The sequence below is a fragment of the Bradyrhizobium sp. MOS002 genome (assembly GCF_003020115.1).
Classification (GTDB): Bacteria; Pseudomonadota; Alphaproteobacteria; order Rhizobiales; family Xanthobacteraceae; genus Bradyrhizobium.
In genome coordinates this window covers 111,141-211,470 of the sequence record NZ_PYFX01000009.1, presented here as the reverse complement: position 1 = coordinate 211,470, position 100,330 = coordinate 111,141, and the positions used below count along the sequence as shown (strand labels likewise).

At 64.4% G+C, this 100,330-nt stretch carries 89 protein-coding genes (1 of these 89 running past the window's edge); 38 read left to right on the top strand and 51 right to left on the bottom strand.

Going from position 1 to position 100,330, the window contains the following annotated elements:
• Positions 1 to 207: 207 nt before the first annotated feature.
• From C7G41_RS25225 to eno, 6 genes are all read right to left on the bottom strand, one after another.
• Positions 208 to 1,170, bottom strand: a complete 963-nt coding sequence (locus C7G41_RS25225; protein ID WP_199198595.1) for a GAF domain-containing protein — start codon at positions 1,168 to 1,170, stop codon at positions 208 to 210.
• 166 nt (positions 1,171 to 1,336) lie between these two features.
• Complete coding sequence (locus tag C7G41_RS25220; protein ID WP_007590617.1) at positions 1,337 to 1,654, bottom strand: septum formation initiator family protein; 318 nt, start codon at positions 1,652 to 1,654, stop codon at positions 1,337 to 1,339.
• A gap of 206 nt (positions 1,655 to 1,860) precedes the next feature.
• Entirely contained in the window at positions 1,861 to 2,412 is a 552-nt protein-coding gene (locus C7G41_RS25215) for an NADPH-dependent FMN reductase (RefSeq protein WP_106945042.1), read from the bottom strand.
• A 175-nt stretch (positions 2,413 to 2,587) separates the two neighbouring features.
• A complete protein-coding gene (locus tag C7G41_RS25210; protein WP_106945041.1) occupies positions 2,588 to 3,586 on the bottom strand; it encodes an MBL fold metallo-hydrolase in 999 nt (332 codons plus the stop codon).
• Positions 3,587 to 3,703: 117 nt separating this feature from the next.
• Positions 3,704 to 4,837: a zinc-binding dehydrogenase gene (locus C7G41_RS25205; protein ID WP_106945040.1), complete on the bottom strand. Its 1,134-nt coding sequence runs from the start codon at positions 4,835 to 4,837 to the stop codon at positions 3,704 to 3,706.
• A 35-nt stretch (positions 4,838 to 4,872) separates the two neighbouring features.
• Positions 4,873 to 6,156, bottom strand: a complete 1,284-nt coding sequence (gene eno / locus C7G41_RS25200; RefSeq protein ID WP_007590612.1) for a phosphopyruvate hydratase — start codon at positions 6,154 to 6,156, stop codon at positions 4,873 to 4,875.
• A 124-nt stretch (positions 6,157 to 6,280) separates the two neighbouring features.
• Between eno and queF the strand changes: the two genes are divergently transcribed.
• Both queF and C7G41_RS25190 read left to right on the top strand, forming a co-directional pair.
• The gene (gene queF, locus C7G41_RS25195) at positions 6,281 to 6,769 is read left to right on the top strand and encodes a preQ(1) synthase (protein ID WP_007610784.1); all 489 of its coding nucleotides are present in this window, start codon (positions 6,281 to 6,283) and stop codon (positions 6,767 to 6,769) included.
• Positions 6,770 to 6,785: 16 nt separating this feature from the next.
• A complete protein-coding gene (locus tag C7G41_RS25190; protein ID WP_106945039.1) occupies positions 6,786 to 7,571 on the top strand; it encodes an extracellular solute-binding protein in 786 nt (261 codons plus the stop codon).
• Between the two features lie 8 nt (positions 7,572 to 7,579).
• On the opposite strand, the gene C7G41_RS25185 is transcribed toward C7G41_RS25190, so the two are convergent.
• The 3 genes from C7G41_RS25185 to C7G41_RS25175 all read right to left on the bottom strand — a co-directional run bounded on the left by C7G41_RS25185 (position 7,580) and on the right by C7G41_RS25175 (position 10,102).
• Entirely contained in the window at positions 7,580 to 8,788 is a 1,209-nt protein-coding gene (locus C7G41_RS25185; protein WP_106945038.1) for an MFS transporter, read from the bottom strand.
• Positions 8,788 to 9,651 (bottom strand): 3-deoxy-8-phosphooctulonate synthase, encoded by an 864-nt coding sequence (kdsA, locus tag C7G41_RS25180; protein WP_106945057.1) that lies wholly within the window; start codon positions 9,649 to 9,651, stop codon positions 8,788 to 8,790. Before kdsA ends, C7G41_RS25185 begins: the two co-directional genes overlap by 1 nt.
• A gap of 124 nt (positions 9,652 to 9,775) precedes the next feature.
• Positions 9,776 to 10,102: an NIPSNAP family protein gene (locus C7G41_RS25175; protein WP_106945037.1), complete on the bottom strand. Its 327-nt coding sequence runs from the start codon at positions 10,100 to 10,102 to the stop codon at positions 9,776 to 9,778.
• A 198-nt stretch (positions 10,103 to 10,300) separates the two neighbouring features.
• Between C7G41_RS25175 and C7G41_RS25170 the strand changes: the two genes are divergently transcribed.
• The 3 genes from C7G41_RS25170 (at position 10,301) to C7G41_RS25160 (ending at position 13,114) form a co-directional block, all read left to right on the top strand.
• Positions 10,301 to 10,975 (top strand): response regulator transcription factor, encoded by a 675-nt coding sequence (locus tag C7G41_RS25170; protein ID WP_106945036.1) that lies wholly within the window; start codon positions 10,301 to 10,303, stop codon positions 10,973 to 10,975.
• Positions 10,972 to 12,348, top strand: coding sequence for a HAMP domain-containing sensor histidine kinase (locus C7G41_RS25165; RefSeq protein ID WP_106945035.1), 1,377 nt, complete (start codon positions 10,972 to 10,974; stop codon positions 12,346 to 12,348). Before C7G41_RS25170 ends, C7G41_RS25165 begins: the two co-directional genes overlap by 4 nt.
• Before the next feature lie 103 nt (positions 12,349 to 12,451).
• A complete protein-coding gene (locus C7G41_RS25160) occupies positions 12,452 to 13,114 on the top strand; it encodes a class I SAM-dependent methyltransferase (protein ID WP_199198594.1) in 663 nt (220 codons plus the stop codon).
• A gap of 5 nt (positions 13,115 to 13,119) precedes the next feature.
• Here the strand turns inward: C7G41_RS25160 and C7G41_RS25155 are convergent, their stop codons facing one another.
• The 3 genes from C7G41_RS25155 to tpiA all read right to left on the bottom strand — a co-directional run bounded on the left by C7G41_RS25155 (position 13,120) and on the right by tpiA (position 16,200).
• Positions 13,120 to 14,751 carry a CTP synthase gene (locus C7G41_RS25155; protein ID WP_106945033.1) on the bottom strand — a complete coding sequence of 544 codons (1,632 nt, stop codon included), beginning with the start codon at positions 14,749 to 14,751 and terminating at the stop codon, positions 13,120 to 13,122.
• Between the two features lie 166 nt (positions 14,752 to 14,917).
• On the bottom strand, positions 14,918 to 15,304 hold the full coding sequence (gene secG, locus C7G41_RS25150) for a preprotein translocase subunit SecG (protein ID WP_007590603.1): 387 nt from the start codon (positions 15,302 to 15,304) through the stop codon (positions 14,918 to 14,920).
• Between the two features lie 140 nt (positions 15,305 to 15,444).
• Entirely contained in the window at positions 15,445 to 16,200 is a 756-nt protein-coding gene (tpiA, locus tag C7G41_RS25145; RefSeq protein WP_106945032.1) for a triose-phosphate isomerase, read from the bottom strand.
• 223 nt (positions 16,201 to 16,423) lie between these two features.
• Between tpiA and C7G41_RS25140 the strand changes: the two genes are divergently transcribed.
• Genes C7G41_RS25140 through moaC form a run of 4 tightly spaced genes read left to right on the top strand, consistent with a single transcriptional unit; the run spans position 16,424 to position 20,729 of the window.
• The gene (locus C7G41_RS25140; protein ID WP_106945031.1) at positions 16,424 to 18,322 is read left to right on the top strand and encodes a SurA N-terminal domain-containing protein; all 1,899 of its coding nucleotides are present in this window, start codon (positions 16,424 to 16,426) and stop codon (positions 18,320 to 18,322) included.
• Positions 18,323 to 18,336: 14 nt separating this feature from the next.
• Positions 18,337 to 19,350 (top strand): anthranilate phosphoribosyltransferase, encoded by a 1,014-nt coding sequence (gene trpD / locus C7G41_RS25135; protein WP_106945030.1) that lies wholly within the window; start codon positions 18,337 to 18,339, stop codon positions 19,348 to 19,350.
• Positions 19,351 to 19,357: 7 nt separating this feature from the next.
• Complete coding sequence (trpC, locus tag C7G41_RS25130; protein WP_106945029.1) at positions 19,358 to 20,179, top strand: indole-3-glycerol phosphate synthase TrpC; 822 nt, start codon at positions 19,358 to 19,360, stop codon at positions 20,177 to 20,179.
• A gap of 1 nt (position 20,180) precedes the next feature.
• Positions 20,181 to 20,729 (top strand): cyclic pyranopterin monophosphate synthase MoaC, encoded by a 549-nt coding sequence (gene moaC, locus C7G41_RS25125; RefSeq protein WP_106945028.1) that lies wholly within the window; start codon positions 20,181 to 20,183, stop codon positions 20,727 to 20,729.
• A gap of 9 nt (positions 20,730 to 20,738) precedes the next feature.
• On the opposite strand, the gene C7G41_RS25120 is transcribed toward moaC, so the two are convergent.
• Positions 20,739 to 20,903 (bottom strand): Flp family type IVb pilin, encoded by a 165-nt coding sequence (locus C7G41_RS25120; protein WP_106945027.1) that lies wholly within the window; start codon positions 20,901 to 20,903, stop codon positions 20,739 to 20,741.
• A gap of 330 nt (positions 20,904 to 21,233) precedes the next feature.
• Between C7G41_RS25120 and C7G41_RS25115 the strand changes: the two genes are divergently transcribed.
• The 3 genes from C7G41_RS25115 to C7G41_RS25105 all read left to right on the top strand — a co-directional run bounded on the left by C7G41_RS25115 (position 21,234) and on the right by C7G41_RS25105 (position 25,627).
• Positions 21,234 to 23,954: an EAL domain-containing protein gene (locus tag C7G41_RS25115; RefSeq protein ID WP_106945026.1), complete on the top strand. Its 2,721-nt coding sequence runs from the start codon at positions 21,234 to 21,236 to the stop codon at positions 23,952 to 23,954.
• A 121-nt stretch (positions 23,955 to 24,075) separates the two neighbouring features.
• The gene (locus tag C7G41_RS25110) at positions 24,076 to 24,690 is read left to right on the top strand and encodes a TetR/AcrR family transcriptional regulator (RefSeq protein WP_199198593.1); all 615 of its coding nucleotides are present in this window, start codon (positions 24,076 to 24,078) and stop codon (positions 24,688 to 24,690) included.
• Positions 24,691 to 24,772: 82 nt separating this feature from the next.
• Positions 24,773 to 25,627 (top strand): DMT family transporter, encoded by an 855-nt coding sequence (locus C7G41_RS25105; protein WP_106945025.1) that lies wholly within the window; start codon positions 24,773 to 24,775, stop codon positions 25,625 to 25,627.
• Positions 25,628 to 25,796: 169 nt separating this feature from the next.
• On the opposite strand, the gene C7G41_RS25100 is transcribed toward C7G41_RS25105, so the two are convergent.
• Positions 25,797 to 27,134, bottom strand: a complete 1,338-nt coding sequence (locus C7G41_RS25100; protein WP_106945024.1) for a S41 family peptidase — start codon at positions 27,132 to 27,134, stop codon at positions 25,797 to 25,799.
• 305 nt (positions 27,135 to 27,439) lie between these two features.
• Between C7G41_RS25100 and C7G41_RS25095 the strand changes: the two genes are divergently transcribed.
• The 7 genes from C7G41_RS25095 (at position 27,440) to C7G41_RS25065 (ending at position 33,975) form a co-directional block, all read left to right on the top strand.
• On the top strand, positions 27,440 to 28,573 hold the full coding sequence (locus C7G41_RS25095; RefSeq protein WP_106945023.1) for an alpha-hydroxy acid oxidase: 1,134 nt from the start codon (positions 27,440 to 27,442) through the stop codon (positions 28,571 to 28,573).
• An 8-nt stretch (positions 28,574 to 28,581) separates the two neighbouring features.
• Positions 28,582 to 29,214 carry an HAD family phosphatase gene (locus tag C7G41_RS25090; RefSeq protein WP_199198592.1) on the top strand — a complete coding sequence of 211 codons (633 nt, stop codon included), beginning with the start codon at positions 28,582 to 28,584 and terminating at the stop codon, positions 29,212 to 29,214.
• 168 nt (positions 29,215 to 29,382) lie between these two features.
• Complete coding sequence (locus C7G41_RS25085) at positions 29,383 to 29,574, top strand: hypothetical protein (RefSeq protein ID WP_027518168.1); 192 nt, start codon at positions 29,383 to 29,385, stop codon at positions 29,572 to 29,574.
• Between the two features lie 220 nt (positions 29,575 to 29,794).
• Complete coding sequence (gene glp / locus C7G41_RS25080; protein WP_106945022.1) at positions 29,795 to 31,006, top strand: gephyrin-like molybdotransferase Glp; 1,212 nt, start codon at positions 29,795 to 29,797, stop codon at positions 31,004 to 31,006.
• Positions 31,007 to 31,182: 176 nt separating this feature from the next.
• On the top strand, positions 31,183 to 31,884 hold the full coding sequence (gene lexA, locus C7G41_RS25075) for a transcriptional repressor LexA (protein WP_106945054.1): 702 nt from the start codon (positions 31,183 to 31,185) through the stop codon (positions 31,882 to 31,884).
• 495 nt (positions 31,885 to 32,379) lie between these two features.
• The gene (locus C7G41_RS25070) at positions 32,380 to 32,814 is read left to right on the top strand and encodes a hypothetical protein (RefSeq protein WP_027518171.1); all 435 of its coding nucleotides are present in this window, start codon (positions 32,380 to 32,382) and stop codon (positions 32,812 to 32,814) included.
• A 225-nt stretch (positions 32,815 to 33,039) separates the two neighbouring features.
• Positions 33,040 to 33,975, top strand: a complete 936-nt coding sequence (locus tag C7G41_RS25065) for a GAF domain-containing protein (RefSeq protein ID WP_106945021.1) — start codon at positions 33,040 to 33,042, stop codon at positions 33,973 to 33,975.
• A 9-nt stretch (positions 33,976 to 33,984) separates the two neighbouring features.
• On the opposite strand, the gene C7G41_RS25060 is transcribed toward C7G41_RS25065, so the two are convergent.
• The 4 genes from C7G41_RS25060 to C7G41_RS25045 all read right to left on the bottom strand — a co-directional run bounded on the left by C7G41_RS25060 (position 33,985) and on the right by C7G41_RS25045 (position 38,761).
• Positions 33,985 to 36,264 (bottom strand): ComEC/Rec2 family competence protein, encoded by a 2,280-nt coding sequence (locus C7G41_RS25060; RefSeq protein ID WP_199198591.1) that lies wholly within the window; start codon positions 36,262 to 36,264, stop codon positions 33,985 to 33,987.
• A gap of 95 nt (positions 36,265 to 36,359) precedes the next feature.
• On the bottom strand, positions 36,360 to 36,593 hold the full coding sequence (locus tag C7G41_RS25055; protein ID WP_007610829.1) for a DUF2171 domain-containing protein: 234 nt from the start codon (positions 36,591 to 36,593) through the stop codon (positions 36,360 to 36,362).
• Between the two features lie 85 nt (positions 36,594 to 36,678).
• A complete protein-coding gene (locus C7G41_RS25050) occupies positions 36,679 to 37,065 on the bottom strand; it encodes a nuclear transport factor 2 family protein (protein WP_106945019.1) in 387 nt (128 codons plus the stop codon).
• Between the two features lie 19 nt (positions 37,066 to 37,084).
• Positions 37,085 to 38,761 (bottom strand): glutamine--tRNA ligase/YqeY domain fusion protein, encoded by a 1,677-nt coding sequence (locus C7G41_RS25045; RefSeq protein WP_106945018.1) that lies wholly within the window; start codon positions 38,759 to 38,761, stop codon positions 37,085 to 37,087.
• 156 nt (positions 38,762 to 38,917) lie between these two features.
• On the opposite strand from C7G41_RS25045, the gene gltX reads away from it, so the two are divergent.
• From gltX to C7G41_RS25005, 8 genes are all read left to right on the top strand, one after another.
• A complete protein-coding gene (gene gltX / locus C7G41_RS25040) occupies positions 38,918 to 40,369 on the top strand; it encodes a glutamate--tRNA ligase (RefSeq protein WP_106945017.1) in 1,452 nt (483 codons plus the stop codon).
• A 146-nt stretch (positions 40,370 to 40,515) separates the two neighbouring features.
• Complete coding sequence (gene gltA, locus C7G41_RS25035; protein ID WP_106945016.1) at positions 40,516 to 41,820, top strand: citrate synthase; 1,305 nt, start codon at positions 40,516 to 40,518, stop codon at positions 41,818 to 41,820.
• A gap of 177 nt (positions 41,821 to 41,997) precedes the next feature.
• Positions 41,998 to 43,176, top strand: a complete 1,179-nt coding sequence (locus C7G41_RS25030) for an ROK family transcriptional regulator (protein ID WP_199198598.1) — start codon at positions 41,998 to 42,000, stop codon at positions 43,174 to 43,176.
• 57 nt (positions 43,177 to 43,233) lie between these two features.
• Positions 43,234 to 44,520 carry an ABC transporter substrate-binding protein gene (locus C7G41_RS25025; RefSeq protein WP_106945014.1) on the top strand — a complete coding sequence of 429 codons (1,287 nt, stop codon included), beginning with the start codon at positions 43,234 to 43,236 and terminating at the stop codon, positions 44,518 to 44,520.
• Positions 44,517 to 45,440: a carbohydrate ABC transporter permease gene (locus C7G41_RS25020; RefSeq protein ID WP_199198590.1), complete on the top strand. Its 924-nt coding sequence runs from the start codon at positions 44,517 to 44,519 to the stop codon at positions 45,438 to 45,440. Before C7G41_RS25025 ends, C7G41_RS25020 begins: the two co-directional genes overlap by 4 nt.
• Complete coding sequence (locus tag C7G41_RS25015; RefSeq protein WP_106945012.1) at positions 45,433 to 46,290, top strand: carbohydrate ABC transporter permease; 858 nt, start codon at positions 45,433 to 45,435, stop codon at positions 46,288 to 46,290. Before C7G41_RS25020 ends, C7G41_RS25015 begins: the two co-directional genes overlap by 8 nt.
• 10 nt (positions 46,291 to 46,300) lie before the next feature.
• Positions 46,301 to 47,410, top strand: a complete 1,110-nt coding sequence (locus C7G41_RS25010) for an ABC transporter ATP-binding protein (RefSeq protein ID WP_106945011.1) — start codon at positions 46,301 to 46,303, stop codon at positions 47,408 to 47,410.
• Positions 47,407 to 48,174, top strand: coding sequence for an SDR family NAD(P)-dependent oxidoreductase (locus tag C7G41_RS25005; protein ID WP_106945010.1), 768 nt, complete (start codon positions 47,407 to 47,409; stop codon positions 48,172 to 48,174). The genes C7G41_RS25010 and C7G41_RS25005 overlap by 4 nt, the downstream gene beginning before the upstream one ends.
• Before the next feature lie 193 nt (positions 48,175 to 48,367).
• Here the strand turns inward: C7G41_RS25005 and C7G41_RS25000 are convergent, their stop codons facing one another.
• Positions 48,368 to 49,186, bottom strand: coding sequence for an alpha/beta fold hydrolase (locus C7G41_RS25000; RefSeq protein ID WP_106945009.1), 819 nt, complete (start codon positions 49,184 to 49,186; stop codon positions 48,368 to 48,370).
• A 481-nt stretch (positions 49,187 to 49,667) separates the two neighbouring features.
• Here C7G41_RS25000 and C7G41_RS24995 point away from each other — a divergent pair, with 481 nt between their 5' ends.
• The gene (locus C7G41_RS24995; protein WP_106945008.1) at positions 49,668 to 50,591 is read left to right on the top strand and encodes a LysR substrate-binding domain-containing protein; all 924 of its coding nucleotides are present in this window, start codon (positions 49,668 to 49,670) and stop codon (positions 50,589 to 50,591) included.
• A 99-nt stretch (positions 50,592 to 50,690) separates the two neighbouring features.
• On the opposite strand, the gene lpxB is transcribed toward C7G41_RS24995, so the two are convergent.
• The 3 genes from lpxB to lpxA are packed head-to-tail and all read right to left on the bottom strand — an operon-like array spanning position 50,691 to position 53,540.
• Positions 50,691 to 51,875, bottom strand: a complete 1,185-nt coding sequence (gene lpxB, locus C7G41_RS24990; protein WP_106945007.1) for a lipid-A-disaccharide synthase — start codon at positions 51,873 to 51,875, stop codon at positions 50,691 to 50,693.
• Positions 51,872 to 52,729 carry an LpxI family protein gene (locus C7G41_RS24985; protein WP_158268029.1) on the bottom strand — a complete coding sequence of 286 codons (858 nt, stop codon included), beginning with the start codon at positions 52,727 to 52,729 and terminating at the stop codon, positions 51,872 to 51,874. Before C7G41_RS24985 ends, lpxB begins: the two co-directional genes overlap by 4 nt.
• A gap of 19 nt (positions 52,730 to 52,748) precedes the next feature.
• A complete protein-coding gene (gene lpxA, locus C7G41_RS24980; protein ID WP_106945005.1) occupies positions 52,749 to 53,540 on the bottom strand; it encodes an acyl-ACP--UDP-N-acetylglucosamine O-acyltransferase in 792 nt (263 codons plus the stop codon).
• A gap of 175 nt (positions 53,541 to 53,715) precedes the next feature.
• Between lpxA and C7G41_RS24975 the strand changes: the two genes are divergently transcribed.
• Positions 53,716 to 54,060, top strand: coding sequence for a KTSC domain-containing protein (locus tag C7G41_RS24975; protein ID WP_106945004.1), 345 nt, complete (start codon positions 53,716 to 53,718; stop codon positions 54,058 to 54,060).
• Positions 54,061 to 54,066: 6 nt separating this feature from the next.
• Here the strand turns inward: C7G41_RS24975 and fabZ are convergent, their stop codons facing one another.
• The 16 genes from fabZ to C7G41_RS24895 all read right to left on the bottom strand — a co-directional run bounded on the left by fabZ (position 54,067) and on the right by C7G41_RS24895 (position 75,049).
• Positions 54,067 to 54,483 carry a 3-hydroxyacyl-ACP dehydratase FabZ gene (gene fabZ / locus C7G41_RS24970; protein ID WP_050992707.1) on the bottom strand — a complete coding sequence of 139 codons (417 nt, stop codon included), beginning with the start codon at positions 54,481 to 54,483 and terminating at the stop codon, positions 54,067 to 54,069.
• Between the two features lie 41 nt (positions 54,484 to 54,524).
• The gene (lpxD, locus tag C7G41_RS24965; protein ID WP_106945003.1) at positions 54,525 to 55,592 is read right to left on the bottom strand and encodes a UDP-3-O-(3-hydroxymyristoyl)glucosamine N-acyltransferase; all 1,068 of its coding nucleotides are present in this window, start codon (positions 55,590 to 55,592) and stop codon (positions 54,525 to 54,527) included.
• A gap of 125 nt (positions 55,593 to 55,717) precedes the next feature.
• Positions 55,718 to 58,252, bottom strand: a complete 2,535-nt coding sequence (gene bamA, locus C7G41_RS24960; protein ID WP_106945002.1) for an outer membrane protein assembly factor BamA — start codon at positions 58,250 to 58,252, stop codon at positions 55,718 to 55,720.
• A gap of 186 nt (positions 58,253 to 58,438) precedes the next feature.
• Entirely contained in the window at positions 58,439 to 59,590 is a 1,152-nt protein-coding gene (gene rseP, locus C7G41_RS24955; RefSeq protein WP_106945001.1) for an RIP metalloprotease RseP, read from the bottom strand.
• A gap of 44 nt (positions 59,591 to 59,634) precedes the next feature.
• A complete protein-coding gene (dxr, locus tag C7G41_RS24950) occupies positions 59,635 to 60,858 on the bottom strand; it encodes a 1-deoxy-D-xylulose-5-phosphate reductoisomerase (RefSeq protein ID WP_106945000.1) in 1,224 nt (407 codons plus the stop codon).
• A 4-nt stretch (positions 60,859 to 60,862) separates the two neighbouring features.
• A complete protein-coding gene (locus tag C7G41_RS24945) occupies positions 60,863 to 61,705 on the bottom strand; it encodes a phosphatidate cytidylyltransferase (protein ID WP_106944999.1) in 843 nt (280 codons plus the stop codon).
• Positions 61,702 to 62,460 (bottom strand): isoprenyl transferase, encoded by a 759-nt coding sequence (locus C7G41_RS24940; RefSeq protein ID WP_027518195.1) that lies wholly within the window; start codon positions 62,458 to 62,460, stop codon positions 61,702 to 61,704. The genes C7G41_RS24945 and C7G41_RS24940 overlap by 4 nt, the downstream gene beginning before the upstream one ends.
• 114 nt (positions 62,461 to 62,574) lie before the next feature.
• A complete protein-coding gene (gene frr, locus C7G41_RS24935) occupies positions 62,575 to 63,138 on the bottom strand; it encodes a ribosome recycling factor (RefSeq protein ID WP_106944998.1) in 564 nt (187 codons plus the stop codon).
• 67 nt (positions 63,139 to 63,205) lie between these two features.
• Positions 63,206 to 63,922, bottom strand: coding sequence for a UMP kinase (pyrH, locus tag C7G41_RS24930; protein ID WP_007610890.1), 717 nt, complete (start codon positions 63,920 to 63,922; stop codon positions 63,206 to 63,208).
• 60 nt (positions 63,923 to 63,982) lie between these two features.
• Positions 63,983 to 64,906, bottom strand: a complete 924-nt coding sequence (gene tsf / locus C7G41_RS24925) for a translation elongation factor Ts (RefSeq protein ID WP_106944997.1) — start codon at positions 64,904 to 64,906, stop codon at positions 63,983 to 63,985.
• Between the two features lie 131 nt (positions 64,907 to 65,037).
• Complete coding sequence (locus tag C7G41_RS24920; protein WP_007610895.1) at positions 65,038 to 66,030, bottom strand: 30S ribosomal protein S2; 993 nt, start codon at positions 66,028 to 66,030, stop codon at positions 65,038 to 65,040.
• 221 nt (positions 66,031 to 66,251) lie between these two features.
• Positions 66,252 to 68,759: a caspase family protein gene (locus tag C7G41_RS24915; RefSeq protein ID WP_106944996.1), complete on the bottom strand. Its 2,508-nt coding sequence runs from the start codon at positions 68,757 to 68,759 to the stop codon at positions 66,252 to 66,254.
• A 190-nt stretch (positions 68,760 to 68,949) separates the two neighbouring features.
• Positions 68,950 to 69,690: a carbonic anhydrase gene (locus C7G41_RS24910; RefSeq protein ID WP_106944995.1), complete on the bottom strand. Its 741-nt coding sequence runs from the start codon at positions 69,688 to 69,690 to the stop codon at positions 68,950 to 68,952.
• Positions 69,691 to 69,749: 59 nt separating this feature from the next.
• Positions 69,750 to 70,238: a DUF2846 domain-containing protein gene (locus C7G41_RS24905; RefSeq protein WP_306768052.1), complete on the bottom strand. Its 489-nt coding sequence runs from the start codon at positions 70,236 to 70,238 to the stop codon at positions 69,750 to 69,752.
• Between the two features lie 132 nt (positions 70,239 to 70,370).
• Positions 70,371 to 73,874, bottom strand: a complete 3,504-nt coding sequence (dnaE, locus tag C7G41_RS24900) for a DNA polymerase III subunit alpha (protein ID WP_106944993.1) — start codon at positions 73,872 to 73,874, stop codon at positions 70,371 to 70,373.
• A 455-nt stretch (positions 73,875 to 74,329) separates the two neighbouring features.
• Positions 74,330 to 75,049, bottom strand: a complete 720-nt coding sequence (locus C7G41_RS24895) for an outer membrane protein (protein WP_106944992.1) — start codon at positions 75,047 to 75,049, stop codon at positions 74,330 to 74,332.
• 252 nt (positions 75,050 to 75,301) lie between these two features.
• On the opposite strand from C7G41_RS24895, the gene C7G41_RS24890 reads away from it, so the two are divergent.
• From C7G41_RS24890 to C7G41_RS24880, 3 genes are all read left to right on the top strand, one after another.
• A complete protein-coding gene (locus C7G41_RS24890) occupies positions 75,302 to 75,622 on the top strand; it encodes a DUF3551 domain-containing protein (protein ID WP_106944991.1) in 321 nt (106 codons plus the stop codon).
• A 1-nt stretch (position 75,623) separates the two neighbouring features.
• Complete coding sequence (locus C7G41_RS24885) at positions 75,624 to 75,872, top strand: DUF3551 domain-containing protein (RefSeq protein ID WP_106944990.1); 249 nt, start codon at positions 75,624 to 75,626, stop codon at positions 75,870 to 75,872.
• Positions 75,873 to 76,017: 145 nt separating this feature from the next.
• Entirely contained in the window at positions 76,018 to 77,352 is a 1,335-nt protein-coding gene (locus C7G41_RS24880; RefSeq protein ID WP_199198589.1) for an MFS transporter, read from the top strand.
• Positions 77,353 to 77,407: 55 nt separating this feature from the next.
• Here C7G41_RS24880 and map read toward each other — a convergent pair whose 3' ends face one another.
• The 4 genes from map to C7G41_RS24855 form a co-directional block, all read right to left on the bottom strand.
• Complete coding sequence (gene map, locus C7G41_RS24875) at positions 77,408 to 78,157, bottom strand: type I methionyl aminopeptidase (RefSeq protein ID WP_106945053.1); 750 nt, start codon at positions 78,155 to 78,157, stop codon at positions 77,408 to 77,410.
• A 78-nt stretch (positions 78,158 to 78,235) separates the two neighbouring features.
• Complete coding sequence (locus C7G41_RS24870) at positions 78,236 to 81,385, bottom strand: GAF domain-containing protein (RefSeq protein WP_106944988.1); 3,150 nt, start codon at positions 81,383 to 81,385, stop codon at positions 78,236 to 78,238.
• A gap of 749 nt (positions 81,386 to 82,134) precedes the next feature.
• Positions 82,135 to 82,773, bottom strand: a complete 639-nt coding sequence (locus C7G41_RS24860; RefSeq protein WP_106944986.1) for an HD domain-containing protein — start codon at positions 82,771 to 82,773, stop codon at positions 82,135 to 82,137.
• A gap of 88 nt (positions 82,774 to 82,861) precedes the next feature.
• Positions 82,862 to 83,323 (bottom strand): carboxymuconolactone decarboxylase family protein, encoded by a 462-nt coding sequence (locus C7G41_RS24855; RefSeq protein ID WP_106944985.1) that lies wholly within the window; start codon positions 83,321 to 83,323, stop codon positions 82,862 to 82,864.
• A 124-nt stretch (positions 83,324 to 83,447) separates the two neighbouring features.
• Here C7G41_RS24855 and C7G41_RS24850 point away from each other — a divergent pair, with 124 nt between their 5' ends.
• The gene (locus tag C7G41_RS24850) at positions 83,448 to 84,866 is read left to right on the top strand and encodes a PLP-dependent aminotransferase family protein (RefSeq protein ID WP_199198588.1); all 1,419 of its coding nucleotides are present in this window, start codon (positions 83,448 to 83,450) and stop codon (positions 84,864 to 84,866) included.
• Between the two features lie 24 nt (positions 84,867 to 84,890).
• On the opposite strand, the gene C7G41_RS24845 is transcribed toward C7G41_RS24850, so the two are convergent.
• On the bottom strand, positions 84,891 to 85,664 hold the full coding sequence (locus C7G41_RS24845; protein WP_106944983.1) for a helix-turn-helix transcriptional regulator: 774 nt from the start codon (positions 85,662 to 85,664) through the stop codon (positions 84,891 to 84,893).
• Positions 85,665 to 85,772: 108 nt separating this feature from the next.
• On the opposite strand from C7G41_RS24845, the gene C7G41_RS24840 reads away from it, so the two are divergent.
• On the top strand, positions 85,773 to 86,852 hold the full coding sequence (locus C7G41_RS24840) for a zinc-binding alcohol dehydrogenase family protein (RefSeq protein WP_106944982.1): 1,080 nt from the start codon (positions 85,773 to 85,775) through the stop codon (positions 86,850 to 86,852).
• Positions 86,853 to 86,929: 77 nt separating this feature from the next.
• Here C7G41_RS24840 and C7G41_RS24835 read toward each other — a convergent pair whose 3' ends face one another.
• The 8 genes from C7G41_RS24835 to C7G41_RS24800 form a co-directional block, all read right to left on the bottom strand.
• Positions 86,930 to 87,631, bottom strand: coding sequence for an ABC transporter ATP-binding protein (locus tag C7G41_RS24835; RefSeq protein ID WP_199198587.1), 702 nt, complete (start codon positions 87,629 to 87,631; stop codon positions 86,930 to 86,932).
• A gap of 7 nt (positions 87,632 to 87,638) precedes the next feature.
• Positions 87,639 to 88,919: a lipoprotein-releasing ABC transporter permease subunit gene (locus C7G41_RS24830; RefSeq protein ID WP_106945052.1), complete on the bottom strand. Its 1,281-nt coding sequence runs from the start codon at positions 88,917 to 88,919 to the stop codon at positions 87,639 to 87,641.
• A gap of 73 nt (positions 88,920 to 88,992) precedes the next feature.
• Positions 88,993 to 90,312 carry a proline--tRNA ligase gene (gene proS / locus C7G41_RS24825; protein WP_106944980.1) on the bottom strand — a complete coding sequence of 440 codons (1,320 nt, stop codon included), beginning with the start codon at positions 90,310 to 90,312 and terminating at the stop codon, positions 88,993 to 88,995.
• Positions 90,313 to 90,465: 153 nt separating this feature from the next.
• Complete coding sequence (locus tag C7G41_RS24820) at positions 90,466 to 92,028, bottom strand: CopD family protein (RefSeq protein WP_106944979.1); 1,563 nt, start codon at positions 92,026 to 92,028, stop codon at positions 90,466 to 90,468.
• The gene (locus C7G41_RS24815) at positions 92,028 to 92,546 is read right to left on the bottom strand and encodes a YcnI family protein (RefSeq protein WP_199198586.1); all 519 of its coding nucleotides are present in this window, start codon (positions 92,544 to 92,546) and stop codon (positions 92,028 to 92,030) included. Before C7G41_RS24815 ends, C7G41_RS24820 begins: the two co-directional genes overlap by 1 nt.
• 32 nt (positions 92,547 to 92,578) lie before the next feature.
• Complete coding sequence (locus tag C7G41_RS24810) at positions 92,579 to 93,097, bottom strand: copper chaperone PCu(A)C (protein WP_106945051.1); 519 nt, start codon at positions 93,095 to 93,097, stop codon at positions 92,579 to 92,581.
• A 140-nt stretch (positions 93,098 to 93,237) separates the two neighbouring features.
• Positions 93,238 to 95,445: a TonB-dependent receptor gene (locus C7G41_RS24805; protein ID WP_106944977.1), complete on the bottom strand. Its 2,208-nt coding sequence runs from the start codon at positions 95,443 to 95,445 to the stop codon at positions 93,238 to 93,240.
• A gap of 85 nt (positions 95,446 to 95,530) precedes the next feature.
• Entirely contained in the window at positions 95,531 to 95,905 is a 375-nt protein-coding gene (locus tag C7G41_RS24800; protein WP_245446677.1) for a DUF2946 family protein, read from the bottom strand.
• A 478-nt stretch (positions 95,906 to 96,383) separates the two neighbouring features.
• Here C7G41_RS24800 and C7G41_RS24795 point away from each other — a divergent pair, with 478 nt between their 5' ends.
• The 4 genes from C7G41_RS24795 to C7G41_RS24780 form a co-directional block, all read left to right on the top strand.
• Entirely contained in the window at positions 96,384 to 96,788 is a 405-nt protein-coding gene (locus C7G41_RS24795) for a globin (RefSeq protein WP_106944975.1), read from the top strand.
• Positions 96,789 to 96,928: 140 nt separating this feature from the next.
• A complete protein-coding gene (locus C7G41_RS24790; protein ID WP_199198585.1) occupies positions 96,929 to 97,951 on the top strand; it encodes a sugar ABC transporter substrate-binding protein in 1,023 nt (340 codons plus the stop codon).
• Between the two features lie 6 nt (positions 97,952 to 97,957).
• Positions 97,958 to 99,460: a sugar ABC transporter ATP-binding protein gene (locus tag C7G41_RS24785; RefSeq protein ID WP_106944973.1), complete on the top strand. Its 1,503-nt coding sequence runs from the start codon at positions 97,958 to 97,960 to the stop codon at positions 99,458 to 99,460.
• A 12-nt stretch (positions 99,461 to 99,472) separates the two neighbouring features.
• A protein-coding gene (locus tag C7G41_RS24780; RefSeq protein WP_106944972.1) for an ABC transporter permease crosses the window boundary here: on the top strand, positions 99,473 to 100,330 show its 5' portion. Its footprint extends 171 nt past the window's final position; the window shows 858 of its 1,029 coding nt (coding positions 1-858); it begins with the start codon at positions 99,473 to 99,475; the stop codon falls past the right edge of the window.

Genomic DNA, 100,330 nt, shown 5'->3' with positions numbered 1-100,330 from the left:
CGAGCTCGCCTGGCTACTCGCTGCCCATCTGAGGCTCTTAACTCGCCGCTTGGCCAGACCTTGAAGACGTCTACGCTTTTTGAGTCAGGCTCTGAGGAGCGCGCTCTTGCGCGCGTCTCGAAGGATGGCTTGGGGGTGACAGCAGGGCCTCTTGTGGTTCGAGACGACCGCTTCGCGGTCTCCTCACCCTGAGGATCTACCAGCAGCTCAATGCGCGTTCAGTTCGAACCGCTTGAGCTTTCTGTGCAGCGTGGCGCGGCTGACGCCGAGGGCCTTCGCGGCCGCCGAGACATTGCCGCCTGCGCGCAAGAGCGCCCGCTGCAACACTGCGCGCTGACCGCCGGCCAGATGGTCGCGCGCGGTATCGCCGCCGAGGAGATCGTCGGCAGGCATCGGCTGCAATGCCCGGCCTGGCGCAATCCCGAGTGCCGCTCGGGCGGACCTGGTCGCGCCGATCACGAGATCGTCCGCATCGACCGCAACGAGGCCGCCGCACTGGCCGTCCGCAGCTTGCGTCAGCACGATGCGGGCATGGGCGAAGGCTCTGCGAAACAGATCGGCCTCGATACGCTTGGCCGCCTCACCAGCCGCGAGCGCAATCAGACTGGAAAGCACGTCGGTACGGTCGGCGCGGCAGGAGGAGACGTCGAGCACGCCCGCGAACGCAGCCTCATGGTCGTAGATCGGAACGGCGGTGCAGCTGAGAAGGGTGTTGCGGGTGAAGAAATGCTGATCGCGGTCGATCGTCAGCGGCCGCTGCTCGACGAGGCAGGTACCGATGCCGTTGGTGCCCTCATGCTCCTCGCTCCAGAGCGCGCCGGTCCAGAGGCCCCAGGACTGAAATGTCGCGTCGTCCGCCGGGGTGCCGCGACGATCGACCGGCACGCCCTCGCCGTCGGCGAGCAGCACGCAGCAGCCGCTGGCGCCGACCGCCTGGTAGAGCCGGTCCATCGCGCCTCGCGCAGCGGCGAGCAATGGCGCGACGCGCTCGCGCGCGCGGTGCAGCTCGGCTTCGCTCAGCCGGTTCGGCGAGCTGCGGCCGGCGGGATCGAGACGATGCAATCGGGACGAACGGCGCCACGAGGCCACGAGCGACGAGCGTGCCGCCTGGCCTGACGTAATGGCGGCCTCGACACGGGCCGCGTGATGCCGGGGGGATTGCCCATTCATCACTGTTTCCTCCGGGTGGCAATCTAGACGGTGCCGGCACGGCCCGGTTGATCTGCGTCAACCCTGGTCATGGTGATAGAAGCCACGAGCCCGTTGCGGCGCTGCCGTCAAGGCGGCAGTCCGGTTCCAGCCCTCCAACTTCGGCCTCCAACTTCAGGAAGAGTTGTCAGTTCGCCGGGATCGTCCGGACGAGATCGCGCGGATTGACGTAGTCGAGCTGGAAGCGCGCCCGCTCGTCCAGCATGTCGGGGTCGATCTTCGCGGAGCGCAGCAGCGAAACGCGCTGCTCGCTCCTGGCGCGCTCGCGCTTGAGCTGGGCCAGCTCGCTGGTCAGCGCCACGATCTCCTGGTCGAGCTCCTGGCGGGCATTGAGGCCGTATTTGCCGGTATAGGCGTTGACGCCGAAATAGCCGACGATGGCGGCTGCCATCGCATAGAGGGCGAGACCGGTCAGGATCGATTTCAGGCGCGCGCGGGAGACCATCCTGGGAAGATGGGGCAGGTTGGTTAAGGGGGTGCTAATGGCCCCCCGCCCGCTCCGCGTTCCCATACCTGAACCGTCATGCCCGCCTTGTGCCGGGCATCCACGTTCTTGGTCAGTTCAGCAAGGACGTGGATGGCCGGGACATCTAGCGCGAAGACGCGCTTCGCGCTTTTGCCCGGCCATGACGAAGACCTGGGAATCGCGCCTCAGCTGTGGTGCTTCGCCACGTGCACCGCAAACGCGTCGATATACGCCTGGAGCACGGGCTTCAGGGACTCCTTGGTCAGGTTGCCGTCGGCATCGAAGGCGTCGCCCACCCCGATCAGATAGGCCTCCGGCTGCTGCATGATCGGGCCGGAAATGCCCGGCAGGATGTTCTGCAGCGTCTTGGCGGCACTGACGCCGCCGAGCGGGCTCGGCGAGTTCGCGATGATGCCGACGGGCTTGCCGTTGAACGAGCTCTTGCCATAGGGCCGCGAGGCGACATCGATCGCGTTCTTCAGTACGCCTGGGATCGCGCGATTGTATTCCGGGGTGACGAAGATGACGCCGTCCGACTTCTGGAGTTTTTCGCGGAAAGACAGCCAATCGGCCGGCGGCGCGCCCTCGAGGTCCTGGTTGAAGAACGAGATGCCGGCCGGCGTGATGACCTCGAGCTTGAGCGAGGCCGGCGCGAGCTTGGCGAGCGCATTGGCGATCTTCAGCGAAAAGCTTTCCTTGCGCAGGCTGCCGGCGATCGTGACGATATTGTAGGCCATGGAGTGTCCTCGAAATCTTCAGCGGGAGTGCCGGGTCGGCACTTAAGCGATCCCGAGTGATGGATGCAAGTGCATGGACCGATCGGATTTGGAAACCCTGCGTTTCTGAACGGTTGCCCAGACAATCAGGCCGCCGATTGGCGGCCCGATCCTTGGTCCAAATCTGCAGATCGGCTCAGATCGTCGGATTCCACGCCGACGGGATCAGGCGATACTTGGCGCCGTCCTTCTCGACATGGCCGACCGAGGGGAACGTGAAGTGGAAGCCGATCACGGTCGCCTTCTCGGCCGCCGCCATGTCGTAGAATTTGTGGCGGGTCTCCTGCGCCATCGCAGCATCGGTGTCGAACACCACATGCCAGTCCGGATTGCGCAGGAAGAACTCCGGGATGTTGGTAACGTCGGACTGGATCAGCACCTTGGCATCGCCCGAGGCGACCGCGAACGAGGTGTGGCCCGGCGTGTGGCCGGGCGTCGCGATCGAGGTGATGCCCGGCGCGACCTCCTTGCCCCACTCGTATTTCGTCACCTTGGATTCGAGGCCGGCAAAAGTCTTCTTCACGTTGGCGAAGTAGTTCTTCATCATCGCGTTGGACTCGGCCTTGGCGGCGTTGTCCTCGCTGGTCCAGAACTCCCAGTCCTTGCCCGGCACCATGATCTCCGCATTGGGGAAGGCAAGCGCGCCGTCGGCGAGACGAATACCGTTGGTGTGGTCGGGATGCAGATGCGAGAGCAGCACGACGTCGATGCTCTTGGGGTCGACGCCGGCGGCCTGGAGGTTCTGCAGCGTGCGGCCGACCGCGCCCTTGCTGGGCTCGAGATTGGCGACACCGTTGCCGGTATCGATCAGCACCAGCTTGGAGCCGGTGTTGATAAGCTGCGGGTTGAACGGCACCGTGACCATCCCCTTCGGCATGTAGGCCGCCTCGCCCGCGGCCAGCGCTTCCTCCTTCGGCGCGTTGACGACGAACTTGTCCGGCATCGGGAAAGTGCGCGCGCCGTCGTTGATCGAGGTGCACTCGTAGCTGCCGACCTTGTAGCGGTAGAAGCCCGGCGCCTGCGTGCCGGCTTGCGGCACTGCGGCATTGGCGACGGTCGATCCAAGCTTGGTCACGGCAGCCGCACCGAGGGCGGCGGCGCCTGCGAGCAAATGGCGGCGATTGAGATCGGTCATGGAGAAGTCCCCTTCTGAGCCCCGCGGTTTTCCCCGCTTTCAAAGGCGGCGAAATAATCTCCCGCTTCGCTCAGAAGGCAAGACCTTCTTTGGGTGACGTGCGGTCGCACGCCGCGATTATTTATTTGGGTTGATGAGGAATTTTTCGCCGGTGGCGCGTTTGGCGTAGACCGCGATGTTGGCGGGATCGAGCGCCTCGGGAAGTGACACCACCTTGGTGTAGTGGCTGGCAAACGTGGTCTTCAGTTCGTCGACCACGCGCTGGCGCAGCCTGGCCCCGTCCGCCTGCCCGATCTTCATCAGAAACGGAAACAGCAGCCAGCCGCCGACGCCCCAGGCCATGCCGAAGCCGCGCGGCAGCTCGATCGGGCGGACATCAAGCGCGCCATAGACGTAGACCTGCTTGTGCACGTTGGAGCCGTAGCGGCTGTATTCCTTCGCGGTCTTGTTGATCGCGACTTCCATGCAGTTGAGGATGTCGCCAGCGAGCTTGCCGCCGCCGATGGCGTCGAAGGCGATGGTGGCGCCGGTCTCGACCAGCGCATTGGTGAGATCGCCGAGGAAGCTCGGCGCGGTGGAATCGACGACATATTTGGCGCCGATCTTGTGCAGGATGTCGGCCTGCTCCTTGCTGCGCACGAGGTTGACCAGCGGGATGCCGTCCTTGATGCAGATCTTGTTCAGCATCTGGCCGAGATTGGATGCGGCCGCAGTGTGTACCAGCGCCTTGTGACCCTCGCGCCGCATTGTCTCGGTCATGCCGAGCGCGGTCAGCGGATTGACGAAGCACGACGCGCCTTCCGCCGGCGTGGTGCCGTCCGGCAGCGGCAGGCACTCGCGCACTTTCAGCGTGCGATACTGCGTATACATCGCGCCGCCGATCATGGCGACGGTCTTGCCCATCAGTGCCTTCGCGGCATCCGACGAGCCGGTCCTGATCACGACTCCCGCGCCTTCGTTACCGACCGGCATGGACTCGTCGAGCCGGCCTGCCATCGCCCGCATCGCGCCTTCCGGCACCTTCGCGGTGATGACGGGAGCGCCCTTGTCGCCGGAAGCCTTTGCCGTGCTCATGTCGGCCGCGCCGATCAGGAGCCCGAGATCGGACGGGTTGATCGGAGCCGCCTCGACGCGGACGACGACCTCGTCCGCGGCGGGCTCGGGAGTCGGCACGTCGAGAAGCGAGATCTCGAGCTCGCCGCTCTTCTTGATCAGCGAACGCAATTGCAGGCCGTTTTTGCCGTCGCTCATGTCGATCCTCCCCTGTTCCTTATTGAGGCGCTGGCTTATGCCAGCGCCTTCAGTGCCGCCTTGCCGCCGTAGAGCGCCTGCTTGCCGAGCTGCTGCTCGATGCGCAGGAGCTGGTTGTATTTGGCGGTGCGATCGGAACGTGCAAGGGAGCCGGTCTTGATCTGACCGCAATTGGTGGCGACCGCGAGGTCGGCGATGGTGGAATCCTCGGTCTCGCCGGAGCGGTGCGACATCACCGAGGTGTAGCCGGCCTTGTGCGCCATCTCGACGGCGGCGAGCGTCTCGGTCAGCGTGCCGATCTGGTTGACCTTGATCAGGATCGAGTTGGCCCGTCCGGCCTTGATGCCTTCGGCGAGGCGTTTGACGTTGGTGACGAAGAGATCGTCGCCGACGAGCTGGCACTTCTTGCCGACGAGGTCGGTCAGCTCCTTCCAGCCGTCCATGTCGTCTTCCGACATGCCGTCCTCGATGGTCACGATCGGATAGCGCGAGACGAGATCGGCGAGATACTTGGCCTGCTCGGAGATCGAACGGGTCTTGCCCTCGCCTTCGTAGACATACTTGCCGTCCTTGAAGAACTCGGTGGAGGCGCAGTCGAGGCCGATCACGATGTCGGAGCCGGCCTTGTAGCCGGCCTTGCCGATCGCGTTCATGACGAATTCGAGCGCGGCGTCCGCCGACGGCAGGTTCGGGGCAAAGCCGCCCTCGTCGCCGACATTGGTATTGTGGCCGGCCTTCTTCAATTCGGACTTCAAGGTGTGGAAGACCTCGGCGCCGTAGCGCAGGCCCTCGGCAAACGAGGACGCACCAACCGGCAGGATCATGAACTCCTGGAAGTCGATCGGGTTGTCGGCGTGCATGCCGCCATTGATGATGTTCATCATCGGCACCGGCAAGAGACGCGCCGAGGTGCCGCCGACGTAACGGTACAGCGGCATGTCGAGCGAGTTCGCAGCCGCCTTGGCGCAGGCGAGCGAGACGCCGAGAATGGCGTTGGCTCCCAGCCGGCTCTTGTTCGGCGTGCCGTCGAGGTCGATCATGATCTGGTCGAGCTGGGCCTGCTGCTCGACATCGAGGCCGCTCAGCGCCTCGAAGATCTCGCCGTTGACGGCGCCGACTGCCTTGGTGACGCCCTTGCCGAGATAGCGGGCCTTGTCGCCGTCGCGCAGTTCCACCGCCTCATGGGCGCCGGTGGAGGCGCCGGACGGCACGGCAGCACGGCCAAGCGCGCCATCTTCCAGCACGACGTCGACCTCGACGGTGGGATTGCCCCGGCTATCCAAGATTTCGCGTCCGATGATGTCGATGATGGCGGTCATGAGGGCCTCTTTTCGGGGGACTAAGCAGTCAGTTTGGGTGCTTCTACCGCAATGCATCGAAGCGGAAAAGGCCGGGTGACGGCCGCACGATGATTGGCTAAGAGGGCGCCACGGAGGCGGACTGATGTCGAAAAAGCCCAGCAAATCGAAGAACTCAAGCTCGGATTCAGCTGCCCTGCAGCTTGGCCGCGCCGTGGAATGGCCGGATGCGCCCGAGAAAGCCAAGCTCGACCGCGTGCCGAATCCGCAAGGCGGCACCGACTATCTGGTGCGCTTCACCGTGCCGGAATTCACCTCGCTCTGCCCGGTCACGGGACAGCCGGATTTCGCACATCTGATGATCGACTACGCCCCCGGCCAATGGTTGCTGGAGTCGAAGTCGCTCAAGCTCTACATCGCGAGCTTCCGCAATCACGGCGCCTTCCACGAGGACTGCACCGTGATGATCGGCAAGCGCATCGCGAGCGAGATCAAGCCGAAGTTCCTGCGCATCGGCGGCTACTGGTATCCGCGCGGCGGCATCCCGATCGACGTGTTCTGGCAGACCGGCCGCGCACCGAAGGGATTGTGGGTGCCCGAGCAGGGCGTCGCGCCTTATCGCGGCCGGGGCTAGTTGGAGACGAACGCCGATGAAATCAATTGCAGCAACATTCCGAAATTTTGGATTGGGCCTTCTGGGCATCCTGTGGCTGACCGGCGTGGCCGAGGCTGCCGAAGTCCGGGTGATGATCTCGGGCGGCCTGACGGCGGCCTACAAGGTGCTCGTGCCGGAGTTCGAGAAGGCCACCGGCAACAAGGTGCTGACGGAATATGGGCCCTCGATGGGGACCACGACCAACGCCATCCCGGTCCGGCTGGAGCGCGGCGAGGCGGCCGACGTCCTGATCATGGTGGGCTACGCCCTCACCGATCTCGCCAGCAAGGGCAAGGTCGTTGCCGGCAGCCAGGTCGACCTGACGAGATCGCCGATCGGCGTCGCCGTGAAGTCGGGCGCACCGAAGCCGGACATCAGCTCGGTGGAAGCGGTCAAGCGCGCGTTGCTCGCGGCGAAGACGATCGCCTATTCCGACAGCGCCAGCGGCGTCTACGTCTCGACCGAGATGTTTGGAAAGCTCGGCATTGCCGATGTCATGAAGGACAAGGCGCGCAAGATTCCGGCTACGCCGGTCGGCGAGATCGTCGCCCACGGCGATGCCGAGCTCGGCTTTCAGCAGATCAGCGAGCTGAAGCCGGTGAAGGGGATCGATATCGTCGGGCCGCTGCCGAACGAATTGCAACAGATCACGATCTTCTCAGCCGGCATCGCAAGCGTTTCCAAACAGCCCGAGGCTGGCCGGGCATTGATCAAGTTCCTGGCTTCCCCGGCCGCCCGCGACGCGATGATCGCGAGTGGCATGGAGCCGATCGGAAACTAGCGCCTGCGTCAGGTCCGCGCGTCGGATGGCGCCCGCTGTTTCAGCAGCCGCGCACAGACGAAACCGAGCGCGACCATGATCGCGGCGCTCGCGAACAGGGTCGGCATCTTGCCGCCATGCTGGATGCCAAGGCCATAGGCGAGCGGCCCGACCGTCTGCCCCATGAAGAAGAAGAACGAATGCAGCGACAGCGCGGTGGCCCGCGCCTCGACCGAGAGCTCGCTGGCAAACATCTGAAGGCAGCCATGGGCGATGTAGAAGCCCCATCCCATCACGATGAGATTGAGCGCCTGCACTTCCCAGCGCAGGCCGAAGGCGACGACAACGAGCTGCGAGGCCACCAGTGTCATGCCCGCGATCATCATTCGCTTCATGCCCAGCCATGGCAGCAGGCGCGACACCGTCAGGGTGTAGAACAGGCCGCCGACCGCAAAGCCCGCGATGACGAGACCCGCGATCGAGAGCGAGGTCTGCCCGAGCTCGAACAGGAACGAGGCGATGTAGGGAAACAGGCCGAGCACGCAGCAGCCTTCGATGAACACCGCCGAATAACAGACATAGGCGTTCGGGTTGGTGAAGATGGTGCGATAGCCGGCCTTCAGCGCCGACAGGCTCGTCTTGGGCGGATGCTTGACCTTGGCGCCGCGAAAACCGGCGGCGACCGCGATCGATGCAACGATCACGAGCACGCCGAGCACCGCCAGCACGCCGCGCCAGCCGAGGAAATCGCCGATCAGGCCGGAGGCCGAGGCGCCGAGGAGATTGCCCGTCATCGCGCCGGCGAGTGTGCGGCTGATCGCGACCTGGCGTTTCTCCGGACCGACGAGATCGCTGGTCAGGCTGAGCGCCACCGGAAACACGCCGCCTGAGCCGATGCCGGCGAGGATACGGGTCGCGAACAGAACCGAGAACGAGGTCGAGAGTGAACCCAGGATGTTGGCAAGGCCGAGCAGCGCGAGGCAGCCGATCATCAGCCGCGTCTTGCCGAACAGATCGGCGGCGGCGCCGACGATCGGCTGGATGATCGAGAAGGTGAAGGCGAACACCGCGGCAAAGCCGGCAGCAGTCGCGATGCTGACGCCAAAGTCCTCGGCGACATGCGGCAGCACCGGATCGAGCGCGCGCGCGGAGAGCGCTGCGGCAAAGCTTGCACCGGAGATGACGTAGAGCGCGGCCGGCAGGCCGTGATCGTGCGGCCGCGCCTCGCCTTGCTGCATCAGCGCGGGTCGGCTTTGGTGGAATCTTTGGCGAGCGCGTCGAACGCCATCAGCCTACGGATCAGCCCTTCGAACTCGCGTAGCGGCACCATGTTGGGTCCGTCCGACGGCGCGCTGTCAGGATCGGGATGGGTCTCGATGAAGACACCGGCAACACCGACAGCAACGGCTGCGCGTGCGAGCACCGGCACGAATTCGCGTTCGCCACCGGAAGACGTCCCCTTCCCGCCCGGCTGTTGCACCGAATGAGTCGCGTCGAAGATCACGGGTGCGCCGGTGGTGCGCGCCAGGATCGGCAGCGCGCGCATGTCGGAGACCAGCGTGTTGTAGCCGAAGGACGCACCGCGTTCGGTGACGAGCACGTTGGGATTGTTCGCGCTCGTGATCTTGGACACGACGTTCGCCATGTCCCAGGGCGCGAGAAACTGGCCCTTCTTGACGTTGACGACCTTGCCGGTCGCGGCGGCCGCCAGCAGCAGATCGGTCTGCCGACACAGGAACGCCGGGATCTGCAACACGTCCACCGCCTGCGCCACATCGGCGCATTGCGCGGCGTCATGCACGTCGGTCAGGACCGGCAGGCCGAGCGATGATCGGATTTCGGCGAAGATCGGCAGCGACTGCGCAAGCCCGAGGCCACGCGCAGCCGACGCGCTGGTGCGGTTGGCCTTGTCGAACGAGGTCTTGTAGACGAGGCCGATCTGCAGCCGCGCGGCGATCTCCTTCAGCGCGGAGGCCACCTCCAGCGCATGCTGGCGGCTTTCGAGCTGACACGGTCCGGCAATGATCGAGATCGGCAGATCATTGCCGAACTTGACCTTGCCAATGGTGACGACCGGCGCGGCTGACGTCGAAGAGCTCAAGGCAAATCCCTCGTTCGGCGCGACCATAGCCGCGATGAAGGGCGGATCAACCCCATTCGGCCTGGGCTCCCAGAATATCAGGGTTGCGCCCAGGCTCCCCGCGACGCCCTCGCGCCAGCCGCTTCTACTTCACCGCCGAGAAGGCGGTCGGCGCCAGGATCTGGCTGACGATGTTGCCGACGATCTGGCCGTCCGCCTCGCTCTCGGCGCGCCCTTTCATCCAGTCCGGATCGGTCATGAAGGCGCCCCACTTCTTCTCGCGCTCGGCAAGCGACTCCCAGGCCAGAAAATAGGTCAGCTCCTGGTTGGATTCACCGATCAGCGTCGTGAAGAACCCGGCCTGCTTGATGCCGTGCTTTTCCCAGACCTTCAGCGTGACGGTCTCGAACCGCTTGAGGAGTGCCGGCAGTCGGCCGGGCACGCAGCGATAGATGCGCATTTCGTAGATCATTCTTGTTCCTCCCTGATCAGGTACGGCGGTTATAACGGCTGGCCCTAACGGTGTCTTGAGGGCCGCCTGGCCGCCCCCGGTGGCGTTCCGCGCATGGCTAGAGACTGCTCAAAGCCACTTCCTCGAAAGCCGGTTCCCGCAATGCTGCCGCAATGATACGGCCGCTAGAATGGCGCGATTGAGGTTGAGGTGCGGATCATGCGGATTTTGCTCGTCGAGGACGAGGCCGAAATGGCCGATGCGCTGGCGTCGGCGCTGAAGCGCTACGACATGGTGGTGGACCACGCGCCGACGCTCGCCGAGGCGGAAGAGGCCATTTCTGCCGACGTCCACGCCGCCGTCCTGCTGGATCGCCAGCTTCCCGATGGCGATGGTCTCACTTTGATCCCGAAACTCAGGGCGCGCGCCGACGGCGTGCCGATCATCGTGTTGACGGCGCGCGGCGAACTCGCCGACCGGGTCGCCGGACTGGACTGCGGGGCGGATGATTACCTGGCAAAACCGTTCGCGGTGGAGGAATTGCTGGCCCGGCTGCGCGCCGTGCTGCGCCGGCCCGCCGGGCTGCAGCCCGACATCCTGCACGCCGGCCGCCTCGCCTTCGATTTTGGCCATCGCGAGGCAAGCATCGACGGCGCCCCGCTCGAGCTGCCGCGGCGCGAGCTGCTCGTGCTGGAAGCCCTGGTCCGCCGCATGGGCCGGACCGTGCTGCGCTCCGCGCTGGAAGAAGCCGTCTACAGTTTCGACGACGAGATCCAGTCGAACGCACTCGATACGCACGTGTCGCGCCTGCGCCGCAAACTCTCGGAAGCCGATGCGCGCGTGGAGATCCACGGCATCCGTGGCGTCGGCTATCTGCTGAAGAAGCTGCCATGAGCAAGCACGACGATCCCTATTGCCTGCGCTCACGGCTGAGCTGGCGCCTGCTGGCGCTCCAGGCGGTGCTGCTCTCGGCGCTCGTTGCCGTCGTCGTCGGGGCATTGTGTGCGTCGGGGTTCGTGCTCGCCGGCCGCGACGAAGATCGCGTGATCGACATCGTCCAGCGCGCGGTCGCGCGCGACGCGCGCGGCGACCTGGTCCTGCGATCGACGACCGAGCTGGAACAATTGCGCAGCGAGACATCCGATCTCTGGTTCCTGGTCCGCGACAGGCAGGGACATTCGCTCAGCGAAGGCGCCGTGCCGGCCGAATTCGCAGCCATCGGCAGCGCTCTCGACCAGATCAGCCAGGCGCGGCTCGGCTGGCAGCTGTTCGAGGACGATCCGCGCAAGCCCCCGGCGCGGCTGAAGCGGGTCGATACCGACGCCGGCAATGTGCAAATCATCACGGCGACGCAAGGCAAGCTCACCGGCTCCAAGGCGTTGTTCATGACGTCGCTTGCATTGCTCGGCATCGCCCTGCCCGGCCTGCTCCTCATGGGAACAGCGACGTTCATTGCCACACCGATGATCGTACAGCGCGCCTTCGAGGGGCTCGATGCGACGGCGGACCAGGCGCGGCGCATCGACATCCATCAACGCGGCGCACGGCTATCGCTGGACCGGATTCCGCTGGAGGTCGTGCCGCTCGTGACCGCCGTCAACGACGCGCTGGCGCGGCTAGACCAGGGCTATGCCCGTCACAAGCGCTTCGTCGCCGATGCCGCACACGAGTTGCGCACGCCGATCGCGATCCTGAACACGCGGCTGGAGTCGCTTCCAGGGGGGCCGGACAAGACCCGATTGCTGGAGGATTCCGCGCGGCTGGCAACGCTTGCCGAGCAATTGCTGGACATTCAGCGGCTCGACCGCTGCGGTCATCCCTTCACGCGCGTCGACCTCGTCGCAATCGCGCAAAACGCGGCCGCAGATCTCGCGCCGCTGGCCATTGCCGCCGGCTACGAGCTGGCGCTCGACGCCCCGTCCACGCCGGTCGAAACGATCGGCGATGCGGCGGCGCTGGAGCGCGCGCTCACCAACCTTGTGCAGAACGCGATCCAGCACGGCCCTCGCCGCGGCACCATCGGCATTCGTGTCAGCGGGCCAGCGAGTATCGAGGTCGCGGACGAAGGCGCCGGCATTCCGGCCGATCAGCGCGACGCGATATTCGAGCCGTTCTACCGGTTGACGCCGCTCGATCGCGGTGCCGGCCTCGGCCTCAACATGGTGCGCGAGATCGTGCTCCTGCATGGCGGCCACATCTTCGTCGCGGACGGAGCGATCGGCGGCGCGTGCTTCAGGATGTCACTGCCGCCAGTCCGGGAGAATTGACGCAATCGGCATGGCGCACGCAATGCTGTCGCAATGCACTCAAGCGATTCTTCGGCCGCCTCACCTCTGACCTGCGAGGCGCAACCAAGATGCCGGAGTGCGCATGCCCAACGATTTCCTCTCGTTCTTCCTGTCATGGATGTCAGCCCCGCGCCGCGTCGGCGCGATCGCGCCGTCAGGCGCGGCGCTGGCCGATCTCATCACCCGCGAGATCACCGCGTCGACCGGCCCTGTTCTCGAGCTCGGCCCCGGCACCGGCGCGTTCACCTACAAGCTGCTCAAACGCGGCGTGCGCCAGCAGGACCTCACGCTGATCGAATACGGCTCCGACTTCATGAAGCTGCTCCAGATGCGTTTTCCCAACGCGCGCGTCTTGTGGATGGATGCGGGGCGGCTGGCAACGGAGCGCCTCTACGACGGCGCGCCCGTCGGCGCGGTCGTGAGCGGCCTGCCGCTGCTCAACATGTCGACGCGCAAGGTCGTCTCGATCGTCGGTGGCGCGTTCAGTCATGTCCGGCCCGGCGGCGCGTTCTACCAATTCACCTACGGCATGAGTTGCCCGATCCCACGGCCCGTGCTGGACCGGCTAGGCTTGCGCGCAAAGCTGGTGGATCGTGCCCTGCTGAACGTGCCGCCGGCCGCCGTCTACAAGCTGACGCGCCGGCCGCAGATGAAGCTGATCACGGGAACGCTTGCGCCTGATACGTCGATGCCGGCCGCGCCGGAGCCGATGCATCTTGCACCTGACTGCACCACCACGCCCTGAGCCGATTACACCAGCCGGCTCTGCACCATCGCCGCGCGTATGAACGACGCAAACAGCGGATGCGGCTCGAAGGGGCGCGACTTCAGTTCGGGGTGGAACTGGACGCCGATGAACCAGGGGTGATCCTCGTACTCGACGATCTCCGGCAGCACGCCGTCGGGCGACAGGCCCGAGAATTTCAGCCCGTGCTGCTCGAGGCGATCCTTGTAGGCGGTGTTGACCTCGTAGCGATGGCGGTGGCGCTCGGAAATCTCGGTCGCGCCGCCGTAAACCTCCGAGACGCGGCTGCCGCGATTGAGCGCCGCGGGATAGGCACCCAAGCGCATCGTGCCGCCGAGATCGCCGGCGTTGGTGCGCTTCTCGAGCTCGTTGCCGCGCAGCCATTCCGTCATCAGGCCGACCAAGGGCTCCTTGGTCGGGCCGAACTCGGTGGAGTTGGCCTCCTCGATCCCGACAAGGTTTCGCGCGGCCTCGATCACCGCCATCTGCATGCCGAAACAGATGCCGAAATACGGCACGTTGCGCTCGCGCGCGAACTGCGCCGCGCGGATCTTGCCTTCGGCGCCGCGCTGGCCGAAGCCGCCAGGGACCAGAATGCCGTTGACGTGCTCGAGGAACGGCGCGGGATCTTCCTTCTCGAAGATCTCGCTTTCGATCCAGTCGAGATTGACCTTCACCTTGTTGGCGATGCCGCCATGCGAGAGCGCCTCGATCAGCGACTTATACGCATCCTTCATGCCGGTGTATTTGCCGACGATGGCGATGGTGACGTTGCCCTCGGGATTGCGGATGCGCTCGTTGATCTGCTGCCAGCTCCGCAGCTCCGGCGGAATCCGCGAACCGATGCCGAAGGCGGCAAGCACTTCGTCGTCGAGACCTGCGGCATGATAAGCCTGAGGGACAGCGTAGATGCTGTCGGCGTCGCGCGCCTCGATGACGGCGCTCTCGCGCACGTTACAGAACAGCCCGAGCTTGCGCCGTTCCTCCTTCGGGATCTCGCGATCGGTACGGCAGAGCAGGATGTCCGGCTGGATGCCGATCGAGCGCAGCTCCTTGACGGAGTGCTGCGTCGGCTTTGTCTTCAGCTCGCCAGCGCTCGGGATGTAAGGCAAGAGCGTCAGATGAATGTAGATGGCGTGATCGCGCGGCAGCTCGTTCTTGAGCTGGCGGATCGCTTCGAAGAACGGCAGGCCCTCGATGTCGCCGACGGTGCCGCCGATCTCGACCAGCACGAAGTCGTAATCGTCGTTGCCGTCGAGGACGAAGTCCTTGATGGCGTTGGTGACATGCGGAACCACCTGGATGGTCGCGCCGAGATAATCGCCGCGCCGCTCCTTGGAGATGATGTCCTGGTAGATGCGCCCGGTCGTGATGTTGTCGGCCTTGGTCGCGGGCCGCCCGGTGAAGCGCTCGTAGTGACCGAGATCGAGGTCGGTCTCCGCGCCGTCATCGGTCACGAACACCTCGCCGTGCTGATACGGCGACATCGTTCCGGGATCGAGGTTGAGATAGGGGTCGAGCTTGCGGAGGCGGACCTTGTAGCCCCGGGCTTGCAACAGGGCACCGAGTGCCGCTGAAGCCAGACCCTTGCCGAGCGAAGAAACCACGCCGCCGGTGATGAATATGTACCGCGCCATGGGGCTTAACCTCTAATCCCTCGAATTCGATTCGCCAAAGCGATTCGTATTCCGCCCCAAACATTTTGCGGGGCTGTGGGTGAGCCAGAACTGAGAGTGGTGACAGAGCCTTGATGGGGATTGTTGATGCAGGACGGTAGAAGCCGCCCTGCATGGCCCCCCTGCTTTATTGCGAACGCGGTACCTGCGGGCCGCTCGGTGCCGGCGCCTGCTGCTGCTCATCGGCCTTCTTCAGCGAATCCAGGATGCCGCCCGAGGTCGGCGGCGCGATCGGCCCGCCACCGGCCGGCTGGGTCTGCGACGCCGGGGCGCCGATGATCGACGACGGCTTGCGGTCGTAGCCGGCATACCAGGACAGGAACAGGCTGGTGAGGAAGAAGCCGACGGCCAGGATCGCGGTGGTCCGCGTCAGAAGGTTCGCGGTGCCGCGGCTCGACATGAAGCCTGCCCCACCTCCCATGCCCAGGCCGCCGCCTTCCGACTTCTGGAGCAGGACGGCGCCGATCATGACGGTGACGATCATGAGGTGAATGACGATGACAACGGTCTGCATAGTGCCCTTCCGTCACAAGCCGACAGCGCCGAGACGGCGGCCAATCGTGCTTCGCGGGTTTTCCTGAAGTTGCGCGGTGTTACACGATCGGACGGGGCATTGCCACCCCCGATCGGCCGGGTCCTAAGGTTTGGGTTTAGCTAGGGACAGCCCTGCGCAATCGCAAGGAAATCGGCCGCCTTAAGGCTGGCCCCGCCGACCAGCGCGCCATTGACGTTCTTCACGGCCATCAGCTCGGCCGCGTTCGACGGCTTGACCGAGCCGCCATAGAGGATCCGCATCCCGGCGCCGTCGGCCTTGAACCTGGAGGTCAGGAATTCCCGGATAAAGCCATGAATCTGCTCGACATCCCTAGACGTCGGAGTCAGGCCGGTGCCGATTGCCCAGACCGGCTCATAGGCCACGACCAGATTGGCGGCGGTCGAGCCATCCGGGAGCGAGCCGTTGAGCTGCCCACGCAGGATATCCAGGGTCTGGCCGGCATCGCGCTGCGCTTGCGTCTCGCCGATGCAGACGATCGCCGTCACCCCGGCGCGCCAGGCGGCCTCAGCCTTCTGTCGGACTAGGCCATCGCCCTCGACATGGTCGGCGCGGCGCTCGGAATGGCCGACGATGATGGCGGTCGCACCCGAATCCACCAGCATTTCGGCGGCGATATCGCCGGTATGGGCTCCGGAGGCCTTGGGGTGGCAATCCTGGGCCCCCACCGCGACCTTCTTGCCGCGCGCCTTCTCGGCAAAGGCTGCGATCAGTGTCGCCGGCGGGCAAACCAGCAGGTCGGCTTTGCCGGCCACCTCTGCCGCACCATTGAGCATGGCGTCGAATTCGGCAGTCGAGGCCTTCAGGCCGTTCATTTTCCAGTTGCCGGCGATCAGGGGGCGGATGGCATCGGTCATGTCAAATTCCAGCAAAATTCGGTTTGTTCATGCGCTAGCAGAGGTCCCGTGGCAGTTCCAGAGACCAGGGGCTTTTAACCGCAGGGATCGAAAGCCTGCCGGACCCGAGGTTGCGGGGGGAAAGCCACCACTTTATGATGATTGATCAATTTGGTGACGCGCTTTTGCGGAATCTGCATTAAGACGCGCTCCCGTTCCCCTCCTGCCAAACAAGTTGGACCAAATGCTTCGAGGAATGCGCAAGGCCTCATCAAACTGGCTCGGCAAGACCATTATGGCCGTTGTGATGGGCGTGCTGATCATCAGCTTCGGCGTTTGGGGCATTGCCGACATCTTCAAGGGCTTTGGGCAATCCACCGTGGCCAAGGTCGGCGGCACCGAGATTTCGTTGAACGAGTTCCGCCAGATTTACACCGATCGCCTCCAGCAGATCAGCCGCCAATTCGGCCGGCCGTTGTCGCCTGAACAGGCGCGCGCCTTCGGTCTCGACCGTCAGGTGCTCCAGCAGACGATCGCGGAAGCCGCCCTCGACGAAGAGGCGCGCCGGCTCGGGCTCGGCCAGTCCGACGACCAGATCCGCCAGCTCATCATGAACGACCCGAACTTCAAGGGCGTCGGCGGCAACTTCGATTCGAACCGCTTCCAGTCCGTGATCCGCAATTTCGGCTATACCGAGCAGCGTTACGTTTCGGAGCAGCGCAAAGTCTCGCTGCGTCGGCAGATCACCGGCACGATCGGTGCTGGCCTCGAGCCGCCGAAGGCGATGCTCGACGTGCTGACGCGCTTCCAGAACGAGCAGCGCGCCATTGAATTCGTCAGGCTCGACGCAGCCCAGGCAGGCAGCATCGACGCGCCATCGCCCGAGGCGCTCGCCGCCTATTTCGAGGATCACAAGGTTCAGTTCCGTGCGCCCGAATATCGCAAGATCGCGTTCGTCGTGGTCTCGCCGGAGGAGATCGGCAAGTGGAGCGAGGTGTCGGACGAGGACGCCAAGAAAGCGTTCGAGCAGCGCAAGGACCGGCTCGGCACGCCGGAGAAGCGCCAGATCCAGCAGATCGTATTCCCCAACGCCGCCGAGGCGCAGACCGCACGCGAGCGGCTCACCAGCGGGACGTCGTTCGAGGACCTCGGCAAGGAGCGCGGACTGAGCGCGTCCGACGTCGATCTCGGGCTCGTGACCAAATCCTCGCTCGATCCGGCGGTTGGAGACGCCGTCTTTGCGCTTCCCGCCGGTGAAATTAGCCAGCCGATTCAGGGCCGCCTCGGCACGTCGATCGTCAAGGTCGACAAGATCGAGCCGGGCAATGAGGCGAACTATGCGAGCGTTGCCGCCGACATCAAGCGCGAGATCGCGATCGAGCGCGCGCGCGTCAAGGTCGCCGATCTCCGCGACAAGATGGAAGACGAACGCGGCGGCGGTGCCAGCGTGATCGACGCGGCGCAGAAGCTCGGGCTCACCGCCGTGACCATCGACGCCGTCGACCGTTCCGGCCGCGCCCCGAGCGGCCAGCCGGTCTCCGGCATTCCGCAGGGCCTCGACGTGGTCTCGCAGGCCTTCAACACCGATGTCGGCGTCGACAACGACTCGATCTCTTTCAAGGGCGGCTATGTCTGGTACGACGTGCTCGCCATCACGCCCTCGCGCGACCGCAATCTCGACGAGGTTCGCGACCAGGTCGAGGCGCGCTGGCGGCAGGACCAGATCGCGACCAAGCTGAAGGCCAAGGCGACCGAAATGGTGCAGAAGCTCGAATCTGGCGGCAAGCTCGCCGACGAAGCAGCCGCGATCGGCGCCAAGGTCGAGACCGCCACCGGCTTCAAGCGCGACGACTCGCCCGCCAGCGTGCCCGCAACCGTCGTGTCGGCCGCCTTCCGCGTCGCCAAGGACGGCGTCGGGCAGTCGCCGGTGACCGGCGGCACCGAGGTGATCGTGTTCCGCGTCACCGAGATCGTCGATCCCTCGGTCGACGCCGCTTCCGAGGCGGTCAAGAAGCTGAAGGACAGTATCGACCGCGCGCAGACCGAGGAGCAGGTCGCTTCCTACGTCAACAAGCTTGAAACCGACATCGGGACCACCATTAATCAGGCCGCCTTCGCGCAGGTGACCGGCGCGACCCAGTGAGTTGAAAGCACGCGATGGACGACCTGAAATCGATCATTGGAAAAGTGGCGACCGGCGCCAGCCTGTCGCGTGACGAAGCGGCTTCCGCCTTCGACGCCGTAATGTCCGGCGAGGCGACGCCCTCGCAGATGGGCGGTCTGCTGATGGCGCTGCGGGTGCGCGGCGAGACCGTGGACGAGATCACCGGCGCTGTCGCGGCAATGCGCTCCAAGATGCTCACGGTCGATGCGCCCGCGGACGCCGTCGACATTGTCGGCACCGGCGGCGACGGCTCCGGCTCGGTCAATGTCTCGACCTGTGCCTCCTTCATCGTTTCGGGCGCCGGTCTGCCGGTGGCCAAGCACGGCAACCGCGCGCTGTCGTCGCGCTCGGGCGCCGCCGACGTGCTGGCTTCGCTCGGGGTGAAGATCGATCTGAGGCCGGAGCAGGTCGGCCGCTGCATACGCGAATGCGGCATCGGCTTCATGTTCGCCCCCGCCCATCATCCCGCCATGAAGAACGTCGGCCCGACCCGGGTGGAGCTTGCGACACGGACGATCTTCAATCTGCTCGGCCCGTTGTCCAATCCGGCCGGCGTGAAGCGGCAGATGGTCGGCGTGTTCTCCCGGCAATGGGTGCAGCCGCTGGCGCAAGTGCTCAAGAACCTCGGCTCCGAATCCGCCTGGGTCGTGCACGGTTCCGATGGCCTCGACGAGATCACCCTCACCGGCCCGACCTTCGTCTCCGCGCTCCACGATGGCGAGATCCGGAATTTCGAGGTGACTCCGGAGGACGCGGGCCTGCCGCGCTGCGAGGCCGGTGCACTCAAAGGCGGCGACGCCGACGCCAACGCTATCGCCTTGCAGAGCGTGCTCAACGGCAAGCCGAGCCCCTACCGTGACGTCGCGCTGATCAACGCCGCTGCCGCATTGGTCGTGGCCGGGCGTGCCAGGGACCTCAAGGAAGGTGTCGTGATCGGCGCAAAATCGCTCGACAGCGGCGCGGCGAGCGCGCGGCTGAAACACCTGATCGCGGTCTCTAACGGCTGAGCCTGACATGTCGGACATCTTGACCAAGATCGAAGCCTACAAGCGCGAGGAAATCGCGGCGGCCAAGCGCGCGCAACCGCTGTCGGCGGTGGAGGCGAAGGCTAGGGCGCAAGCAGCACCGCGCGGCTTCCTCCGCGCGATCAAGGCCAAGCACGCCAATGGCGACTACGCGCTGATCGCGGAGATCAAGAAGGCCTCGCCGTCAAAGGGCCTGATCCGCGCCGATTTCGATCCGCCGCTGCTCGCAAGGGCCTATGAGGCCGGCGGCGCTGCCTGCCTGTCGGTGCTGACGGACACGCCCTCGTTCCAGGGCCATCTCGACTTCATGGTTGCGGCCCGCGCGACAACGTCACTGCCGGTGCTGCGCAAGGATTTCATGTTCGACACTTATCAGGTGGCGGAGGCCCGCGCGCACGGCGCCGACTGCATCCTGATCATTATGGCGGCGCTCGATGATGCCACGGCAAAAGAGCTCGAGGACGCCGCCATCGCCCATGGCATGGACGTGCTGATCGAGATCCACGACCGCGCCGAGCTCGACCGCGCGCTGAAGTTGCGTTCGCCGATGATCGGCGTCAACAATCGCAATTTGCGTACCTTCGAAACCACGCTTGCGACCAGCGAAACATTGGCGCCGCTGGTCCCCGGCGACCGGCTGATGGTCGGCGAGAGCGGCATCTTCACGCCCGCCGATCTCGCCCGTCTCGAGCGCGTCGGCATGTCGACCTTCCTGGTCGGCGAGAGCCTGATGCGGCAAGCCGACGTTACCGCTGCGACCCGCACGCTGCTGGCGCGCGAGACGACGGCGCGCGCGACAGGCACGCGCTGACATGGCCAGCAAGCCGAGCGCGACGAAACCAGCCAAGTCCGAGTCCAAGTCTAAGACCAAGGCCAAGTCCAAGACCGGCCCTGCCCTCACCCATATCGGCGCCTCCGGGGAGGCGCGGATGGTTGACGTGTCGGACAAGCCCGCGAGCGAGCGGCTCGCGGTCGCGGAAGGACGCGTCGTCATGACCAGGGCGACGCTTGACCTGATCGTGTCCGGCAACGCCAAGAAGGGCGACGTGCTCGGCACCGCCCGCATCGCCGGCATCATGGCCGCCAAGCGCACCGCGGAGCTGATCCCGCTCTGCCATCCGCTCGCGCTGTCGAAGGTGACGGTCGAGATCGAGCCTGACGCATCGCTGCCGGGCTGCCTTGTCCGCGCCAGCGTGAAGGTCACGGGCCCGACCGGCGTCGAGATGGAAGCGCTCACCGCCGTCTCGGTCGCCTGCCTCACCATCTACGACATGATCAAGGCCGTGGAGCGCGGCGTGCGCATCGAAGGCATCCACCTGGTCGAGAAGCTCGGCGGCAAATCCGGCCATTACCGCGTCTGATTGCCGCTGCTACTTCAGCGACGCGCTGATCGACCCGAATTTTGAATTGAGCTTGCTGCCCAGGCCGTTCACCACGGCAATGATCGCAAGCGCGATGCCGGCGGCGATCAGGCCGTACTCGATCGCGGTTGCGCCGGTTTCGTCGGCGAGAAATTTGTTCACAGCATTCTTCATGATCGTAGCCCTCTGCGTCGTTGCGACGACGTTCGTCGTTGGGAAGACGTTCGCAATTCGTGTGCCAATGCGGACCTTAAGGATCGCCAGCATCTTAGATGGTTAAGCTTCGATTGATCATCGCGATGGTCGGCAGAAATTGTCAGGGCGCGCGGAAGCTTCCGGCAATTCCTGCACATCTCGCGTCCCGCATATTGATTGCTTTTGCGAGTGTCTGTTCACGGCGCATTAACCCAGCTTGCTAACTTCGCCTCCACTCCGTTCCCCTAAACCAACGGATGTTTACGGGGCCACGAATTGACCCTGGCGTGCGCACGACAACGATCGATCATGATGACGAGATTCGGCAGCCGCCTTTTTGACCAGGCCTTCGTGCGCAGCGGACCTATCCGCTGGCTGGTGGTGGGCGGCACGCTGCTGATCGCTGCGATCGCCGTCGGCGCGACGCTGATGGCGGAGAATTTTCGCGAACGTGCGCTGCGCAACGCCGGCCGCGAGCTGGAAAACACCGTGCTGATGCTGGCCCATCATTTCGACCAGCAATTACAGGATTTCGCGGTCATCCAGAAGGATTTCGTCGACTACGTCCGCGCGAGCGGCATCACCAATGCGGCAGACTATCGCAAGCGCCTCGCCGGCCAGGACCTCCACCGGATGCTGCGTTCGAAGATCGAGGCACTGCCCTACATAGGCGGCGTCAATATCATCGATGCCGAGGGCAATTTGATCAATTCGTCGGCGGCATGGCCGGCCCCGAACGTGAACGTTGCCGATCGCGCCTATTTCCAGACTTTCCGGCACGATCCCGACGCTCCCGATGTCCTGATCGAGCCACTCTACAGTCGCATCTCCGGCGCCTGGACCATCCTGATCGTGCGCAAGATCGTCGGACCGAACGGCGAGTTCATGGGTGTGGTCGGACGCGGCATCGAGCCGGCAAATTTCGAAAAATTCTTCGAGTCCGCCGTGCTCGGCGAAAGCACGACGATCTCGATGCTGCACCGGGACGGCACGATGCTCGCCCGCTATCCCCATTCCAACGAATTGATGGGACGGAATTTCAAGAACGGTCCGTTCGCGCATCAAAGGGTTTTCGGGCTCGACCATTTTGCCGGCCGCTTCATGAGCCCGGTCGACGGCGAGGACCGGCTGATTTCCTCACACGCCCTGCCTCACTTCCCGATCCTGATGATGGCCACCACGACGCGCGCGACGGCCCTGACGGACTGGCGCGAGCAAATCGGCATCCTGATCTCGGTCGCCGCCTCTTCCGCGCTCGCCATCGCGGGCGTGCTGATCGCGATCGTACGCAAGCTCCTGGAGCAGCATCGTCTTTCGCGGGAACGGCTGACGCTGGAAATGCAGCGTCTCGACCGCGCCGTCAACAACATGACCCAGGGTCTGCTGCTGTTCGACGCCTCGCAGCAGCTCGTGATCTGCAATCAGCGCTACATCGAGATGTACGGGCTGTCGGCCGAAATCGTGAGACCCGGCTGCAGCTTCCACGACATCATTGCGCATCGCCGAGCCACCGGCTCGTTCACGGGCGATGTGGACCAGTATGTCGCACGGGTCCTGCGCGACATCCATCTGCGCAATTCCATGGTGGTCGACACCTCCGACGGCCGTTCGATCCAGATCGTCAACGAACCGCTCACCGACGGCGGCTGGGTGGCGACGCATGAGGACATCACGGAGCGCCGGCGTATCGAGGAGCGCATCACCCATCTCGCTCATTACGACGCGCTGACCGACCTGCCCAACCGCACCATGTTCCACGAGCATCTGCGTCAGGAACTCGATCTCGTCGCCGGAGGCGAACTACTCGCTGTGCACTACATCGACATCGACGAGTTCAAGGGCGTCAACGACGCGCTCGGGCATCTCGTCGGTGACGAGCTCCTGAAGTCAATTGCGCAGAGCCTCCAGCGGTGCGCGGGTCCGGCCGACTTCGTGGCGCGGCTCGGCGGCGACGAATTTGCAATCGTCCAGAGCGCGGTGACATCGCTGGACCAGGTCAACGAGCTCGTCGCGCGGGTGTTCGAGGCCATCCGCGCGCCGTTCGACTGCATGGGCCATCATCTTGCCACCGACGCCAGCATCGGCATCGCGCTGGCGTCGGAACATGGAACGGCGCTGGACCAGATCCTGAAGAACGCGGATATGGCGATGTACGCCGCCAAAGCCGCAGGGCGCCGCACCTATCGCTATTTCGAGCCGGAGATGGACGCCAAGATCCACGAGCGGCGGCAGCTCGAGATCGACCTGCGCCAAGCCATCGCCCAAGGCGGGCTCGAGGTGTATTACCAGCCCTGCCTCAGCCTGAAGGACGACCGCATCACCGGTTGCGAGGCGCTGGTGCGCTGGCGCCATCCCGAGCGCGGCATGGTCTCGCCGGCCGAATTCATCCCGATCGCCGAGGACACCGGCCTGATCAACGAGATCGGCGAATGGGTGCTGGCGACCGCGTGCCGGGACGCGGCGAACTGGCCCGACGACATCCGCCTCGCCGTCAACGTCTCGCCGGTGCAGTTCAAGAGCGGCACGCTGGCGCTGAAGATCATGGCGGCGCTTGCCGCCTCCAATCTGCCGGCGAGCCGGCTCGAGCTCGAAATCACCGAGGCGGTGCTGATCCGCGACGACGACACCGCGCTTGCGATCCTGCATCAACTCCGCGCCATCGGCGTCCGCATCGCGCTCGACGATTTCGGCACCGGCTACTCCTCGCTGAGCTATCTGCACCGCTTCCCGTTTGACAAGATCAAGATCGATCGCTGCTTCGTCAGCGACATCGCCGGCCCCGACGGCTCCGCCAGCATCGTGCAGGCGGTCGTCAATCTCGCCGCCGCCCGCCGCATGACCACCACGGCCGAGGGCGTCGAGACCGAGGAGCAGCAGCGTCTGCTGCGCGCACTCGGCTGCTCCGAGATGCAGGGCTATCTGTTCAGCGCCGCAAAACCCGCCGACAAGGTGCTGGAGCTGTTCGCAGTTCATCGCAGTCGTCTCGCCCAGCGCGGCGGCAACGAAGGCCGCCGCCGCGAGGCGGGCTAGAGCCTGGACTCACACAGGCGCAATTGTCGGCTCGAGAGGCCAGGCGGACACATCGGCCGGACAGCCAAACGGCGGTGGCGGGCCCCTAGGAATTGAAGACCATTCGGTCTATATATCGGCGATGCGCCGCCAAACCCCTGTGCAGTTGCCTCGTGGCCGTCCCCGAAGTTTCGACGCGGAAGCTGCAGTCGAGCGGGCGATGGGCGTATTCTGGTCGCGCGGTTATCACGCCACGGCGCTACCCGACCTTCTTCAGGCGACGAAGCTCTCGCGTGGCAGCCTTTATGCCGCATTCGGAGACAAGCACTCGCTGTTCTTGCGTGCGCTTGATCGCTACGTCGCCGATGCCCTGACACGGATGGATGTCGAACTCGGCCCCCGCCGAGAGCCGGTCGACGGCTTGCGGGCCTATCTTGCCGGTTACGTTGACCGAACGAGCGGCGCCAATGGCCGGCGCGGATGCCTGCTGGTGGCCACAGCCATGGAGCTGGCTGGCCGTGACGCTGAAGTTGATCGCCGCATCGCGAGCTTTTTCAAAGCCATGGAGGCCAGGGTGGCCGATGCGCTGTCCCGTGCGAAGGCGGCGGGCAAGCTGGCCGATGCCGTCGAGCCTACAACTGCCGCGAAAATTCTCGTCTGTTTCGTCGAGGGGCTGCGCGTCGTCGGCAAAACGGCACCGGCGCGGATCACGTCGCAAGCCACCGTTGACGCTCTCCTCGACCGCTTCATCAGGTAGACAACCCGTTTCATCAGGTTCGGCCGCTTCCCGCGTTGGCACGCCAATATATGGACCGAACGGTCTTGAAAGGAAGAATGCCATGTCTGCCATCCAGATCGTCTGTGCGGTGGCCGTCCCCTTGCTCTGGGGTTACCAGTTCGTCGCCATCAAAGTGGGGGTTACGGAGTTTCCGCCCCTCTTCTTCCTCGCGCTGCGCTTTTTGGCCATCGCGCTGCTGCTCGTTCCGTTCGTCAAAAAGCCCGCGCGTCAGCAGTTCGGCCCCATCGCAGCTATTTCGATCTTCCTCGGTGGGCTGAACTTCGGCCTTTTCTATGTCGGCCTTGGGCTCGGCTCGGGAACCATGTCGGCCGTCGCCTATCAACTCGCCACGCCCTTCACCGTCCTGCTAGCGTGGCCGCTGCTCGCGGAGAGGCCGTCTCTCACCACTTCCGCTGGAGTGGTGCTTGCATTCGTCGGCGTGGTCGTGTTGGCGGCGGAGCCCGGCCAGTCCGCAAACGCGCTTCCGCTGCTGCTCGTGGTCGGAGCAGCCTTCGCATTCGCGGTGTCCAATGTCCTGACGAAACGCTACGGCCCTTTTGATCCCTTGATGTTGATGGGATGGTCCTCGCTACTCACGGTGCCGCAGGTCATGTGGATGTCGCTGCTCCTTGAACATGGACAACTCGCGAGCCTCGTCACGGCGGATGGACGAGGTTGGCTGGCACTCGCCTACACGATTTTCATCGGAGGAATTGTCGGGTTTGGCCTGTGGTTCTGGCTGATCGGGCGTTGCTCCATGGGTCGCGTCGCGCCCTTCGGTTTGCTGCTTCCGGTGTTCGCCTTGATGTCGAGCGTCGTGTTCCTTGGCGAACACATGACTTCAAAGTTGATGATCGGCGGGCTGCTCGCGATCTCCGGCGTCGCCATGACACAGTTAAGACCGAGCGCTCGGTAAAGCTGAACCTTGAAGTCGCATCGCTGCGACTTCGCGCCCCGCGCTGGGCCGAGCGATGGCTGCTACGAGGCCACCTTCGCGGCCATGAACCCGAGGTAAGACCGCGTCCCCAAACGAATTCGCCCGGGAGCGGTCATCCGCTCCCGGGCGATGTCTGGAAGTCGCAAGGCTAGTTCGGCACCGCAGCCTTCGGCCCGGGCTTGGCGGCGACCGCATTTGCGGTTTGGCCGTGCAGGAAGTCGTAGGCCGTATGCAGGGCCTTGTCGTCTTTCGCCTCCGGCGGGACATAGGACTGCGATCCGGTCTGCTCGGTGCCATCGGCCGCCTGGAGATGGCCGCGCATCTGGGACTCCGCCATGGTGTCCATCCGGCCCTTCAGCTCGGGCGGCACGTCTTGGAGGATCTCGATGTCGGGCGCGATGCCCTGGGCCTGGATCGAGCGGCCCGAGGGCGTGTAGTAGCGCGCCGTGGTCAGCGCCAGCGCGCCGTTGCCGGCGCCGAGCGGGATGATGGTCTGCACCGAGCCCTTGCCGAACGAGCGCGTGCCGATGATGGTCGCGCGCTTGTGATCGTGCAATGCGCCGGCCACGATCTCCGAGGCCGAAGCCGAGCCGCCGTTGACCAGAACCACCAGCGGTTTGCCCTTGGTGAGGTCGCCGCCATGCGCGGTGAAGCGCTGGGTCTCCTCGGCGTTGCGGCCGCGGGTCGAGACGACTTCGCCACGCTGCAGGAACGCGCTCGACACCGACACGGCCTGGTCGAGCAGTCCGCCCGGATTGTTGCGCAGGTCCATCACGTAGCCGACCAGCTTCTCCGGCGGAACGTCCTTCGAGATCGATGCGATCGCCTTCTTCAGGCCGTCGGTGGTCTGCTCGTTGAACGAGGTGACGCGGATATAGCCGATATCGCCGTTCTCGACGTGGAAGCGCACGGGGCGCACATGGATGATCTCGCGCTTGATCGCGACGTCGAGCGGGGCGTCGGCCCCCTTGCGCACGATCGTGAGCTTGGTCTGGGTCTCGACCGGCCCCTTCATCTTGTTGACGGCCTGCTCGAGGGTCATGCCCTGCACGGCATCGCCGTCGATCTTGCTGATGAGGTCGCCCGACATGATGCCGGCCTTGGACGCCGGCGTGTCGTCGATCGGCGAGACGACCTTGACCAGCCCCTCCTCCATCGTGACCTCGATGCCGAGCCCGCCGAACTCGCCGGAGGTGGTCTCCTGCATCTCGGTCCAGGCCTTGTCGTTCATGTAGCGCGAGTGCGGATCGAGCGAGGTCACCATGCCGGTGATCGCGCCTTCAATCAGCTTGGCATTGTCAGGCTTCTCGACATAGCTCGCCTTCACCCGCTCGAACACTTCGCCGAACAAATTGAGCTTGGAATAGGCGTCGTCCGCGCTCGCTGCCGCCCGTGCCGCCCACACGCCGCCGTGCGGACTGGCTACCAGAAGGGTCAGACACGCTCCGGTGAGCGCGCCCATTGGAAACAGCAGGGTTTTCCGCATGGATAGGCTGGCCTTTTTGCTTCGCGGTTCGGTGGGGCTGGGGAGCCGCCATGCAAATGGCGATCCAGCCTGCTTCTCACAATACCATTCTGGTTTCTTCAAGGCCGGGATGCCACGCCGGCGGGTACACCGTAAAAATCCCTTCGTCGGGACCTAAACTTTTGGCAACGTTGCAGGACCCGGTTCGTGCGCAGCGGGGACGGCCGGCCGGCCCACGCCTTGCAGCCATGCCATTTTAGGATGGTTTTGGCGACCCGGACGGGTTAGGCGATGAGGTAAGGCTTCAAATTCTCGGGAGGATAACAATGAACGAAGCACCCCGCATCCAACCGGACAGGAACGTCGAGCTCGGCGCCAGCACCGAGCCGTTCCAGAATCTGCATGAATTCATCCGGAAAGCGCGTTCCAACCTCAACCAGAATGCCTGGGACTATATCGTCGGCGCGGCCGAAACCGAGACCACGATGCGTCGCAACCGCATGGCGCTGGACGAGATCGCCTTCCGCCCGCGTGTGCTGCGCGATGTCCGCAAGGTCACCGGGTCGGTCGAGCAATTCGGCCGCAGGATGCGCCTGCCGGTGGTGCTCGCCCCCGTCGGCGCGCTCGAGATCTTCGATCCGGATGGCGCCGCGAGCGTGGCACGCGCCTGCGGCACTTTCGGCGCGGCGCACATGCTCAGTTCAGTGTCCGAGCCCGGCCTCGAGAAGACCGCCGAAGCTGCGTCCGACGCGCTGCGTCTCTACCAGCTCTATGTGCGCGGCGACGACGCCTTCGTCGCCGACGTCGTCAGCCGGGCTGAGAAGAATGCCTATGCCGCCTTCTGCCTGACCGTCGATACCGCTCATTACAGCCGCCGCGAACGTGACATCGCCAAGCGCTACGTTCGCGAGAGTCGCCTGCGCGCCACCGGCGGCGATTACCAGAAGGGTCTGGAGTGGCGGACCGTGAAGATGATCAAGGACAAGTTCAAGATCCCGCTGATCCTCAAGGGCATCGCGACGGCGGAGGACGCGCTGATCGCGATCGATCATGGCGTCGAATGGATCTACGTCTCCAACCACGGCGGCCGTCAGCTCGATCACGGTCGCGGCGCCATGCACGTGCTGCCCGAAATCGTCGATGCCGTGAACGGTCGCGCAAAGATCATGGTCGATGGCGGCGTCTGTCGCGGCACCGACATCGTCAAGGCGATCGCGGCGGGCGCCGACCTCGTCGGTATCGGCCGGCTGCAATGCTGGGCGCTGGCGGCTGCCGGCGAAGCCGGCGTGGCGCGCATGCTGGAGCTGCTCGAGGACGAGGTGCTGCGCTGCCTCGGCCTCTTGGGTGCGACCTCGTTCGCCGAGGTCAACAAATCCTGCCTGCACCAGGCGACCGCAACCAACGCGCCGAGCGTGTTCAGCGCGTTTCCGCTGTTCGACCACGAGCCGTATCGATACTGAGTGAAAGGATGCAGGTGACCTCGCTCTCTCCCGGCAGCGCGGATGCGCTTCTGTTCGATCTCGGCCGCGTGGTGCTCGATATCGATTTCTCCAAGGCGATCGCCTGCTGGGCGGGACACGCCGGCTGCAAGCCCGAATCCATCGTCGCGCGCTATGTGCGCGACAGCGAAGCCTATCGGTTGCACGAGATGGGCAAGATCAGCGATGAGGATTATTTCGCCTCGTTGCGAGACTCGCTCGGAATCGGCATTTCGGATGCGCAGTTCCTGGAAGGCTGGAACGCGATCTTCGCCGGTGAAATGCCTGACATCGCCGAGCTGCTGCCGCGCGCAGCGAAGCAGATGCCGCTCTACGCTTTCTCCAACACGAACCGGCCGCACGTGGACCATTTCTCGAGGGAATATGCCAGCCTCCTCGGCCATTTCCACGAGCTGTATTTGTCGTCCAGCATCGGCCTGCGCAAACCGGATGCGGAGGCCTTCGACCACGTCGTTGCGGCGATCGGCGCGCCCGCCGGGCGTATCGTGTTCTTCGACGATCTTGCCGAAAACATCGAGGGAGCGCGGGCGCGCGGCTTGACGGCGGTGCACGTGACCTCGCCGCGTGACGTCGGGAACGCATTGAAGGCATTGGGCATTTGACGACGATCCGGTGTCGCGAAACCCACGCGGCACGGCCCGACGGGACCAATTTCGAAGAAATTGAGGAACCCGATCACTTTGTGCATTTTTGTACAGAGTTCCCGGAACGGAATACCGCCTTCCGGACTCTTAGAGTCCGTTGGGACTTCTACGGACGGATGCATCATCGTGCTGGGCAAAACCTACCTCACCAAGCAGGCCTCTCTTCTTCTTGAATTCGCGAGGACAACTTCAGACTCGGACCTTTCCGCCAAGCTTGTGAGCAAGGCCGCCGACCTGAAATCCCAGGCCGATCCGCTGCCCGACAAGGATCAGGGACCCAAAGCGCCCGACGTAACGCCCGGGCAGCCAGGGAGCTGATCAATGCAGGCCGGGGCACTCGTCGGTCTCGCCTTGCCATGACCGCCTTCCTGCCGATCTGACAAGTTCTTCGGATCATGCCGCGACGCGCTTGATCCTGCCTTCCGGAACAAGGCGGCGGGATGACTGTGCCCGCTCAGCTGTTTTTGCCTCTGCGCCCACGCTCGGCTAGAAGACTTGCGGAACATTCGCCCGAACGTGCCGAGCAGGAGTTTTCGCCGTGGCCTTGATGCCGGTTTCTGACGCGCTTGCCGCGGTGCTGGCGGGTGCAGAGCCGCTGCCGGAAGAAATGATTTCCCTCGACCAGGCCTACCATCGCGTGCTCGCGCGTGACGTCGCGGCAAGGCGCACGCAGCCGCCGCAGGCGATGTCGGCGATGGACGGCTACGCGGTGCGCGCGGCCGATGCCGCGGCGATCAATTCCGGGCTCACCGTCATCGGCGAAGTCGCGGCGGGCCGGCCGTTCGCGGGGACAGTCGGCGCCGGCGAGGCCGTGCGGATATTCACCGGCGGCGTCGTTCCCGGTGGCGCGGACGCCGTCGTGATCCAGGAGGACACCGTCGCCGACGGCAAGCGGATCACGATCAAGGAAGCCGCGATCGCCGGTCGGCACATCCGCCCCGCCGGCGTCGATTTCCGCGAGGGCGACGTGCTCCTGCGCAAGGGAAGCCGTCTCACCGAGCGCGACCTCGCGCTCGCCGCCGGAATGAACCATCCGCAGCTTGCCGTTTTCAGGCGTCCGAGGGTCGCGATTCTCGCCACGGGCGACGAACTGGTGATGCCGGGCACCACGCCCGGCCACGGCCAGATCGTCTATTCCAACGGCTACGCCCTGCACGCGCTCGCGCGCAGCGAGGGCGCCGAGACCATCGACCTTGGGATTGCCGCCGACACGCTCGAGGCCACCACCGCCGGCATCCGCGGCGCCCGCGAGAGCGGCGCCGACATCCTGATCACGACCGGCGGCGCATCGGTCGGCGACCACGATCTGGTCCAGCAGGCACTGAGAGACGAAGGCATCGCGATGGCGTTCTGGAAGATCGCGATGCGGCCGGGGAAGCCGATGATGCACGGGCGGCTCGGCACAATGGGTGTGATCGGCCTGCCGGGCAATCCCGTGTCGTCCTACGTGTGCGCTTTCCTGTTCATGGTGCCGCTGATTCGCGCCCTGTCCGGCCGTTCGGTGATTCACCATCGCCGTGAACGCGCCGTGCTCGGCCGCGACGTCGGCGCCAACGACCAGCGCGAGGACTATCTGCGCGCGCATCTTGAGGAGCGTGACGACGGCACACGCGTCGTTCTTCCCGTCAATCATCAGGACTCTTCGCTGCTTGCGAATCTCGCTGCAGCACAGGTACTTCTCGTGCGCGCACCGTTCGCGCCGAAGGCCGAAGCCGGCACGGCTTGCGAAGTGTTGCGGCTCCCCGTCTGAGCGCACCGGCAATGCGCGTTCCGCCAACTTTGCTCTGTTCACGGTAAATTAAGCAGTTGCGGAACATGTATCGAACATATAGTGTCTGTTCATGATTTGTTTCGAGCATGTAGCGGCATATTGCCGAATTCAGCGTCTCGGAATCGGACGACATCAACCGGGGGACTTTGGTCGAGATGTTAACGCGCAAACAATACGAGCTTCTGCGGTTCATCAGTGAACGTCTGAAGGAAAGCGGCGTACCGCCCTCCTTCGACGAGATGAAGGATGCGCTCGACCTGCGCTCGAAGTCGGGCATCCATCGCCTGATCACGGCGCTCGAGGAGCGTGGCTTCATCCGACGCCTGCCCAACCGCGCCCGTGCGATTGAAGTCATCAAGCTGCCCGAGCTCCAGGCAGCCGCCGGCAGCCGCCGCGGCTTCACGCCGAGCGTCATCGAGGGCAATCTCGGCAAGGTGCGTGCGAGCTCCAGCCTGCCCGCGGACGAGGGCGAACGTCCCGTCGCGGTGCCGGTGATGGGTCGCATCGCGGCCGGCACGCCGATCGAGGCGTTGCAGACCCGCAGCCATACCATCAGCGTACCGCCTGACATGCTCGGCTCGGGCGAGCATTACGCGCTCGAAGTGCGCGGCGATTCCATGGTCGAGGCCGGCATCCTCGACGGCGACATGGCGCTGATTCAGCGCAACGAGAGCGCCGATACCGGCGACATCGTGGTGGCGCTGATCGACGACGAGGAAGCGACGCTGAAGCGCTTCCGCCGGCGCGGCGCCTCGATCGCACTCGAGCCCGCCAACGCGGCCTATGAGGTCCGCATCCTGCCGCCCAACCGCGTGAAGATTCAGGGCAAGCTGATCGGGCTGTACCGGAAGTACTGATACCGGGAGTACTCGATACCGGGAGTTCATACCGGAAGTGCTTGGCGCCTCGCGCGCTTCCGATCGGCATTGCCGGTCACAGATTGGAGCGGATCATCGTCCGCTCCGGCTGGATAGTCTTTCTGGTTCTGCACAGATTATCCGGCCCCTCCTCCTGGCGTAGCTCCTCGCGACGCCCACCAAGCAGCACCGCTGCGCGGCCCAAGTGTTCGAGGAAATGGCGGCCAGCGATCGTCCGCAACGCGCGGAATGCGATCGAGCAACCGTTGCAGCCAAACCGGCAATATCCAGGCTGGCAACATTCGGAGACGCGCCTGCCGAATGCATCGCAGCAGGCTTTGTTCCTATTGATTGCAGGAAAGATAATGTGATCGCGGCTTGCGGAAACCAGCCGCAGATTTGCCTACAACCAAGCAGAGCGTTCGTGCTTCCACTCTGATAGAGGCCTGCGCCTCGAAGAGACGCGGGTTGCTATCCCAGCATGAGGAGCACCCGATGTGTGACTACAGCCTGCATGCCGTCGCGTCGCGCCCCGCCGAAGTCGGCGAGACGATCGTCACGACAAGCTTCCGCGGCACCTCGACGCGCGGCTTCGCCTCCGCGGCCGATCCTTCCGTCGCCGTCTGCCTGCTGCCGGGAACGGAGCTCGCCTTCGCCGACGACGTCCGCTACGACAATCGCTGGATCTGGACGCGCACCATCAATTCCCGCGTTGGCAAGTTCGGCAAGATCGATCCGCACGTTCCCGACCGCCATCATGACGCGATCGAATTCCCCGACGGCAAATACGTGCTGGTGACGCAACTCGTCGAAGGCCAGCGCGCAACCGTGCTGCAACTGCCTGTGACCCAGCCAGTCACGGAGCGCGAGCACAAGGCGCAGATCATCGCCGACCGGCAGCCGACCGTCACGCACCTGCCGATCGGCTGACACAGCCGCCCTCCGGCTACGAGTTCGGAGGTCAGGATTGAATTGCCATCGCCGGTCGCGGCCGGCGAGATGGTATGGCTTGCGTCCCGCGAAATCCAAGCGGATGGACCAAGCCGTTGCACCTCTCCGCCGCACGAAGTTTGAGCCGCCCTGCCTGAATTTTGAACGTCCGCTTCGCAGCCAAATGACCGATGCTGTCAGGGCTTGAGACGGCGGACACGCTCGATGAAAACCTTCCTTCGCGTCGTTGAACTCTGGGTGCCCGATCGGACGCGCACGCGGCTGGAGTTTGGTGGCGGCCTCTACGGCGAAGGGCTGTCCGCGTTCAAGGCCGTCAGCGAAGAGCTGCACTTCGGATATGACGAGGGACTTCCGGGCAAGGCCTGGGCGTCGGGCCACCCCGTGATCCTCACCAAATTCGCCAACTCCTATTTCAAGCGGACCGATCAGGCGCTCGCGGCCGGCCTCACCTGCGGCGTCGCGGTGCCGGTGTTTGCAGGTGAATTCCTGCAAGCCATCATGGTACTGTTCTGCGGCGACGACGAAGCGCATGTCGGGGCGATCGAGCTCTGGCACAACGACCCTGATGCCTCCCACGAGATGGGGCTTGTCGATGGCTATTATGGCACCGCCGACATGTTCGAATTCAACTCCCGCCACACCAAATTTCCTCGCGGCTTTGGCCTGCCTGGCCGCACCTGGAAAGCGGGCCTGCCGCTGATCATCAAGGACCTGCACGACGCCAGGAGTTTTCTGCGCTGGGAGGATGCGGCCAAGGTCGGGATCAATTTTGGCGTCGGCGTGCCCTATCGGACCGGCGCGGACCAGACCTGGGTCCTGACATTCCTCTCCGCGCAGGCCACACCAATTGCGCGACGCTTCGAGATCTGGATCCCGAACGAGACCCGCTCGGTGTTCCGCGCCGGCGATTGCAGCGCGCAGACCGACCTTGCCGCGATCTATGCGGAAAAATCCATCGCCAGGGGCGAAGGCAGCATCGGCGGGGCCTGGGCCACCGCCATGCCCGCGCTCAACGACGATCTGGCGCATGACGGCTCGGTCGCCGGTCTTGAAGCCTGCGCATCCGGACTGAGCCGGATGGTGGCCCTGCCGGTCATCGGCAACAACACGCTCGACGCCGTGCTGGCTTGGTACTTGTAACCGGCCCGGTCAATCGTCGGCCTGCAAGTCGGTCTCCGCCGGCGTTGCGTCCCTAATGCGAGGCGCGGTCGTCTTCGGCGCAAGACTGCCGTCGAAATCACCTTCGCCGGCGCCGGCCGGCAACCAGGGGCGGCTCGTGCCTCTCGCCCTCACCGCCTGAACCACGAAACCGTCACCACGCTGCGTCAGCGCCAGCGCGCTCTGGCTGGCGAGCCGCTGCCGATCGACCACCATCGCCGCGCAATCGGGCGGCGCGGGACGTGCCGTCACCACCAGCGCGGCTCGACTGCAATCGTCCGCGAGAGCGTCGACGCGCAGCGCCAGGGCGACCAGCCTCCCGTCGGCCAGTGGCGTCACACAGCCGGATTCGTCACAGGACACGCCATCGGCCAGCGAGGCTCGGCCGGCATCGCGCGGATCTGCGTCGGCCGCGAGCCACTCCTTGAGCAGAAAGCTGTCCTTGCTCGTCCTGATCAGGTGCAGATGTCCGTCTCTGCCCCGCACCGCGACGCTCGCGCCATCCCCGGCAATCAGGATGTCGGGCTGCCGCGCCGACAGTCCCCAGAGGATCGCTGCCAGCAGCACCAAGGCGCCGGACCAGCGCAGCGGCGTGCGCAACAGGCCCAGCACGATGATTCCCAGGCTCGCCGCGATCAGCGGCGCGATCCCGAACGCCGGGATGCAGCCGACCGCGCCCGGCAATGCCGCGACCCAGCGCGAGACCGCGACCATCCAGTCGATGCCGAGCCCCATCAGCCACCAGAATACGCTATCCAGCCCGAACGGCGCAGCAAGCAGCCCCAACAGTCCCGCCGGCATCACCAGCGCGGAGACCACCGGCATCGCGCCGAGATTGGCGAGCACGCCGAACGGCGTGACACGGTGGAAGTGGAACGCGGCATAGGGCGTGGTCGCAAGTCCCGCAATCAGCGAAGCCATGAACAGCATCGCGATCTCGCGGCCACCCCACATCGCAATCCGCGCGGTCGCCGAATGATCCGGCGAGGCAAACAAATTGGGCATGCCGATCTGCACCAGCGCCACCAGCCCCAGCGTTGCCGCGAACGACATCTGAAAACTCGGATGCACCAGCGCTTCCGGCGCGACCGCCAGCACGATCAGCGCGGCCACCGCCAGCGTGCGGAAGGTGATGGCACGGCGATCGACCATCACCGCGATCAGCACCACCGCGGTCATGAAGAACGATCTTTGCGTTGCGACCTCCGCGCCCGACAGCAGCAGGTAGAACGCAGCGGCGACCAGCGCGGCGGCGGCCGACCATTTCTTGATGGCGAAGCCGGCTGCCAGTCCCGGGATCAGAGCAAGCAGCGCGCGCACCGCGAAGAACACGACACCGGCAACGACGGCCATGTGGTAGCCGGAGATCGAGAGCACGTGGCCGAGGCCGGAGATGAACATCGCGTCGTTGACGGGCGTGGTGATTGCATCGCGCCGCCCGGTGAGCAGCGCGGTCGCGATCGCCCGGTTGTCGCCGTCGAGCGTCGCCCGGATGCGGGCGTCGATCGCATCGCGCAGGCCTTGCATGAAGGCCGCGTAACGCAGCCGCAAGCCGGCGGTCTCAGGCGGCGCCGCCACCGTGATCGCACCCATCGCGAAGCCTGAGGCGCCGATGCCCTGGAAGAACATGTCACGCGAAAAGTCGTAGCTGCCGGGCCGCACCGGCGCGAGCGGCGGCATCAGCCGCGCCTTCAGCTGAACGAAGCTGCCGACCTCCGGCGCGGTGCCCTTGCGGACCGACAGGCGCACACGCTCGAGCCTGACGTCGCTGCGTTGCGCCTCCATCGCCGTAACGCGCAGCACGAAACGGTCGGTACGCTCGCGGATGTCGCGAGCCTCGACGAAGCCCGACAACGGCACCGAATAGAGCGCCTTTGCCAGCACCGGGTGGGCGATGCGCGCTGTCTTCCACGTCGCGACGGCAAAGCCGGCTGCGACTGCCGCGATCATGATGGCCGGGGCGAACAGCCGGCTCCGCCGCAACAGAGCCGCGCCGAGCAGGAGCGCGACGGCGGTCGTGGCAACGACCCACAGCACCGGCTCATGATCGGCGGAGAAATAAAGCGCGATGCCGCAGCCAAACGCGACGGGCACCCAAGGCAACAGCCTCCCGGCGCCAGCCTCGGCGCGTAGCCAGGCGCGGAGGGTCTCGGCCAGCGAGGTCCAGAGGTCGAGGCCTGCAGGCGCAAAGCCGCCCGCAGACGCGGTGCGGCCCGCGCGCCACGTCCCCGCGATCCCCTGCGACCGTACCGGCCGGCCCGGCTCCGCCATTCCCTGCACTCGATGATACGCAACGAAGTCAGAAGCTACCGGAACGTGCAGGCGGGCGGATAGCGGTACGGATCAGGAACGGAAGGGCGCGGCCGCTACTTTTCCTCTTCCATCGTCACGGCGACATCGGCCTTGGCCGAGAGGCGGACCTTGTTGCCCTCGATATCGGCGACGAGGCCCTTGTCGATGAAGTGGTGGTGACCCTTGTGGCTGCCCTCGCCGCTGTCCTTCTTGGTCAGCTTGATGCGATTGCCTTCGACCTTGTCGACGGTGCCGATGTGGACGCCGTCGGCGCCGATCACTTCCATATGCTCTGCGATGTTCTGCATGGTGGGTTCCTTGTTGGACCCACCCCAACGCGTGAGGCGCACGTTCGTTCTCTCACGAGAATGACGAAGCCGTGTGCCCCGCTGGTCAGATCAGCGGCGCCTGCGAGGAAGCATGGTGATTGACGATCTTCCAGTCGCCGGCCTCGCGCATGATGACCCAGCTCATCTTGACCGAGAAATCGGGACGTTCGCCGTCGAGATCAAACGAAATGGTCGCGGCCATATTGATCAGGTCAGGACCTGCCTGCGCCGCCCTCACCTCGGAAAACACCGCGCTCGGTTTGCGCCAGCGCGGCAGGCCGTTAAAATAGTCGGCGACGCCGTCCCTGCCCCGGTAGAGCTTTGGGTTGGAGCCGAAGAAGAAGGCATTCTTCGAATACAGAGATGAGAGTGCCGCGGCGTCGAGCGTTGCGAAGCCGGCGCGCCATTTCGCGATGATGGCGGAAACGATCGCGTCGGCTTGGTTGCTCATTGTGGTCTCGCAGCTCTTTTCAACCTTTAGCCACTTCCTTCGCGAACGTGTCGCGCAGACCGATGGTCCTGGAAAATATCGGCTTGCCGGGCGTCGAGTCCCTGTCGCGCACGAAATAGCCCTGGCGCTCGAACTGCATTACCTCGGTCGAATTGCTTTCCGCGACCGATGCCTCGACACGGGCATCAGCGAGAATTTCCAGCGACTGCGGATTGAGGTCGGCGGCGAAGTTCGAGGCGTCCGGGCTCGGATTGGCAAACAGCTGGTTGTAGACGCGGATTTCCGCGGGCACGGATGTTGCCGCCGACAGCCAGTGCATGGTGGCCTTGACCTTGCGGCCATCCGGCGCGTTGCCGCCCTTGGTCGCGGGATCGTAGGTGCAGCGCAGCTCCACCACTTCGCCGGCATCGTTCTTGATCACGGCGGTGCACTTGACGAAATAGGCGTAGCGCAGCCGCACTTCATTGCCCGGCGACAGACGGAAGAACTTTTTCGGCGGGTTCTCCATGAAGTCGTCCTGCTCGATAAAGAGCTCACGGCCGAACGTGATCTTCCGGGTGCCGGCGGAGGGATCGTCCGGATGATTGATCGCCTCGAGCTCCTCGGTCTGCCCTTCCGGATAGTTCTCGATCACGACCTTGAGCGGCTTCAGCACCGCCATGCGCCGCTGCGACGTCCGATTCAGCTCCTCGCGGATGCAGAACTCGAGCATGCCGACGTCGACGACGCTGTTGGCTTTCGCCACGCCGATGCGCTTGACGAACTCGCGAAGCGCGGCCGGCGGCACGCCGCGGCGGCGCATCCCCGCCATCGTCGGCATGCGCGGATCGTCCCAGCCCGCGACATGGCCCTCGCGGACGAGCTGGGTCAGCACGCGCTTGGACAGCAGCGTGTAGGTCAGGTTCAGCCGCGCGAATTCGTACTGGTGCGGCTTCGACGGCACCGGCAGCTTCTCGATGAACCAGTCATAGAGCGGCCGATGGTCCTCGAACTCCAGCGTGCAGATCGAGTGCGTGATGCCTTCGATCGCGTCCGACTGGCCGTGGGCATAGTCGTAGCTCGGATAGATGCTCCATTTGGTCCCGGTGCGCGGATGGTGCGCATGCAGGATGCGGTACAGCACGGGGTCGCGCAGATTGATGTTGCCCGCGCCCATGTCGATCTTGGCCCGCAGCACGCGCGCGCCGTTCGGGAATTCGCCCGCTTTCATGCGACCGAACAGGTCGAGGTTTTCATCCACGGTGCGATCGCGGAATGGCGAGTTCTTGCCGGGCTCGGTCAACGTGCCGCGCGCAAGACGAATCTCCTCCTGGGACTGGTCGTCGACATAGGCGAGTCCGTCGCGGATCAGCTGCTCCGCCCATTCGTAGAGGCGGTCGAAATAGTCCGAGGCGAAGAACAGGTTCTTGCCCCAGTCGAAGCCGAGCCAGCGCACGTCGGCCTGGATGGAATCGATATATTCCTGCTCTTCCTTGACCGGGTTGGTGTCGTCGAAGCGCAGATGGCAGCGGCCAGGAAACTCCTGGGCGATGCCGAAATTGAGCGCGATCGACTTGGCGTGGCCGATATGGAGATAGCCATTCGGCTCCGGCGGGAACCGGGTCACGATCTCCTGGTATTTGGCCTGATCGAGGTCGGCCTGGATGATGTCACGAATGAAATCGCGCCCAACCTCAGTCGCCACCGGTTCTGTCATTACGAAAATCCTGTAGGGAAATCAGCGGCCCTTCTGCCAAATTCGGGACGCTGAGCCAAGGGCTTAAGCAAGGCCTTAAGCCGTTCGCTGCCGGGCTTTAGTTATGTACCGGTCCTGCTATATACCACCGCCTCCAATGCATAGGCCTTGCCAAGAATGACCTCTCCCGTCGTCACCCGCTTCGCCCCCTCGCCGACCGGCTTCCTCCATATCGGGGGTGCGCGCACGGCGCTGTTCAACTGGCTCTATGCGAAGAAGCACGGCGGCAAGATGCTGCTCCGGATCGAGGACACCGACCGGGAGCGCTCCACGGAGGCGGCAATCGGCGCCATCCTCGACGGCCTGAAATGGCTGGAGCTCGGCTGGGATGGCGACGTCATCTACCAGTTCAGCCGCGCCGCCCGCCACCGCGAGGTCGCCGAGCAGCTGCTCGCCGACGGCAAGGCCTATCGCTGCTACGCCACCGCCGAGGAGCTCACCGCGATGCGCGAGAAGGCGCGCGCAGAAGGGCGCACCCGCCTCTATGACGGCCTGTGGCGCGACCGCGATCCGGCGACGGCCCCAAGCAACGTGAAGCCCACGATCCGGCTCCGCGCGCCCCAGACCGGCGAGACCGTGATCGAGGACCAGGTGCAGGGCCGCGTGGTCTGGCAGAACGAGAATCTCGACGACCTCGTCCTGCTGCGCGGCGATGGCAACCCGACCTACATGCTCGCTGTGGTGGTCGACGACCACGACATGGGTGTCACCCATGTCATCCGCGGCGACGACCATTTGATCAACGCGGCCCGCCAAAAGCAAATCTACGACGCGATGGGCTGGACGCTGCCGAGCATGTCCCACATCCCCCTGATCCATGGCCCGGACGGTTCGAAGCTCTCCAAGAGGCACGGCGCTCTTGGCGTCGATGCCTACCGCGCCATGGGATACCTCCCGGCCGCGCTCCGCAACTATCTCGTCCGGCTCGGCTGGAGCCATGGCGACCAGGAGATCTTCTCGACCGAGGAGATGATCGCGGCGTTCGACCTCGCCAGCGTCGGCCGCGCCGCGGCGCGCTTCGATTTCGCCAAGCTGGAAAACCTCAACGGCCACTACATCCGCCATGCCGACGATCAATCACTCGTGAAGATGTTCGAGGACGTGCTGGGCCACGTCGTGCCCAGCCGCGACGAGCTTAAGGCCAAGTTAAACGACACCACGCGCGCGCAGCTCCTGAAAGCCATGCCGGCCCTGAAGGAGCGCGCCAAGACGCTGATCGAGCTGATCGACAGCGCCTATTTCATCTTCGCCGATCGGCCGCTGGAGCTTGATCCGAAGGCGGCAGCGCTGCTGACGCCCGAGAACCGCAAGCTGATCGGCCAGCTTCATTCCGCGCTGGAGAAAGTCGAGACTTGGAGCGGTGCCGCCACGGAAGCCGCGCTGCGCGCCTTTGCCGAGGAAAATAGTCTCAAGCTCGGTGCGGTCGCCCAGCCGCTGCGGGCGGCGCTGACCGGACGGACGACGTCGCCCGGCATATTCGAGGTACTGGACGTCCTGGGACGCCAGGAAAGCCTGGGCCGGCTCAAGGACCAGGCCGAGGACCGGGCCAAGGACCAGGCTACGACGTAAGTCGACCATGCGTGGCGCCATCTTGCAGCGCACACAGCAATAATATACCCATCTCAGCCGTACCTTCTGGAACATCCGGCCTGCCCCAAAATCTGCTTAGGGGCCTTCCGGGTCCGGCCCGTTTCACCATACATCGGGGACCTCTGATGGACGCAAAACCAAGCAATAAGACCGCCACGCTGACGGTCGGAAACAAGAATTTCGATCTTCCGATCCTCAGCGGCAGCGTCGGGCCCGACGTCATCGATATCGGCAAGCTCTACGGCCAGTCCGGCCTGTTCACCTACGATCCGGGCTTCACTTCGACCGCGAGCTGCCAGTCCAAGATCACCTATATCGACGGTGACGCGGGCGTGCTGGAATACCGCGGCTATCCGATCGAGCAGCTCGCCGAGAACGGCGACTTCCTGGAGACCTGCTATCTCCTGCTCTACGGAAGCCTGCCGACCGCCGCGCAGAAGAAGGATTTCGACGACCGCGTGATCCATCACACGATGGTGCACGAGCAGATGGCCCGATTCTTCCAGGGCTTCCGCCGCGACGCCCATCCGATGGCGGTGATGGTGGCCTCTGTCGGCGCGCTCGCCGCATTCTACCACGACAGCACCGACATCAACGATCCGAAGCAACGCATGATTGCTTCCATGCGCATGATCGCGAAGATCCCGACCTTGGCGGCGATGGCCTACAAGTACACCGTCGGCCAGCCCTTCGTGTATCCGAAGAACTCGCTGTCCTTTGCCGAGAACTTCCTCAACATGTGCTTCGCCGTGCCGTGCGAGGACTACAAGATCAATCCGGTGCTGGCTGATGCGCTGGACAAGATCTTCATCCTGCACGCCGACCACGAGCAGAACGCCTCGACCTCGACGGTGCGTATCGCCGGCTCCTCCGGCGCCAACCCGTTCGCCTGCATCGCCGCCGGCATCGCCTGCCTGTGGGGCCCGGCGCATGGCGGCGCAAACGAAGCAGCGCTGGCGATGCTCGCCGAGATCGGCTCGGTCGACAAGATCCCCGAGTTCATCGCCAAGGTGAAGGACAAGAACTCTGAAGTCCGCCTGATGGGCTTCGGTCACCGCGTCTACAAGAACTACGATCCGCGCGCCAAGATCATGCAGAAGATGTGTCACGCCGTGCTCAAGGAGACCGGCCATGGCGACGATCCGATGCTGAAGGTGGCGCTCGAGCTCGAGAAGATCGCGCTCAGCGACCAGTACTTCATCGACCGCAAGCTCTACCCGAACGTCGACTTCTATTCGGGCATCACGCTGAAGGCGATGGGCTTCCCGGTCTCGATGTTCACCGTGCTGTTCGCGGTCGCCCGCACCGTCGGCTGGATCAGCCAGTGGAGCGAGATGATCGAGGATCCGCAGCAGAAGATCGGCCGTCCGCGCCAGCTCTACACCGGCGTCACCCGCCGCGACTACGTGGCGATCAAGGACCGGAAGTAAGGTCGAGCCATCACGGCTTTCGAAGCGGCGCCATCACAAGATGGCGCCGCTTTTGTTTTGCGCTGACACAATCTTGCTGCCGCGCACAACAACAAGTCGGCGCAATGCGTCGGCCGGCGCTTGACGTCGAAACGCTTCGCGCGCAAATTCTTACTCTAAGTAAGAATGACGACAGGGATGGAAATGCCGGAGCAGCCGAGAAGTCGGCGGCAGACGCGTGCTGCCATTTTGACTCATCTGCTTCAGTCGGGCGGCTCGTTTCGCCCGCCGCTGGCGAAGGCCGTGCGCCTATCGGAAGCGAGCCTGTCGCGCATCCTGTTCGACCTGAAGGCCGAAGGCCTGATCGAGGAAGTGCGGCGCCCTGCCCCTTATGTCGGTGGCCCGACCGGCCTCGTGTCGCTCGATGGCGCGGTGGCGCTTGCGGCCTTCGAGCTGAGCACCCAGCGTCTCAGCGTCGGCGTTGGGGGCCTGTCGGGCGAACTGCACTACACTGGGTATGTGCCGCTGCCGAAGACGCCGACCGTCGCGACCGTCGGCCGGGCCTTTCGCGAGGCGATGACATTGCTGCGCGACTGGACGCGGCGCCGACGCATCCCCCTCGCGCAGATCGGCGTCTCAATTCCGGGTCTTGGCCGGCTGGGCGCGGCAAGCAATCCGATCATTCCCTGCGACGTCGGCCGGATCAGCGAGATGTTCGGCGAGAATTTTGCCGGCGTGCCGGTCGAGTTCACCAATTCGGTGGTCGCGCACGCCATCTTTCACCGTTGCCGCACGGAGAATTATCCGTTCAGCGGCGCGCATCTCTTCGTCTTCGTCGGTCAGGGCGTCGCGGGCACCTGGATGGATGATCCGACCGAGGACGATGCCCTGCAGCCGGTCGAGCTCGGCCACATGGTGTTCGGAGCCGACGGACCAATTTGTCGCTGTGGTCATCATGGCTGCGTCGAGGCCTATACGTCGCTTCCCGCCCTGGCCGAGCTTCTTGGCGTCCCGGAAGCCGACTTGCTTGAACCTAGCAGCGATTGGGTGACCGCGATGCCGCTCTCGTCGCGCGTGCGACAGGAATTGCGCCGGCGGCTATTCCGGCTTGGCCTTGCGATCGGCAACACGCTGAACGTGAAGCCATGCAAGGGTGTCGCGATCAGCGGCTGGCCGTCGCTTCTCGCCGACGACGATCGCAGTGCGCTCGTCGAGGGGATCGACGCAAGCCTGTTGGGCGGTCGCAAGCACGCGCAAGTGGCGCTCGCTTTCGTGCCGCCGTCGAATGGCAACGATCCGCGAGCGGCGCTGGCGTTCGCAGCTTTCCGCCTCGCCTGCCGCGGCGGCATGCCGGCCGCATCGGCCGAGGCCGCCTGAGATACCTGATGCCGCGCGGCTCTCGCGCGAAAGAGTTCACACCGGGAGGAACTTGCCATGCCGATCACGACAACAAGGCGCCAACTGCTCGCCGGATCTGCGGCCGCGCTCGCGCTGCCGGCATTCGCCCGCGCGCAAGGTGCGATCAAGCCGCGTCTGACTGCGATCTCGCAATGGTCCGCAGGTAGCGATGGGGCTGCCATCACGGCGCTCGGCAAGAAATTCGAGGAGAAAGGCGGGGTTTGGCAGCACTCGCCCGTCCCCGGCTTCACCACCGAGATGATGAACAAGCTGCGTGCCCAGATCATGGCCGGCGATCCACCGGCCTGCTCGCAGCTCAAAGGTCCCGAGATTGCGGCCTGGTCGAAGATTGCCCCAACCGTCGATCTCGATGCCGTGGTCGCTGCCGCCGGCTACGAAAAAGTCATCGCTCCGGACCTTGCAAAATTGCACAAGCCGCGGGGCAAGTGGATTGCGCTGCCGTTGCAGATCTACAGCACCAACATGCTGTTTCTCTCCAAGCGCGCGATGGACAAGGCCAAGGCCGACAAGATCCCCGTCACATGGGCTGACTTCAACGACCTCGCCGAGAAGATGAAAGCAGGCGGCGTCCCCTATCCCATTGCCAACGGTGGCACCCGCCCCGACGACGGCCAAAAATTCGAGGCCGCTTTGGCAGGCATCAGTCCCACTGCCTACCGCGCAGCCCTCATGAATCTCGACAAGAAGGCTCTGGAGGGCCCCGAGACAAAGGCGGCCTTCGTGCAGGTGCGCAAGATTGCCGACTGGATGGACCCCAACGTCGGCGCTCAGCACTTTTCGACCAACCTGAAGCGCTTCGTCGACGGCGACATGGGCATGATGATCATGGGCGGGTGGGCGCAGGGCGTATTGCGCAATGCCGGTTTCAAGTTCGAGGACTTCATCATCGCTCCGGGCCCGAGCGACAATAGCAAGCCTGTCTTCCTGCTGAATGCCGATGCCTTCATATTCTGGCAGCGCAAGGAGCCCGATTTGCAGGCCGGCCAGAAGCTGATGGCCCAACTCGTCATGGATCCAGCGATCCAGACCATGTATTCGCAGATCACGGGATCGATACCCGTGCGTACCGACGTCGATCTTTCCGGCGAAGGCTGGTCGGACGGTCAACGGCGGACCGCAGCAGCCCTGAAAGAGGCGATCGCCAGCAATCAGGCCGTCCTCAGTCTTGCGCACAACATGGCGCAGGAAAACGGCATGACCGCAGCGATCATCGACGTGATCACGGAGTACGTGAAGAACAAGACGATCAAGCCTGAGCAAGCGGTCACACGCCTTGCCGAGGCCGTCGAGGGCGCACGTTGACCATCGCTATCCCGACAAGACCGGGCCGGTCGGCGGTTTCTGACGTGGTCCGCCGGCTGCCTGAATATCTGACGATCTGGGTGCCGCTGCTGTTGTCCGCCGCGCACCTCATTGCGTTCTCGCTGTGGACGATCTGGATATCGTTCACACCATCCACCCTGGTTCCAGTCTCGGGCTGGGTCGGTTTGCGCAACTATTCTTCGGTTGCAGCATCGCGGAACTGGCAGATTGCCTTGGACAATCTGCTGCTGTTTGGCATCGCCTTCGTGTTGCTGAGTCTGGCGACCGGCCTCATCCTTGCGATCCTGCTCGATCAGCGCATTCGCGGCGAGAACCTGTTGCGCTCCATCTTCCTCTATCCTCTGGCGGTGTCATTCGTCGTCACCGGCACGGTCTGGAGTTGGCTGCTCAATCCTGGTCTCGGGGTCCAGAAGCTGGTCCGCGACCTCGGCTGGACCTCCTTCCGGTTCGACTGGCTGATCGACCGCGACATGGCCATTTGGACCATTGTCATCGCTGCGATCTGGCAATCCTCCGGTTTCGCCATGGCGCTGTTCCTCGCCGGCCTCCGCTCCGTCGACGCCGACCTGATCAAGGCCGCGCAAATCGATGGCGCCGGACCGATCCGAATGTACCGGCGCGTCATCCTGCCGACCCTTTGGCCGATCACCATCACCGTCATCGTCATTCAGCTGCAGTTCGCGATTTCGACCTTCGACCTCGTCCGCGCGCTCACCAATGGTGGGCCCGGCATCGCCACCCAGCTGCCGGCACTCGTCGTCTACGACCTGATGTTCCAGCGCAGCCTGCTCGGACGGGGAGCGGCGGCTGCAGTGCTCATGTTGCTCATTCTTCTCGCGGTTCTGCTGCCCTACGCAGGGTGGCGCTATGTCCAGCGGCGGCGGGCGATCCATGCGTGAGAAAAACTTCGCGCCAAGCCGGATTCTGATCTATCTCGTCGTCTCGCTGATCGCTGCAGCATGGCTCGCGCCATTGGTTGTTGTCGTGCTGAACTCGCTCCGCACCAACGAGGAGATCGCGCAGGCCTCGATGATCGGCTGGCCGAAACAATGGGCATGGAGCAACTACGCCGCGGCCTGGAGCGGTTTCTGCGTCGCCGAGACTTGCGCCGGCATCCGGCCGTACATGCTGAACTCCGCGCTGGTCACGATCCCCGCGACGATCTTCTCGACCCTGCTCGGCGCTGTCGCCGGGTACGCCGTGTCGCTCTGGCGTTTTCGCGGCGATAGCTGGATCTACGGCATCGTGACTCTTGGCCTCTTCCTTCCCCAGCAGATGCGCTTGCTTCCCTGGACCATCGTGTTGCGCGATACGGGCCTGATGAACACGCTCACGGGCCTGGTCGTGATCCACACGATCCAGGGGCTCTCCTTTACCGTCTTGTTCTGCCGAAACTACTACACTGCCATCCCGCAGGATTTGATTAGAGCTGCGCGCATCGATGGCGCAGGGTTCTTTCGCATTTTCTGGCGCATCATCCTGCCGCTCTCGCCGCCTATTCTGGTCGTCACCGTGATCTGGCAGTTCACGCATATCTGGAACGAGTTTCTCTACGGCGTGACATTCACGACCGGTCAGCAGCAGCCGGTCACCGCCGCGCTGATCGCGCTATCCGCCGCGGTCGCCGACATCCCGCAGCATGGCGTGCAAAGCGCGGCGGTGATGATCGCCGCCCTGCCGACCCTGCTGATCTATCTGATCGGCGGCAAGTATTTCGTGCGCGGCCTCACCGCCGGGGCCGTGAAATGATCGGATCGTCATGGCAGCATTAAGCATTCGCTCCCTGTCCAAGCGCTACGCCAATCTGGAGGTGCTGAAGGGCATCGATCTCGACATCGAGAGCGGTGAATTCACCGTGCTCGTCGGCCCATCCGGCTGCGGCAAGTCCACGCTGCTCAACATCATCGCCGGGCTCGACCTCCCGAGCGCAGGCACTGTGGAAATCGGCGGACGTGTCGTCAACGACGTCCCGCCGAAGGATCGCGACATCGCCATGGTGTTCCAGTCCTACGCGCTCTATCCGTCGATGACGGTGCGCCAGAACATCACCTTCGGCATGGAATGCCGTCACGTGCCGAAGGCGGAACAGGAGAAGGCGCTGGCGAATGTGGCCAGGCTGCTCCAGATCGAGCCGCTGCTCGGCCGCAAGCCGTCGCAGCTCTCCGGCGGCCAGCGCCAGCGTGTGGCGATGGGCCGGGCGCTCGTGCGCGATCCCCTGCTCTTCCTGTTCGACGAGCCGCTCTCCAATCTCGATGCCAAGCTGCGCGTCGAGATGCGGATGGAAATCAAGCGGCTGCACCAGCGCATCGGCGCCACCATCGTCTATGTCACCCACGACCAGATCGAGGCGATGACGATGGCGACGCGCATCGCCGTGATGCATCGGGGCGTGGTGCAGCAATTTGCCGACCCCGATACCGTGTATCGCTATCCCGCCAATCTGTTCGTGGCGCGCTTCATGGGCTCGCCGCCGATGAACACGATGCCGGCACGGCTCGAGGCCGATGCCGGCGGGCCTGTGGTCGTGATCGGCGCGGGACGGCCGGACGAGGTCCGCCTCCGCCTTGGCCAATACGACGCGGCGGCCCCCTTCGTCGGCCGTGATGTGGTGGTCGGGATCAGGCCGGAATGCATCGCCGAGGGCAGCCGCATATTTTCCGCCGATCCACCCGTCGTCGTCAACGCGCCGGTGGAGATGGTCGAGCCGACGGGGGCCGAAACGATCGTGCTGCTGCGGCTTGGCGGCGAGCCTGCGCTGGCGCGCATCACGCCGGACATCCGCCCCACACCGGGCGCCGCCGCCCCGTTCGCGCTCGACACGCGCCGCATCTGCCTGTTCGACCCCGAGACGGAGCGACTGATCGCATGACAAGAACGAGCTATGCCGGTCTTAAGGACCGCGTGGTGTTGATCACCGGTGGTGCCAGCGGTATCGGTGCCGCCTTCGTGCGGGCGTTCGCGGCGCAAGGGGCTCGCGTCGCGCTGCTGGATCTCGATGAAGCAGCCGGCCGGGCGCTGGTCGCGGAAGTGAAGGCTGCGTCCGGGACCGTACCATTGTTCGTGCCGTGCGACCTCCTCGACATCGACGCCCTGCGCGGCGCCATGGCGCAGGTCCACGGATCGCTTGGCGATGCCGCGGTTCTCGTCAACAACGCCGCCAATGACCAGCGCCAGGTACTGGCCGAGGTAACCCCGGCCGAGTTCGACTGGATGATCGGTGTCAACCTCAAGCACGTCTTCTTTGCCGCGCAAGCGGTGGTGCCACAGATGCAGGCCCGAGGCGGCGGCTCAATCATCAACATGTCGTCGATTGCCTGGATGCGCGGCGCGCCGGGGCTGCCGGTCTACGCCGCGGCAAAGGCCGCGATCATCGGCTTCACCAATTCGCTCGCCCGGTCGCTCGGGCCCGACCGCATCCGCGTCAACGCGATAGCGCCGGGGATGGTGATCACGGAGCGTCAGCGCCGGCTGTGGTATCCGGACGACCAGGCGATCGCCGAGCTGCGCACGCGTCAGGCCATTCCCGACGCGGTGACGCCGGACGACATCGCCAACATGGCGCTGTTCCTCGCTTCCGATGAGAGCCAGCGCATCACGCGCCAATGTTTTCAGGTCGACGCCGGTCTCGGCTAGAGCGTGTACTCACAACCCGAACTGCCTCGTAGAGGTCCGCTCCGTATCTGATAGCAGTCGCGTGAGCGCACCTCACCTTGGGCCGAGATGGGCCAAAAGCGGCTGTCGTATACGTCTCTTGAACTGGAAGGAGAGGCCGCCTTGCAAACGGCATCTCCTTCGTGCGGGAGGCGAAGATGGATGAGAGATGTCGTCAAGACCTGATGAACGAGAGCAGGTCGGGGTTGAGGACTTCCGCATGTGTGGTGAGCATGCCATGGGGGTAGCCGGGATACGTCTTCAGCGACCCGTTCCTGAGCAAGTCGACCGCACGCGGCACGGAACTTGCGAACGGGACGACTTGATCAGCCTCGCCATGCATCACCAGCACCGGCACAGTGATCTTCTTGAGGTCTTCAGTATAATCTTCGAGCCAAGAGTCGACAGTCGCGTAGTGAGCGAGAGCACCGCCGGCCATACCTTGGCGCCACCAGTTCGCGATGATTGCCTCCGAAGGCTTGGTCCCATCGAGGTTGTACCCGTAGAACGGATTCTCAGGAACGAAACGGTAAAATTCCGACCGGTTGCCCAGCACGCCTGCCCGGATCGCTTCGAACCACTCCGGCGGTTGACCGGACACGTTGTTCTCGCTCCGGTACATGTTCGGCGTCAGTGAAGCGACCAGCACCGCCTTCGCGACGCGCTCCTGGTGGCGAGCGACATAGCGAGCCACCTCACCGCCCCCTGTCGAGTGCCCGATGTGGATCGCGTCGCGCAAGTTGAGGTGTTCAGTCAGGGCCGCGAGGTCGGCAACCCAGTGGTCCATGTCGTTGCCATGGCCGGGCTGGTCGGACCGGCCGTGGCCGCGCCGGTCGTGGGCGATCACACGGTAGCCGTGGCGAAGGAAGAAGGTCATCTGGGCGTCCCAGTCGTCCGCTGTCAGCGGCCAGCCGTGACTGAAAACGATCGGCTGGCCTGAGCCCCAGTCCTTGTAGAAGATGCTTACGCCGTCTGTAGTCGTGATCGTCGACATCGAGTCGCTCCATCTGCGCTGTTAGATCTTTGTTGAAACGTTTGCGGACGGGGGTCTAAAAAAGCAGGCGGGCCCAAGCTGATCAGGCCACAGATCGCGCCCCCTGGCTTTCCAGAAGACACGATGTTCAGCGGCCTCGCCGGCGAGCCCTTGCCGTGGCAACACCCGATCGCCGACGCGTTATCGCCGGATCCCGCGCGACGCTATTCGTCGTTCCTGCGCATTCGCGCGCGTTTCCCGCTAAATGAGGGACCACTCTCGATCGCGCTGCAGAATCGTCGAGGCCGTACTGAATTGCGATCACGCCGTTCCTATCCGCCTGGAGTGCCGGGATCACTTTGCTGAAGACGATACTATGCTTCGGCGAAGACATTGTTCGTTGTCCTTTTTTTGGTTGAACTGCGAAACGGTAAATCCCTCTTTGGCTCCTGACCAAGACCTTGTAGGCTTCAAGCTATGCCTGGAAGATATACGAGGGATCATGGAGCTCCGGCACCTGCGTTATTTCGTTGCCGTCGCTGAAGAAGGCAGCCTGCTGAACGCCGCCGAACGGCGACTGAACACCTCCCAGCCGTCCTTGAGCCGGCAAATTCGCGATCTGGAGGCCGAAGTCGGCGTCCAGTTATTGGAACGCCAGGCGCGAGGCGTGACGCTGACCGCTGCCGGACGCGTGTTTCTCGATCATGCGCGGCTGGCGCTGCTGCAGGTCGAGGCCGCAACGGAAGGGGCCCGGCAGACGGCGCAACCGCAAAGGCCCGTCCTCTCGATGGGCTTTCTCGTCGGGCTGGAGGTGATGTGGCTCCCCCAGTTGCTGCGCATCCTCCGCGAGGAAGCCCCCGATGTCGACGTGACGCTCAGCACGCAATCTTCGCCAGAACTCGCACTGGCATTGATGCGGGGAAAGCTGGACATCGCTTTCCTTCGTCCCGAGAAAGACAACGAGGGCGTCGTCTTCAAGATATTGGCGAAGGAGCCCTTGATTGCCGTGCTGCCGGCCGAACACCGCTTGGCATCACGGAAGAAGATTCGTCCGCAGGATCTCGCCCGCGAGATCTATGTCAGCTCGGCAAGAACATCGCCGGTCTTGCAAGAGGTCATACAGAATTACGCATCTCGGGTCGGCATTACCCTCAAGGCGAAGTATGAAGGCGAAAACATATCATCGGCCATGTCGCTAGTGGCTTCCACAGGCGGAATTAGCCTCGTCCCGCTCTATGCGCAGAACATGCTTGCACCGAACGTCGTCGCCAGAGCGCTCGAGGGCGGCACGCCGACGGTCGATCTGGCGCTGGGATACAATCGGACCAATCCGTCACCCCTGCTCCGCCGGCTTTTGTCCCGCGCGGATGAATTGGTTGCAAACGTTCAAAATCAGAGCATCATTCGCTACGTTGAAGCTGACTAGTAGCCGATGCGAGAGTCCGCAACGGATCACAAGCCGCCGATCACGCCCCAGGTGGGAGTCCGCTTTGCGCCGGCAAGCCGACGTTTGTGAGTACGCGTCCTAGCTAGCCTGCCTGCCCTTGCGCATGGTCGCCAGCACAATGTCGGCTGCGAGCACGCTCGGCGACTTGTTGCCGGTCGACATGATCGTATCGAGCCGGGCGAACGCCTCCACTTGCTGTCGGCGCAGCGGTGAATCGGTCAGAAGCTCCGAGAGCGCGGGCGCCAGCTTCTCCCGCGTGCAGTCTTCCTGCAAGAACTCCGGGATAATATCCTTGCCGATCACGAGATTGGCGAGAATCACCGAGGAGACGCGGATCGCGCGGCGCAGGATGAAGGCTTCGATCGCGCCGACGCGATAGGCCGTCACCATCGGAATGCCCGATAGCGCGAGCTCCAGCGTCACCGTACCCGATTTCGCCAGCGCCGCGCGCGCGATACGGAAGGCGGCACGCTTCTCGTTCTCGCCGACCACGATCTGAGGCTCGACCGGCCAGTTCGCGATGCCTTCGCGAATGGTGGCTTCGAGATGCGGCATGGTCGGCAGCATCAGTTCGAACGCGCGGCCTTCGGTCTGCAATCTGCCGAGCGTCGCGCCGAAGACGTCGAGATGGTGCCTGATCTCGCTGCGGCGGCTGCCGGGCAACACCAACAAGACCGGCGGCTCGCCGTCGCGACGCGCCTGCTCCTCCGCGTTCGGGCGCAGCGAGGGCAATTGCTCGATCAGGGGATGGCCGACATAGCTGCATGGCGGCCCGCCGAGCTTGCGATATTCCTCCGGCTCGAACGGCAACAGGCCGAGCACATGGTCGACATAGCCGAGCATGGTCCGCGCCCGTCCCGGCCGCCAGGCCCAGAGCTGCGGCGAGACGTAGTCGACGATCGGGATCGCCGGATTGCGCGCCCGCACGCGGCGGGCCACGCGGTGGGTGAAGTCGGGACTGTCGATGATGACGAGCGCGTCCGGCGCGGCCTCGGTCACGGCTTCCGCGGTCTCGCGGATCAGCCGCAGGATCTTCGGCAATTGCTGCACGACCGCGGCGAAGCCGACGATCGAGAGCTGCTCGATCGGAAACAGCGTATCGAGGCCCTGGCGCGCCATGGTGTGGCCGCCGACGCCCACGAACTGCACGCCGTCGCCGAGGCGCTGGCGTAGCACCTTCATCAAGGCGCTGCCGAGCCGGTCGCCGGATTCCTCCGTGGCGATCAGGAAGATCTTGCGCTTGGGATCGCGACCTTGCATCACGCCGGCAGGCCGATGACGAAGAGATATTTTGCGTCTGCGACTGCGATCATCGCCTGCGGCTCGGCCGCGATGGTGTTGCCGGCGACGACGGCGATGCCGGCGAGGCCTGCGGCGGCGACGCCCTCAAGGGTGCGCGGGCCGATCGTCGGCAGGTCGAAGCGCAAATCCTGACCGCTCTTTGGTACTTTCACCAGCACGCCGCGCCCCGTGGCGGCTCGGATGCGGCCCTCTTCGCGCAACCTTGCCACGCGCGCGAGCAGCGCATCGGTGCCCTCGATATCCTCGACCGCCACCACATGACCGTCGATCACGACCGCGGCCTGGCCGATGTCGAACGGACCGAGCGCGGTCAGCACCGCGCGCCCGCGCTCGATGTCGGTCTTGCCGGTGTCGCTCGGCCAGGCGCGGCTGATGCAGCCCTCGGGCATCAAGAGGTCGGGCGCGACGTCCTTGATGCCGACCATGCGAAAGCCGCCCTGCTCGAGAATGCGCCCGACGCCGGACAACAAATGATCGTCGCCGCCGCGGAAGGCGCGGATGACATTGCCGAGCAGCCGGAGAGTCGTGAAGTCGATCCGGACCTCCGAGAGCGAAGGCCGTACCAGCGTGCCGATGAAGATCAGGTCGCGGCAGCCCTCCTCGCGAAACAGCCGCATGGCACGGCCGAGCTGGCCAACCGAGATCCAGCGATGTCGGAATTTTTCCACCCGTGCCGGATCGCAGGCCCCCCGCAGGGGAAACAACACCGGCGTGATGCCGCGGGCGGCGAGCGAGTCGGCAACCGCGAACGGCATTGCCCCACCGCCAGCGACCACGCCGACCGGCGATGAAATGTCCGAAGCCGCCGATGTCATGCCCGCGGCCATCCCATCATCACTTCGCGATGGCGGGAAGACAGAGCGGGCGCTTGCCCTTGCCGATGAAGTCGAGGATTTCGCCGATCGCCGGATCTTCACCGGCGAGCGGCCGCGCCGCCTCCAGCCGTTCGGCAAAGGTAGCGGGGCCATGGAAGAGTTTCTGATAGAACGCGCGCACGGTCGCAAGCCGCTGCTTGGTGAACTTGCGCCGCTTCATGCCGATCAGGTTGAGGCCTTCGAGTACGGCATACTGGCCGTTGACGAGGCCGAACGGAATGACGTCGTCGCGCACGCCGCACACCCCGCCGACCATCACCTGCGGGCCGATGCGGGTGAACTGATGCACCGCGGACAGGCCGCCGATGAAGACGAAATCACCGATCTCGCAGTGACCGCCGAGCGTGGCCGAGGTCGCGAAGATCACGTCGTTGCCGACATGGCAGTCATGGCCGACATGGCTGCAATTCATGAAATAGTTGCGGTCGCCGACCTCTGTGACGCCGCCGCCTGCAACCGTGCCGGCGTTCATGGTCACGGACTCGCGGATCGTGCAGCCCGAACCGATCTTGAGCTTCGTCAATTCGCCACGATAGCTGAGCGATTGCGGCGGCGTGCCGAGCGAGGCGAACGGATAGATGGTGCAATCGTCACCAATCGTGGTCTGCGCGGTGATATGCACATGTCCGATCAGCTTGCAGTTACTGCCGATCACGACATGCGGGCCGATGATGCAATAGGGTCCGATCTCGGTGCCCTCGCCGATCACGGCGCCGTCCGCGATCCGTGCGGTGGGATCAATCTTACTCATCAAGCAATCTGACTCATCAAGAAGGTCTGATTAGGTGTTGAAGTCGCTCGGTTTTCCGCTGGTTAGCGCGACTATGCCCGATCTGTCCAGTGACGTATGATCTCGCCGTGTTTCAAGTGCCGGATGAGGCAGCCTTCCCGGCTCATCAACAAGTTCACGTGGAGCTTCAGGTATCGTGGTCAGGGCCCTGGCACTTCTGCTCGCACAGCTCGTGACCGCGCCGATCGTATCCGAGACGATCGAGACCGCCGAACACCGCCCCATCGACCTCGCGACGTTCGAATGCCGCGACATCAGCCGCAGCACGGTGCTCCAGCGGGTCTGTTATGACCGTGCGCAGCAGGCCCTCGTCGTAGCCGTGGACGGCGCTTACGACCGCTATTGCGGCGTGCCGGTCGACGCGGTCGAGCGCCTGCTGGGCGCACCGTCCATGGGCCAGTTCTTCAACCAGAACATCAAGCGCGAGGTCAGCGGCGGCCGGTACGCGTGCCCTGCACGCGAGCCTATCCAGAGAAGTTAGTCCCGCTCAGTCGGTCAGCATGGCGCCGACATCGGCCTCCGCAACCACCTGGCCGTTTACCTTGGCGTCGCCGTGAAACCACCACATGGCCTTGCGGCGGCCGATCGAGCGCATGTGATATTCGATGGTATCGCCGGGCAGCACCGGCTTGCGGAACTTGCACTTGTCGATGGTCAGGAAATACACCGCGCGCGGCTTCTCGGTGCCCTCGACCGACTTGATGCCGATCACACCCGCAGTCTGCGCCATCGCTTCGATCATCATGACACCGGGATAGACCGGGCGATCGGGAAAATGGCCCTGGAACGGCGGTTCGTTGAAGGTGACGTTCTTGATGCCGATGCCGCTGTAATCGGTGCGGATGTTGATCACGCGATCGATCAGCAGCATCGGAAAACGGTGCGGGAGCGTTTGCAGGATCATGTTGATGTCCACAAGCTCGAACCTGACCGGTGCTTCGTCCGTCACTCCCGTTCCTCCTGCTTCGGATCGGCCTTGCTGTCGCGCGCCAGGCGCTCCACCGCCAAAATTTCCTTGAACCACTGCCTGGTCGGCTTGGCAAAAAAACCACCCCAGCGTCCGTTGGGAGGGACGTCGTCCTTGACGCCACTCATGGCAGTCACCTGAGCTCCATCCCCGATCTTGACGTGATTGTTGATGCCCACCTTCGCTCCCAGCGCCACGTTGTCGCCGAGGGTCAGGCTGCCCGCAAGGCCGATCTGGGCTGCCAGCAGGCAGTGCCGGCCAATGGTCACATTGTGGCCGATCTGGACCTGATTGTCGATTTTGGTCCCCTCGCCGATCACGGTGTCACGCAAGGACCCGCGATCAATGGTGGTGCCGGCGCCGACCTCCACGTTGTTCTGAATCAGCACGCGGCCGGTCTGGGGCACCTTCAGGTGGCCCTCGGGGCCGAAGAAGATGAAGCCGTAGCCGTCCTGGCCGATCGAGCAGCCGGGATGGATCAGCACATCGTTGCCGATCAGCGCGCACTGGATGGCGGTGCGTGCCCCGACATTGCAGTCCCGGCCGATCTTGACGCCGGGCCCGATCACGGCCCCCACACCGATCACTGTGCCGCTGCCGATCTCCACGTCGGGGCCGATCACGGCCAGGGCATCGACGATCACGCCGTCCTCAAGCCTCGCCGTGGGGTCGATGATGGCCGACGGCGCGATGCCGTCGTTGCCGGTCCAGGATTGCGGCCGGAGCGCGTCGCCATGCCACTCCCGCGCGATCCTGACGAAGGCGCGGAACGGCTGTGGCGCCCGCAGCACGGCCACATGCGCGGGCACCCGGGCCTCGAAGCGCGGGCTCACCAGGCAAGCACCGGCCTTGGTCGTCTTGAGCTCATCGGCATATTTGAGATTGTCGAAGAACGTCAGGTGCATCGGGCCGGCTTCGTCGAGCGAAGCAAGACCCCTGATGATTTGGCCGCCCCTGGCGGGATCGACCAGCTCCGCCTTGGTCAGCGTGGCTATGTCAGCCAGCGCTGAGGCGGGCGGCTGTGTGAAGAAGGTCGGCTGCGCCATTCCACCCCGTCGCGGTCCGGCTTCGGCATGAAGCGGCCAAGCCGCATCATGCCTGATCTCCTGGATTGGCACGATCCCTTTCGGAAACCGGCTCCTGTGGTCCGGATCGTGCCGTGCTGATCGAATTAGAACGAGGTGCCGCCGCCGAACCGGAACTCCTGCGTACGGTCGTTCTTGCCCTTGGTCAGCGGCACGGCGTAGTCGAAGCGCAGCGGACCGAACGGCGAGGCCCAGATCAAGCCGACGCCGACCGACGACCGAACGGCATTGCCGTTGTCATACACCAGGCCGGTGCAGGTTCCAGCCGAGGCTGGATTGATGGTCGACGGCGTGCAGCTCGAATTCTTGGTCGTGGTCATTTCGTTGGTCACCGACCACGTCGTCGGGCCTTGATAGTCGAACAGTCCGCCGGCGTCGGCATAGACGGCGCCCTTCAGACCCACTTCCTTCGGCAGGAACCAGAACGGCATCTGCAATTCGAGCGAAGCGCCCCAATATTTGGTGCCGCCAAGCGCGTCCTGCGTGCCGAAGGGGTTCAAATCGCGCGGGCCGATGCCGTTCGGGGCAAAGCCGCGGACGAGGTTCGGGCCCATCTGGAAGTGATCGAGCATGCGCAGATCCTGGCTGCCGATCTTGTTCAGCATGCCGCCCTGGACGCGAGCGAGGCCGACGATATCGGACACCAGCGGAGTGTAGTACTTCGCGTCAACCACAGTCTTCAGGTAGGAGACGTCGCCGCCGACGCCGGCGAAGTCCTGCCGGAAATCGACCAGCAGACCGTCGGTGGGGTTCTTGTTGTTGTCGAGCGTGTTGTAGGTCAACGTGTAGCCGAGCGCCGAGGTCAGGGTCTTGCCGTTGGCAAGCTCCTTGCGCACCGGCAGCGAGGCTTCGCCATCGCTGTAGCAGCCGAGGCCGTTGGTCGAGCTCAGGTCGATCCCATTCGCATTGGCGAAGGCCGGGCTCGGGTTAAAAGCCGCCGTGCCCAAATTGTTATTACAGTTCGCCAGGTAAGACGGCAGCGTGATTTGCTGCTGATAGATCGAGTAGCGCACCTGCAGCGACAGATCTTCACGCAGGGAGAAACCGAGGCGCGGCGAGAAGCCGAGCGTCTTGGTGCCGTAGGAGATGTAGCTGTTGGACCTCTGCTCACGCTGATAGAGGTCGAGACCCAGCGCGACCCGGTAGTCGAGCAGATAGGGTTCGACGAACGACAGCGAATAGCCGCGGGCATACTGGCCGTAGGTCACCGCCGCCTTGGCGAACAGGCCGCGGCCGAGCAAATTGCGTTCGGAGACCGAGACTTCGGCCAGCGCGCCGTCGGTGGTGGAATAACCACCCGAGACCGAGAAGTCGCCGGTCGATTTCTCTTCCATGTCCACGAGCAGGATCACGCGGTCGCTCGACGAGCCGGGCTCCGTCGTGATCTTCACGGTCTTGAAATAGTCGAGGTTCTTCAAGCGACGCTCGGCACGGTCGACCAGCGCGCGGTTGTAGGCATCGCCCTCGGAGACGTCGAACTCGCGACGGATCACGTAGTCGCGGGTGCGGGTGTTGCCGCGCAGGTTGATGCGCTCGATATAGGTGCGCGGGCCCTCGTCGATGTTGAACACGACCGACACGGTGTGCGCCTCGAAGTTGCGGTCGCCGCCGGGACGGACCACGGCGAAGGCATAACCGCGCCGCGAGGCTTCGATCTGCATCTCCTCAACCGATTTCTCGACCGATTCGACGTTGTAGAGCGAACCGACATTGACGCGCGAATAGTTGCGCATCGAGGTGGGATCGAAGTTCGGAATGCTGGAGCGGAAGTCGATCGAGCCGACCCGGTATTGCGAGCCTTCCTCGATCTTGAAGGTGACGTTGAAGCCCTTCTTCTCCGGATCGTATTCGGTGAGCGCGGCCACGACCTGGACGTCGGCGAAACCGTTCTTGAGATAGAAGCGGCGGATCAGGTCGCGGTCGGCCTCGACCCGATCGGGATCGTAAATGTCGCTGCTGGCGAGGAAGCTCAGCAGGTTCGATTCGTGCGTCTTGATGACGTCGCGCAGGCGGTACGACGAGTACGCGTTGTTGCCGACGAACTCGATCGACTTGACGCCGGTCTTGGAGCCTTCCTCGACCGTGAAGATGAGATCGACGCGGTTGTTCGGCTGCTCGATGACTTCGGGCGTGACGCGGACGTCGTAGCGGCCGGAACGGCGATAGATTTCGGCGATGCGCAGCGTGTCGGACTGCACCATGGCGCGGGAGAAGGTGCCGCGCGCCTTGGACTGGACTTCACCGGTGAGCTGCTCGTCCTTGATCTTCTTGTTGCCCTCGAAGGCAATGCGGCCGATCACCGGGTTTTCCACCACGGAGACGACGATCTGGCCACCGGCACCGCGGTTGATCCTGACGTCCTGGAACAGGCCGGTCTCGATCAACGCCTTGAGGCCGTCGTCGATGGCACCCTGATCCAGGCGACCGCCGGGACCCGGCTTGAAGTAGGAGCGGATCGTCTCCACCTCGACCCGGCGATTTCCTTCGACGGAAATCGACTGCACTGTCTGAGCAAGCGCAGACGAAGACACAAAGGCAGCCCCAACCGGGGCAAGCACCGGCGCGCCGAACATGATCAGGGTTGCGAGCAAGCCCCCCCGGAGTCGCAGTCCAAACTTCATTGCGCAACGCGCCCTTATCATTCCGTACCAGACCCAACCCCAACGCCGGTCTGGAGATTCCCCAAGTTCAAGCCGCTTGTAGACAATTTCATCGACGCAGCAAACGGCCGAGCGCGCCGTAATTTCATTTTCATTCCAAGACGTTGCCCAAGAGCAACGCCCGGCAACGCCACAAAAAAGCCCCTATCAGGATGAGGCCATCCGGAGGATGTCGTTATAGGTCGCAAACACCATCAACATCAGCACCAAGCCAAGCCCGATTCGGAACCCCATCTCCTGAGTCCGCTCGGACAGAGGCCGACCACGGGCGACCTCCGCCGCATAGAACATAAGGTGACCGCCATCGAGCAGCGGGATCGGGAACAGATTCAGCAGGCCGATCGACACCGACAGCACCGCGCAGAGGTTGATCACGAACTGGAACCCGGCGCTGGCCGCCTGCCCCGACATCTTGGCAATGCCAAGCACGCCGCTGACCTCGTTCGGATTGCCGTTCCCGACGAACAACGAGCCCAGGAACTTGAAGGTGCTGGTGATGATGAACCAGACCTGTTCAACCCCGATCTTGAGCGCTTCGCCGACGCCGACCGGCGATGTCGAGACCTCACCGGCCTGAGACTTGTGCTCGATGCCGAGCACGCCGAGACGGTGGCTGTTGCCGAAGGGATCCTTGCGCTCGAGCAGCGCCGGCGTCGCGGTCAGCGACACGATGGTGCCGTCTCTCTTGACTTGGAATGCAAGCGGCGAACCGGCATTCATCGCAACCATGCGCTGCATGTCGGCAAAGCTCTCGATCGGCTTGCCGTCGATCTGGACGACGACGTCGCCAATCTTGAAGCCGGCTGCCGCCGCAGCGCCGTCGGCGACGACACCGTCGACGCGCGCGATCGTGCTCGGCTTGCCGTAATACAGCGCCATGCCGGCGAAGATCAGCGCGCCCAAAATGAAATTGGCGATCGGTCCGGCGGCAACGATGGCGGCGCGCGGACCGACTTTCTTGTGATGGAAGCTCCCGGCGCGCTCCTCGGCCGTCATGGCCGCAAGCTTCTCGGACGACGGCGTCGAAGCCTCGCTCTCGTCGCCGAAGAACTTGACGTAGCCGCCGAGCGGGATCGCCGAAATCTTCCAGCGGGTGCCATGGCGGTCGTTGAAGCCGACCAGTTCCGGTCCGAAACCGAGCGAGAAAGTTAACACGCGAACGCCCGCCCAGCGCGCGACCAGGAAATGGCCGAGCTCATGAAAGAACACGACGATGGTCAGGACGAACAGGAAGGGAACCGCGTAGCCGAGGAGCCCATGGCTCAACGTATTGAAACTATGGACGAAAAAGTCGATCATCGAATTCCCTCATCCAGCGCCGCAAGGCCCTGGCCCCGAACCGTCTAGGATGCCTTTAAGGCAATTTGAGGCAATAGGGCGGCAGCCCTATTTCGCGCAACATGGTCAACAGCGATTGCATCGTCGGCTGACGTCAGCGGGGCCTGGTTCCCGCTGCGGAGCCAGTCGTCCAGCGTCGCCTCCACCAGCCGGGCAATCGCCCCGAACCGGATCTTGCCGGCGATGAAGGCGGCGACCGCGACCTCGTTGGCGGCGTTGTAGACGGTGGTCGCCCCCTTCCCGGTGCGGAGCGAATCGAAGGCCAGGCGCAGCCCCGGGAAGCGCTCGAAATCCGGAGCCTCGAAGGTCAACTGGCCGATCTTGGCCAGATCGAGCCTGGCGGCCGGACCCTTGATGCGGTCGGGCCAGCCGAGGCAATGCGCGATCGGCGTGCGCATGTCGGGTGCGCCGAGCTGGGCCACGACCGAGCGATCGGTGAACTCGACCATGCCGTGAATGATCGACTGCGGATGAACGAGGACGTCGATCTCGTCGGGCGAGAGCGCGAACAGATAGGAGGCCTCGATCACCTCGAGCCCCTTGTTCATCATCGAGGCGGAATCGATCGTGATCTTCTGGCCCATGCTCCAGTTCGGATGCTTCAGGGCTTGCGCGAGTGTCGCTTGCTCGATGTCGGCAGGCTTCCAGGTCCGGAACGGGCCGCCGGAGGCCGTGATGATGACCCGGACGAGCTCGTCACGATTGCCCGAGCCTAGCGCCTGGAACAGCGCATTGTGCTCGGAATCCGCCGGCAGGATGCAGGCGCCCGCTTTCGCCGCGCGCTGCATGAAAAAATCACCGGCGCAGACGAGACATTCCTTGTTGGCGAGCGCGACATGCGCGCCGCGATCGACCGCCGCCAGTGCCGGCTTCAGCCCGGCCGCGCCACTCACGGCGGCCATCACCCAATCGGCCGGACGCGCGCCGGCCTCGATCACCGCGCTTTCGCCGGCGCCGCATTCGGTGCCGGTGCCCGCGAGCGCGGCCTTGAGCTCGGCAAACTTGGTGGTGTCGGCGATCGCGACATAGCGCGCGGAAAACTCTTTCGCGAGTTTTGCCAGCGCCTCGACATTGCCGTTCGCCGTCAGCGCCTCGACACGGTAGCGCTCGGGAGAGGCGCGCAGCAGGTCCATCGTGCTGTCGCCGATCGAACCGGTGGCGCCGAGAACCGTGACGCTGCGGACGGTCGACGCCGCAGCCTTGTTGTTACGCAATGGAACCGCGCTCATATGTTCACCAAACCATAAGACCGCTTCCGGCGCTATGCACACCATGGCGGAGGAAGCCGATAATCCATGCCACCAGGATGGCAGCGACAAAACCGTCCAGACGGTCCAATAGCCCGCCGTGGCCGGGAATTAAGTGACTGGAATCCTTGACATCGAAGCGCCGCTTGACCGCGGATTCGAACAGATCGCCGCAGGCCGACACGACCGAAAGGACCGCGGCGACGAGCAGCAATGGAACTATCTTTCCAAGCCCGCAAGCGGCAAAGCCGGCCGCGACCAAAAGGCTCGCGGCAAAGCCGCCGAGCGCCCCTGACCAGGTCTTCTTCGGGCTCACCCGCGGCCACAGCTTCGGTCCGCCGATGCCGCGGCCGGCGAAATAGCCGCCGATATCGGTCGCCCACACCACGAGCAGCACGAACATCAGCGCGGCGAAGCCGTTCACGAGATCCTTCCGCAGCAGGATCGAGGCGAGTAGCGCCGCCGACGCATAGGCGAATCCGGAGGCAGCCCAGATGAACTTGCCCCGCGCGATCACCGTCACGACCGCACCGCCAATGAGGCCGGTGATGATTGCGGTTTTGAGCGCGCCGAAGGCAACGCACAAGCCCATCGTGGCGATGACGATCGTCCCCGCCCCGGTCAGCGCGGTCGAGCCTGCGCCCACCACCATCAGCCATTCCGCGAACAGCCCGATCGACACCAGGGTGACCAGCAGTGCCCATAGCCAGCCGCCGGCATAAGCGAGCGCAATGGCGAGCGGCGCCAGCACCAGCGCTGCGAGGATTCGCATCACGAGATTGCTCGGGGCAGGCTGAGAGCCGGCCGGTGCGGAGTCGGGTTCGCTCACGAGGCGGTTTTCGCGACCAGGCCGCCGAAACGGCGCTCGCGCCTGGCGAATTCGGCGATTGCGCCTTCCAGCGCCGCCTTGTCGAAATCGGGCCAGTGAATCGGCACGAAGACAAGCTCGCTATAGGCGGCCTGCCACATCAGGAAGTTGGACAGGCGCTGCTCGCCACTGGTGCGGATGATGAGATCGGGATCGGGAATGTCGGGCGCGTCGAGATGCGCGCCCAGTGTCTCGGCATCGATCGTGTCAGGATTGCGCCGGCCCTCTGCGACTTCGCGCGCGAGCTTCTGCGCCGCCTTCGCGATCTCCTGGCGCGAACCGTAATTGAAGGCGACGACGAGCGTGAGCCGCGTGTTATCGCGCGTCAGTTCCTCCGCCTCGTTGAGAAGTGCGCAGATGTCGCCTTCCAGCCCGTCCCGCTCGCCGATGATGCGCACCTTGACGCCATCGCGATGCAGGCTCGCCAGATCGTTGCGGATGAAGCGGCGCAACAGGCCGAACAGATCGCCGATCTCGCTCGCCGGGCGCGACCAGTTTTCCGAACTGAAGGAGAAGATGGTGAGATAGCGGATGCCAAGCTCGTGCGACGCGCGAACCACGCGGCGCAGGGCCTCCACGCCGCGGCGATGGCCTTCCGCCCGTGGCAAGCCGCGCGCGGCCGCCCAACGTCCGTTGCCATCCATGATGATGGCGACATGCGCAGGCGCATCGGACCGATCTGGTCCTTCCGTTGCGGGCGCGGCGGCGTTGGACATGAGGCTGCCTTAAAGCATGATCCGGACCCGAAGGGCCGCGTTAGCGCAAAGTGCGAAGCGGTTTTCCGAAAAGATCATGCGCGAACAATAACCTAAAGCGCGATCCATCGCGCTTTAAACGGTGAGGATTTCTTTTTCCTTGGCGGCCAGCAACTGGTCGATCTCGGAGATCGTGCCGTCGGTCGCCTTCTGCACCTCGTCGGCGTGGCGCTTCTGATCGTCCTCGGACATCTCGTGATTCTTCTCGAGCTTCTTGAGAACGTCGAGACCGTCGCGGCGGACATGGCGAGTGGCGACCTTGGCGGCTTCCGCATATTTGTGCGCGACCTTGACGAGCTCCTTGCGACGCTCCTCGTTGAGCTCGGGAATGCGCAGGCGCAGCACCTGGCCTTCGGTCGCCGGCGACAGGCCGAGATTGGAATCGACGATCGCCTTCTCCACCGCCTTGACCATCGACTTGTCCCAGACCTGCACCGAGATCAGGCGCGGTTCCGGCACGCTGACGGTGGCGAGCTGGTTCAGCGGCATATGGCCGCCATAGGCGTCGACCTGCACCGGATCGAGCATCGAGGCGGAGGCGCGACCGGTGCGCAGACCGCCAAGTTCGTGCTTGAGCGACTGGATCGCGCCCTGCATGCGGCGCTTCACTTCGTTGAGGTCGAAATTATCCGTGGCCATCACGTCTCTCCTTCAAAATCCCGGCGACCTCTCCGCACCCTTCCCTCGAGGGCGCAACGACAAGCCGTCAGCCGGCGACAATGGTTCCGTGGCCGCCGCCACGCAGTACAGCGCCGATCGAACCCGGCTCCGCGATCGAGAATACGATGATAGGCAGCGACGTCTCGCGGGCAAGCGCGAAGGCGGTCGCATCCATCACCTTGTAGCCGCCCTCGATCGCCTGCGAATGGGTCAGACGGTCGAATCGGGTCGCCGTCGGGTCCTTCTTCGGGTCGGCCGAGTAAACGCCGTCGACGTTGGTCGCCTTCAGCACCGCCTGGGCGCCGATCTCGGCGGCACGCAGCACCGCGGTCGTGTCGGTGGTGAAGAACGGATTGCCGGTTCCGCCACCCAGCAGCACGATCCGGCCCTCGGCGAGGTATTTATGTGCCGCGGTGCGGGTGAACAGCTCGGAAATCTCGGGCATGACGAAGGCCGACAGGGTGCGCGCCGGCGCGCCCTTGCGCTCGATCGTGGCTTCGAGCGCGAGGCAGTTCATCATCGTAGCGAGCATGCCCATGGTGTCGCCGGTCGGGCGCGACACGCCGCGCGAGGAGACCTCGACGCCGCGAAAGAGATTGCCGCCGCCGATCACGACGGCGACTTCGGTGCCGAGATGGCGGGCTGCGATCAGATCGTCGGCAACCCGGTCGATGGTCGGCTGATCGATGCCAAAACCCTGCGGTCCCGCGAGATATTCGCCGGACAGCTTGATCACGACGCGACGATAGACCGGATCAGTCATGAGCACTTTCCTTGTCCGGGCGCCGCTTCCGGCGGCACGCCGGAAGGAACGTTCCGGCGCTTACTTCTTGCCGCTGGCCGCCGCGACCTCGGCAGCGAAGTCGCTTTCCTGCTTCTCGATTCCCTCACCGAGAGCATAGCGCACAAAGCCCGCGATCTTCACCGCGCCGCCGACCTTGCCTTCGGCTTCCTTCACCGCCTGCGCCACCGACTTGCCGGTGTCGTGGATGAAGGCCTGCTCGAGCAGGCAGACTTCCTTGTAATAGGTCTTCAGGCCGGACTCGACGATCTTCTCGATCACGTTCTCGGGCTTGCCCTGCTGGCGATATTTGTCGGCGAGCACATCCTTCTCGCGCTTGACGACCGCCGGATCGAGACCGGACGGATCGAGCGCCAGCGGGTTGGCGGCCGCGACATGCATCGCGATCTGGCGGCCAAGCGTTGCGAGCTCGTCGGCTTTGCCCGGCGATTCCAGCGCCACGATCACGCCCATCTTGCCGGCGCCCTCGACGACCGCGCCGTGGACGTAGCTCGACACCACGCCCTGGCTGACTTCGAGCGAGGCTGCGCGGCGCAGCGTCATGTTCTCGCCGATGGTGGCGATCGCGTCATTGATCGCAGTTTCGATCGTGACGTCGCCGACCTTGGCGGCTTTGATCTTCTCGACATCGGCGCCGACGTTGAATGCGACCTGGGCGATCATCTTGACGAGGCCCTGAAACTGGCCGTTGCGCGCGACGAAATCGGTCTCGGAATTGACCTCGACCACGACGCCCTTGTTGCCCTTGATGAGCGCGCCGATCAGCCCCTCGGCGGCGACGCGGCCCGACTTCTTGGCGGCCTTCGACAGGCCCTTCTTGCGCAGCCAATCCTGCGCCGCTTCCATGTTGCCGTCGTTTTCGGTCAGCGCGGCCTTGCAGTCCATCATGCCTGCGCCGGTCGACTCGCGCAGGTCCTTGACCATCGCAGCTGTGATCGTTGCCATCGTTCAAAATCCTTTTTGCCTGCCGGTTTGCCGCGGCGCGGCCAGATCGCCTCGCCGCGGTCCATCTCAGGAATTCGCGTCAACTGAAATGGTGGCCGGAGCTAGTCCGGCCAACCCATCGCTCTTTTTGACTATTCCGCTTCCGCGGTCAGGGCCTTGGCCTTGGCCACCCAGGCGTCCGCGCGGCTCGGCAGGCCGACTTCTTCGCCGATCTTGTGCGCGGTGTCGTGATCGAGCTCGGCCAGCTGCCAGAAGTGGAAGATGCCGAGGTCGTTGAACTTCTTCTCGATCGCGCCCGACACGCCCGGGAGCTTCTTGAGGTCGTCGGAGGTGCCGCGCGGACCGGCGAGGCCCTGGAAGCCGCTCGTGGCGGCGGGCAGTTCTTCTGCGACCGGCCGAACCGAAGCGCCGACGTCGATGCCGGAATCGCCCTGGGCGCGCGAAATGCCGTCAATCGCTGCGCGCGCGATCAGATCGCAATAAAGCGCGATCGCGCGGCCGGCGTCGTCATTTCCCGGCACCACATAGGTGATGCCCTTCGGATCCGAATTGGTGTCGACGATCGCGGCCACCGGGATGTTGAGCCGCTGGGCTTCCTGGATCGCGATGTCTTCCTTGTTGGTGTCGATCACGAAGATCAGGTCGGGCAGACCGCCCATGTCCTTGATGCCGCCGAGCGAGCGGTCGAGCTTGTCGCGCTCGCGCTGAAGCGTCAGGCGCTCCTTCTTGGTGTAGGAGGAGGCATCGCCGCCGGCGAGCACGTCGTCGAGATGACGCAGGCGCTTGATCGAGCCCGAGATCGTCTTCCAGTTGGTCAGCGTGCCGCCGAGCCAGCGCGAATTGACGAAGTACTGAGCGCAGCGCTTGGCCGCGTCGGCAACGCCGTCCTGCGCCTGGCGCTTGGTGCCGACGAACAGGATGCGGCCGCCCTTGGCGACGGTGTCGCTGACCGCCTGCAAGGCGTTATGCAGCAACGGCACGGTCTGCGCGAGGTCGACGATGTGGATGTTGTTGCGAGCGCCGAAAATGAACGGCGCCATTTTCGGATTCCAGCGGTGAGACTGGTGACCAAAGTGCACGCCGGCTTCGAGGAGCTGACGCATAGTGAAATCGGGTAGTGCCATCGTTCTAATTCTCCGGTTGGTTCCTCCGGAAGCGTGTGAGCAGAACGGAGCGTTGTCGCCCCGGCTGCCACCGGACGGCCTTGTGAGCCATGCTTCCGTGTGAGATGGCGCGGTGTATAGCGCGATTCCGGCCAGAAGCAAGGGAATAAGGGCCTTTCCGGGCGGCTTTCGCCCGCGAGAGGCCCCCTTCCGTAAGGACCACGCTGCGGCCTAGTCGCTGCCTAGCATCTGGGCTGGTTCGGCGGGCACTTCTTTGCCGCCGGCGGCGGGGCCGGAGGACGCGGTGGGGGTGCTGCCGGGCGCGGCGGCGGCGGTGGCGCGACGGCCATCCGGGGCGGCGGAGGTGGCGCCGGCCGAGCGACCGGCGGCGGCGGCGCGGGTCGCGCCATTGGCGGCGGCGCGGGCCGGGCAACCGCCACGGGCGGAGCCACCCGTGCCGGTGGCGGCGGCGCAATACGCGGCGGAGGTGGAGGCGTCGGCCGCGCCACGGCCTGAGGCCGCGGTGGTGGTGCCGACGGCCGGGCGGCCTGGGCGGGAGCAGCGGTCGGCTGATGCTGCGGCCGGATCGGCTCCCGCGCCGCCGAGGGCGGCGGCGTGATCGGTCGTCCAACTGCGCCCGGAGGCGTGCGGGCAGCAGGCGGCGAACCAGCCGGCTCGCGGGTCGCGGACTTGCCATGGTCCCCGGGCCCGGTCCCGGGCGGGGCCTGTGCCACCGGCGGCTTCGGCGGTTGACCGGGCAGAGCGGCCGGGTTTGCCCCCGCGGGCGCAGTCGCCGGCGCGGCGGCGGTCGGCGTACCGGGATGGGCTTGCGGCGTGGTGCCGGGAGCAGCAGTCGTCGGTGCTCCCGCAGGCGCTCCCGGATGGGTCGGCAGCGGCGCGCCGGGTGCAGTGGCCGTCGGCAGCCCCGGTTTGCCGCCCGGCAGTGGCCCGGCTCCCGCTGGCGGTACAGGTGGACCGCCATGGGTGCCGGGAACCGGCAGCGTGTTGGCTTGGGGCAGCTTGGCCGGCGGCGTCGCAGGTGGAGTGGCAAGGGGTGTAGCAAGTGGTGCAGCAGGTGGCGTCCCGGTCGGCGCGACATTGGCCGGCGTCGCCGGAGGCGTTCCGGGCCTCGCCGTCGGCTGCATCGTCGCGCTCGGCGGCATCGGCGCCTTGCCCTGCTGGATCAGGGCGGCGCGCTGGACGGCGGCCTGCGGCATGGCTGGACCGGCCGGATTGGTGCGCCCGGCAATGGCCGGCGTGAGATTGCCCGGTCCGGCACCCGCCCCCGCCGGCGGTGCCGGCGGCTGGTTGATCACCGTGTTGATGACCGTCCTATTATGGATGTTCTGATAGATGATGTTGTTCGGCGGCGCTGCGACATAGACCGGCGGCCTGACGAACACAGGGATCGGCACGAACATCGGCTGCGGCAGCACGAACAGGCCGATCACCGGCATCGGCGGCGACAGCACGACGAAATCCGGCGGCGGCGGCGGCAGATAGTAGACCGGCGGCGGCGGTGGCGGCGCGAAGCCAAAATCCGGATCGCTGAAATACAGCACGGGACGGTCGACATAGACCACCTCCTCCGGCGGAGGTGGCAGCACGTCGTAGTCGATCATCGCGAAGCTCGGCGGCGGCTCGGCCGGCGCGGTGAGAATCGCCAGGCGCCGGCGCGCATCCGCCGCATGCGGACCGCGCGAATAGCGACGCAGATACGACCAATAGGCTTCCGGCGTGTCGGTGCGATAGGTCCGCCGCCAGGTGATGGCCTCGCGGCGCGCGGCGACGATCACCATCACGCGCTTCGACAGCGGGTCGCCGGGATAGGCGGTGAGAAACTCTTCATAGGCCGGTAGCGTGTCGCGCGTGAGCGCGGCCGCATAGGCATCCTGCACGCCGAGATCGCGGATCGGCTTGTTGCGGATCGCAGCGACCTGATCGGGCGCGGCCTCAGGCGGCGGCGCATCGGGCCCGCGCTCGAAGAACGAGAATTGCGCCGATATCTTCTGCTCGTTCCAAGGCACCTGCGCGCCCTTGCTGGCCTCGTTGACGCGCAGGCGAACGCGGTCGAACACCTCAGGCAGCGGCAGGCCGCCGGTGCGGATCATCTCCGCCAGCGACTGCGCATAGATGCCGTAAGGTCCGGGCTCCTCGGGCGCCACCGTGCCGGGGGCGGCGTTGAACGCGATCAGCATGTTGGCGTCGGGCTCGACCAGCGCAAGTCCGCCCGCGATCTGCTGGCCGCCCTCCACGAAGGGCTGCGCCCGCGCGGCGTCGAGCACGACGATGTTGGCCTTGAGCGGAACGGAGGCGAGCTGGCGGAGATAATCGCCGATGCGCAAGCCTTCGGTCGGAATGTCGGTGTCGCGGGTGATATTGGAATCGACGGGGATGAAGTAATTCTCACCGGCGAGTTGCACGCCATAGCCGGCGAGATAGACCATCGCAACGGTGCCCGGGCCGGAGGCCTGCGCCTTCTGGATGAAATCGCGAAAGCTCTTGCGCAGTGTGTCGCCGTCGAGATCGCGGGCGCCGACGACGTCGAAGCCCGCCGCCTGCAGCGTCTGCGCGATCAGGCCGGCATCGTTTGCCGTCGTCGCCAGCGGCGACTTGGCATAGGCGCCGTTGCCGACCACGAGCGCGATGCGCTTTTCCTGCTGCTGCGCACGCGCCGGATCCGGCGCGCCCGCGGTGAGGAGCAAGATCGGCAGTAGAAGGCCGACGAAAACTCTGAGCGTCCCACGCATGGCTTGCTTGCCCGTTTTTGTTGTTGAGGTGCCGCCACGCATCAGACGCGCGGCGAGCTGAATGGTACTTGAACGAAAGGCTTCCAAATAGCGAAGCCTTGGATTGAGGCGGTGGGATGGCACCCCGCTCCGGCGTCAGCTCCGCGTAAGCGACGCGGCGACGCACCGGCGCGAGGCGTAGTCAGCCGGTTCAGCCCTGCGCGATCAGATCGACCGTCCCCGTCGTGAGCCGGTAGATGCCGCCGACGACCTTCAGCTTGCCCTGCTCGACGGCCGCATTGAGGATCGGCGCGGCCGACTTCAGCTTCGCCACGTTGTCGATGACGTTCTGCCGGATCGCCTTGTCGAGGACGTCCCCACCCTGCTGCATTGCAGCCTTGGCGGCGGGCGCGATTGCATCGACCAGCGAGGGAATATGGCCCGGCGGCGGCTTGTTGTCCTTGATCGCCTTCAGCGTCGCATCGACCGCGCCGCAACTGTCGTGGCCCAGCACCAGAATCAGCGGTGCGTTGAGCACGGCCACCGCGTATTCCATGCTGGCGATGGTCTCGGTGCCTGCGAAATTTCCGGCGACGCGGCAGACGAACAGATCGCCGCGGCCGGTGTCGAAGGCATATTCCGGCGCGATGCGCGAATCGGCACAGCTCAGCACGGCCGCGAACGGATTCTGTCCGCCGGCCAGCGCCTCGCGCTCGTGCTTGAAATCGTGCCGCCGCGAAACGCCGTCGACATAGCGCGCATTACCTTCCGTCAGGCGCTTCAATGATGCGTCGGGCGACAGCACGTTCTGCGGCTTGGGCGACGCCTTGGTCTCCTTGGCAAAGGCGGCTCCACCCAAGGCCAGCCCGAGCGCGGAGACAGACAAGTGGATGAGCGACCTCCGCGAAGGCCCGATGCGGGCACCGCGATCACTGACGCAATTCTCGCACATGCTCTGCTCCTCCGCACCCGGCCGCCGTTGTCGATGTCGCAGCAGCCTTGCCGCGCATCCTAGTCGATGGCTTGCAACTCGGCGAGCTTTGTTCGCGCGGTCGCCTCGTCCAGCGGGACAAGCTCGGCCGGCCCGGGATTCGCCTCGCCAGCGGTCGCGACGGAAACGATCGCAATCCCGGCCAGTCCGCCGAGGACCGCTCCGCCCGTCGCGGCATCGTGCCTGGGACTGCTCTTGATGAGGTAAAAGTGCGTGCGGCCGGATTCCATCACGATCTCGCGCTTGGTGTCGCCGGGAAACATCAGCTCGGTCACAAGCACTTCGTGACGGCCGGCCGGACGATCGGCATAGGCATATCTTCCGGCGACGACCTTCCCGAGCGGCGCACCGTCGAGCTTCACCTCGCAGGCGCAGATTGCCATGCTCAGCCCCTGCCGCTTGTCCTGCAAGAAAACCGCGCGCGACTGCCCTGCACGCGGCGGACCGACCTTCCGTGACACAGAAGCAAAGTCGGTCCCGACCTGATCACTGACACACCCCGTCAGCATTGCACCAACGGCAAACAACAACGCGCCCCATCGCAGCATCACATGCCCCAGTCCATTCCCCGGGTGTATGCTAGCCAGAATCAGCGCAAGGTTGCAACGCTCTTCTGGCGAAGATGATCGCCAGACCGGCGGTTAGAGCTGCTGCACGTCCACGACGCCCGCGACTGCCTTGATGGCGCCGGCGATCTGCGGCGAGACCTTGAAGCGGCCGGGCAGCTTCATCTCGACCTCGGTCTTGAGGTCGAGCATCATGACCAGCGAGACCTCGCCGTCGCCGTTGGAGCGCGGCGCGATGCCGGGACTGCCGACCTTCGGCGCGGCGCCGTTCGAAGCGGCCATGTCGGGGCCGGCGAGACGCTTGGCGATCGATTCCAGCGGCTTGGTGTCGCGCACGAAGATGCGCAGGCCCTTCTGCGTCTTGGCCGCGGCCTCGTCCAGCGGCTCGGCGTGGAGCACGCGCGCGCGGACGTCCTCGCCCTGGAGCTCGGCGCCGAGCTGGAGCAGCACCGCGGCGCCCGGCTCCAGCACGTCGCGATATTGCGCGAGGCCTTCGGAGAACAGCACCGCCTCGAAGTGACCCGTGGGATCAGAGAGCCCCATGATGCCCATCTTGTTGCCGGTCTTGGTCCGCCGCTCCATGCGCGACACCACCGTGGCTGCGACCTTGCCTGCCGTGGCGCCGGTCTTCACCGCGCGCGAGAACTCGGCCCAGGACTGTACGCGCAGCCGCTTCAGCACGGTGGCGTAATCGTCGAGCGGATGTCCGGACAGGAAGAAGCCGATCGCATCATATTCGCGGCGCAGCCGCTCGGCCGGCAACCAGGGCTCGATCTGCGGCAGCATGATGGTCGGCGCGTCCGCCGAGCTGCCGAACATGTCGTTCTGGCCGATGGTCGCAGCTTCGTTCGCCCGCTGGCATGCGGCGAGAATCGAATCGGCGCCAGCGAAGACCCGCGCCCTGTTCGGCTCCAGCGTGTCGAACGCGCCCGCAGCAGCGAGGCTTTCGATGATGCGCTTGTTGATCGCGCGCGGCGAGACCCGCGCGGCGAAGTCGGCGAGCGAGGTGAACAAGCCGTTTTTGGTCCGCTCCGCGATGATCTGCTCGACGGCCGCAATGCCGACGCCCTTCAGCGCCGCGAGCGCGTAGTAGATGGTCTTGTCGCCGACCTCGAAAGTCGCGCCGGAACGGTTGACGTTGGGCGGCTCGACCTTGATGCCGAGGCGCTGCGCCTCGGCGCGGAATTCGGAGAGCTTGTCGGTATTGTTGAGATCGAGCGTCATCGACGCCGCGATGAACTCCACCGGGTAATGCGCCTTCATGTAGGCGGTCTGGTAGGACACCAGCGCATAGGCCGCCGCGTGGCTCTTGTTGAAGCCGTAGTCGGCGAATTTCGCCAGCAGCTCGAAGATGGTATCGGCCTGCCCCTTCGGCACTCCGTTCTTCACGGCGCCTGCGACGAAGATCTCGCGCTGCTTCTCCATCTCGGCGCGGATCTTCTTGCCCATGGCGCGGCGCAGCAGGTCGGCGTCGCCGAGCGAATAGCCCGACATCACCTGCGCGATCTGCATCACCTGTTCCTGGTAGATGATGACGCCGAAGGTCTCCTTGAGAATCGGCTCCAGCACGGGGTGGAGATATTCCGCCTCCTCGTCGCCGTGCTTGCGCGCGCAATAGGTCGGGATGTTCGCCATCGGACCCGGTCGATAGAGCGCGACCAGCGCGATGATGTCCTCGAAACGGTCGGGGCGCATGTCGACCAGCGCGCGCCGCATGCCCTGGCTTTCAACCTGGAACACGCCGACCACCTCGCCGCGCGCCAGCATCTGGTAGCTTTCGGCATCGTCGATCGGCAGCGTCGCGAGATCGACATGGATGTCGCGCGGCTTGAGCAGTTTGCACGCGACGTCGAGCACAGTCAGCGTTTTCAGGCCGAGGAAGTCGAACTTCACGAGGCCGGCCGGCTCGACCCATTTCATGTTGAACTGGGTCACCGGCATGTCGGATTTGGGATCGCGATACATCGGCACGAGTTCGCTCAGCGGGCGATCGCCGATCACGATGCCGGCCGCATGCGTCGAGGCGTGGCGGGTCAGGCCTTCGAGGCGCTGGGCGATGTCGAAGGCGCGCGCCACCACCGGGTCCTCGTCGCGGAACGCCTGGAGCTTCGGCTCGCTCTCGATCGCAGCGGCCAGCGTCACCGGCGCGGCCGGATTCTGCGGCACGAGCTTGGTCAGCTTGTCGACCTGGCCGTAGGGCATTTGCAGCACGCGGCCGACGTCTCGGAGCACGCCGCGCGCCTGCAGCGTGCCGAAGGTGATGATCTGCGCGACCTGGTCGCGACCGTAGCGCTCCTGGACGTACCTGATCACCTCGCCGCGGCGATCCTGGCAGAAGTCGATGTCGAAGTCCGGCATCGAGACGCGTTCCGGATTGAGGAAGCGCTCGAACAGCAGGCCGAACTTGATCGGGTCGAGGTCGGTGATGGTCAGCGCCCACGCAACCAGCGAGCCTGCGCCGGAGCCGCGGCCCGGCCCGACCGGGATGCCCTGCCCCTTCGCCCATTTGATGAAGTCGGAGACGATCAGGAAGTAGCCCGCGTATTTCATCCGCATGATGACGTCGAGCTCGAACGCAAGCCGCGCGTTGTAATCTTCTTCCGTCGTGCCTTGCGACAATCCGTGCACGCGCAGTCGGTTGGCGAGCCCCTCCTCCGCCTGCCGCTTCAATTCGGCCGCCTCGACCGCGGCGGCATCGGAGCTTGCGGCAGCGCCGACCGTGAAGAACGGCAGGATCGGCTTGCGCGTCATCGGCCGGAACGAGCAGCGCTCGGCGATCTCGACCGTCGAGGCCAGCGCCTCCGGAATGTCGGCGAACAGCACCGCCATCTCGGCGCGGGTCTTGAAGCGGTGATCGGGCGTGAGCTGCTCGCGCTCGGTCTCCGCGATCAGCCGCCCGCCGGCGATGCAGAGCAGCGCGTCATGGGCCTCGTAATCGTCGGTCGCGGCGAAATACGGCTCGTTGGTCGCGACCAGCGGCAGGCCCTTGGTGTAGGCGATGTCGATCAGGCTGCTTTCGACCCGCCGCTCCTTCTCGGTGTTATGGCGCTGCAACTCGATGTAGAGGCGGTCACCGAACAGGCTGGCCAGACGCTCGCAGCGCGCCGCCGCGAGCTCGGTATAACCGCCGGCAAGCGCCAGCGAGATCGGCCCGTCCGGACCGCCCGTCAGCGCGATCAGGCCTTCGGTCTCGCCTTCGAGCCAGTCGAACCTGATGTGGGGAGCATGAGTGTCGGGCGTCTCCAGGAACGCGCGCGAGTTCAGCCGCATCAGGCTGCGGTAGCCGCGCTCCTGCGCTGCCAGCAGCACCACGCGCGAGGGCAGAAGCGCATTGCGCGCATTGGGATCCTGGTCGCCGAAATCGATCGCGATCTCGCAGCCGACGATCGGCTGGATACCGGAGCCCGCCATCTTGTCGGAGAACTCCAGCGCACCGAACATGTTGTCGGTGTCGGTCAGCGCCAGCGCCGGCTGATGGTCTTTCTTGGCAAGCTCGGCGAGCTTGGCGATCTTGATCGAGCCCTTGAGCAGCGAATAGGCCGAGTGAACGTGAAGGTGGATAAATCCGGCGCTCGGCATGGTCGCGTGACGGCCTCTTGCAGATGAGATGGAGCAGTCACCGGCACCGGCGGCATCCTGCACTCGCCCGGCCGACTCGCCTCTCAATGGTGGGGCGTCACGCTGCCAGAGTCCACGCCGGAGCGGCCGATCAGCCGCCTCGTCCTGCTTTTCCCCAACCTAGGCCCGCGCCTAGAGCTGCGGGAGCACCTGGGCCCAGATCGCGATCATCCCGACAAACAGCGCGATCGACGCCAGCGCGGCGGCTTCTTCGACGAAAATCCTGAACATGGCTTGCTCCATGGAGAGAACGTATGAAGAACATTGTTCTCATTTCGTTCTCAGGAGTCAAGCTGTCTCGACTATCTCCAAACAGAATGGTTAACCCGCTGAAGTCGAACAACAAAAAAGCCCCGGCCGATGGCCGGGGCTTTCGCTGACCGCTCGAAGTCGAGCGATCGATAGGAGTCTTCTACTCAGTAACGGCCGAGGCTCGGGCCGCCGAACTTGTAGTTCAGGCGGACGAGGCCCATGTCGACGTCCTGACGGATGCGGTCCGTCGCGGGCACCAGCGCGAAGGTGACGTTCTTGTCCTGCAGGAAGATGTGGTTGTATTCGACGCCAACCGACCAGTTCGGTGCGAAACCGTACTCGAGGCCGGCACCGACCGTGCCACCCCAGCGGGTCTGATCGTTCGAGGACAGCAGTGCGCCGCCCAGGGTCGAGACTTCATACTTGCTACCGGCCACGGCCGCACCGCCCTTGGCGTAGATGAGCACGTTGTTCCAGGCGTAGCCGATCTGACCGGTGATCAGACCGAACGAGTCGATCTTGGAGCGGTTGCGCGTGGCGAACAGCGCGCTGACGTTGTCGCCCGAGAAGTCAGCCCAGTTGCCCTGACCTTCGATGCCGAACACCCACTGGCCCGACTGCATGCGATAGCCGATCTGGCCGCCGACCGTGCCGCCGGTCGCGTCGTGCGAACCCTCGCGGCCACCGCCGACGAGATCCCAGGTCGAATGGGCGGAACCGCCGCCGCCGTTGACGCCGATGTAGAAGCCGCTCCAGTCGTAGATCGCGGCAACCATCGCCGGCGCCTTGGTGTAAGGCCGCGCAGCGAGGTCAGCAGCCACCGCCGGTGCAGCCGCGCCGAGCGCGACAAGGCTCACAGCAGCAAGCAACAGATTCTTGTTCATTTGATTCCCGTTCCAGTTTCGTCGTTAGGCCCCCGGGCCGTGGCGTCGTCATACCAGCGCTCGACGGAATTGCTGTAACCTCGACGCCACAGTCCGCGCCAAAGGATCGCGCTTCATTAATGAAGATTTACCAGCGCGCGCTGGAAACCCTTTGAAACAAGTGTTTTCATGAGTTCCATTGTCGATTACACGATGGATGCAGCATGCGCGCGTGACAACGTCGCGCGCACGTTCGCGTGATTGGAGAATTGAATGCGCAAACGAATTGCTCTCCCCATTGTCGCCATATTTTCGCTCGCGCTCGCCACATTTGGGCTGACGCTTATCGCAAGCGTGCCTGCGCACGCGTTCGGGACCCATCATGCCTTCTGCCTTACCGGCGATGAATGGCCGGGGCTGAGCAATTGCACGTTCGACACTTACGCGCAGTGTCAGGCAAGCTCGTCGGGCCGCGCCCTCACCTGTATCGCGAACCCGTATTTCGCAGGCCAGAGCGATGATCCCTATGCGTATCAGAACAGGCCGCGCGCGCAGGTGCCGGGTTATTCACCCGGTTATTACATGCCGCGCTGAGATGCGCCGCGCTCGCCTCGCGCTGTTCGCGATCGGCTTGCTCCTCGCGGGCGCGCCCGCGCACGCGCAGACCTACGATCCAAGCTATCCGGTCTGCATGCAGATCTACGGTCCCGTCGGCTATTTCGATTGCCGCTACAGCTCGCTCAAGCAGTGCAGATTCTTGGCCGTCGGTCGGTCGGCGACGTGCGTGGCGAACCCGTATTTTGCGCAGAAGAAGCCCCCTCGCCGCCCGAGTCGCGTCAACTAAATCGGGACGCTGATATGCGGCCCGCCCCGCATTGAGCGTCCAGTGTTGACGCGGGCTGATCCGGGTTTAAGTACGACGGAGAAATCTTGCAGGGGTGGCGACGTTCGCTGGGCTGGTTCCCGTTGACGCCACCATTGCAGGACATATGACGCCATCGAAGCAAGCGACATCACAGCAAGCGACCTCGCCCCGCGCGACCGCGGCCTCCGCGCCCCCTCATCTCGCCATCGTCCTGTTCTCGCTCGCGATGGGCGGCTTTGCGATCGGGACCACCGAATTCGCATCGATGAGCCTGTTGCCGTTTTTCGCCGCCGACCTCGGGGTCGACGAGCCGACCGCGGGACACGCGATCAGCGCCTACGCGCTCGGCGTCGTGGTGGGCGCGCCGTTGATCGCCGTGCTCGGCGCACGGTTGGCGCGGCGCGCGCAGCTGTTGGTTCTGATGGCCGTGTTCGCGCTCGGCAATGCCCTCACCGCGCTGGCGCCGGGCTTTGGCTCGATGATCGCGGCGCGTTTTCTCTCGGGTTTGCCGCATGGCGCCTATTTCGGCATCGCCGCGCTGGTCGCAGCCTCGCTGGTCCCCCAACATCGTCGCTCGCAGGCGATCGGCCAGGTGATGCTCGGCCTGACCGGCGCCACCATCATCGGTGTGCCGCTCGCCAATCTGATTGGGCAGGCGATCGGCTGGCGCGCGAGCTTCGGCCTCGTGTCGGTGCTGGCATTGCTCACGGTGCTGCTGTGCGCCCTGTTCGCGCCGCGCGACCAGGCCGGCCGGTCCGATCCGCTGCGGGAGCTCGGAGCGCTGCGAAGCGGCCGCGTCTGGATCACGCTGGCGATCGGCGCCATCGGCTTCGGCGGAATGTTCGCCGTCTACACCTATCTGGCGACGACGCTGATCGAGGTGACCAAGGTCAGCCCCGCGGTCATACCGCTTTTTCTGGCCGTGTTCGGCATCGGCGCCACGCTCGGCAATCTGGTCGTGCCGCGCTTTGCCGACCGCGCGCTGATGCCGACGGCGGGAGCCATCCTGCTGTTCTCGGCGATCGCGCTGCTGGTGTTTCCGCTTGCCGCCGGCAATCCCTGGGCGTTGGCGGCAGACGTCTTCGCCATCGGCGCCAGCGTCTCGCTCGGAGCCATCCTCCAGACCCGCCTGATGGACGTCGCGGGAGACGCGCAGGCGCTCGCCGCCGCACTCAACCATTCGGCGTTCAACACCGCCAATGCGCTCGGCCCGTTCCTCGGCGGCCTCGCCATCCGCGAGGGGCTGGGGTGGACCTCCACTGGTCCCGTCGGTGCCGCGCTGGCGGTGCTGGGTTTCCTGATCTGGATCGTCGCCTATCGCGACTCCAGGTCTGTTGAAGCCAACTCTGTTCAAGGGAGCAACGCGGCCCCACCGAAGAATCCCGCGGCGAGACGGGCACCGCCGCTGGCGCCGGATGATCGAAGCCGTTCGGATGCTGCAAGAGATCCGGTGGCTTGAGGTTACCTCTCGTCCGTCGATGCAAGAGGCGTCTCTGGCTCCGACCTGGGCGGCCTTAGCCGGCCAGCGTAACGATCAACGGTCCGCTTCGGGTTGCGATCACGGTGTGTTCGTATTGAACGGTCGGCGCCTCGGGGCTGCTGTAGAGCGTCCACGGATCATCGCCATCCTGTGCCCATTCGGCGCCAAGGGACAGGAACGGCTCGACGGTGAACACCAGGCCTTCGCTCATGATGCGGCGTTCGGAGCGGTCGGGCCATGTTGCGATCTCCGTCGGCTCCTCGTGGAGCGACAGGCCGACGCCATGACTGGCAAGGTTCCTGACCAGGCTGTAACCGTTCTTCCGCGCAAAGGTCCCGATCGCCTGACCGATACCGGCAATCGGTTTGCCGGCTCCGACCTGCTGCAGGCCCGTCCACATCGCCCGCCGGCCATCCCGGCAAAGACGTTCGACCGCGCGGGTTGTGGGCGGAACGGCGAACGAGGCTCCCGTATCCGCAAAGAAGCCGCTCTTCTCGGCGGACACGTCGATGTTCACGAGGTCCCCGCGCGCGATCCGCCGATCGCCCGGGATGCCATGAGCGATCTCCTCGTTCACGCTGATGCAGGTCGCCCCGGGAAAGTCGTAGGCCAGCTCCGGAGCCGAACGTGCGCCGGCCGCCTCCAACAGCGTTCGCCCGATCCGGTCGAGCTCGGAGGTGGTCATGCCCCGCTCGAGCGCCTTCCCCATTGCCTCCAGGGTATTGGCGACGATGCGCCCGATCTCTTTCAGGCGCGCGAGGTCGTTGTCATCCGAGATTGTCATGTCGTGCTCTTCCGAAAGCCGGGACATAGCGCTTGTGACGGCGGCTTGCAAACGGGAGAGATCGTTTCCAAAACGCGTTCAGATCTCGTCGAGCAACGTGCGGACCTTGGCAGCCAAATCTTCGATGGCGAAGGGCTTCGGAAGCAGATGCTTGCCGGCGTCGAGCACGCCATTATGAACGATTGCATTCCGCGTGTAGCCGGTGGTGAACAGCACCTTTAGCTCCGGGTATCGTTTCGACAGCTCGGCCGCAAGCTCGGCGCCGGTCATGTCGGGCATGACGACATCCGTGAACAGCAGATCCGGAACGAAACCATTATCGATCGTCCTGATCGCTTCTTTGGCGCTGGCTGCCTCGATGACAGTGTAGCCAAGTTCGCGCAGGCTTTCGGAGGACATGCTGCGGACGCGCTCGTCGTCTTCCACGACGAGAATGGTTTCGTTCTGATGGCTCGCACCGGGGGGTATCTCTTGCTGCGACAGGTCCGAGCCCGCCTCATCGCCGGCGAAGCGTGGAAGGTAGATCTTCACGGTCGTGCCAACGTCGACTTCCGAGTAGATTTTGACATGGCCGCCCGATTGCCGCACGAAACCGTAGACCTGACTGAGACCGAGGCCGGTGCCCTTGCCCACGACCTTGGTCGTGAAAAACGGATCGAACACCTTGCCGAGCACATCGGCCGGAATTCCGATGCCGTTGTCCGTCACGGCCACGAGAACGTACTGCCCGGGTGCGAGTGCATACTCGCGCGCATACTTTCGGTCTATCGAGGCGTTGCTGGTTTCTATCGTCAGCCTGCCGCCCTTCGGCATGGCATCGCGCGCATTGACCGCGAGATTGATCACGGCGCTTTCGAGCTGGGCCGGGTCTGCCTTGACCCGCCAGAGGCCAGCCGCCAGCACCGTCTCGAGGCGGATAAGCTCGCCCAGCGACCGCTCGAGCAGCTCGCTCATCCCGCCGACCATCTTGTTGATGTCCACGACCTCCGGGGCGAGCGGTTGTTGACGCGAGAACGCGAGCAGCCTCTGCGTCAACGTGGCGGCGCGATTTGCACCGTCGATGGCGCCCTCGATGAAGCGGTCTATGCTGACCTCTCCCCTGCCGAGCCGCCGCTTGGCAAGGTTCAAGCTGCCGAGAATCACGGCCAGCATATTGTTGAAGTCGTGGGCAATACCTCCGGTCAATTGCCCGACGGCTTCCATCTTCTGGGATTGCCGGAGCTGCTCTTCGGCTTTCATGCGCTCGGCGATTTCGTCGGCAACACGTTGCTCCAATCCGGCATTGAGGGCCTCGAGCCGGGTCAAGAGCTGGGCGTTGTCGATAGCGGTGGCGGCATGGCCGGCAATACCAAGCAAGGCGGCCTCATGCTCGGCCTGGAATTTACCCGTCTCGGCGTGACCGAAGAAAAGTCCGCCGAGGACTTCGCCGGTTCGCGAGATCACGGGGACCGCCAGGTAGGATCGGACCGGAAGATGGCCCTCGGGCATGCCTTTCCGCGGCGCGTTCTTGCCATAGCGGGGGTCCTGCAGGATGTCGTCGGACCTCACCACGCCAGAGCCCTCGAAGGTCGGGCCAAAGACGGCGGTGTTGCGGGGCATCGGGAAGTTTTCAAACGCGGATCGCGGCACACCGGACAGCGAATACAGCATGTAGCTGCCGCCATCCGGCGCCAGAACATTGTAGAAAAAGGCGCCGAACTGAGCACCCGTCAGTCCGACGCCGGCATCCGTCACGATCTGGACGATTGTCTCGAGGTCGCGTTCGCGAGAGACCGAAGCCCCGGTATCATTCAGTATTCTGAGATGACGCTCGGTTTTCTTTTGCGCGGTGATATCCAGAACCGTCCCGATGAACCGAACGGCCTGGCCGTTGGCAAAGATGGCTTGACCGGTCGCGGCGATCCAGCGTTCGACCCCATCCTCGATGCCGATGGTTCGGTATTCCATATTGTAGTTTGCCGGCGTGTGCGGCGTCAGCGCTGCGGACACAGCCTCGTGGGCGCGCTGCCTGTCCTCGGGATGAAGGCCCTTCAGGAACGACCCTTCATAGCTGACTTCGGCGTCCGGCGGTAAACCGAACACCTCCTTGCAGCGCCTGTCCCATCGAAGAACGTTGTTGACCGGGTCGTAGTCCCAGGTGCCGATACCAGCGGCGTTGTTCGCAAGCGTCAGTCGTTCCGCAGCCTCCCGCGCTGCCTGCTCCGATCGGACGCGCTCGATGTGGGCCCATGATCGCTCGGTCACCTCGGAGAGCAAGGCGAGCTCCCGCGGCGTCCACTGGTGCGGGCCCCGGTGATGAATCGCCATCAAGGCGGTGAGTTGCCCTTCTTTGACCAAGGGCATGCAAATCGTCGAACCTATCCCGATGTTCTGGAAAGTTGCGGCTTCCTCAGGCGCGAGCTCCTTCAGATTGTCGTTGATGATGAGGGGCCTGCCGGCGCCGAGCTCTCGCACCGCCTTCTTGCCGAAGTCAGCCAGACTGTAGTGGCCAAGGATATGCACCGCGCCCGGCGCCGCCCAATCCCCGCGGATGGTGAAGCCGTCCTGGTCAGGATCCATATCGGCATAGGCGCAGCTCGATACGTCGAGATGCTCGCCAAGCATCCTGGTCGTTACCGCCATCACGCCGTCGGCATCACGGGTCTTGGCCGTCTCCTTGTTGAGTGTGTCCAGGAAAAGCAGCCGGGCTTCGTTCTCCCGCACAGCCGTCTCCGCACGCCGGCGCTCGACGGCCGTGCGCGTGCGCTCGGCAACGTCGCGGATAAGCTCCAGCTCATCGGGGCTCCATTCGCGCGGCCTGGCATTGTTCAGATACAGCAGCGCTACGACCCCGTCGGGTTCGGAGATCGGCATGTTGACGAGCGCGCGCGCAGAGATCGCCTCGAGAGCCTCGGCACGATCGCCGACGCGAGGGTCTTTTTCCGCATCGGCACAGATGACGGTCTCGCCCCGCTTGAGGTCTTCGATGTAGCTGCCATAGTCGCGGAAGCGCAGCACGCCTGCGAGGCTCAGGATGCCCGGTGCGTTCCAGTCGCGGACAATGGTGATGGTCTCGGCTGAGGTGTCGACCGTGCCGTAGCCTGCCCTGCTGACGTTCAGGCTGCGGCCGAGCAGCTCTGCCGCCGCATAGGCGAGATCGTCCGGATTGTTGATCTCTCGGATGTAGTCGCCGAGCGTAGCTAAGACGGAGTTGCGATCGGCCGAGCGGACCCCGGTCGCTGTCGTCATTGGTCTTCCCCTGCCACTTCCCTAGCTCCACGACGAGCTATTTGTGATCGTCCCGCTGCTGCTCGCTTCGACGTGAGCCCGCCTGACCCTGTGAGTGATGCAGGCAGGTGGCACAAATGTCTGCGCGATAACCACATGATGGCATTTAGGTTCCCGTCATCACCGTCCCTTGGGAGATTGCCGTTCTGCCTGCTCCCACCTGGCCGCCCGTTGCCAATCCAGACCTCGCGGACAGACCGGCGCGGACGCGCCACCGCAAGTTGTGGCAGCGCGGATCGCCGTGTAACATCGATATCTGCTTTTCACCGCGCGTGGTCGCCGTCGTTTCATGCTCGCCCGTAGTCTGCTTGTCCTGGCCTCGCTGTTGCTTCCCGGCGCATTGCATGCCGAAGGGACGCCGGCCGAGAAGACTGGATTTGCGTCCAGGCTAACGATCTATCTTGCCAACGGACCACCCGACGCATGCGGACCGGGCTGCGACCGTGCTCAAAGCAATACTGGCGTCCCGCTCCCTCCATGTCGCGAAATCACGCTGTCACCGGACGACAAGGCGGACATCACGGAATTCGACATCGACTTGTCGGCCTGACGTCGGTGTGGCCGCAGCTTGCGGCGTCATGCGCGGCGGCGACGCCGGCTCCGAAAAGCCCTTGGCCGGCCATTCCACGGCCGAACACCAGCTTAACGCCCTCGGCCGCACCGTCGCCATAAGTCCAACGACGCAAAACTCGAACACCGCGCCGAGGGGCTCAGCTCTTCCAGGGCGTGTTGCGGATGCGCGTGCACGCATTCGGCTTGTGAAACATGGGATCGTGATCTTCGATGTAATCGAAATTGACCGTGCCGAACGTGGTCTGCGGCTTCTTCAAGGCCGAACAGGTTTGTATCTGAAGGAAGTCGTTCTTGAAATCACCGCGCGGAAATGCGGTGGTGACCTGATCGCGCTGCTCTGGCGTGTATTCATCATAGCCAATCCCAACGACATCGACCAACACACCCGCATTCGTGAGAGCTATTTCCGGCCGCATGTATTGTGGAATTCCAGGCGTCGTATGTAACGCGATCGCCTCCCAAACCAGATCGGCTTTTGGCTCGTCAATGCCGTGCCCCCTCAGAAATTCGCGGGCGGCATCGGCGCCATCAACTTCGAACCGCTTGGTCTGCGTGTGGTAATGGTCGACGAGCCCGAGATCGTGGAACAGCGCCGCGATGTAGAGCAGCTCGGAATCGAATTTTAGATTTTGCCGGTGTCCCTTGATCGCGCCGAACACAAAGACGCGGACCGAGTGGTTGAACAACATGTCGTTTTCGTACTGGCGCACCAGCTCGGCGGCCTCCCGTGCGATCTTGCTGTCGGGAATCTTCACGCCGGAAATTGCGATGGTCATTTCAAGCTCCTGCCTTGCATCGCTGAGATCTCAGGACATGCCTTCGCAGTCGAAGGCATGTGTTTATCCTCCGCCGTCTGGATTACGGTCAGGCCGCCATCTGCTTCGTGGCCTGTGGCGCATTTCGGAAGCTGATTGCCATGCGATTATACGCATTCATCAGGCCGATCGCGATGGTGAGATCGACGAGCTCCCGCTCCTCAAATACGCCGCGGGCAGCCTCGTAAGCTTGATCCGGGATGCCGGTTTCAGCCACACGCGTCACCGTTTCGGCCCATGCGAGGGCGGCACGCTCCCGCTCGTCGAAGAGATGACCGCCTTCCGCCCAGGCCTGCACCAGCGCGATCTTTTCGATCTTCTGTCCGCTCTTCAGCAGATCGCGCGTGTGCATGTCGAGGCAGTAGGCGCAATTGTTGATCTGCGAAATGCGCAGGTAAACCAGGGTGACGAGCGTTGCAGGAAGATTGCTCTGCATGACATAGCCGTAAACGCCGCCGAGCGCTTTCATGCCTGCGGGTGCGATGCGATCGTAATCGAGACGCTTAGCCATTTTCATTCTCCATGATCGTTCTGTTCGGCGGCTGTCGCCGGGTGCTTTCCTTGTCCGATAAATGTCTCCGCGCTGGTCTACAAAAAAGCACCAAAAATGGACAAAAATCGTGTACCACGGAGCCATGATCAAACCGCTGCGGCTGGAGCTCGATCGATCTGCGAAGACGCCATTGGCGGAACAAATCCGCAGAGGTATCGGAGCTGCCATCGAGAGCGGCGTGCTGGCGCCGGGAGCTCGTCTGCCCTCCTGGCAGGATCTGGCGGCTCAGCTGGGTGTCGCGCGCGGCACCGTGCGTTCGGCTTACGAAAAGCTTTCCTCCGCGCAACTGATCGTCGCGTCGCGCGCGACCGGAACGCACGTCGCGGATCGACCCGCTGTTACCCCTCGGCAGGAAGCATCTCCCCACCCCGGCTCGTTCATGGAGATGTACCAGGAGCTCACTGCCGGACCGGCCGTTTTCCAGATGGGTGTGCCCGCTCACGAGACCTTTCCTGCCAAGCTGTTCGCGAGAATGCGCACACGCGCGGTGCGCGCGGAAACCACCGCACCGGCCATCTACCGGGATCCCCGCGGCGAGCTGGAATTGAGGCGCGACATCGCTGCGTATCTCGCGCTGGCGCGGGGGATCGAATGTGCGCCGTCGCAGATCATCGTCACCGGCGGCTTCAGCGGCGGGCTCGGACTGACACTTCGGGTTCTCGGCCTCGAGCAGAAAAAGGTCTGGATGGAAGACCCGGGCTTCCCCTTCACAAGGCACGGCCTTGAGCTTGCAAGGTTGTCGATCACGCCGATCCCGGTCGACGCGGACGGCATTGACGTCGGTTACGGCCTGAAACACGCTCCTGATGCTGCATTGGTCGTCGTGACCCCGGGACAGCAGGCACCGCTTGGTTCCACATTGTCGCTGGCAAGACGTTCACGTCTTCTCGACTGGGCAGCTCAGGCACGGGTGTGGGTGATCGAGGACGACTATCTGAGCGAGCTTCAGCTGAGGGGCCGGGCCACACCGGCGCTCGCCTCTCTCGATCGTTTCGGGCGCGTCATTCACATCGGGTCCTTCAGCAAGACACTGACCCCTGCCTTGCGGCTGGGATTCGTGGTGGCACCCGCTCCTCTGGCTTCCCGTTTTGCCGAGGTTGCGGCATGCCTCGCCCCCGCGCCCGGGCCCTCCGTACAGCTCGCAACCGCCGAATTCATCCGCGAGGGCCACTATCTACGGCATCTTCGACGCACGAAGCGGGCCTATGCCGCGCAAGGCGATGCGCTGCTGAAATACCTGAAGGCACGCGCCAATGACGTTGCGAAGGACGTTGCGATCGCCGGATTGGCCGCGGTCCTGCGCCTGCCGGACGGAACCTCCGACGTCGCGATCGCGAGGGAAGCGGCATCGTTTGGATTGGCGCCCACGCCCCTGTCGCTATGGCATGCGTCCGCGGCCTCGGCGCGATCCGGCCTGTTGCTGGGCGTCGCCACATCTCCCCACAAGAGGATCGAGGCGTCCTGCGACCGGCTGCTTCAGATCATCGATCGTCATATGTGACGAGCTTGGGCCCTATGCTTCGGTTTACACCGTCGTATAGATCACGAGCTTCAGCGCCGGATCATCATTGGCCTGAAAGCTGGTGTGCTCGAACCTGAGGACGCCCTTGGTCGGATGGTTCATGGTCTTGAGGCCCGCGGCGGTGCTGCGGATCTCGTGCGCTTCCCACCATTTGACGAATTCCGGACTGCCCTGGCGCAGCCGCGTCAGCAATTCCGTGAAGGCAGGATCGCCGGCCCAGACGTCGTGGGTGGCGCGAAACATCGCGACCATGCTCTTGGCGACGTCGCTCCAGCCCGCGCCGTAGAACTTTCGCGTCTGCTTGTTCGTCAGCACCAGCAGCAGCGTGTTGCGGTCCTGCTCGGGCAATTGTCCGAACCCGAAGATCTCCTCGGCCGCCGCGTTCCAGGCCAGCACGTCCCAGCGCCGCCCCGTGATGTAGGCCGGCTGCGCCAGGCTCTCGATCATCCGCCGAATTGGCGGCGGCACGGTCTCGCGCGTGAACGCGCGCCTGTCGCCGTCGCGTGCCAGCGCCTTGAGGTGCGCATGCTCGGTCTTGCTGAGACGCAGCGCACGCGCCAGCGCGTCGACGGTGGTGACCGAGGGGCTGACGGTGCGGCCCTGTTCGAGGCGGATGTACCAGTCGACGCCGATGCCGGCGAGCTGCGCGACCTCTTCGCGGCGCAGGCCCGCGGTGCGGCGTCGCCGGCCCGCGGGAAGCCCGACCGTCTTCGGCGACAGCTTTTCGCGGCGGGAGCGGAGGAAGTCGCCGAATTCGACGCGGCGTGGGTCGGCCATGGTGACGTGCCTCGATGGAGGGCCTGAGGAATACTAGGATAATACCAGGCCTTCCTGGGCCTGGAAAGCCGGCGCATATGGGCTCCACCGAACATGAGGTGACCACCAATGAAAGCCGCCATACTCAAATCCCTGGGATCTCCGCTCGTCATCGAGGACGCACCCGAACCGGTGCTCGGGACCGGCGAGGTGGTCGTCGATATCGCCGCCACGCGCGTGCTGTCCTACATGAACGAGGTCTTCAGCGGCACGCGCAACTATGCGCTCGAGCTGCCGATCATCCCGGGGCCCGGCGGCATCGGCCGGGTGCGCGCCATCGGCCCGGACGCGACGAAGCTCAGCGTTGGCGACTGGGTGTTCTGCGACCCGACGGTGCGTTCGCGCGATGATGTCGTTTCGCCCGACATTGCCCTGCAAGGACTCACTGCCGCCGGTGCGGGCGGCATGCGCCTGCAACAGCATTTTCGCCACGGCTCGTTTGCCGAGCAGATGCGGGTGCCGACGGAGAACGTCAAACGGCTCGGCACGATCACGCCGGAGGACGCCACGCGATGGTGCGCGCTGGGGACGCTGCTGGTGCCCTATGGCGGTTTCCTTGCCGCTAACCTTCAGCCCGGCGAAACCGTGCTGGTGAGCGGCGCCACCGGCAATTTCGGCAGCGCAGCCGTCTCGGTCGCGCTCGCGATGGGCGCCGCCTGCGTGGTCGCCCCCGGCCGCAACGACGAGATTTTGGCCGACTTGGTCCGGCGTTTTGGTGACCGCGTGAAGCCGGTCAAACTCACCGGCAACGAAGACGACGACCGCGAGCGCATGAAGCGCGCTGCGCCCGGACCGATCGACTGCGTGCTCGACATCATGCCGCCCTCGGTGAGCACGACCGTCGTGCGCGCGGCGATCATGACGGTGCGCGCCTACGGCCGCGTCGTGCTGATGGGCGGCGTCGGCATGGCCGGCGGCGCAGGCCTCGAGCTGCCTTACCCCTGGATCATGCGCAACTGCATCAGCATCCACGGCGTCTGGATGTATCCGCCGGATGCCGCAGGCCGCCTGATCGCGCTGGTGCGCGCGGGACTGCTCAGGCTGGAGGAGTATGAGGCCACCGCGTTCGACCTCGACCACGCCAATGAGGCGGTGGACCATGCCGCCGCCAATGGCGGGCCGTTCAAATTGACGGTGATCCGGCCTTAAGCGCCCCGGGGAGCGCGTTTTTTTCGTCAGTCCGGCCAAGCACTTGGCTACTGTGCATGGGGTTGTTTTCGCGGTTTTTATTCGAGTTCGATCACTTGCCCGTTCGACAGCGACACGCGGCGGTCCATGCGGCCGGCGAGTTCCATGTTGTGGGTCGCGATCAGCATGGAGACCTTGGTCGCCTTCACGAGCTGCATCAGGGCCTGGAAGACGTGGTCCGCGGTGTGCGGATCGAGATTGCCGGTCGGCTCGTCCGCAAACAGCACCCGCGGAGCATTGGCCACCGCGCGCGCGATCGCGACGCGCTGCTGCTCGCCGCCGGACAGCTCGGACGGACGGTGCGTGATGCGCTCGCCGAGGCCGAGATAGCCCAGGATATCCTTGGCGCGCTTGACGCTCTCGGACTTCTTGAGGCCGCGGATCATCTGCGGCAGCATGACGTTCTCCAGCGCCGAGAACTCCGGCAGCAGCCGGTGCGACTGGTAGACGAAGCCGATGTCGGTGCGGCGAAGCTGGGTGCGCTCGATGTCGGGCAGTTGCGAGGTCGGCGCGCCATTGACGTAGACCTCGCCGGAATCGGGCGCTTCCAACAGCCCCGCAATGTGCAGCAGCGTCGACTTGCCCGAACCGGACGGCGCCACCAGCGCAACGGACTGGCCCGCCCACAGCGCCAGCTTGGCGCCGTCGAGGATCGTCAGCGCCGCCTCACCCTGCAAGTACTGCCGCTTTATCTCGTGGAGATAAATGACAGGTACATCTTCCGCCCCCTGCTGCTCCATCAGCCCCTCACTCGTACCGCAGCGCTTCGACGGGATCGAGGCGGGCGGCGCGCCAGGACGGGTATAGCGTCGCCAGGAACGACAGCGTCAGCGCCATGATGACGACGGCCGAGGTCTCGCCGATGTCGATCTCGGCGGGCAGCTTCGACAGGAAATAGAGTTCTGGCGAAAACAGCTCGGTGCTGGTCAGCCAGGACAGGAATTGCCGGATCGACTCGATGTTGAGGCAGATCACCAGCCCGACGAAGAAGCCGACCATCGTACCGACCACACCTATCGAGGCGCCCGTGATCAGGAAGATGCGCATGATCGAGCCTTGCGAGGCTCCCATCGTACGCAGGATCGCGATGTCGCTGCCCTTGTCCTTCACCAGCATGATCAGGCCGGAAACGATATTGAGCGCCGCGACCAGCACGATCATGGTGAGGATCAGGAACATCACGTTGCGCTCGACCTGGAGCGCGTTGAAGAAGGTCGAGTTGCGCTGGCGCCAGTCGACCAGGAACACCGGCCGCCCCGCCGCCTCCGTCACCGCCTGGCGGAACGCCACGATCTGATCCGGATTGGTGGTGAAGACCTCGATCGAGGTGACGTCGTTGCTGCGGTTGAAATAGGCCTGCGCCTCCGCGAGCGGCATGAACACGAAGCCGAGATCATATTCGGACATGCCGATCTCGAACACCGCGGCGATCTTGTACGGCTTGATGCGCGGTGTCGTCCCCATTGGCGTGACCGCGCCCTTCGGCGCCACCAGCGTGATGCTGTCGCCGGCGTGCAGCGACAGCTGGTCAGCGAGGCGCCGGCCGATCGCGACCCCCTGGCCGTCGTCAAACCCCTCGAGCGAACCCTGCTTGATGTTCTTGGCAATCGAGGTGAGGTTGTTGAGGTCGTCGGAGCGGATGCCGCGCACCAGGACGCCGGAGGCGTTCCACGGCGATGAGGCCAGCGCCTGGCCATCCACCACGGGCGCTGCGAGCCGGATGCCCTGGACCTGGCTGAGGCGGTCGGCGACGTCCTTCCAGTCGGTCAACGGCGATTCCAGCGGCTGGACCAGGATGTGGCCGTTGAGGCCGAGTATCTTGTCGAGCAGCTCCTTGCGGAAGCCGTTCATGACGGCCATGACGATGATCAGCGTCGCCACGCCCAGCATGATGCCGAGGAAGGAGAACCCGGCGATGACCGAGATGAATCCCTCCTTGCGGCGCGCCCGTAAGTAACGCGCCGACAGCATCCACTCGAATGGCGCAAAAGGCGCGGTTTGAACGGTTTCGGTCATGGTCTCATCCATCGCTCGATAGTCCCATGATTCGGGGTCAAATGTGGCCGGATTGGCGGCCGCGATCTCGGGCGATGAACAATATTCAGCCGACCAGCCGGGCGACCGCATCCGCAGGCGACATGGTCTCGCGGGCGCCGTCACTTCGCCGCTTGAGCTCGACCTTGCCGTCGGCGAGCCCCTTCGGCCCGATCATGATCTGCCAGGGGATGCCGATCAGGTCGGCGGCGGCGAATTTGGCTCCGGCCCGCTGGTCGGTGTCGTCGTAGAGCACGTCGACGCCCTTGGCGGACAGCTCCGCATAGAGCTTTTCGCAGGCCGCATCGACCGCGGCATCGCCCTGCTTGAGGTTGAGAATCGACACGCGGAACGGGGCAACGGCCTCCGGCCATTTGATGCCGGCATCGTCATGGCAGGCCTCGATGATGGCGCCGAGCAGGCGCGAGACGCCGACGCCGTAGGAGCCGCCGTGGATCGGCACGTCGACACCGTCGGGACCCGCCACCAGCGCCTTCATCGCGTCGGAATACTTCGTGCCGAAGTAGAAGATCTGCCCGACCTCGATACCACGGGTGTTCACCCGCTTGTCCGCGGGCACTTCCTGCTCGAAGCGCGCGGCGTCGTGAACGTCTTCCGTCGCCGCATAGACCGAGGTCCATTGCTTGATGATCGGCGTCAAATCGCTCTCGTAATCGACGTCCTCGCCCGGCACCGGCAGGTCCAGCACGTCGCGATTGATGAAAACGCCGGATTCGCCGGTCTCGGCGAGCACAATGAACTCGTGGCTGAGATCGCCGCCGATCGGGCCGGTCTCGGCGCGCATCGGGATCGCCTTCAGCCCCATCCTCGCGAAGGTGCGCAAATAAGCGACGAACATCTTGTTGTAGGCGACACGCGCCGCAGCCTCGTTGAGATCGAAAGAATAGGCATCCTTCATCAGGAACTCGCGGCCGCGCATCACGCCGAAGCGCGGACGCTGCTCGTCGCGGAATTTCCATTGAATATGATAGAGATTCAGCGGCAGGCTCTTGTAGGACTTCACATAGGCGCGAAAGATCTCGGTGATCATTTCCTCGTTGGTCGGCCCGTACAGCAGCTCACGCTTGTGGCGGTCGGCGATGCGCAGCATCTCGGGACCATAGGCATCGTAGCGACCGCTCTCGCGCCAGAGGTCGGCAAGCTGGAGCGTCGGCATCAACAGTTCCAGCGCGCCGGAGCGGTTCTGCTCCTCGCGCACGATCTGCTCGATCTTCTTCAACACCCGGAAGCCAAGCGGCAGCCAGGCATAGATGCCGGCGGCCTCCTGCCGGATCATGCCGGCACGCAGCATCAGCCGATGCGAGACGATCTCCGCCTCTTTCGGATTTTCCTTCAGGATGGGCAGAAAGAACCGCGACAACCGCATGGCAATACTCGGGGAATCAGTGATGGCTTGCAGTGAAACCGGATTGGGAGCCAAAACACAAGACCGGGAATGAGGAAAAGCCGCTAACACAGCGGAATTCCTGTCATTTTTCCGTCGACTTCAGGTTCAACATGATGTGGCGAAGAGCCCGATTCAGGGCGTTCCTACCTCGAGCTCGTCCTCCAGTGTGATCTTCTCGAAATCGGTCACCAGCGCGTCGATCCGCACATGCCAGCGGCCCGCAAACGGCAGCTCGACCTTGCGCACGTGCCAGTAGCTGTCCGGCCCGAGCGAGGCGTTCCGCTCCATCGGCTCAATGCCGCGTTCGGGCAGGCTCAGCGTCAGCGTCACCTCCCTGGCCACGAGCACCGCCCCCTCGCCAGTCATGAGCTGCAGCACGAAATCGTCGATACCCGCCTTACCCGGCGAGACCAGAACCTGGAACATCGCCCTGTCGGTATGCATGTGGATCGCCAGCGGCGTCTCCGGAACGATCGTCCGCGGCGGCGGCGTGAAGCGCCAGCCGGCGACGACGGCGAAGATGGCGAGCGCGATGGCGCATTCGAGCACGATCGAGCGCCTCAGGGCCGGCGTAGACTTGTGATCCCCCGCCAACGCCGGAGTCAGGCGAAAACGGTTCAGCGTGGCAAGCGCCATTAGCCCAAGGAACAGCGCGAGCTTGATCGAGAGGATCAGTCCGTAGCGGGTCTCGACCAATGCGGACGGCTTCTCAAGCTGGACGATGGCGAGCGCGAGCCCGGTCAAAGCGAGAATGCCAACGACCGGCGCGGCGATGCGAGCAAAGCGTTTCACGACAGGCAATGCTGCGGCAGGCCGCTTCGACAACAGGGCGACCAGCGGAGCGAGGGCCCCAATCCAGAAGGCGACACCGAGACCATGGAGAAAGATCGCCGGCCGGGTCAACAGTTCGGGCGGTGCCGTAGCGGCGTGCCCGGTCATGGCCAGCGACAAGCCGACGCCGACGAATGCAATGATCGCCAGAGCGCGCGCGCACCACGCGTTGGTCAGGGCCAGCAGCGCGAACAGCATTGCAACGATGGCCACGAGCAAGGCTGGGCCCGCGCTGGTCCCGGATGCGACTTTCCAGGGAGCCATCGTCGCGAGAGCCGATAGCTCTGAGCCGAGGAGATCAAGCCCCAACACACCAAGGGACACCACCGCGCTCGGGACGCCGATGGCCAGCGCCACGCACGGAACGGTTATGCCGGTCATCGACCACGCAACCCAGCGCGCAAAGAACACGCCGCCGACGCCGACGAACAGGCCAAGATAGAGGCCGACCCGCGCCAGCCAGATCAGCACATTCAACCCGCCATCGGCGTTTGCGGGAAGTTGCGTCCCCGTCGGCATGCCGATCGAGAAGATCACAGATCCCGCAACGGGATGGCCATCCTGCGAGATCACGCGATAGCTGACGACCGCCGTGCCCTGCGGCAGGTCCGCCGGCATCGCAACCGAGATGGTCTCGCCCGATGCGTTGACGTGCACATCATCCCGCGCCCTGCCCGCGCCGTCGATCAATTGGATCGCGCCCGGCGTCACTGTCTCGTTGAAGCGCAACTCCACCGCCTTCGGCGCGCTCGCGAGCATGCTGCCGCTCGTCGGCTCGACGGCGACGAGCGCCGCATGCGCCGAGGCGCCGGTCGCGAAACCGACAAATAGCAGCAGCGTCGCGAGCGCGGCGAGCAGGCGCATTAGGGTTTTGGCAGGAGCTTCACGCCTGGTGCCGGCGATTTGCTCTCATGCGAATGCCCTGCCCCCTCCGCCGGAATCTCGATCCAGCGGCTGACGCCGGTCTCGCATTCCTGGACGACCGGGAAGTACAGGATCGTGTTCGGCTTGAGCGTGTCGGTCAGGGCCGTGTGCATGACGAACTCGTCATAGTTCTTGTCCGGCAGCTTGCCGCCGGACCAGGTCACCTCCTTGACGCCGGAGGAGAGCTTGTTGCCGTGATAGTCGTATTCGCCGGCGTATTTGCCCTCGACCACGTCAACACTCCAGCCCGCCTTCGGCATCGGTTTCACCGCGATCACGCCTTCCGGGATCTGTACCCGGATTTTCACCGTGGGCGAGCCCGCGCAACCGTGCGGGACGGCGAAGACCGCCTTGTAGGAAGCACCGACCGTAGCCTGCTTGCCTTCGAGGAAGACGTGCGCATTCGCCGGCGTTGCCGCAAAGACGCTCAGAACAATCAGCCAGGTTCGCTTCGACATATTGAGTCTCCCGACGGTCCAGATCATGCTCGTCACATCTTCATTCCCGAATGATCAGGCATTTTCTTCATCATGTGCCCACTGTCGCCGGGCGCCTGCGCGCCGACGCCCTGGACGTCCAGGGAGACGGCGACCTTGCCGGCCTTTTCGAACTGAAGCGTCACCGGCACCCTGTCGCCCTGCTTGAAGGGGCCCTTCAGCTCCTGGAGCATCAGGTGGTAGCCGCCGGGGGCAAACTTCACCGTCTTGCCGGGATCGATCACGAGACCCTTGTCGAGCAGGCGCATCTTCATCACGCCATTGTCCATCGCCATCTCGTGAACCTCAGCCTTCCCCGCGATATCGGCGGAGACGCTGACAAGCTTGTCGGCCGCCGTGCCCTTGTTCTCGATGGTGAGATAGCCGCCGGCCACCTTGGCGCCGCCTGGTGTCGCGCGACTCCACGCCTGCGAGATGACGAGATCGCCCGCCTTGACGTCCTCGGCCTCTGCGACGGCACAGCCGGTCAGCAATAGTGAAATTGTAAGGAGGGTTCGTCCGATATTCTTCATGTTGATTGCCTCTTTCACGATTGATCGGGCCGAGAATGGCCCTGCATTCTTCCGCGACGACCTTCCGCCGCCGTCTGCATCGGCATTCGAAACGCCGGCCTGCCGCGGAGCCGACCACAGACCCAAGTGCCATTTGCGCGTCACCATCGATACCTCATTCCAGCGTACACTGCTCTTCCCGTACCGGGCTCAAACAATGCTGACGTCGCCGTCGCTCGATCGATGATGCTGGCGCTGGCTATGTAGGTCTTGTTGGTGAGATTGCGCCCCTCGATGTAGGCAGATATCGGGCCGCCATTGTCGAAGCCGGCTTTCAATCCCAACAGGGCATAAGGCTCTGTCGTCAGCGTGTTCATGCTGTCGACGAAGTAGGCCTGTGGCACCCATTCGACGTTGGGTCCGACATAGAAACCGGCAGGGTGTTTGTAGAGAAGCTCCGCGCGCAGATAGTGAGTTGGGGCTCCCGGCAATCGATTGTTTCCGAAGATCGGATCTTTGTCGAAGCGGAAGTCGTTGAAGGAATAGGCGACATTCAGCCAGATCTTGTCCGGCGCCGGGCCATTCACGAAGATGTCACGAAAGATCGCTGCGCCCGCGCCGGCCTCGATGCCTTGATGGATGGTGCGGTCGGCATTGGTCACATTGCAATTGCCGAAAGCACTATAGAGGCATTGCAATTCGTCGCGAATGTTGGCCCGGTAGGCCGTCAGTTCCCAGGCGTAATCAGATCGCTTCATGCGAGTCCCGATTTCGTACGTGGTCGCAATCTGCGGGCGGATGCTGGTGAACGGGATCGTCGGAATGCCGGGCCCAATCGCGCTTTCGCCGAAGCTCGGCACCTCGGCGCTCCGCGAGACATTGGCGAAGGCCTGCCAGGCCGGATCGATTTGCCACAACAGACCGCCTTTCGGCGACCAGATGTTAAAGCGCGTTGCCCCTGATTGATCCCCGTCGCTGAGAAAACGATCCTGCCGATTGCGGGTCGCGTACAGAAATTGCGTGCCGCCGATCACCGCAAGATTTGGAAGGACGTAGAAGCTGTCTTCGACATAGGCGGAGGTATTCTCCGACCGATCGATCGAGGAAGAAAGCAGTGCACCCTTCTGCCCGCCAATGTTGGCGAACTGCTGGTTGTCGATGCTGCCGTTAAGCACCTGCACGCCCGCGACCAATCTGTTGCGGAAGCCGCCAATGGTGCGGTCATCCGTGATCTTCGCGAATCCGCCGTAGTCCTTGTAACGGTAGTCCAGCCACTGAAAGATCGGATGCATCAGATGGCGATCGACGCCAAAGGCGCCGAATTCGACTTTGGTGTCATCGAAACGAACGGTGGTTTTGTTCGCGAGCCTGACAGTATCGATATTGCGCTGCTGATCCATCGCAACATTCGCGGGTGCAGCAGTTTCCGGATCGGTCAAAGCGGATGTCTTGGTCACGGTACCCGGGATTCGCTGCCGCACTTCGTTGGCATTGAGGTAGAACCGTGTCTCGACATCCGGTGAGAACTGATACCCGACATTGCCGCTCAAACGGTTGCTCGAGCCAAAGCTGTGATCGCGAAAACCGTCCGCGGCCTGCGTGGAAGCCGTCACGAAACCGTCCCACGGCCCGTTGACGCCTCCTGCGTTGGCCTGAAGTCGTTTGTAGCCGAACCCTCCGACATCGAAGGACACACCATTCGGCAACGAATCGCGGCCGGTCGGGGTCACGAAGTTGATCGCACCCCCCAGCGAATTGGCGCCAAACTGAAGCGCGTTGCCGCCTTTGAAGACTTCGACATATTTGTAGGCGCTCGGATCGATCTCCTGGAAATCGCCATAGCCGTCCGCAGTGTTGATCGGAATGCCGTCCATATAGAGCTGCACCCCGCGCAGATGAAAATTGCGCGACAGGCCGGACCCGCGAATCGAAAGACGGGTGTCGTCGCCCCATTTGGGCTGGACGTACACGCCGGGCACGTAATCCAGAACATCCTTGATCGTGTTGGACGGCGTCGAGTTCCTGTACGCCTCGGCCGACACGAGCGCCACGCCGCCCGGAGTCTGGTCGATTTCCGCCAGCGCTTGTTGCGCCGTCAAAACCGTCAGGGCGCCCGGAGCCCCGGCACTCTGTTCGCTTGCGACTTGCTGCGGCGATGGGGGCGTTCGCGGGCTTCGCGTGACGCGCGCCGATCGCGCAGAATTGCGTGGCGGTCGGACCGCCGGCGCACGCTTTTGCTGAGGCGCCTCTACGGTGATTGGCGGCAGCACTGCGCTGCCGCTTTGGGCAAAGGCTCCGCTCGACGATGCAAGCAGCGCGGCCTGAACGGCAACGATGCTCACGCCACGGCGGGCATGACAACGTAACATTGGGGCATTCCTGACGCCGGGCTTTCTCTCCGGCCATTCGACAGCATCAATCGCCTGCGGCGGACCGCGGCGATCACGAGAGTCGTCAGGAAAGTTGGGGCGGCGCGCGTGCCTGGGCGTTTGTGCCTTTATGGGCGGCGACAACGGTCGCATCCGCCTGGTGCCACACCACACGTTGAGCGTGGCGGAAGGGAACGGAGAGCGCGGCGTGCGGCGGCGAATCGAGCGACGCGCCCACCTGCGCCAAACAACAGAGGGCGCACGCACCGGCATGTGCGACCGGCGTACCCGCCGGATCGTTCAGGCCGCCCTGCTCGCCCGCGCTGTGGCAGATGACAACGGCAGAAAGCGGATCGGCCACGGCTTGGCCGGCCGCCAGACAGGCGGCGATCGGCGCCAGCACCTGCATCGCCAAAGCGAGCAGGACCAGGGGAAGGAATTTTTGCAGCCGTATGCGCATCCGCCGAACCATTTGTTCGTCTACTAACTAAACACCGCGCAGATGGCCGAGTCGAGCCCGGTTCCGCCGTCCTCTTGGTCCAGCGCAAATTGTCCGGAAACTGTGGTCCCACCGCCCCCGGAAGGGAACCTCCGGCATTTGAGGCAGTCGCGCAGCCCTGCCTATCCACAGATTTCTTATATTTGTCATATGCTTACAAGGTCGGAAGCCCGATCATTTCGTCAATTGCTCGAATTTTGAACATTCGTTGCCGAAAATGATGACAAGTGAGAAAAGTTGATCTAGCATCCCTTTGCTCAGGCTGGCCGCGAGGTCGAAGTCTGGTGGTCCAAGTCTCGGGAGGAGCCCCTGACGCGCAAAATGCAGCGTCGCCCCGCCAATCAAGATCAAATCTTAGAATCGGGGATAATAGGGTCGACACAATTTTCGAGCGGGGCTAGGGCCCCGCTCTTTTTTTGTCTGCGGGGCTAAAGCGCCGATGAAGGCTTCTCCCAATCCGATCGAACAGAGCTTTGAACTTGCAGCCTCGCGCTGCACCGATCTCACGCCGCTCGTCTATCAACGGCTGTTCGAGCAGCATCCTGAAACGCGGGCGATGTTCCGCACGCAAGGCGGCGAGCTCGTGATGGGATCGATGCTGGCTCTCACGATCGAAGCGATTCTCGACTTCGCCGGTGATCGCCGCGGGCAATTCCGGCTGATCGCATGCGAGGTCGTATCGCACGATGGCTACGGCACGCCGCGCGAGCTGTTCACCGCCTTCTTCGCCGTCATCAGGGATACGCTGCGCGATCTGCTCCGCGATGAATGGTCGGAGGACATCGCGCAGGCCTGGGACCGACTGCTCATCGAGATCGACGCGTTCGCGGGCGTCCCGGCCTAACGCTTCGCGCTGCACCAACGCGGCTCGCGGCGACCCCACCGCTGATTGCGGATTGAGTGCCAACAACTCTTGTGAGACACTTTCGGACATCGGTCGCGCAATCAATGACGCGCCGAGATAAAATTGTATGGGAGCGAGCGATGTCCGGGACGAAAGATTTCTCGACGACGAGGCGCGATCTTCTTCAGGCGGCAGCAACCGCCGGCGCCGCGACTGCCATCCTCGGCAGCATGGGCATAAACCCCGCCCTTGCAGCCGAAGTCGGACGAAGCGAGAAGCCGCTCAAGGCGGCGTTCTCCAACGCAGGCCTCCAGGCGACCTGGTGCGCACAGGGCAAGCAGGCCGCGGAATTCTGGGGCAAGCTGTTCAATGTCGAGGTCACCTGGTTCGACGGCCAGCTCGATGCCGTGAAGCAGCGCGCGGCGATCGACAACATGGCCTCGCAGAAATGGGACTTCGTCGCGATCCAGGCCTTTGGCATCGGCACCCTCACCCAGCCGGTGCAGAAGATGATCGACGCCGGCACGCCCGTGATCGACATGGACACGCTGATTGCGCCGCTCGACCAGATCAACGTCCATTCCTTCCTCGCCCCTGACAACGAGTTCATGGGCGCCTCCGTGACCCAGGCGCTGTGCAACGCCATGGGCGGCAAGGGCAAGATCATCATGACGCAAGGAGCCCTCGGCCACACCGGCGCGCAGGGCCGCGCCAAGGGCTTCAACAATGTCGTGAAGCAATTCCCCGGGATCGAGGTGCTCGACACCCAGCCGGCCGACTGGGACGTCTCCAAGACAGCGCGTCTCTGGGAAACCTACCTGACGAAGTATCCTCAGATCGACGCGGCGTTCTTCCACAATGACGACATGGCGCTCGCCGCCGCCAACATCATGAAGGCGCGAGGCCGCACCAACATCCTGATCGGCGGCGTCGATGCGATGCCGCCCGCGATCCAGGCCGTCAGCGAAGGCCGCATGTTCGCAACCGTCCGCAATCCGTCCTGCCGGATTCATGGCGGCGCCGTCATCGCGGGCGTTTCCGCCGTGGTCGGCGGCGAAAAGAGCGGACAGGGAATCCCGAAGAACGTGGTCACCGACGGTCCGGTCGTCACCAAGGCCAACGCCGCCGGCATGCAATGGATGCAGGATCACTTCCTGATCTGAGCCTTCATGCGAGAGGACCGTTCGCCCATCCTGGAACTGCAGGGCATCACGAAGAGCTTCGGCGGCGTCGAGGCGCTTCGTGGTGTCGACTTCGCGCTCTCACCCGGCGAGATCCATGGTCTCGTCGGCGAGAACGGCGCGGGAAAAAGCACGCTGATGAAGATCATCGCCGGCGTGCACACCGAATTCTCCGGCCGCTTCCTGATCGACGGACAGGAGACGCATTTCCGCTCGGCTCGCGATGCACACAGTGCCGGCATCGCCATGGTGCACCAGGAGCTCTCGGTCGCGCCCGACCTCACGGTCGCGGAGAACGTCTTCCTGGGCAACCAGCCGACCAACCGGCTCGGTCTGGTGCAATGGCGGCGGATGGCGCGCGAGGCGGGCGAGCAGCTCGCCCGCTTCGGCATCGACGTCGATCCGATGAGCAGGCTGGGTGACTTACCCATCGGGCTGCAGCAGCTGATCGAGATCGCGCGCGTGCTGTTCTCCGGCGCGCGCATCGTCATCCTGGACGAGCCGACCTCCGCCCTTTCCCCGCCCGAGGTCGAGCGATTGTTCGCGACGCTGCGGCGCCTGCGCGATGAAGGCACGGCGATCGTCTTCATCTCGCATTTCATCGAGGACATCTTGCGCGTGTCCGACACGGTGACCGTGTTCCGCAACGGGCGGAAGGTCGCGGAGACGGCAAGTGCTGCCACCAGCAAGGGCGCGCTGATCGAGGCCATGATCGGCCGCGGCGGCGAAGCGCTCGAGCACAGCTATAGCGACGATCTGATGCTGCCGCGGCCGAGCGACAGCGCGGTGGTCCTGAAGGTCGACCAGCTGTCGCTGGCGCGCAGCCTCAAGGACATCTCCTTCGAGGCCCGCGCCGGCGAAGTGCTCGGCATCTACGGCTTCATGGGCTGCGGCCAGCAGGAACTGTCGCGCATCCTGTTCGGCAAGCTGAAGTCGGACGGCGGCACGCTCGCGGTCGACGGCAAGCCCAAGACGTTTGCCAGCACAGCAGCGGCGCGGCGGGCCGGCGTGGCGCTGGTGCCGGAGAGCCGGCGCGACATGCTGTTTCACCAGGAGCCGGTCTACAAGAACATCTCGATCAGTATTCTCGATCGCATCTCGGCGTTGCTGCTCAAGCCGGCGCAGGAGCGCGACATCGCCCAGCGCCAGGTCGAGCAGCTCCAGATCAGGCCGCCGGTGGTCGGGCTCGATCTCGGCATGCTTTCCGGCGGCAATCAGCAGAAAGTCGCGCTGGCGAAATGGCTGACCTATCCGCCAAAACTCCTGGTGCTGTGCGAGCCGACCCGCGGCATGGATGTCGGCGCCAAGAACGACGTCATCAACATCGTCCGCGATCTCCGCACCAAAGGGCTCGCGATCATCGTGCTGTCGACCGAGCCGGAAACGGTGCTGTCGCTGGCCGACCGCATCCTCGTGCTCAAGCGCGGCGCATTGGTGCGCGAATTCAAGAACGAGCCGGTCAGCAAGGACCGCCTGCTGGAAGCGGCGTGACGGAGAAGCACCATGGCGAGCAGTGAGACGGCTTTGGCGGCGGGGCAGCGGGCGCGAGGGCTTGCGCCGTTCCTGCGCTCGCAGATGCGCAACATTGCCCCGTTCCTGACGCTGATCTTCCTGTCTGGCTTCTTTGCGCTGGCCAGCCCCTCCTTCGCGACGCTGGACAATCTCGGCAACATCCTGACCCAGGTGTCGGTCACGGGCATCATCGCCGTCGGCCTCACCTTCGTGATCCTCTGCGCGGAGATCGACCTCTCGATCGCCAGCATCGCCAACGTCACGGGCATCGCGGTCGCCTACTTCACGCTCCAGGAATCCTACGTCAACATTCCCAACATTCCCTTGCCCGGCGCCGCGGCGATCCTGCTGGCCATTTTGCTTTGCGCGTTTCTAGGCCTCGTCAATGCGCTGGGCCTGACAATGATCGGCATCCCCTCCTTCATCATGACCCTGGCGATGATGCAGATCGCGGCCGGCATCTCGGCGCTGCTGGTGCGCGGCCAGATCGCCTACAAGGTGCCCGGCGTGATCACTACGCTCGGCTCCGGATCGATCGGCGGCATCCCATGGATCGTCATCGTCGCCGCGATCATGCTGCTCTTGGGACATCTGGTGCTGACCTACACGCGCTTTGGCCGCTACGTCTACATGGTCGGGGGCAATCGCGAGGCGGCCGAATATTCCGGCCTCAACGTCAAGCTCATCCTCGGCGCCGTCATGGTGATCTCCGCGGTGTGCTCCGGTATCGGCGGCATGCTGGGAGTAGCCCACTTCGGCAGCGCGCAGCAGAACGAGTTCGATACCTATCTGCTCGACTCCATCGCTGCCGTCGTGGTCGGCGGCACCAGCCTGTTCGGTGGCCGCGGC

Coding starts and splice junctions, on each gene's coding strand:
- C7G41_RS25210 (WP_106945041.1), bottom strand. CDS start 3,586: ATGACCGATCTCAATCGCCGCCATTTGCTCGCAGGCGCCGCCGCCCTC.
- C7G41_RS25190 (WP_106945039.1), top strand. CDS start 6,786: ATGAAATCAATTGCAGCAACATTCCGAAATTTTGGATTGGGCCTTCTG.
- C7G41_RS24800 (WP_245446677.1), bottom strand. CDS start 95,905: ATGCGCATACGGCTGCAAAAATTCCTTCCCCTGGTCCTGCTCGCTTTG.
- C7G41_RS24795 (WP_106944975.1), top strand. CDS start 96,384: ATGAAGGCTTCTCCCAATCCGATCGAACAGAGCTTTGAACTTGCAGCC.
- C7G41_RS25160 (WP_199198594.1), top strand. CDS start 12,452: ATGCCCAACGATTTCCTCTCGTTCTTCCTGTCATGGATGTCAGCCCCG.
- C7G41_RS24810 (WP_106945051.1), bottom strand. CDS start 93,097: ATGAAGAATATCGGACGAACCCTCCTTACAATTTCACTATTGCTGACC.
- proS (WP_106944980.1), bottom strand. CDS start 90,312: ATGCGGTTGTCGCGGTTCTTTCTGCCCATCCTGAAGGAAAATCCGAAA.
- lpxD (WP_106945003.1), bottom strand. CDS start 55,592: ATGGCGCAGCCGACCTTCTTCACACAGCCGCCCGCCTCAGCGCTGGCT.
- C7G41_RS24785 (WP_106944973.1), top strand. CDS start 97,958: ATGCGAGAGGACCGTTCGCCCATCCTGGAACTGCAGGGCATCACGAAG.
- C7G41_RS24995 (WP_106945008.1), top strand. CDS start 49,668: ATGGAGCTCCGGCACCTGCGTTATTTCGTTGCCGTCGCTGAAGAAGGC.
- C7G41_RS25050 (WP_106945019.1), bottom strand. CDS start 37,065: ATGAGCAACCAAGCCGACGCGATCGTTTCCGCCATCATCGCGAAATGG.
- C7G41_RS25170 (WP_106945036.1), top strand. CDS start 10,301: ATGCGGATTTTGCTCGTCGAGGACGAGGCCGAAATGGCCGATGCGCTG.
- gltA (WP_106945016.1), top strand. CDS start 40,516: ATGGACGCAAAACCAAGCAATAAGACCGCCACGCTGACGGTCGGAAAC.
- bamA (WP_106945002.1), bottom strand. CDS start 58,252: ATGAAGTTTGGACTGCGACTCCGGGGGGGCTTGCTCGCAACCCTGATC.
- C7G41_RS25105 (WP_106945025.1), top strand. CDS start 24,773: ATGTCTGCCATCCAGATCGTCTGTGCGGTGGCCGTCCCCTTGCTCTGG.
- C7G41_RS24985 (WP_158268029.1), bottom strand. CDS start 52,729: ATGACATCGGCGGCTTCGGACATTTCATCGCCGGTCGGCGTGGTCGCT.
- C7G41_RS25060 (WP_199198591.1), bottom strand. CDS start 36,264: ATGGCGGAGCCGGGCCGGCCGGTACGGTCGCAGGGGATCGCGGGGACG.
- C7G41_RS24820 (WP_106944979.1), bottom strand. CDS start 92,028: ATGCGCCTGCTCGCCGCGCTCGCGACGCTGCTGCTATTTGTCGGTTTC.
- moaC (WP_106945028.1), top strand. CDS start 20,181: ATGGCCAGCAAGCCGAGCGCGACGAAACCAGCCAAGTCCGAGTCCAAG.
- C7G41_RS24855 (WP_106944985.1), bottom strand. CDS start 83,323: ATGGCTAAGCGTCTCGATTACGATCGCATCGCACCCGCAGGCATGAAA.
- C7G41_RS25225 (WP_199198595.1), bottom strand. CDS start 1,170: ATGAATGGGCAATCCCCCCGGCATCACGCGGCCCGTGTCGAGGCCGCC.
- C7G41_RS25065 (WP_106945021.1), top strand. CDS start 33,040: ATGAAAACCTTCCTTCGCGTCGTTGAACTCTGGGTGCCCGATCGGACG.
- C7G41_RS24845 (WP_106944983.1), bottom strand. CDS start 85,664: ATGGCCGACCCACGCCGCGTCGAATTCGGCGACTTCCTCCGCTCCCGC.
- C7G41_RS25185 (WP_106945038.1), bottom strand. CDS start 8,788: ATGCAGCAAGGCGAGGCGCGGCCGCACGATCACGGCCTGCCGGCCGCG.
- C7G41_RS25100 (WP_106945024.1), bottom strand. CDS start 27,134: ATGCGGAAAACCCTGCTGTTTCCAATGGGCGCGCTCACCGGAGCGTGT.
- rseP (WP_106945001.1), bottom strand. CDS start 59,590: ATGATCGACTTTTTCGTCCATAGTTTCAATACGTTGAGCCATGGGCTC.
- lexA (WP_106945054.1), top strand. CDS start 31,183: ATGTTAACGCGCAAACAATACGAGCTTCTGCGGTTCATCAGTGAACGT.
- C7G41_RS25015 (WP_106945012.1), top strand. CDS start 45,433: ATGCGTGAGAAAAACTTCGCGCCAAGCCGGATTCTGATCTATCTCGTC.
- C7G41_RS25115 (WP_106945026.1), top strand. CDS start 21,234: ATGATGACGAGATTCGGCAGCCGCCTTTTTGACCAGGCCTTCGTGCGC.
- C7G41_RS24860 (WP_106944986.1), bottom strand. CDS start 82,773: ATGACCATCGCAATTTCCGGCGTGAAGATTCCCGACAGCAAGATCGCA.
- C7G41_RS24890 (WP_106944991.1), top strand. CDS start 75,302: ATGCGCAAACGAATTGCTCTCCCCATTGTCGCCATATTTTCGCTCGCG.
- C7G41_RS25095 (WP_106945023.1), top strand. CDS start 27,440: ATGAACGAAGCACCCCGCATCCAACCGGACAGGAACGTCGAGCTCGGC.
- map (WP_106945053.1), bottom strand. CDS start 78,157: ATGACAATCTCGGATGACAACGACCTCGCGCGCCTGAAAGAGATCGGG.
- gltX (WP_106945017.1), top strand. CDS start 38,918: ATGACCTCTCCCGTCGTCACCCGCTTCGCCCCCTCGCCGACCGGCTTC.
- C7G41_RS24850 (WP_199198588.1), top strand. CDS start 83,448: ATGATCAAACCGCTGCGGCTGGAGCTCGATCGATCTGCGAAGACGCCA.
- C7G41_RS24870 (WP_106944988.1), bottom strand. CDS start 81,385: ATGACGACAGCGACCGGGGTCCGCTCGGCCGATCGCAACTCCGTCTTA.
- tpiA (WP_106945032.1), bottom strand. CDS start 16,200: ATGACCGATGCCATCCGCCCCCTGATCGCCGGCAACTGGAAAATGAAC.
- fabZ (WP_050992707.1), bottom strand. CDS start 54,483: ATGATCCTGCAAACGCTCCCGCACCGTTTTCCGATGCTGCTGATCGAT.
- queF (WP_007610784.1), top strand. CDS start 6,281: ATGTCGAAAAAGCCCAGCAAATCGAAGAACTCAAGCTCGGATTCAGCT.
- C7G41_RS24830 (WP_106945052.1), bottom strand. CDS start 88,919: ATGGATGAGACCATGACCGAAACCGTTCAAACCGCGCCTTTTGCGCCA.
- C7G41_RS25030 (WP_199198598.1), top strand. CDS start 41,998: ATGGAAATGCCGGAGCAGCCGAGAAGTCGGCGGCAGACGCGTGCTGCC.
- C7G41_RS25090 (WP_199198592.1), top strand. CDS start 28,582: ATGCAGGTGACCTCGCTCTCTCCCGGCAGCGCGGATGCGCTTCTGTTC.
- C7G41_RS25110 (WP_199198593.1), top strand. CDS start 24,076: ATGCGCCGCCAAACCCCTGTGCAGTTGCCTCGTGGCCGTCCCCGAAGT.
- C7G41_RS25120 (WP_106945027.1), bottom strand. CDS start 20,903: ATGAAGAATGCTGTGAACAAATTTCTCGCCGACGAAACCGGCGCAACC.
- C7G41_RS25140 (WP_106945031.1), top strand. CDS start 16,424: ATGCTTCGAGGAATGCGCAAGGCCTCATCAAACTGGCTCGGCAAGACC.
- C7G41_RS24880 (WP_199198589.1), top strand. CDS start 76,018: ATGACGCCATCGAAGCAAGCGACATCACAGCAAGCGACCTCGCCCCGC.
- secG (WP_007590603.1), bottom strand. CDS start 15,304: ATGCAGACCGTTGTCATCGTCATTCACCTCATGATCGTCACCGTCATG.
- pyrH (WP_007610890.1), bottom strand. CDS start 63,922: ATGACTGATCCGGTCTATCGTCGCGTCGTGATCAAGCTGTCCGGCGAA.
- C7G41_RS25165 (WP_106945035.1), top strand. CDS start 10,972: ATGAGCAAGCACGACGATCCCTATTGCCTGCGCTCACGGCTGAGCTGG.
- C7G41_RS24940 (WP_027518195.1), bottom strand. CDS start 62,460: ATGTCCAACGCCGCCGCGCCCGCAACGGAAGGACCAGATCGGTCCGAT.
- dnaE (WP_106944993.1), bottom strand. CDS start 73,874: ATGCCGAGCGCCGGATTTATCCACCTTCACGTTCACTCGGCCTATTCG.
- C7G41_RS25010 (WP_106945011.1), top strand. CDS start 46,301: ATGGCAGCATTAAGCATTCGCTCCCTGTCCAAGCGCTACGCCAATCTG.
- trpC (WP_106945029.1), top strand. CDS start 19,358: ATGTCGGACATCTTGACCAAGATCGAAGCCTACAAGCGCGAGGAAATC.
- C7G41_RS24895 (WP_106944992.1), bottom strand. CDS start 75,049: ATGAACAAGAATCTGTTGCTTGCTGCTGTGAGCCTTGTCGCGCTCGGC.
- C7G41_RS25055 (WP_007610829.1), bottom strand. CDS start 36,593: ATGCAGAACATCGCAGAGCATATGGAAGTGATCGGCGCCGACGGCGTC.
- C7G41_RS25070 (WP_027518171.1), top strand. CDS start 32,380: ATGTGTGACTACAGCCTGCATGCCGTCGCGTCGCGCCCCGCCGAAGTC.
- dxr (WP_106945000.1), bottom strand. CDS start 60,858: ATGAGCGCGGTTCCATTGCGTAACAACAAGGCTGCGGCGTCGACCGTC.
- C7G41_RS25005 (WP_106945010.1), top strand. CDS start 47,407: ATGACAAGAACGAGCTATGCCGGTCTTAAGGACCGCGTGGTGTTGATC.
- trpD (WP_106945030.1), top strand. CDS start 18,337: ATGGACGACCTGAAATCGATCATTGGAAAAGTGGCGACCGGCGCCAGC.
- C7G41_RS24805 (WP_106944977.1), bottom strand. CDS start 95,445: ATGTTACGTTGTCATGCCCGCCGTGGCGTGAGCATCGTTGCCGTTCAG.
- frr (WP_106944998.1), bottom strand. CDS start 63,138: ATGGCCACGGATAATTTCGACCTCAACGAAGTGAAGCGCCGCATGCAG.
- C7G41_RS24910 (WP_106944995.1), bottom strand. CDS start 69,690: ATGTGCGAGAATTGCGTCAGTGATCGCGGTGCCCGCATCGGGCCTTCG.
- C7G41_RS24920 (WP_007610895.1), bottom strand. CDS start 66,030: ATGGCACTACCCGATTTCACTATGCGTCAGCTCCTCGAAGCCGGCGTG.
- C7G41_RS25045 (WP_106945018.1), bottom strand. CDS start 38,761: ATGACAGAACCGGTGGCGACTGAGGTTGGGCGCGATTTCATTCGTGAC.
- C7G41_RS25220 (WP_007590617.1), bottom strand. CDS start 1,654: ATGGTCTCCCGCGCGCGCCTGAAATCGATCCTGACCGGTCTCGCCCTC.
- C7G41_RS25175 (WP_106945037.1), bottom strand. CDS start 10,102: ATGATCTACGAAATGCGCATCTATCGCTGCGTGCCCGGCCGACTGCCG.
- tsf (WP_106944997.1), bottom strand. CDS start 64,906: ATGGCAACGATCACAGCTGCGATGGTCAAGGACCTGCGCGAGTCGACC.
- C7G41_RS25205 (WP_106945040.1), bottom strand. CDS start 4,837: ATGAGCGACGGCAAAAACGGCCTGCAATTGCGTTCGCTGATCAAGAAG.
- lpxA (WP_106945005.1), bottom strand. CDS start 53,540: ATGAGTAAGATTGATCCCACCGCACGGATCGCGGACGGCGCCGTGATC.
- eno (WP_007590612.1), bottom strand. CDS start 6,156: ATGACCGCCATCATCGACATCATCGGACGCGAAATCTTGGATAGCCGG.
- C7G41_RS24840 (WP_106944982.1), top strand. CDS start 85,773: ATGAAAGCCGCCATACTCAAATCCCTGGGATCTCCGCTCGTCATCGAG.
- C7G41_RS24885 (WP_106944990.1), top strand. CDS start 75,624: ATGCGCCGCGCTCGCCTCGCGCTGTTCGCGATCGGCTTGCTCCTCGCG.
- C7G41_RS24905 (WP_306768052.1), bottom strand. CDS start 70,238: ATGCTGACGGGGTGTGTCAGTGATCAGGTCGGGACCGACTTTGCTTCT.
- C7G41_RS25215 (WP_106945042.1), bottom strand. CDS start 2,412: ATGGCCTACAATATCGTCACGATCGCCGGCAGCCTGCGCAAGGAAAGC.
- C7G41_RS24790 (WP_199198585.1), top strand. CDS start 96,929: ATGTCCGGGACGAAAGATTTCTCGACGACGAGGCGCGATCTTCTTCAG.
- C7G41_RS24815 (WP_199198586.1), bottom strand. CDS start 92,546: ATGTCGAAGCGAACCTGGCTGATTGTTCTGAGCGTCTTTGCGGCAACG.
- C7G41_RS24915 (WP_106944996.1), bottom strand. CDS start 68,759: ATGCGTGGGACGCTCAGAGTTTTCGTCGGCCTTCTACTGCCGATCTTG.
- C7G41_RS24835 (WP_199198587.1), bottom strand. CDS start 87,631: ATGGAGCAGCAGGGGGCGGAAGATGTACCTGTCATTTATCTCCACGAG.
- C7G41_RS25000 (WP_106945009.1), bottom strand. CDS start 49,186: ATGTCGACGATCACGACTACAGACGGCGTAAGCATCTTCTACAAGGAC.
- C7G41_RS25155 (WP_106945033.1), bottom strand. CDS start 14,751: ATGGCGCGGTACATATTCATCACCGGCGGCGTGGTTTCTTCGCTCGGC.
- C7G41_RS25025 (WP_106945014.1), top strand. CDS start 43,234: ATGCCGATCACGACAACAAGGCGCCAACTGCTCGCCGGATCTGCGGCC.